The sequence below is a fragment of the Bacillus sp. FAU18 genome (assembly GCF_056033885.1).
This window is the reverse complement of the sequence record NZ_JBVYHZ010000004.1, coordinates 379,847-495,189: the sequence shown is the minus strand read 5'-3', so window position 1 is coordinate 495,189 and position 115,343 is coordinate 379,847. Positions and strand designations below refer to the sequence as shown.

105 protein-coding genes, 2 pseudogenes and 1 riboswitch (2 of these 108 running past the window's edge) are annotated in these 115,343 nt (G+C 45.9%); of the genes and pseudogenes, 34 read left to right on the top strand and 73 right to left on the bottom strand.

The window, feature by feature from the left end:
- From dctP to dctS, 3 genes are all read right to left on the bottom strand, one after another.
- Positions 1 to 1,023: the 5' portion of a C4-dicarboxylate transporter DctP gene (gene dctP, locus AC0OMU_RS13505; protein WP_014475862.1), read on the bottom strand. The gene continues 243 nt to the left of window position 1, outside the view; only the first 1,023 of its 1,266 coding nucleotides appear in the window; its start codon is at positions 1,021 to 1,023; its stop codon lies off the left edge, out of view.
- A gap of 120 nt (positions 1,024 to 1,143) precedes the next feature.
- On the bottom strand, positions 1,144 to 1,824 hold the full coding sequence (gene dctR / locus AC0OMU_RS13500; RefSeq protein ID WP_015382819.1) for a two-component system response regulator DctR: 681 nt from the start codon (positions 1,822 to 1,824) through the stop codon (positions 1,144 to 1,146).
- Complete coding sequence (gene dctS, locus AC0OMU_RS13495) at positions 1,814 to 3,421, bottom strand: two-component system sensor histidine kinase DctS (protein WP_015382818.1); 1,608 nt, start codon at positions 3,419 to 3,421, stop codon at positions 1,814 to 1,816. The genes dctR and dctS overlap by 11 nt, the downstream gene beginning before the upstream one ends.
- A 69-nt stretch (positions 3,422 to 3,490) precedes the next feature.
- Here dctS and dctB point away from each other — a divergent pair, with 69 nt between their 5' ends.
- Positions 3,491 to 4,543 (top strand): C4-dicarboxylate TRAP transporter substrate-binding protein DctB, encoded by a 1,053-nt coding sequence (dctB, locus tag AC0OMU_RS13490; protein WP_063336089.1) that lies wholly within the window; start codon positions 3,491 to 3,493, stop codon positions 4,541 to 4,543.
- A gap of 84 nt (positions 4,544 to 4,627) precedes the next feature.
- On the top strand, positions 4,628 to 5,449 hold the full coding sequence (locus AC0OMU_RS13485) for a manganese catalase (RefSeq protein WP_015382816.1): 822 nt from the start codon (positions 4,628 to 4,630) through the stop codon (positions 5,447 to 5,449).
- 36 nt (positions 5,450 to 5,485) lie between these two features.
- Here AC0OMU_RS13485 and AC0OMU_RS13480 read toward each other — a convergent pair whose 3' ends face one another.
- The 4 genes from AC0OMU_RS13480 to AC0OMU_RS13465 form a co-directional block, all read right to left on the bottom strand.
- Entirely contained in the window at positions 5,486 to 5,845 is a 360-nt protein-coding gene (locus AC0OMU_RS13480; protein ID WP_015382815.1) for a YdbC family protein, read from the bottom strand.
- A gap of 2 nt (positions 5,846 to 5,847) precedes the next feature.
- A complete protein-coding gene (locus AC0OMU_RS13475) occupies positions 5,848 to 6,180 on the bottom strand; it encodes a cupin domain-containing protein (protein WP_015482823.1) in 333 nt (110 codons plus the stop codon).
- A gap of 131 nt (positions 6,181 to 6,311) precedes the next feature.
- A complete protein-coding gene (gene gsiB, locus AC0OMU_RS13470) occupies positions 6,312 to 6,683 on the bottom strand; it encodes a glucose starvation-inducible protein GsiB (RefSeq protein ID WP_015382813.1) in 372 nt (123 codons plus the stop codon).
- Positions 6,684 to 6,811: 128 nt separating this feature from the next.
- A complete protein-coding gene (locus tag AC0OMU_RS13465) occupies positions 6,812 to 7,630 on the bottom strand; it encodes an EcsC family protein (protein WP_015382812.1) in 819 nt (272 codons plus the stop codon).
- 117 nt (positions 7,631 to 7,747) lie between these two features.
- On the opposite strand from AC0OMU_RS13465, the gene AC0OMU_RS13460 reads away from it, so the two are divergent.
- From AC0OMU_RS13460 to AC0OMU_RS13450, 3 genes are all read left to right on the top strand, one after another.
- Complete coding sequence (locus tag AC0OMU_RS13460) at positions 7,748 to 8,200, top strand: DUF2188 domain-containing protein (protein WP_015482821.1); 453 nt, start codon at positions 7,748 to 7,750, stop codon at positions 8,198 to 8,200.
- Between the two features lie 77 nt (positions 8,201 to 8,277).
- On the top strand, positions 8,278 to 8,535 hold the full coding sequence (locus AC0OMU_RS13455) for a GlsB/YeaQ/YmgE family stress response membrane protein (protein ID WP_003246519.1): 258 nt from the start codon (positions 8,278 to 8,280) through the stop codon (positions 8,533 to 8,535).
- A 229-nt stretch (positions 8,536 to 8,764) separates the two neighbouring features.
- Positions 8,765 to 10,042 carry an Nramp family divalent metal transporter gene (locus AC0OMU_RS13450; RefSeq protein WP_046340208.1) on the top strand — a complete coding sequence of 426 codons (1,278 nt, stop codon included), beginning with the start codon at positions 8,765 to 8,767 and terminating at the stop codon, positions 10,040 to 10,042.
- A gap of 127 nt (positions 10,043 to 10,169) precedes the next feature.
- Here AC0OMU_RS13450 and AC0OMU_RS13445 read toward each other — a convergent pair whose 3' ends face one another.
- Positions 10,170 to 11,522, bottom strand: a complete 1,353-nt coding sequence (locus tag AC0OMU_RS13445) for an IS1182 family transposase (RefSeq protein ID WP_474241110.1) — start codon at positions 11,520 to 11,522, stop codon at positions 10,170 to 10,172.
- A 200-nt stretch (positions 11,523 to 11,722) separates the two neighbouring features.
- Between AC0OMU_RS13445 and AC0OMU_RS13440 the strand changes: the two genes are divergently transcribed.
- Positions 11,723 to 11,989 carry a hypothetical protein gene (locus AC0OMU_RS13440; protein ID WP_474241578.1) on the top strand — a complete coding sequence of 89 codons (267 nt, stop codon included), beginning with the start codon at positions 11,723 to 11,725 and terminating at the stop codon, positions 11,987 to 11,989.
- 415 nt (positions 11,990 to 12,404) lie between these two features.
- Here the strand turns inward: AC0OMU_RS13440 and AC0OMU_RS13435 are convergent, their stop codons facing one another.
- From AC0OMU_RS13435 to lrpC, 13 genes are all read right to left on the bottom strand, one after another.
- Positions 12,405 to 13,367 (bottom strand): hypothetical protein, encoded by a 963-nt coding sequence (locus AC0OMU_RS13435; RefSeq protein WP_063336086.1) that lies wholly within the window; start codon positions 13,365 to 13,367, stop codon positions 12,405 to 12,407.
- An 8-nt stretch (positions 13,368 to 13,375) separates the two neighbouring features.
- Positions 13,376 to 13,969, bottom strand: a complete 594-nt coding sequence (locus AC0OMU_RS13430) for a DUF5819 family protein (RefSeq protein ID WP_014478874.1) — start codon at positions 13,967 to 13,969, stop codon at positions 13,376 to 13,378.
- A 44-nt stretch (positions 13,970 to 14,013) separates the two neighbouring features.
- Entirely contained in the window at positions 14,014 to 14,379 is a 366-nt protein-coding gene (locus tag AC0OMU_RS13425) for a hypothetical protein (protein ID WP_014478873.1), read from the bottom strand.
- 234 nt (positions 14,380 to 14,613) lie between these two features.
- A complete protein-coding gene (locus tag AC0OMU_RS13420) occupies positions 14,614 to 16,338 on the bottom strand; it encodes a pyruvate oxidase (RefSeq protein WP_021481718.1) in 1,725 nt (574 codons plus the stop codon).
- Between the two features lie 63 nt (positions 16,339 to 16,401).
- On the bottom strand, positions 16,402 to 16,854 hold the full coding sequence (gene mutT, locus AC0OMU_RS13415; protein WP_474241237.1) for an 8-oxo-dGTP diphosphatase MutT: 453 nt from the start codon (positions 16,852 to 16,854) through the stop codon (positions 16,402 to 16,404).
- 58 nt (positions 16,855 to 16,912) lie between these two features.
- Positions 16,913 to 18,736, bottom strand: coding sequence for a potassium transporter KimA (gene kimA / locus AC0OMU_RS13410; RefSeq protein ID WP_181218265.1), 1,824 nt, complete (start codon positions 18,734 to 18,736; stop codon positions 16,913 to 16,915).
- Positions 18,737 to 18,928: 192 nt separating this feature from the next.
- Positions 18,929 to 19,072, bottom strand: a riboswitch (cyclic di-AMP (ydaO/yuaA leader).
- A 135-nt stretch (positions 19,073 to 19,207) separates the two neighbouring features.
- Positions 19,208 to 21,319 (bottom strand): cellulose biosynthesis cyclic di-GMP-binding regulatory protein BcsB, encoded by a 2,112-nt coding sequence (locus tag AC0OMU_RS13405; RefSeq protein WP_181218257.1) that lies wholly within the window; start codon positions 21,317 to 21,319, stop codon positions 19,208 to 19,210.
- Between the two features lie 5 nt (positions 21,320 to 21,324).
- Positions 21,325 to 22,587, bottom strand: coding sequence for a glycosyltransferase family 2 protein (locus tag AC0OMU_RS13400; protein ID WP_003246697.1), 1,263 nt, complete (start codon positions 22,585 to 22,587; stop codon positions 21,325 to 21,327).
- A complete protein-coding gene (locus AC0OMU_RS13395) occupies positions 22,580 to 24,289 on the bottom strand; it encodes a DUF2334 domain-containing protein (protein WP_474241577.1) in 1,710 nt (569 codons plus the stop codon). Before AC0OMU_RS13395 ends, AC0OMU_RS13400 begins: the two co-directional genes overlap by 8 nt.
- Positions 24,290 to 24,299: 10 nt before the next feature.
- Positions 24,300 to 25,151, bottom strand: coding sequence for a cyclic-di-GMP receptor EpsK (gene epsK, locus AC0OMU_RS13390; protein ID WP_015382803.1), 852 nt, complete (start codon positions 25,149 to 25,151; stop codon positions 24,300 to 24,302).
- Positions 25,132 to 26,220 (bottom strand): lipoprotein YdaJ, encoded by a 1,089-nt coding sequence (locus AC0OMU_RS13385; RefSeq protein ID WP_474241236.1) that lies wholly within the window; start codon positions 26,218 to 26,220, stop codon positions 25,132 to 25,134. The genes epsK and AC0OMU_RS13385 overlap by 20 nt, the downstream gene beginning before the upstream one ends.
- A gap of 202 nt (positions 26,221 to 26,422) precedes the next feature.
- Complete coding sequence (locus AC0OMU_RS13380) at positions 26,423 to 28,606, bottom strand: DNA topoisomerase III (RefSeq protein WP_047182112.1); 2,184 nt, start codon at positions 28,604 to 28,606, stop codon at positions 26,423 to 26,425.
- Between the two features lie 64 nt (positions 28,607 to 28,670).
- Entirely contained in the window at positions 28,671 to 29,105 is a 435-nt protein-coding gene (gene lrpC / locus AC0OMU_RS13375) for a transcriptional regulator LrpC (protein ID WP_071581021.1), read from the bottom strand.
- Positions 29,106 to 29,289: 184 nt separating this feature from the next.
- Between lrpC and AC0OMU_RS13370 the strand changes: the two genes are divergently transcribed.
- The gene (locus AC0OMU_RS13370) at positions 29,290 to 29,580 is read left to right on the top strand and encodes a DUF3817 domain-containing protein (protein ID WP_015252794.1); all 291 of its coding nucleotides are present in this window, start codon (positions 29,290 to 29,292) and stop codon (positions 29,578 to 29,580) included.
- A 44-nt stretch (positions 29,581 to 29,624) separates the two neighbouring features.
- On the opposite strand, the gene amj is transcribed toward AC0OMU_RS13370, so the two are convergent.
- From amj to AC0OMU_RS13345, 5 genes are all read right to left on the bottom strand, one after another.
- Positions 29,625 to 30,434 carry a lipid II flippase Amj gene (gene amj, locus AC0OMU_RS13365; protein ID WP_003234394.1) on the bottom strand — a complete coding sequence of 270 codons (810 nt, stop codon included), beginning with the start codon at positions 30,432 to 30,434 and terminating at the stop codon, positions 29,625 to 29,627.
- Positions 30,435 to 30,939: 505 nt separating this feature from the next.
- Positions 30,940 to 31,362, bottom strand: a complete 423-nt coding sequence (locus tag AC0OMU_RS13360; protein ID WP_003234396.1) for a pyridoxamine 5'-phosphate oxidase family protein — start codon at positions 31,360 to 31,362, stop codon at positions 30,940 to 30,942.
- Positions 31,363 to 31,439: 77 nt separating this feature from the next.
- Positions 31,440 to 31,991: a GNAT family N-acetyltransferase gene (locus tag AC0OMU_RS13355; RefSeq protein ID WP_063336078.1), complete on the bottom strand. Its 552-nt coding sequence runs from the start codon at positions 31,989 to 31,991 to the stop codon at positions 31,440 to 31,442.
- A gap of 88 nt (positions 31,992 to 32,079) precedes the next feature.
- Positions 32,080 to 32,583, bottom strand: a complete 504-nt coding sequence (gene lyxE / locus AC0OMU_RS13350) for a D-lyxose ketol-isomerase (RefSeq protein WP_322840144.1) — start codon at positions 32,581 to 32,583, stop codon at positions 32,080 to 32,082.
- A 15-nt stretch (positions 32,584 to 32,598) separates the two neighbouring features.
- The gene (locus tag AC0OMU_RS13345; RefSeq protein WP_042977133.1) at positions 32,599 to 33,459 is read right to left on the bottom strand and encodes an SDR family oxidoreductase; all 861 of its coding nucleotides are present in this window, start codon (positions 33,457 to 33,459) and stop codon (positions 32,599 to 32,601) included.
- A 155-nt stretch (positions 33,460 to 33,614) separates the two neighbouring features.
- Between AC0OMU_RS13345 and AC0OMU_RS13340 the strand changes: the two genes are divergently transcribed.
- Complete coding sequence (locus AC0OMU_RS13340; RefSeq protein ID WP_172850795.1) at positions 33,615 to 34,211, top strand: class I SAM-dependent methyltransferase; 597 nt, start codon at positions 33,615 to 33,617, stop codon at positions 34,209 to 34,211.
- Between the two features lie 19 nt (positions 34,212 to 34,230).
- Here the strand turns inward: AC0OMU_RS13340 and AC0OMU_RS13335 are convergent, their stop codons facing one another.
- The 4 genes from AC0OMU_RS13335 to pbpC form a co-directional block, all read right to left on the bottom strand.
- Positions 34,231 to 35,742, bottom strand: coding sequence for a class I adenylate-forming enzyme family protein (locus AC0OMU_RS13335; RefSeq protein ID WP_015382796.1), 1,512 nt, complete (start codon positions 35,740 to 35,742; stop codon positions 34,231 to 34,233).
- Between the two features lie 211 nt (positions 35,743 to 35,953).
- The gene (gene mtlR, locus AC0OMU_RS13330) at positions 35,954 to 38,038 is read right to left on the bottom strand and encodes a mannitol operon transcriptional activator MtlR (protein WP_100506702.1); all 2,085 of its coding nucleotides are present in this window, start codon (positions 38,036 to 38,038) and stop codon (positions 35,954 to 35,956) included.
- A 185-nt stretch (positions 38,039 to 38,223) separates the two neighbouring features.
- Positions 38,224 to 39,126 carry an aldo/keto reductase gene (locus AC0OMU_RS13325; protein ID WP_474241235.1) on the bottom strand — a complete coding sequence of 301 codons (903 nt, stop codon included), beginning with the start codon at positions 39,124 to 39,126 and terminating at the stop codon, positions 38,224 to 38,226.
- Positions 39,127 to 39,226: 100 nt separating this feature from the next.
- A complete protein-coding gene (gene pbpC, locus AC0OMU_RS13320; RefSeq protein ID WP_474241234.1) occupies positions 39,227 to 41,233 on the bottom strand; it encodes a penicillin-binding protein 3 in 2,007 nt (668 codons plus the stop codon).
- A gap of 150 nt (positions 41,234 to 41,383) precedes the next feature.
- Here pbpC and AC0OMU_RS13315 point away from each other — a divergent pair, with 150 nt between their 5' ends.
- Positions 41,384 to 41,671: an antibiotic biosynthesis monooxygenase family protein gene (locus AC0OMU_RS13315; protein ID WP_014478859.1), complete on the top strand. Its 288-nt coding sequence runs from the start codon at positions 41,384 to 41,386 to the stop codon at positions 41,669 to 41,671.
- 5 nt (positions 41,672 to 41,676) lie between these two features.
- Here AC0OMU_RS13315 and AC0OMU_RS13310 read toward each other — a convergent pair whose 3' ends face one another.
- The 9 genes from AC0OMU_RS13310 to AC0OMU_RS13270 all read right to left on the bottom strand — a co-directional run bounded on the left by AC0OMU_RS13310 (position 41,677) and on the right by AC0OMU_RS13270 (position 49,100).
- Positions 41,677 to 41,922 carry a YczI family protein gene (locus tag AC0OMU_RS13310; RefSeq protein ID WP_003240256.1) on the bottom strand — a complete coding sequence of 82 codons (246 nt, stop codon included), beginning with the start codon at positions 41,920 to 41,922 and terminating at the stop codon, positions 41,677 to 41,679.
- 184 nt (positions 41,923 to 42,106) lie between these two features.
- A complete protein-coding gene (gene lipC / locus AC0OMU_RS13305; RefSeq protein WP_474241233.1) occupies positions 42,107 to 42,736 on the bottom strand; it encodes a spore germination lipase LipC in 630 nt (209 codons plus the stop codon).
- Between the two features lie 63 nt (positions 42,737 to 42,799).
- Positions 42,800 to 43,552 carry an IclR family transcriptional regulator gene (locus AC0OMU_RS13300; protein WP_015482811.1) on the bottom strand — a complete coding sequence of 251 codons (753 nt, stop codon included), beginning with the start codon at positions 43,550 to 43,552 and terminating at the stop codon, positions 42,800 to 42,802.
- Between the two features lie 15 nt (positions 43,553 to 43,567).
- Positions 43,568 to 44,575, bottom strand: a complete 1,008-nt coding sequence (gene pxpC, locus AC0OMU_RS13295) for a 5-oxoprolinase subunit PxpC (protein WP_174616561.1) — start codon at positions 44,573 to 44,575, stop codon at positions 43,568 to 43,570.
- Between the two features lie 2 nt (positions 44,576 to 44,577).
- Complete coding sequence (pxpB, locus tag AC0OMU_RS13290) at positions 44,578 to 45,300, bottom strand: 5-oxoprolinase subunit PxpB (protein WP_029317303.1); 723 nt, start codon at positions 45,298 to 45,300, stop codon at positions 44,578 to 44,580.
- Positions 45,301 to 45,344: 44 nt separating this feature from the next.
- The gene (locus AC0OMU_RS13285; protein ID WP_474241576.1) at positions 45,345 to 46,118 is read right to left on the bottom strand and encodes a putative hydro-lyase; all 774 of its coding nucleotides are present in this window, start codon (positions 46,116 to 46,118) and stop codon (positions 45,345 to 45,347) included.
- 23 nt (positions 46,119 to 46,141) lie between these two features.
- Positions 46,142 to 47,356, bottom strand: coding sequence for an NRAMP family divalent metal transporter (locus tag AC0OMU_RS13280; protein ID WP_003234422.1), 1,215 nt, complete (start codon positions 47,354 to 47,356; stop codon positions 46,142 to 46,144).
- 14 nt (positions 47,357 to 47,370) lie between these two features.
- Positions 47,371 to 48,144 (bottom strand): 5-oxoprolinase subunit PpxA, encoded by a 774-nt coding sequence (pxpA, locus tag AC0OMU_RS13275; RefSeq protein WP_015382789.1) that lies wholly within the window; start codon positions 48,142 to 48,144, stop codon positions 47,371 to 47,373.
- 206 nt (positions 48,145 to 48,350) lie between these two features.
- Complete coding sequence (locus AC0OMU_RS13270; protein WP_003234424.1) at positions 48,351 to 49,100, bottom strand: phosphoglycolate phosphatase; 750 nt, start codon at positions 49,098 to 49,100, stop codon at positions 48,351 to 48,353.
- Positions 49,101 to 49,232: 132 nt separating this feature from the next.
- On the opposite strand from AC0OMU_RS13270, the gene AC0OMU_RS13265 reads away from it, so the two are divergent.
- Positions 49,233 to 49,397, top strand: coding sequence for a hypothetical protein (locus AC0OMU_RS13265; protein ID WP_003234425.1), 165 nt, complete (start codon positions 49,233 to 49,235; stop codon positions 49,395 to 49,397).
- 32 nt (positions 49,398 to 49,429) lie between these two features.
- Here the strand turns inward: AC0OMU_RS13265 and AC0OMU_RS13260 are convergent, their stop codons facing one another.
- The gene (locus AC0OMU_RS13260) at positions 49,430 to 49,822 is read right to left on the bottom strand and encodes a 3-hydroxyacyl-ACP dehydratase FabZ family protein (RefSeq protein WP_003246580.1); all 393 of its coding nucleotides are present in this window, start codon (positions 49,820 to 49,822) and stop codon (positions 49,430 to 49,432) included.
- An 85-nt stretch (positions 49,823 to 49,907) separates the two neighbouring features.
- Between AC0OMU_RS13260 and AC0OMU_RS13255 the strand changes: the two genes are divergently transcribed.
- Positions 49,908 to 50,516: a dienelactone hydrolase family protein gene (locus AC0OMU_RS13255; protein WP_047182102.1), complete on the top strand. Its 609-nt coding sequence runs from the start codon at positions 49,908 to 49,910 to the stop codon at positions 50,514 to 50,516.
- 68 nt (positions 50,517 to 50,584) lie between these two features.
- Here the strand turns inward: AC0OMU_RS13255 and sipU are convergent.
- The 6 genes and pseudogenes from sipU to AC0OMU_RS13225 all read right to left on the bottom strand — a co-directional run bounded on the left by sipU (position 50,585) and on the right by AC0OMU_RS13225 (position 55,980).
- Positions 50,585 to 51,149 (bottom strand): annotated as a pseudogene (sipU, locus tag AC0OMU_RS13250) (signal peptidase I sipU).
- 133 nt (positions 51,150 to 51,282) lie between these two features.
- Positions 51,283 to 52,347 carry a tartrate dehydrogenase gene (locus AC0OMU_RS13245; RefSeq protein ID WP_003234436.1) on the bottom strand — a complete coding sequence of 355 codons (1,065 nt, stop codon included), beginning with the start codon at positions 52,345 to 52,347 and terminating at the stop codon, positions 51,283 to 51,285.
- Between the two features lie 91 nt (positions 52,348 to 52,438).
- Entirely contained in the window at positions 52,439 to 53,560 is a 1,122-nt protein-coding gene (locus tag AC0OMU_RS13240; RefSeq protein WP_047182101.1) for a mannitol-1-phosphate 5-dehydrogenase, read from the bottom strand.
- 1 nt (position 53,561) lies between these two features.
- Positions 53,562 to 53,993, bottom strand: coding sequence for a PTS mannitol transporter subunit IIA (locus AC0OMU_RS13235; RefSeq protein WP_003246714.1), 432 nt, complete (start codon positions 53,991 to 53,993; stop codon positions 53,562 to 53,564).
- A gap of 24 nt (positions 53,994 to 54,017) precedes the next feature.
- Positions 54,018 to 55,454, bottom strand: coding sequence for a PTS mannitol transporter subunit IIBC (locus AC0OMU_RS13230; RefSeq protein WP_046340204.1), 1,437 nt, complete (start codon positions 55,452 to 55,454; stop codon positions 54,018 to 54,020).
- Between the two features lie 172 nt (positions 55,455 to 55,626).
- The gene (locus AC0OMU_RS13225) at positions 55,627 to 55,980 is read right to left on the bottom strand and encodes a hypothetical protein (protein ID WP_003234445.1); all 354 of its coding nucleotides are present in this window, start codon (positions 55,978 to 55,980) and stop codon (positions 55,627 to 55,629) included.
- Between the two features lie 164 nt (positions 55,981 to 56,144).
- Here AC0OMU_RS13225 and ycnK point away from each other — a divergent pair, with 164 nt between their 5' ends.
- The 3 genes from ycnK to AC0OMU_RS13210 are packed head-to-tail and all read left to right on the top strand — an operon-like array spanning position 56,145 to position 59,004.
- Positions 56,145 to 56,717, top strand: coding sequence for a copper uptake transcriptional regulator YcnK (gene ycnK / locus AC0OMU_RS13220; protein WP_015382781.1), 573 nt, complete (start codon positions 56,145 to 56,147; stop codon positions 56,715 to 56,717).
- Between the two features lie 34 nt (positions 56,718 to 56,751).
- Positions 56,752 to 58,377, top strand: a complete 1,626-nt coding sequence (gene ycnJ / locus AC0OMU_RS13215; RefSeq protein ID WP_474241575.1) for a copper transporter YcnJ — start codon at positions 56,752 to 56,754, stop codon at positions 58,375 to 58,377.
- 12 nt (positions 58,378 to 58,389) lie between these two features.
- Entirely contained in the window at positions 58,390 to 59,004 is a 615-nt protein-coding gene (locus AC0OMU_RS13210) for a YcnI family copper-binding membrane protein (protein ID WP_063336066.1), read from the top strand.
- A gap of 44 nt (positions 59,005 to 59,048) precedes the next feature.
- On the opposite strand, the gene gdh is transcribed toward AC0OMU_RS13210, so the two are convergent.
- The 4 genes from gdh to gabT all read right to left on the bottom strand — a co-directional run bounded on the left by gdh (position 59,049) and on the right by gabT (position 63,607).
- The gene (gdh, locus tag AC0OMU_RS13205; RefSeq protein ID WP_014475815.1) at positions 59,049 to 59,834 is read right to left on the bottom strand and encodes a glucose 1-dehydrogenase; all 786 of its coding nucleotides are present in this window, start codon (positions 59,832 to 59,834) and stop codon (positions 59,049 to 59,051) included.
- A 19-nt stretch (positions 59,835 to 59,853) separates the two neighbouring features.
- On the bottom strand, positions 59,854 to 60,717 hold the full coding sequence (gene glcU, locus AC0OMU_RS13200; protein WP_003234455.1) for a glucose uptake protein GlcU: 864 nt from the start codon (positions 60,715 to 60,717) through the stop codon (positions 59,854 to 59,856).
- A 122-nt stretch (positions 60,718 to 60,839) separates the two neighbouring features.
- On the bottom strand, positions 60,840 to 62,228 hold the full coding sequence (gene gabD / locus AC0OMU_RS13195) for a succinate-semialdehyde dehydrogenase (protein ID WP_174616549.1): 1,389 nt from the start codon (positions 62,226 to 62,228) through the stop codon (positions 60,840 to 60,842).
- A 68-nt stretch (positions 62,229 to 62,296) separates the two neighbouring features.
- A complete protein-coding gene (gene gabT / locus AC0OMU_RS13190; RefSeq protein ID WP_474241232.1) occupies positions 62,297 to 63,607 on the bottom strand; it encodes a 4-aminobutyrate--2-oxoglutarate transaminase in 1,311 nt (436 codons plus the stop codon).
- Positions 63,608 to 63,712: 105 nt separating this feature from the next.
- Here gabT and gabR point away from each other — a divergent pair, with 105 nt between their 5' ends.
- Entirely contained in the window at positions 63,713 to 65,152 is a 1,440-nt protein-coding gene (gabR, locus tag AC0OMU_RS13185; RefSeq protein ID WP_322840154.1) for a MocR-like transcriptional regulator GabR, read from the top strand.
- A gap of 1 nt (position 65,153) precedes the next feature.
- On the opposite strand, the gene AC0OMU_RS13180 is transcribed toward gabR, so the two are convergent.
- Positions 65,154 to 65,468 (bottom strand): ArsR/SmtB family transcription factor, encoded by a 315-nt coding sequence (locus tag AC0OMU_RS13180; RefSeq protein WP_010330808.1) that lies wholly within the window; start codon positions 65,466 to 65,468, stop codon positions 65,154 to 65,156.
- 139 nt (positions 65,469 to 65,607) lie between these two features.
- On the opposite strand from AC0OMU_RS13180, the gene AC0OMU_RS13175 reads away from it, so the two are divergent.
- The 4 genes from AC0OMU_RS13175 (at position 65,608) to AC0OMU_RS13160 (ending at position 69,141) form a co-directional block, all read left to right on the top strand.
- Positions 65,608 to 65,895 carry a putative quinol monooxygenase gene (locus AC0OMU_RS13175; RefSeq protein WP_003234477.1) on the top strand — a complete coding sequence of 96 codons (288 nt, stop codon included), beginning with the start codon at positions 65,608 to 65,610 and terminating at the stop codon, positions 65,893 to 65,895.
- Positions 65,896 to 65,911: 16 nt separating this feature from the next.
- Complete coding sequence (locus AC0OMU_RS13170) at positions 65,912 to 66,661, top strand: NADPH-dependent oxidoreductase (RefSeq protein WP_309529868.1); 750 nt, start codon at positions 65,912 to 65,914, stop codon at positions 66,659 to 66,661.
- A gap of 163 nt (positions 66,662 to 66,824) precedes the next feature.
- Positions 66,825 to 67,703 carry a TetR/AcrR family transcriptional regulator gene (locus AC0OMU_RS13165; protein WP_038429980.1) on the top strand — a complete coding sequence of 293 codons (879 nt, stop codon included), beginning with the start codon at positions 66,825 to 66,827 and terminating at the stop codon, positions 67,701 to 67,703.
- A 19-nt stretch (positions 67,704 to 67,722) separates the two neighbouring features.
- Entirely contained in the window at positions 67,723 to 69,141 is a 1,419-nt protein-coding gene (locus AC0OMU_RS13160) for an MDR family MFS transporter (RefSeq protein ID WP_024572614.1), read from the top strand.
- 45 nt (positions 69,142 to 69,186) lie between these two features.
- Here AC0OMU_RS13160 and yclQ read toward each other — a convergent pair whose 3' ends face one another.
- The 4 genes from yclQ to yclN are packed head-to-tail and all read right to left on the bottom strand — an operon-like array spanning position 69,187 to position 72,804.
- Positions 69,187 to 70,140: a petrobactin ABC transporter substrate-binding protein YclQ gene (gene yclQ / locus AC0OMU_RS13155; RefSeq protein ID WP_181218244.1), complete on the bottom strand. Its 954-nt coding sequence runs from the start codon at positions 70,138 to 70,140 to the stop codon at positions 69,187 to 69,189.
- A 21-nt stretch (positions 70,141 to 70,161) separates the two neighbouring features.
- Positions 70,162 to 70,920 carry a petrobactin ABC transporter ATP-binding protein YclP gene (gene yclP / locus AC0OMU_RS13150; RefSeq protein WP_003234487.1) on the bottom strand — a complete coding sequence of 253 codons (759 nt, stop codon included), beginning with the start codon at positions 70,918 to 70,920 and terminating at the stop codon, positions 70,162 to 70,164.
- On the bottom strand, positions 70,914 to 71,861 hold the full coding sequence (gene yclO / locus AC0OMU_RS13145) for a petrobactin ABC transporter permease YclO (protein ID WP_003246705.1): 948 nt from the start codon (positions 71,859 to 71,861) through the stop codon (positions 70,914 to 70,916). Before yclO ends, yclP begins: the two co-directional genes overlap by 7 nt.
- The gene (yclN, locus tag AC0OMU_RS13140; protein ID WP_015382768.1) at positions 71,854 to 72,804 is read right to left on the bottom strand and encodes a petrobactin ABC transporter permease YclN; all 951 of its coding nucleotides are present in this window, start codon (positions 72,802 to 72,804) and stop codon (positions 71,854 to 71,856) included. The genes yclO and yclN overlap by 8 nt, the downstream gene beginning before the upstream one ends.
- 384 nt (positions 72,805 to 73,188) lie before the next feature.
- Here yclN and AC0OMU_RS13135 point away from each other — a divergent pair, with 384 nt between their 5' ends.
- From AC0OMU_RS13135 to AC0OMU_RS13125, 3 genes are all read left to right on the top strand, one after another.
- Positions 73,189 to 74,553: an aspartate kinase gene (locus tag AC0OMU_RS13135; RefSeq protein WP_063336058.1), complete on the top strand. Its 1,365-nt coding sequence runs from the start codon at positions 73,189 to 73,191 to the stop codon at positions 74,551 to 74,553.
- A 152-nt stretch (positions 74,554 to 74,705) separates the two neighbouring features.
- Entirely contained in the window at positions 74,706 to 74,819 is a 114-nt protein-coding gene (locus tag AC0OMU_RS13130) for a YjcZ family sporulation protein (RefSeq protein WP_014478831.1), read from the top strand.
- Positions 74,820 to 74,900: 81 nt separating this feature from the next.
- On the top strand, positions 74,901 to 74,990 hold the full coding sequence (locus tag AC0OMU_RS13125; protein ID WP_015482794.1) for a YjcZ family sporulation protein: 90 nt from the start codon (positions 74,901 to 74,903) through the stop codon (positions 74,988 to 74,990).
- 99 nt (positions 74,991 to 75,089) lie between these two features.
- On the opposite strand, the gene phrC is transcribed toward AC0OMU_RS13125, so the two are convergent.
- The 4 genes from phrC to yclJ all read right to left on the bottom strand — a co-directional run bounded on the left by phrC (position 75,090) and on the right by yclJ (position 78,599).
- Positions 75,090 to 75,212: a phosphatase RapC inhibitor PhrC gene (phrC, locus tag AC0OMU_RS13120; RefSeq protein ID WP_003224994.1), complete on the bottom strand. Its 123-nt coding sequence runs from the start codon at positions 75,210 to 75,212 to the stop codon at positions 75,090 to 75,092.
- Positions 75,196 to 76,344: a response regulator aspartate phosphatase RapC gene (gene rapC / locus AC0OMU_RS13115; protein ID WP_014475800.1), complete on the bottom strand. Its 1,149-nt coding sequence runs from the start codon at positions 76,342 to 76,344 to the stop codon at positions 75,196 to 75,198. Before rapC ends, phrC begins: the two co-directional genes overlap by 17 nt.
- A 163-nt stretch (positions 76,345 to 76,507) precedes the next feature.
- The gene (gene yclK / locus AC0OMU_RS13110; protein ID WP_367148097.1) at positions 76,508 to 77,929 is read right to left on the bottom strand and encodes a two-component system sensor histidine kinase YclK; all 1,422 of its coding nucleotides are present in this window, start codon (positions 77,927 to 77,929) and stop codon (positions 76,508 to 76,510) included.
- The gene (gene yclJ, locus AC0OMU_RS13105; RefSeq protein ID WP_063336130.1) at positions 77,916 to 78,599 is read right to left on the bottom strand and encodes a two-component system response regulator YclJ; all 684 of its coding nucleotides are present in this window, start codon (positions 78,597 to 78,599) and stop codon (positions 77,916 to 77,918) included. The genes yclK and yclJ overlap by 14 nt, the downstream gene beginning before the upstream one ends.
- Before the next feature lie 212 nt (positions 78,600 to 78,811).
- Between yclJ and AC0OMU_RS13100 the strand changes: the two genes are divergently transcribed.
- Positions 78,812 to 80,278, top strand: a complete 1,467-nt coding sequence (locus AC0OMU_RS13100; protein WP_474241231.1) for an ABC transporter permease — start codon at positions 78,812 to 78,814, stop codon at positions 80,276 to 80,278.
- Positions 80,279 to 80,293: 15 nt separating this feature from the next.
- Entirely contained in the window at positions 80,294 to 80,974 is a 681-nt protein-coding gene (locus AC0OMU_RS13095; RefSeq protein WP_174616554.1) for an ABC transporter ATP-binding protein, read from the top strand.
- A 104-nt stretch (positions 80,975 to 81,078) separates the two neighbouring features.
- Here the strand turns inward: AC0OMU_RS13095 and gerKB are convergent, their stop codons facing one another.
- Genes gerKB through gerKA form a run of 3 tightly spaced genes read right to left on the bottom strand, consistent with a single transcriptional unit; the run spans position 81,079 to position 85,072 of the window.
- On the bottom strand, positions 81,079 to 82,200 hold the full coding sequence (gene gerKB, locus AC0OMU_RS13090) for a spore germination protein GerKB (RefSeq protein ID WP_174616555.1): 1,122 nt from the start codon (positions 82,198 to 82,200) through the stop codon (positions 81,079 to 81,081).
- Positions 82,201 to 82,224: 24 nt separating this feature from the next.
- Complete coding sequence (gene gerKC / locus AC0OMU_RS13085; protein WP_015482791.1) at positions 82,225 to 83,448, bottom strand: spore germination protein GerKC; 1,224 nt, start codon at positions 83,446 to 83,448, stop codon at positions 82,225 to 82,227.
- On the bottom strand, positions 83,438 to 85,072 hold the full coding sequence (gene gerKA / locus AC0OMU_RS13080) for a spore germination protein GerKA (protein ID WP_474241230.1): 1,635 nt from the start codon (positions 85,070 to 85,072) through the stop codon (positions 83,438 to 83,440). Before gerKA ends, gerKC begins: the two co-directional genes overlap by 11 nt.
- A gap of 125 nt (positions 85,073 to 85,197) precedes the next feature.
- Here gerKA and AC0OMU_RS13075 point away from each other — a divergent pair.
- A pseudogene (locus AC0OMU_RS13075) lies at positions 85,198 to 85,416 on the top strand (YczF family membrane protein); the annotation flags it as partial.
- Between the two features lie 18 nt (positions 85,417 to 85,434).
- Here AC0OMU_RS13075 and AC0OMU_RS13070 read toward each other — a convergent pair.
- The gene (locus AC0OMU_RS13070; RefSeq protein WP_047182083.1) at positions 85,435 to 87,189 is read right to left on the bottom strand and encodes a right-handed parallel beta-helix repeat-containing protein; all 1,755 of its coding nucleotides are present in this window, start codon (positions 87,187 to 87,189) and stop codon (positions 85,435 to 85,437) included.
- Between the two features lie 279 nt (positions 87,190 to 87,468).
- On the opposite strand from AC0OMU_RS13070, the gene AC0OMU_RS13065 reads away from it, so the two are divergent.
- The gene (locus tag AC0OMU_RS13065; RefSeq protein WP_015482789.1) at positions 87,469 to 88,947 is read left to right on the top strand and encodes a peptide MFS transporter; all 1,479 of its coding nucleotides are present in this window, start codon (positions 87,469 to 87,471) and stop codon (positions 88,945 to 88,947) included.
- Between the two features lie 40 nt (positions 88,948 to 88,987).
- On the opposite strand, the gene AC0OMU_RS13060 is transcribed toward AC0OMU_RS13065, so the two are convergent.
- From AC0OMU_RS13060 to AC0OMU_RS13040, 5 genes are all read right to left on the bottom strand, one after another.
- Positions 88,988 to 89,833 (bottom strand): alpha/beta hydrolase, encoded by an 846-nt coding sequence (locus tag AC0OMU_RS13060; protein WP_327830917.1) that lies wholly within the window; start codon positions 89,831 to 89,833, stop codon positions 88,988 to 88,990.
- Positions 89,834 to 89,898: 65 nt separating this feature from the next.
- Positions 89,899 to 90,363: a pyridoxamine 5'-phosphate oxidase family protein gene (locus AC0OMU_RS13055; RefSeq protein WP_015482788.1), complete on the bottom strand. Its 465-nt coding sequence runs from the start codon at positions 90,361 to 90,363 to the stop codon at positions 89,899 to 89,901.
- Positions 90,360 to 90,587 (bottom strand): phenolic acid decarboxylase subunit BsdD, encoded by a 228-nt coding sequence (gene bsdD, locus AC0OMU_RS13050; RefSeq protein ID WP_010886405.1) that lies wholly within the window; start codon positions 90,585 to 90,587, stop codon positions 90,360 to 90,362. Before bsdD ends, AC0OMU_RS13055 begins: the two co-directional genes overlap by 4 nt.
- A gap of 16 nt (positions 90,588 to 90,603) precedes the next feature.
- Positions 90,604 to 92,025, bottom strand: a complete 1,422-nt coding sequence (gene bsdC, locus AC0OMU_RS13045; protein ID WP_003234529.1) for a phenolic acid decarboxylase BsdC — start codon at positions 92,023 to 92,025, stop codon at positions 90,604 to 90,606.
- Positions 92,026 to 92,027: 2 nt separating this feature from the next.
- Entirely contained in the window at positions 92,028 to 92,642 is a 615-nt protein-coding gene (locus tag AC0OMU_RS13040; protein WP_014478815.1) for a non-oxidative hydroxyarylic acid decarboxylases subunit B, read from the bottom strand.
- A gap of 89 nt (positions 92,643 to 92,731) precedes the next feature.
- Here AC0OMU_RS13040 and bsdA point away from each other — a divergent pair, with 89 nt between their 5' ends.
- From bsdA to AC0OMU_RS13010, 6 genes are all read left to right on the top strand, one after another.
- Positions 92,732 to 93,604: a transcriptional regulator BsdA gene (gene bsdA / locus AC0OMU_RS13035; RefSeq protein WP_003234533.1), complete on the top strand. Its 873-nt coding sequence runs from the start codon at positions 92,732 to 92,734 to the stop codon at positions 93,602 to 93,604.
- Positions 93,605 to 93,719: 115 nt separating this feature from the next.
- Positions 93,720 to 94,526 (top strand): cystine ABC transporter substrate-binding lipoprotein TcyA, encoded by an 807-nt coding sequence (tcyA, locus tag AC0OMU_RS13030; RefSeq protein WP_015382752.1) that lies wholly within the window; start codon positions 93,720 to 93,722, stop codon positions 94,524 to 94,526.
- Entirely contained in the window at positions 94,513 to 95,217 is a 705-nt protein-coding gene (tcyB, locus tag AC0OMU_RS13025; protein WP_003234541.1) for a cystine ABC transporter permease TcyB, read from the top strand. The genes tcyA and tcyB overlap by 14 nt, the downstream gene beginning before the upstream one ends.
- A 13-nt stretch (positions 95,218 to 95,230) precedes the next feature.
- Positions 95,231 to 95,974, top strand: coding sequence for a cystine ABC transporter ATP-binding protein TcyC (gene tcyC, locus AC0OMU_RS13020; RefSeq protein ID WP_047182080.1), 744 nt, complete (start codon positions 95,231 to 95,233; stop codon positions 95,972 to 95,974).
- Positions 95,975 to 96,293: 319 nt separating this feature from the next.
- Positions 96,294 to 96,941, top strand: coding sequence for a YczE/YyaS/YitT family protein (locus AC0OMU_RS13015; protein ID WP_322840160.1), 648 nt, complete (start codon positions 96,294 to 96,296; stop codon positions 96,939 to 96,941).
- A 104-nt stretch (positions 96,942 to 97,045) separates the two neighbouring features.
- A complete protein-coding gene (locus tag AC0OMU_RS13010) occupies positions 97,046 to 97,720 on the top strand; it encodes a 4'-phosphopantetheinyl transferase (protein ID WP_181218216.1) in 675 nt (224 codons plus the stop codon).
- Here the strand turns inward: AC0OMU_RS13010 and AC0OMU_RS13005 are convergent.
- Positions 97,715 to 99,049 (bottom strand): aminotransferase-like domain-containing protein, encoded by a 1,335-nt coding sequence (locus AC0OMU_RS13005; protein ID WP_474241229.1) that lies wholly within the window; start codon positions 99,047 to 99,049, stop codon positions 97,715 to 97,717. The two genes, AC0OMU_RS13010 and AC0OMU_RS13005, sit on opposite strands and share 6 nt — an antisense overlap.
- A gap of 123 nt (positions 99,050 to 99,172) precedes the next feature.
- Between AC0OMU_RS13005 and AC0OMU_RS13000 the strand changes: the two genes are divergently transcribed.
- Both AC0OMU_RS13000 and AC0OMU_RS12995 read left to right on the top strand, forming a co-directional pair.
- Positions 99,173 to 100,111: a DMT family transporter gene (locus tag AC0OMU_RS13000; RefSeq protein WP_322840162.1), complete on the top strand. Its 939-nt coding sequence runs from the start codon at positions 99,173 to 99,175 to the stop codon at positions 100,109 to 100,111.
- A 53-nt stretch (positions 100,112 to 100,164) separates the two neighbouring features.
- Positions 100,165 to 100,722, top strand: a complete 558-nt coding sequence (locus AC0OMU_RS12995; RefSeq protein WP_015382748.1) for a YcxB family protein — start codon at positions 100,165 to 100,167, stop codon at positions 100,720 to 100,722.
- Positions 100,723 to 100,736: 14 nt separating this feature from the next.
- On the opposite strand, the gene AC0OMU_RS12990 is transcribed toward AC0OMU_RS12995, so the two are convergent.
- The 4 genes from AC0OMU_RS12990 to srfAB all read right to left on the bottom strand — a co-directional run.
- Entirely contained in the window at positions 100,737 to 101,963 is a 1,227-nt protein-coding gene (locus AC0OMU_RS12990; RefSeq protein WP_474221852.1) for an MFS transporter, read from the bottom strand.
- A gap of 100 nt (positions 101,964 to 102,063) precedes the next feature.
- The gene (srfAD, locus tag AC0OMU_RS12985) at positions 102,064 to 102,792 is read right to left on the bottom strand and encodes a surfactin biosynthesis thioesterase SrfAD (RefSeq protein WP_181218208.1); all 729 of its coding nucleotides are present in this window, start codon (positions 102,790 to 102,792) and stop codon (positions 102,064 to 102,066) included.
- Between the two features lie 28 nt (positions 102,793 to 102,820).
- Entirely contained in the window at positions 102,821 to 106,648 is a 3,828-nt protein-coding gene (gene srfAC, locus AC0OMU_RS12980) for a surfactin non-ribosomal peptide synthetase SrfAC (protein WP_181218206.1), read from the bottom strand.
- Positions 106,649 to 106,684: 36 nt separating this feature from the next.
- On the bottom strand, positions 106,685 to 115,343 hold the 3' portion of the coding sequence (gene srfAB / locus AC0OMU_RS12975) for a surfactin non-ribosomal peptide synthetase SrfAB (RefSeq protein ID WP_474241228.1). It continues 2,093 nt past the right edge of the window; the window shows 8,659 of its 10,752 coding nt (coding positions 2,094-10,752); its start codon lies off the right edge, out of view — the gene reads right to left on this strand; its stop codon occupies positions 106,685 to 106,687.

Below are 115,343 nucleotides of genomic sequence, written 5' to 3'. Positions count from 1 at the left end.
TGCCGCTCCCTTCGATGTCAGCATCAGAACGAGGATAATCGTAATTTGCTGGCCGATGCTGAGGTCTACTCCAAACACCTGTGCCAAAAAGACAGTCGCCATTGATAAATAAATGGATGTGCCGTCGAGGTTAAACGAATAGCCCGTCGGAATAACTAGCCCGACAACTGATTTGGAACAGCCGTAGCGCTCCATTTTATCCATCATACGCGGAAGCACCGATTCGGAAGAGCTTGTGCCAAGCACGATCAAAAGCTCATCCTTAATGAAGCGAAGGTAATTCCACAGGCTGAATCCGTAAAGCTTGCAGATGATATTTAAAGCAACAAATACGAACAGGAACATCGTAATATAAACAGACATCATTAAGCTTGCCAGCGGTTTGATGGAATCGAGCCCGAAGTGTCCGATTGTATACGCCATCGCCCCGAATGCCCCGATTGGCGCGGCACGCATAATGTAGCCGATAATTTTGAAAAAAACATGAGAAACCTTGTCGAAGAAATCAATGACGCTTTTCCCTTTTTCACCTAATGCCGCAAGACCCACTCCGAAAAGAATAGAAAAGAATAAGACCTGCAAAATGTCCCCTTTTGCGAAGGCATCAACCATGTTGGATGGAACAATGTGTGTAACAAATTCAATCCAGTCGATTCCCTGACCGCCATTTTGCGTGTATTGTGATACATCTCCCTTTTCAAGCTTGCTGTAATCAAGACCCGCACCCGGCTTCATAATATTGACGACAAATAAACCGATAATGAGTGCGAGGGTGGTGACAACCTCGAAATAGATAAACGCTTTTCCCCCTACTTTTCCAACCTTCTTCATATCGCCCATTTTTGCAATCCCGAGAACGATTGTGAAGAAAATAATTGGTGCGATCACCATTTTAACAGCGTTGATAAATGTATCGCCAAGCGGTTTCATTTCTTTGCCGACATCCGGCCAGACCAGCCCGACAATGACCCCGATGATGACCGCGGTTATGACTTGAACTGTTAAATTTTTAAACAGTTTCATATCCTTCATCCCCCTGTCCTATTCGCCTTTTGTGTCTTTCTTACTAGAATGATAGCGTTTTCATAACGTCTGGGGAAGTTTATGATCATAACGGACATTTTGGTCTTTTTGGTCTCAGTTTTATCCTTTTAACACGTAGCGGTTGACCGGCCGGCCGACTCCTCCGTATTGAACGTCCAATTTGATGGCCCCGGTTTTTTCTAAGTAATCAAGATATCGTCTGGCTGTCACTCTGGCGATGCCGAGCGCCTTGGCAACCTCTTCAGCAGAAAGGGATGCGGTTTGCTGTTTCAAAAAAGCAGTGACTTCATTCATCGTGAAGTGATTCAACCCTTTCGGCAGATCCTGTACGGCCTGCTGCGGAATATTCAGGATCGCATCGAGCTGTTCCTGGGAGAGCGTATCATTCGCTTCGATTTTTTGTTTATATTGCTTGTACTTTTCGAGCGCCTGTCTCATTCGCTCAAGCTTAAACGGCTTTAAGATATAGTCAACCGCCCCGTTTTGCAGCATGAGTGAGATCGTTTCCTTGTCTTTTGCAGCGGAGACGACAATGACATCCACTTCAAGCTTTTGCTTTCTGATCTCCTGCAAGGTCTTGATGCCGTCTTTTTTCGGCATGTACACATCGAGAATGACGAGATCCGGCTGTTCTTCTTTAATCAGCTTCATGCCTTCCTCTCCGTTTCCTGCCGTTGCACAGACAGTAACGCCTTTAACAGTTGTAATAAAATCCTTATTGACCTCTTGAACCATCGGATCGTCTTCAATGAGCAGAACCTTCCATTCTTTACGAGCCATGCTGTGCTTCCTCCCCCTTCATTGGAAAAACGATAGAAAAAGATGTCCCCTGCCCCGCATGTGAATCAACTTCTATCGTGCCCGATCCTTTGTCTATGATTTGTTTCACTAGATACAGGCCATAGCCTGTGCCGCCAGTTTTATTGACCGTAAAACCTTTGTCGTAAAGGCGAGGCATATGTGCCGGATCAATTCCGCAGCCGTTATCTTCTATTAAAATAGCAAGGATATCATCTGTTTGTTCGATACTAATGTCAATTCGTTTGTCTTCAGATTGAACGGTTTCAAATGAGCCGAAGGCATTTTCAATCAGATTCCCTAAAAGCACCACAATATCATGCTGATCAACATGCTCGGGAAATTGCTGAAGACTGCTGTTTTCATCTATATGAACAGCAATGCCGAGCTCTCTTCCCCTTCTGATTTTACTTAATAGAAGGCCTGCCGCAGCGTCATTTTGAATCGAGCGGTGCAGAAATTCAGTCACATTTTCCTGCTCAGTTGACGCCTGGAATGCAAGCTGCAAGGCTTTTTCAGATTTCCCCAGCTGGATGAGACCGGCGATCGTGTGCAGCTTATTCATATGCTCATGGTTTTGGACACGGAGCGCCTCCACAAAGTTTCTGACACCAGTCAATTCCTCTGCCATCTTGGCCGCTTCCGTTCTGTCCTGAAAAATCGCAACGGCGCCGATCACTTTTTTCTTCATGACGATCGGAATTCTGCTGCTCATGATGACTTTTCCGCTGACACGAATTTCTTCATTATAAACCGCTTTGTTCCGCTCCACGATTTCGGGCAGGCGCGAATCCTTAAGAACCTCCCAAATCACCTTGCCGATCAGATCCCCCTGCACTTCAAAGATCTGTTTCGCTTTTTCATTGAAGATCGTAATGATGAGACGATTGTCAATGGCGATCACCCCTTCATTCATCGAGTGAAACGTCGCTGTCCGTTCTTCATACATTCGGACAATCTCATGAGGTTCAAGCTGAAACATTTGTTTTTTGATATGGCGGGCCAGCAAAAAGGAACCCGCAAGGCCGAAGCCGAGTGTCAGCACAACGATGAATGCAATATCACGCTTTAAATGAAGCAGGATGTCAGCGATCCCCGGCAGCGTTTTTCCGACAAGCACCACACCTATTTGGTTCAGGTCTTGATCCTTAACCGGATAAAAAGCGCGAACCGCCGTACCGATCTCGCCCTTTGCTTCAGAGAAATAAATGTGCTCCGCAAACGCTGCCTCCTCGTCTGCACCTTCTGATTTCTTGCCGATGCTTGTGCTGACAGGATGCGTATATCGGATGTGATTCATATCCATGACGACAATATAGTCTGCTTCATTAATCATCCTGATTTCTTCAACCGCATGGCGAACAGCTTCTGTTTGTTTTTTTCGCGCCAAGGCTTCTTTCACTTCTGTCATCTCTGACACTGTCCGAGCCGTATTCATCAGCCGCTTTTTCAGCTCCCGCTCCTCTGTATGCTGAATGTTGCCGATGAGCACAATTCCGCCGATCAAAAAGGAGAAAATGACGAGTATATAGGATAAGATCGTGATTTTCCAACGGATTGAGAGCTTCTTTTTGTTCATCAGCTTCTCCTTTCAGGTCTTTACGAATGTGATTGCCCCCATTATCCTTAACATAGGGGAGGGCTTTTGATGAAGAGTTTGCTTGCATGTCTCACACTGATGATCGCTGGAATTGCAACCGCTTTATTTATCGGATTCCATGATCATACCGGCAATAAAGAGATTGTTTATGATGACGACCAGGAAGGCCTGCAAGATCAAATCGTCTTTAAATTCAGCCACGTGGTTGCTGAAAATACGCCAAAAGGGCTGGCCGCCAATAAATTCGCTGATCTGGTGAACGAAAAATCAGGCGGGAAAATAAAAATAGAAGTATTTCCGAATGGAAGCCTGTACTCGGACATTGAAGAAATTGAAGCATTGCAAAACGGCGATGTTCAATTTATCGCCCCCTCCACATCGAAGCTCGGCATGCTCTCGCCTGAATGGGGAGTGCTGGATCTGCCGTATGCATTTACAGATTACAACGCCGTCAAAAAAGGGCTGAACGGAAGCATCGGCACACAGCTGTTTGATTCTCTAAAGAAAAACCAATTAAAAGGACTGGCCTATTGGACGAACGGCTTTAAGCAAATCACAACAAATCAAGGGCCGGTCAAAACACCTGATGATTTAAAAGGGCAAGATCTGCGCATTATGCAAAGCGATGTGATTGAGGATCAGTTCAAGCTGCTTGGCGCAACACCTCATCAGGAATCCTTCAATTCTACCTTTCAGCTGTTAGAAAACAATGTAGTCGATGGCGAAGAAAATACAATTTCAAACATCTACTCTAAAAAATTTTATAATGTTCAGGACTATTTGACAATAAGCAGCCACGGTTACCTCGGCTACGCTGTCATGACTGATGAACACTTCTGGAAGGCGCAAACACCAGAAACAAGACGCATTTTGACTGAAGCGATGAAGGAGACGACGGAGTGGAATGAAACGTATGCCGAACAAATGAACAAGGAGCAGCTGGAAGAAATCAAAAAGAATTCTGCTATACATATTTATGAGCTGTCAGATAAAGAGAAACAAGAATGGATGAAGCGTCTTGACCCTGTTTACCGGCAGTATGAGCCCATCTTTGGCCGGGATCTGATCCGGGAACTGTTGGAGCTGCGAAAAGATTCATAGTTCCCATCTCGATACGCTGTTTTTCGTTTATCTTTCTATCGAGAGGAAATATAAAAAGAGATAATCGAAAAAGGAGATGGGTACATGTTTAAGCACACAAAAATGCTGCAGCATCCTGCTAAACCAGATCGTCCAGATCCATTATTCGCTAAAAAAATGCAAGAAATTTTAGGCGGACAATTCGGAGAAATTTCAGTTGCCATGCAGTACTTATTTCAAGGCTGGAACACAAGAGGAAATGAAAAATACAAGGACTTGCTGATGGATACGGCAACGGAGGAGCTCGGGCATGTTGAAATGATCGCAACGATGATTGCCAGACTTCTTGAGGATGCCCCTCTTGATCAGCAGGAAAAAGCTGCTGAAGATCCGGTCATCGGCTCCATCCTAGGCGGCATGAACCCTCACCATGCGATTGTATCAGGACTTGGCGCCATGCCGGAAAGCAGTACAGGCGTACCTTGGAGCGGCGGTTATATCGTAGCAAGCGGAAACCTGCTGGCAGACTTCCGCGCCAACCTGAATGCGGAATCTCAGGGCCGTCTGCAGGTCGCACGCCTGTTTGAAATGACGGATGACAAAGGCGTCAAAGATATGCTCAGCTTCCTGCTGGCGCGTGACACGATGCACCAAAATCAATGGCTCGCCGCCATTAAAGAATTAGAAGCACAGGAAGGTCCGGTTGTGCCGGGTACATTCCCGAAAGCGCTCGAAAAACAAGAGTTCTCACATCAGCTTATCAATTTCTCTGAAGGCGAAGAAAGCGCCAAACAAAACTGGCTGAATGAAAAAGCGCCGGACGGAGAAGCCTTTGAATATGTGAAAGAAGCAAAAACGTTTGGAGAAAAACCGGAATTAAAACCAGCACCGCCTTTTGTTCATAATACACTTCCGGGACGCGAGTAAAGAGACAAGCCCAAAACATGATGTTTTGGGCTTTGATTATGCCTTCAGAACCGTCCAGTCTGGTTCGTACCGGATATCAGGGTTATGTAACAGATCGTGAACGAACGGTTTATCCTCTTCGTACACCGTCACCTCTATCGAAAGAATTACAGCCTTCTGATCGTTTTCCTCGTATATGCTGTCATGTTCGTTCTCCATAAAATGATCGTAGGCTTCTCTGTTTTCCCATACACTGATGATTTCTGCAGTGAGCGGCTCGTCTATCGTTTTTCGCCAGCCGCCGGCCTGTTTGATGAAGCCGCTTATATGCGATAACGCCCCCCATTGTGACTGCGCTTTTGCAAATGCTTCAGCGTTTGCAGCGTCTACTTCACATACAATCCTTTTGATCAGCATGGCTACTCCTCTATGATGACGGTTTCGGCTTGTTTATGCTCTACACAGAGATTTACCGTCCTGACGTAAGAGCGTGTGCGGTGAACCGTGCCTTTCGGGATCAGCAGGCTGTCATTTGCTTTGAGCACCGCGGTTTCTTTGTCTTTAAAATCGATCAGCAGCTCACCTTCAAGAACAATAAACAATTCGTCTGAGTCAGGGTGATGGTGCCAGTCATATTCTCCCGTAAACACCGCAAGGCGCACACAATGGTCGTTGACCTCTGAGATTGAAAAATTGGCGTGCTTTTCTTTGACTTCATTTGCGATGGCGAGCAAGTTTTGCATCTTGGACATTAGCGAAAACCCCTTTTTCACTTATTGTATCGCAATAGTGGCATAAATTGAGAAGATTCCAAAAAAAAGCGATCCAGCTGATGTGCCGGATCGCTTTTTTATTTACAGGTTGTCTGCCTTTATGCTTTTGATTAGTCGTTGTTGCGGGCGTTTCCGCCTTTTGAGCCAATTTCTTGGTAGAATTCTTTATCATGATTTTTGCTTGTAGCCTCTCCGCCTTTACGGCCGATATCTTGATAGAATTCTTTATCATGGTTTTCGCTAGTGGCTTCTCCGCCTTTTTCGCCGATTTCTTGATAGAACTCTTTGTCATGATTTTCGCTAGTGGCTTCTCCGCCTTTTTCACCGATTTCTTGATAGAATTCTTTGTCATGGTTTTTGCTTGTGGCTTCTCCGCCTTTTTTCCCAATCTCTTGATAGAATTCTTTGTCATGGTTCTTGCTTGTTGTTTCTCCGCCTTTTCTACCTGCTTCTTCTCTGCTCATTTTGTTATCGTCTGCCATTTTGAATTCCTCCTTTAATTGGTGTTGGTTGTTGTATTCCCGCTCACAATTCTTTTAAACAAACAAAACACATTGGGTATGTTTCCACTAAAAAAAGCAGGCGGATCGCGGTGTCCGTCTGCTTTCTGCTATTCCATCTCTCGTTCTGTTTCTTTCAGTCGTTCAAGAATGCGCCTCTTTTTGTACAGCATCATGCCTGTCTCGGTAATGTCGTTTAATGTTGAGCGATTGGCAGCGGCGCCAAAAACCATTCCGGCAACCGGCACCATCTGGAAAAGTTTTTTCCAGCCAAACGTGTCTCGATAGCCCAAAACGACTTCTCGCCAGCCTTGGATTTGAGAAGCGACATTCTTATATGTACGGTCTTGATCGTAGTGTTTTAATTCCTGCAAAATCGATCTTTTGCCGACAACATCAGCCGACGTCAGCTGCAGACATTTCACAATGAAGACGCGTTCTTTTTTCTCCTTTGGATCATAGCCGTATGCGACTGCGATATCCTGTAATGTTTTTAGTGATAAGCCAAGCACTGCCGGAATGTCTGCCGCCAGCGTAAACACGCCGCCCACACCGGTTGTCGCGCCTTGAACGGTTGCTGCGTTGGTTCTGTTTTTGCCCATTCCTTCCGCAATTTCATCCATGACAGGAAGAGGCGCTTTCCGGATGTCCTCCAGTGATTCAAAGATCTCCTCCGGCAGTTTCTTTTGAAACATCCTGATAATCTGTTTTTCAGATGTCAGGTACTGTCCGCCTGTTTGAACAAAGCTGCCGACCTCATCCAAGAGCTTGCCGATCTTTTTCTGGATGAATTCCGGTGTCAGCTTGTCCAGCAGCTGAAACGGGAGACGGCTGAGCTTTTCCCAAAACCAGATTTTTTGCTGATCTTTTTCCCATTTCTCTATCTCTTTTAATTGCTGATGTAAGTCTTCTTTTCGTTCCGTTGTCACCCAACCCGCACTTCCCTTCCGTTTTTTCTACTATATAGTATACCTTCATTTTTTCGGATGCGTTTTTATTTTTCACCTGCGGGTACCATTTTTATAAAAGGAAAAGGAGTGATGGACATGCCTTGGTCGATGAAGGATTATCCTGCTTCATTAAAAAATCTTGAGAAGCCGGTGAGAAAAAAGGCGATAGACATTGCGAATGCGATGATTGATGAAGGCTATGGGGAAGGGCGCGCGATTCCAATTGCGACAAGCAAAGCGAAGGAATGGGCGGAAAACGCCTCTACAGATGAAATTGATGATTTCCTGACGCATGATGATGAGACAGAACGCGATGCTGATCCAAGCAGCGGCAGCGGCCCCGAGCTCATGAATAAGCCAGAGCATGTTATTAAGCATAAAAAAGGCTGGGCAGTCAAAGCCGAGGGCGCCAAACGTGTGTCTGAAATCAAGGATACAAAGAAAGAAGCGATTGAACGGGCAAAGGAAATCGCGGCGCATAAAGGCACTGAGGTCATTGTTCATTTAGCTGACGGCAGTGTGCAGAGAAAGATTAAAACAGGATCATAAAGGAATATGCTTTTAAGTGTTTCGAAATGATCAGGAGCGGTTATTGATTGGTAAATCATTTATGAGAGGTGATCATGATGCTTAGCTTTTTGGTTTCATTAGTTGTTGCTATTGTTATCGGATTAATTGGGAGCGCCATTGTAGGAAACCGGCTGCCGGGAGGAATTTTCGGCTCTATGATTGCCGGGCTGATCGGCGCTTGGATTGGGCACGGACTTCTTGGCACATGGGGACCGAGCCTCGCCGGCTTTGCTATTTTCCCGGCCATCATCGGGGCAGCCATCTTTGTATTCTTGCTGGGCCTTATATTCCGCGGGCTGCGGAAGGAAGCCTAGACTCATTAGATACAGAAGGCATCGTTTCGAACTGAAACGATGTCTTTTTATATGGGACCTTATCCCGAATCCCTACATATCATGTTACATAACAGGGAAAAATTCAGAAGTGTATTTTGAACATTTTCGGTTGACAAGAAACCAGGATGGTCATATGATGTAGATAAAATAATTTGCCTTAAGGAAACTCTTTGTTGTACGGCAAAAACAAACAGAATTCAGGTGAGACATGATGAACAAGGACATCACAGCACAATCTCCCCGTTCCAAAGCCGTCCAAGATGCGCTTGACGGGAAAATCAGAGGATTCAGAGGGCTGCTCCCTTTTCTCGGCCCTGCATTTATAGCAGCCATTGCCTATATTGATCCCGGCAACTTCGCAACGAATATTTCGGCGGGTTCTAAATACGGATATATGCTCTTATGGGTGATCTTATTTTCTAATATCATGGCGCTTTTAATTCAATCCCTATCCGCCAAACTCGGTATTGCGACAGGCAAAAATCTGCCTGAGGTTGCCCGTGAAGAATTCCCGAAGCCTGTTTCGATCGGATTATGGATTCAGGGCGAGCTGGTCATTATCGCAACTGATCTGGCGGAATTTATCGGAGCGGCTCTGGGACTGTATTTGCTGTTCGGCATTCCGATGCTTGAAGCGTCTATTATAGCTGCGATCGGTTCTTTCGCGATATTGGAGCTTCAGCGCCGCGGTTATCGCTCACTTGAAGCCGGTATTGCCGGTATGCTGTTTGTGGTCGTGATCGCCTTTGCGCTGCAGACCTTTTTCGCAAAGCCTGATGCCGTGTCAGTGATGAAGGGCCTTTTTGTCCCGGCGTTTCATGGCACTGACAGTGTGCTTCTTGCAGCGGGTATTCTTGGCGCAACTGTTATGCCGCACGCCATTTATTTACACTCTGCCCTTACACAGCGGCGGGTGATTGGCAAAACTGATGCAGAACGAAAAAAAATCTTTAGGTTTGAATTTATTGATATTTTAATAGCGATGCTGATTGCAGGGGCTATTAATGCAAGTATGCTGATTGTGGCTGCCGCATTATTCTTCAAAAACGGCCTGTTTGTTGAGGATCTCGACGTCGCATTTCAGCAATTCGGACATCTAGTCAGCCCTATGTCTGCGGCTTTATTCGGGATCGGGCTGCTCGTTGCCGGTCTATCCAGTTCGTCTGTCGGCACACTTTCAGGGGACGTGATTATGCAAGGATTTATCAACTACCGAATTCCGCTGTATGTACGGCGTTTTATCACGATCATTCCGCCGATCTTGATCATCGCGTCAGGCGTTAATCCGACGACCGCTCTCGTACTGAGCCAAGTCGTGCTGTCCTTCGGGATCGCCTTTGCCCTCATTCCGCTTATTATGTTTACAAGCAATAAACGGATCATGGGATCTCTAATCAACGCCAAATGGGTCACAGTGGTGTCTTGGCTGATTGCTGTATTGATCGTCGCTTTGAATGTGTTTTTAATTGTAGATACGTTTCGATAAAAAAACCGGCTTCTAAAGCCGGTCAGCTTGTAGAGAAAACGATGTTTTTTCTACAAGCTTTTTTGTTGTGTGCTGTTTCTTTAGGTATTCAGCTGATTTCAAAAACAGAAAAAGAGCTCCCACATACCTAGCTTTGCTTGGCTAGGTATGTGGCAATCTTCTTCATGTTCTGGCATGCGGCTGTGAGGAGAACTTGTTCACTCACATTCCGTTTTCCCCTCAACCTGCAATAGCGAAGCCCGTGCAGTTGTTTTGAATCTGCAAAGCTTCGCTCTATTTTTTCTTTTCTTTTTTTGTAGAGGTTTTTTCCTGAAACAGACAAGCGATTTTGCCTGATCTTTTCTTTGTGGTCTTCCCATACATGCCGGGTGATGACTTTCTGATGTTTTTTTGATTTTGTGCAGTTTTCAAGAAAAGGGCATGAGGAACATGTTTCAGGATTTGATTTATATGACCTGTATCCTTTTCGGTCAGTTGTTGAGTATGTGAGTGTTTGCTGGTTCGGGCAAATGTACCTGTCTTTTTCAATGTCGTAATGAAATTTCCATTTTGGAAACAAGCCTCTAGTAGGGTGATATCGTCTGTGGGCAATGACGCCAAAAATATGACGGTCAGATAATCCTTTACAGATAGGAGCTGTTAAATATCCGGAATCAAGGGCGACAGCTTCTACTTGAAAACCAAATCGTGCGATTTGGTGATCTAATCGGTCAAGATAAGGCACAGAATCATGGACATTTCCCGGTGTGACGTGGGCATCGGTGATAATGTTGTATTTCATATCCGTTGTGCGGTGATCTAAATAGAAAAAACCTTCTGGTTTGTTTTCGCGATACAGATATCCACTTTCGGGATCAGTTGTACTGTGGCGGATCTCTTTTTCAGCTTTCACCTCCTCTTTGACTATTAGTGGCTTTTTTCCGTGTTCCTCTCGATCTTCTTGGATGGCTTCATTTAAATCTTTGATATAGTTTTGTGTATCCTGTTCAATCGTTTTTCTTGTGTATTTATGCTTGTTGGCATTGGCTTTAAGGTGAGTGGAATCGGTGAATAGGACACGTCCGCCCACCATGTCATGATTGATGGCCTGAAGAACGATCTCATCAAAAATATCTTGGAAGATGGTTGTATCTTTAAAACGTGTGCGTCTGTTCCAGCTGATGGTGGAGTGGTGCGGAACTGGATCGTTTATGTTCAATCCGAGAAACCATCTGTACGCCATATTGTAGTAAATTTCTTTTTCGAGCTGTCTTTCTGAACGGATACCATAGAGGTATCCGATAAACATCATTTTGAATAAAATCAGCGGATCAAGTGAGGGGCGGCCTTTGTTTTCACTGTAGTAAGGTTTAACCTTTTCAATGATAAAAGAAAAGTCTATGTATTTATCGATTTTTCGAAGCAGATGATCCTCTTCGACAAGTTGGTCGAGAAGAACAAATTCAGCTGCGTTTTGAGAAGAATTTCTTGTGTGGAACATGGGAAAGACACCGTCCTTTTGAAGTCTCTCTTTTATTTTATTACAGAAGAATGGATATTTTAAGAAAAAATAAAGGCTGTTGAGATTTTCTCGACAGCCTGACCGGCTTCTAAAGCCGGTTTTTATTTTTTCGCAAAAGCTCATTGATACCCTTTTTGACAGAAATTTGTTATGATAGAAGAAAAATCGGAGTTTTGATGATGTCAGTATTTATTCTGTTTTATTTGTGGATTGTTCCTATTGTTATCGGCATTTTATGTTCTGTTGCTGCCCATAAATCCAAGGGAAAAATGAGAGTCGCGCCCGGCATTGCCATGATCATGCTCAGTATCATTTCCCTAATCACGGCGTTTACGGCCGGACACACAAATTTCCACGTGTTTATCGGCGGCATGTTTTTATTCGGCACCTTCTTGGTCGGTTCTGCTTTTCCTTTCTTCTTCGGGCTGAAGAAAAAAGAGAAATAACCCTATTATGAGAAGAGTTCTGTAAGATTTGATAAGAATAAACATACAAGGACAAAAATAATTGACTAGGTAAAATTAAGACTGCCGACTCACATCGACAGTCTTTTAACTATACAATTGTATTTATTTCGTGTTAATTAACAAAAACAAGAAGTCCTTAAGATTAGCTAAAAATAAAAACAAATAACAGAATAGCACTACTCCACTTAATCGTTTATTTTTGAAAAATATGCACTTGTCATTTTGTCCTTTTTTTGCATAGTTATAATCGTGATAACAAGCGTAGATCATTCCAATTGATCCGATTAAATAAATAATAATCTTAATGTAATCAAACATAAAACCCCTTCCCCCTAAATTGGATTGAAAAGACATAATAATTATAACAGTCTGACATTAACATTTAAACGATATTTTAAATGGTGGGATTTCTTAACTTTTGGTTGAAAATATTCCTAAACTTCAGTTTAAACTTATCATAAATTCGTGATAAAAACTTGTACAATTTCCTATACTCCGTATCCGTTATAAACAATAAATCAAGGGCTATCATTATAACACCAAATTGAAGAAGACCCATAAATATAATTATAGATAAATGAAAAAGAATTGAACCTATAAGCAGGGGAATTTTAAAATACCTATTCCAAACTAATATTGGAAACATTAGCTGGAGAAACAATGCTGAGTATGTTCCTAATACTAGAAGATAAGGATTATCAATAACGAGATTTGTAAACCCTTTGTTTATACTATATTCATCAACCTGTAGTATATAGTAAAGTGCGGTCCCATGGGTCCACATTTTTCCTTGCGCTTTGTTAAAGCCCGCAAAAAAATAAAGTAAAGACACTTGAATCATTGAAATCATCACTGAGAAATTGTGAATAATAATAGTAACTTTAGACTTTTCTTTCGAACGGGATTCAGTATGAATAGTAAAAAACTCACCTAAGGATGCAAAAATAAGATACAACATAATAAGAATAAGAATATTATTACCACCGTCATGTATATAAGGATTCCTTTGATATAAAGACCAAACCCAAATAAAATTTATGATGCTGACTATTCTCATTTTATACCCTAATATATACAGAGTATTAATGACTATTCCACTTATAAAAATAAACTCAAAATATAACTGTGAGTCACTAAAAAGATATAGAGAAGTAAAACCATAAGCTTCAAAGCATTTTTCAAATGAATAAAAAGCATTAGGTCCCCATATTTCATTCCTTTGAGCAAAGTGAATTAAATAAGTAAACATAATATGTAATCCAATAAATATCCTTAAGATGCTTGAACCTATTAAATAATGCATTTTATTTGACATTAAATGATTAAAATTTCTGAACTTATTTAAAATAATTTTCAAATTAAATCTCATTCCTTTGTTAGTAAATTGATATGGGGGAACTGCTGTACATTAAATTTTGACTTCCCCTTCTTTCCATACTCAGGAAACGATTCTATAGACAACTTAACATCTAATGATTCTAATTTTACTTTCTTACTTCTCTCTATTTTTTTCACAGCTATACTAGATATAATTTGGATGTACTCGTTCTCAATTAATTGTTTATTCTTCTTTTTATCATTCAGCTTTAGATACGGTTGAACCTCAAAGACAGCACCAGAAAGCGCAGTTTTCATTAATCTGTTTGGTGAAAATAAATTGTTTTTAATATCTGCATTATAACTTTCTGTAATATCTATCCACTCAGTATATTCTTTTTGTCCTTTATTATTTGTAAAGACCCCCCTGCAGATAATATTGTTATTTGTGCTTACCGGATCTGGGGCAAATAATTGCCAGTTTTGAGTAAATAATGGATTCATATAAGTTGAAATTAATTTCTCATGCTTAAAGTTAACAGGATTTAACGGCAAGTTATACATTATCATTATTATTGTATGGAATACTACTAATAAAGAAAGGAACAAAACAAGTAAATTATATTTCCTCTTTGTCTTCAAATTATACAACCTCCATTTGAAAAGGAAGGGAGGCCCCTTCCTTTTTACCTACCAAATTCCGCAACTTCTGAAATATCAATATCCTTGTGATCTTGAGGATTCACTATATAACATGCATATTTTCTAGCAGGAGCTGCACTATATATAGATTGTGCATTAGCTTTGTTTGCTTGTTTTCCCAACCAATTTCCAGCGGCTTTAATGCCATCATAAACTGCTGCACTAACAATACCGGCAGCAACTCCAGCAGCAAATGCATTTTTTGTTGTGTATTCATCTTCACCAGTATTTAATTCAATATGTTTTACCTGTTTAATATGCTCTGGTGCAGCTTGCGTTGTATAAGAATTCGCAAAAAATGTTACTCCTAATACCCCTATTGAAATTGTACTAAATAACTTTTTTTTCATAATCTAATTCCCCTTATACTTATTTTTATCGACCGAAACACTTATCCTTATAGTTCCTCCTTTTTAAAAAAATGGAAATACAAGGACATAATAACATATCATTTTTTTATATGTAAACACTTTCTTACAATACATCTATGATCCTATGAGTCGACATTTAAATCTAAAAATAGGTTTTTCAATTTAATTAAAAGGGTTATTGGGAGTTATCCCAATAACCCTTAGTTATATTCACTAAAATAACCGTTTCAAACTTTTCTTCAGTGACGGCATTTCAAATTTTTGGTTTTCGAAGAAGTTTTTCAGCATGTACTTGCTAAAGCCTTTCGCCTGCCCGTAGGTGATTTTGCCAGGCAGCGGCGGTTCGTTTCCAATCATGACATCCACAACGACAGGTTGGTCAGAGTGCAGCGCCTCATGGAAAGCCGGCGCAAGCTCTTCCGCTTTGGTCACTTTGATGCCCTTTGCTCCGCAGCTTTCTGCAAATGCGGCATAGTCGACATTTTGAAGTTTTGTGACATAGTCGATATTGCCTTTGACCTGCTGCTCGTACTCAATCATGCCGAGATTTTCGTTGTTTAAAATAACGACTGTGATCGGGAGCTTATATTTGACGGCGGTCGGGAGGTCCTGCATGACCATGGAAAATCCCCCGTCACCGCAGACGGCGATCGCCTGGCGTTCCGGTTCGGACAAGCTTGCTGCGATCGCTCCCGGCAGGCCGCAACCCATTGTCGCAAGCCAGCTGGAAACGATGAAATCCTGGTTCGCGTTCATTTTGAAATGACGCGCCATCCAGACTGTCACAGTGCCGACATCTACAGAGAGCACCGCATCATCGGCTGCCGCTTCCTGAAGACGTGCCACGACCTGCTGAGGTTTAAGCGGTGTTGTTGCCTCTGTCTCATCTTTTTCAATTTCGTTCCACCAATGCTGCATATGTTCTGTGCAGGCATTCAGGAATCTTCTATCTTCCTTGCGTTCAATATACTCTGTCAATTCGCGCAGGCCGAGAGCCGAATCGCAGACAAGGCCCGCTGTCACCGGATACCGTTTTCCGATTTTTGCCGGGTCTGAATCGAGCTGTATCGCCGGCGTGTCATCAGGCAAATAATCACGGTACGGGAAGGACGTTCCAAGCATGATTAATAAATCACATTCCTCCATTGCCTCGTAAGCCGGCTTTGTTCCGATCTGCCCGAGGTTGCCGAGAAAATGCGGGTGCTTATCGGGAACAACACCCTTTGCCGGGAGTGTAACAACGATCGGAGCGGCGGCTTTGTCCGCAAATTCTAAGAGCTCCCGTTTCGCCTTTTTCATTCCCTGCCCTGCCAGGATAATCGGCTTCTTAGCGTTATTAATATATTGGGCGCAGGTGACGAGCTGTTCTTTTTTCGGTTCAAGGTTCCCTTCAATATACACTGGTGAAGTATACACGGGCTCCCGTTTGATTTTCTCCGCAAACAAATCATCTGACACGCTCAATACCGCAACGCCTTTTTTGCTGTAGGCGGTCCTGATCGCCTGATTTAAGAGATCCGGAAGTGATTCTGCGCTATGTACCTCTCTGTTGAACACAGCCACGTCCTCAAACATTTGCTCCAGCTTAATCTCCTGGAAATAGTCCCGTCCGACTTCGCCAGAAGAAACCTGTCCTGCAATCGCCAGCACAGGGGCGCCGTCGGCTTTTGCATCATATAAACCATTTAATAAGTGCACCGCTCCCGGCCCTGCGATTGACAGACAGACTCCGATCTTGCCGGTGAGTTTTGCTTCAGCCGCGGCTGCCAGTGCCGCTACCTCTTCGTGGCGGGTTTGAATGAACTTCAGTTGATTTCTTTCGTGTCTTAATTCTTCAATAAACTCATTTATACTGTCTCCGGGGATGCCGTATACATGATCAACTCCCCATTGCTCAAGCAGCTCTGTCATTACTTGTCCTGCAGTTTTGTGTGCCATAACGTATCCTCCTTTTTCCTTTTTTCAATACCACAGGAGAAAGGCTTTAAAACCCGGAGACCTTTATCGCTTGCCCAGTCTTCTTTTCAACAGGTCGATCGCCGCGAGCAACCCGCTATCCTTGACGGTGTCATTTACATCTTGAGCGCCGTTTTTGAAATCATTGATCTGCCTTTTTCGGTTCGGCACCATAAAAAGCGGCAAACGCCCCGGAGAAACCCACTTTAATCCCGCTGTCTCTGTGCCGTTAGCCATTGCTTGTCCGCCTGTTATGCTTCCGAAAAACACATGCTGTTCATCTTGAAACTTTGGCCTTAGGTAAACACCTATTATCGCAGAAAGCGCTGCATTGTATCCCGTTTCTTCCAATACCTCCCGCACTGCCGCTTCCTCAGCCGATTCCCCGGGATCAACCCTGCCGCCCGGCAAATCCCATAGAGGGACATCTTTTCGTTTCACCAGCAGAATTTGCTGACTTTCGTTCAGTACGATCACAAAAGCACCTTGTGTATACACCGCCATACCTCCCATTCCAACAAAAAAGGACCAAGGTGATTCCCTTGGTCCTAGTGCTTTACTTTTTAAAATGATACGGCAGTGTGGCAACCATTATGTCCTTTTTCCAGAACAGCCGGACTCTGAGGAGGAAGGCCGATTGGTTGTGAAGGATGGTGTGCCAGCGTTTTTTCGTTATAAATTGCGGAAACAGCACCATAACGGAAAACTGCTCCTTCTTCGCTTTTGCCTCAACTGTTTCCAAAAACTTATCAAACGGATGGACAAGGCTTCTGTAAGAGGAGTGAAGCGTCACGAGACGCACGCCGTTATTAAGCTCTTCCCAGCGTTTTTCGAATTTCTTTTCATGTTCTCTGTCAAATGACACGTGAACGGCGATCACCTGATCGGACAGTGATTTCGCATAGTGAATCGATTTTTGCACGACGGTGGTGACACCAGCCACAGGCACAATCACAACGGTGCCTTTGATTTCTTCCGGCTCTTTGTCTACGATGCGAAGCTGTTCGCCAACCGCTGTATAGTGATTTTTAATCGCAAAAAACAGCAAAACGACGATAGGCATAAAGATTAACACAGGCCATACGACATTAAACTTCGTCACAAACAGAATGGATAGAACCATAAATGAGATCAGAGCGCCACAGGAGTTGATCAGCATTTTTCCGATCCAGCCTTTTGGTTTTTGCTTGATCCATTTCATGCACATGCCGGTTTGTGAAAGCGTAAATGGAATAAATACGCCCACAGCATATAACGGGATTAAGTGCTCCGTCTGTCCTCCGAATAAGATAATGAGAACAATGGAGGCAAAGCCTAAAAAGATAATCCCATTTGAGAAGCCTAAGCGGTCGCCCCTGACTGTAAACATTCGCGGCATATACTGGTCTCTCGCCAGGTTGAAGGCAAGCTGCGGGAAGGCTGAAAATCCCGTATTTGCCGCAAGAACCAAAATAAGCGATGTGACACCTTGGATGACATAGTAGAACACATTCCGCCCGAAGGTTTCGGACGCAATTTGTGAAACCACTGTTTCATCAGGCTTCGGCGCCGTACCATACCCGTACGCGAGCACCGTGATGCCGGAAAACAGAATCGCCAGCAAAATCCCCATCATCGCAAGCGTTCTTGCCGCGTTTCGCGCAGGCGGGTTTTTGAATGCAGGAATCGCGTTAGAAATGGCCTCAACCCCGGTCAATGCTGAGCAGCCGGAGGAAAAAGCCTTAAGCAGCAAAAACAGCGTTATGCCGGCTACAGGTGTGCCGAGCGGTGTATGATGGGCTGGTTGGTCTATTTGTCCTGTCATGAGTTTAAACAACCCGACTGCAATGAGAACCAAAAGCGCCACCACAAACAGATAAACCGGGTAGGCAAGTATGGATGCCGATTCCGAAAGCCCGCGCAGGTTCAAAATCATAATCACTAACACGAGAAAAATAGCGATCGGCACATGATAATCATGCAATGCAGGAAAGGCTGACGTGATGGCGTCCGTGCCTGCGGAAATACTTACCGCTACTGTTAAAATATAATCAACAAGCAATGAACCGCCCGCAATCAATCCCGGTTTTTCACCGAGATTTTCTTTAGAAACGACATACGCCCCGCCGCCCTGCGGATAAGCGTAAATAATTTGCCTGTATGAAAGAATCAGTGCGAGCAGCAAGATGAGAACGCCAACCGCAATCGGAATGGAGTACCAAAATGCGGCAGCACTGATTGTTGCCAAAATGATTAGAATTTGTTCTGTCCCATATGCGACAGATGACAGCGCATCTGAGGAAAGCATAGCCAAGGCTTTTAATTTCGTCAGTTTTTGCTCTCCAGCTGCTTGGGATTTTAGTGGTTTCCCAATCAAAAAACGTTTGATTGAATGATACATCGATGTCTTCCCCTTTTAATTTCTCATTTTTCAATTAAAACAATAAAACATCAGTGTCTTGCTCTCACATGTTGATGATAGTCCTTTCTGCTATGATGTCTCTGTATGCGATTTGCATTCAAAAATGAACAACAAAAAACACAGAGGCAAACGGATGCCCCTGTGCCATAACATCGAACACAGGTTTCATTCATCTCCTCTCACGAACGCTTACGAGGTTAGCTGACGGATTCGGGCATATGAGAGTTAGCCCTACCTAAAAAGGATTCACCCCAACGGCAAAAAGCCGTTCTATTGGGTCCCCCGCTCTGATTTCAGATTAAGCGATTTGTTTTCTAAAAGAGATCATACTCCCGTTCCCGCACGTTGTAAAGAGGCTTATTGGCTGAGAGAAAAAAATAAAATGACAGGTTCCACAAATGGAATTTACTTACCAAAAATAAAAAAACAGAGGCTAAAATCGCCTCTGTTTTATTCTGTATCTGTCTTTCTTTTTCTGCGTCTTACAGCAATCCAAATGAATACTGCCGCAATCACCATAATGAGTGCCAGCACACCAATATACATCCATTTCTGGCTATGATCCTGTGTTGATTGTTCTGCGTCGGAACTGTTTGTTTCCGATTTGAGCTGCTGGTGGTTTGTAAACACCTGCTGGCTATTTGTTTCATTAAGGACGGTTGCCGACTCATCGTTGCTGTTCAGATAACTGATGATCTCTTTTGTGACAGCCGTGCCATCTCCTTTTGACGGTGCAAAGACAGCCATTGTATAGCGTGAATCCCAAACCGATGCTTGGGTAAATACCACTTGTTTTGTCGTCTCATTCAGCATCTCGAAACCAGATACATCAAACGAGCCGTTCTTTTCCTGCGGCACAAGCAGATCTGATGATTTCTCCTTCAGAAGAGAAAATTGATTGATCCCCCCTATGAAAATGAGGTTTCGTCCTTTCGCATCCTTTGCTGTAACGTCAGATGATTTCTTTACCGTATATGAATGCTGTGCTTCGCTGCCAAAGGATTCCGTTACGAGAGAAAGCTCCTCTAGCTTCGATTGGCTTACGGTGTCAGGAAGCACGATTAACGTTGTTTGATCCTGGTTTCCGGCGTAAGGCAGCGGCCACTCTTGAAAATCCGCTGACGGAGACATGCCTTTGATGGCGTATGATAATGTACTGTTTTTATCGATAAAAACCCACTTTTCTTCATCAGTGGTGTTGCAAGGGTTGTTTTCCTTTAAACCGGTCGTGACGAACTGAATATCAATGTAGCGGTTTTTTTGCAGCAGCTTAGGGTCCACTTTCACTGTGACATGATAGAATCCGTTTTTATCTTCTTTTCCTAATTCATCAAGTCGGACCGAGTGCGGCTGGCCGTTGATCATCACTTTCAGTTCTGCGGCCTGAGAGGCTGACTCGTTTTCAGCCGTTGAGGCTTGAATCGTTTCAGACTTTTTCAGTTTAAGCGACAGCTTCGCCGATTGGTTTTCATCTAAAACAGCCGAAGCCGGATAAAAATAATGTGCTGAAGATGTTTTGTCGGCTCCAATTGTGATATCGCCCGCTCCAAAATTCTCAAGGGTCAGCTTATCGCTTTCTTTTTTTTCAGTCTGCTGAAGCTTGCTGATTGAAAGTGTATCGCCGCTGAGCTGGCCTGTATATGTCTGATCTGTCATCACGCTGATTTTTTTAGTGAGCGCGTCCTCGGACGCCGCTTGCGCAAACAGAACCGGCTGCTGTTTGCCCTCTGCTTTCAGCACTCGCTCCGCAAGCAGAAGGTTTTCTCCTTTTGCCTGTAGCCCGGCTTGTTTCAACAGTTTTTTCACTTTGCCGTTCCAATGCTTGTCCACACCGATAACAATCGTCGGCTTATCGATTTTTTTCAGTTCAGATTCCGTGACATACGCAATACTGACACTGCTGTCCACCGTTTTCAAATAGCCTTCTGTTTTAACAGCAGCTTCTATTTCTGCTGAACTTGGGTCATCCGGAATGACGATGGCTGTTTCTTCCGCTGTATTTCCAGATTGGGCGAAAGGATACGGATAATGGTCCAGCGACGTTCCCTTCGCTTCACTGCTGTCAGCAAGTGTCAGCCGGCTGTCCGGATAAATTTTGATCCAGTTGCCTGATGTATCCTGTCTGACGCACACGCCCTCTTTCATTACGCCGTAGAATTTCAGCGAAACGTTGTGATAGCCTTGCGCAGACTGGCTTTTATTCAGATTCAGCTTCACTGTTTTCCGTTTGGAATCACCATCAAGCTTTAACGTCTTGACCGGTTCATCATCAATGACAGCCGTTAACGATGATGGAGAAATTAAAAGATTTGATGCCTCGTATTCGATTACCAATTGCTGATTGCCCGAAGAGGCGCCTGCCGGGATCTGATACGTCAGCTCTGCGCTGTCTTTTGATCCATACAGTGTAATCAGCTCGCTTGTCAGCACCTGCTGTTTGGCTTGTTCTTGGCTGCTTTTCCCGAGGAGCGAACCGCTGACCTGTACGTCTTTGGCAAGAGCCGTTTGTCCAGTCATCACCAGCAGCATGAAGCTTGTGAAAAAAATCATTATTTGTTTCAAAAAGGTCACCCGCTTTTATGTTGATTGTATCGTTCTGTCTTGTACCATTTGACCTCTTGCTTGAATAAACGGTGCTTGATTTCTACGAATAAAGAGTAGATAACAAGCACAATCCATGCCTGCGAGTATGTGAAGTACATGAGAAATACGATAAAAAAGTTTTGCTTGTTCATTTCTGTTTTTTCAATGCTCAACGTAATCATGACCTCTGTCATAAATAAGAAAAACGCCAAAATCCAGAGAATCATTGCCAAAAATCCAACAGACAAATGCAGATCATAAAACAAATTCACTACAAAAATCGCATTTGACATGATCACACCAAAGAAAAACAGGAAGTACGTAAAGAAAAAATAAAACAAATCAAAGATAATCCGTTTTCGTTTCAGCTTAAAAAACTGCGCCAAAAATTTGAGCACGACATATTGATTGCCGCGCGCCCATCGGGTGCGCTGGCGCCACCATACCTTCCATGTTTCCGGTTCCTGCTCCCACGTGATGGCGGCAGGGAAAAAGCGGATGTGGTAGCCGAGATTATACACCCGGATGGTCAGCTCAGTATCCTCAGCGAGCGCTTTGTCATCCCAGCCTCCGAGCTTTTCGATAATGCTTCTGCGGATCGCGAAGTTGGTGCCTGGGATCGTGGCGATTTTGAACCACTTCCATCTGCCTCCCTGGGCCATCCACTGAAAACAGATCGTTTCGATATTAATAAACCTTGTCAGCAGCGTCTTTGCTGCATTGATGACGCGGAATTTTCCTACCACGGCGCCTGCCTTTTCGTCATTCATCAGGCCGAGCACGAGGTAATACACGGCCATTTTCTCAGGCGTGTTGTCGGCGTCATACACACAGATCACATCGCCGTTCGATTCGGCAAAACCCGAGTTAAGTGCAGAGGATTTTCCTTTTCCTGCATTTGGCGGCTTCGTAATCACCATTTTGATGAAATCGTATTTCTCGGAAAATTCATTGACGATATCACCCGTCCGGTCTGATGAATTATCATTAACGACGATAATCTCCAGCCGGTCCTTCGGATAATAAAGGTTGACCATCGCCTTCAGCGTCTGCCGAATCACAACCTCTTCGTTATGCGCCGGGATGAGGACGCTGACCTTCGGCAATTCCTTCATGTTTTCTCTCCACTTCGGGATATTCCGTTCGAAGGTCATATAGTGGCGGAACCCGCCCTGCATGAGGAACATGTGGTAGAGAAGCATCACCCATATTAAACTTAGCGAGATAAAGAACAGCGTATTACCCAAGGCTTCTTCTCTCCTTAAAAATTCGTTTTTTCAATGTGGCTCTCAAGTAAAACGTATAACTGACAAACATGATGACAAATAAGAGCACAACAGCGGAGAGAATCCATAACGCCTTTTCAAGAGGGGTTTGCCGGTGATGATCGAAAAACTCGTCAATGGCGCTTACGCCGTTTTTCACCTGAATCGTTCCGTCACCGCTTGTATGAATTTCCACTTTGTCTGTTTTGACGGTTTGTTTCGTTTTCTTTAAATCAAGCCATTCACTGTCTGGAATGCGTTCCATCTGATCAACGAGCTCCGGCAGATATTTCATCCCAAGGTACGGGTGATAAAATCCTCCGGCTACTCCGCCTTCAAAATCAATCATCTGGGAGATGTGCTCCTCCATCTCACCGAGCGGGTTTTGCTTTGATGTGTCGACAAAACCGATCGTTTCCGGATAAAGCGTCATTCCGTGCAACATCGAAGGAGCAGTCACAAACGGAGGTGCACCGGATGTTTTCCATGTTGTGCTGCTGAGCTGGACCTGGCCGAAAATGCTTGTAAAATACTGCGAGGCGATTTGATAGCCATAATCGGACATCGTGTAATGCGGCGCTTCAAACGCCAGCGGGTAAAGACCCGACGATGTCAAATCCTCAATGGCACGCGTCAGTTTTTGTTTTGTATACGTTTCTTCCTTTTCCCGAAATGGTTCGAGATAGCTGTGATAGGCTTGTTCGTTCGGGAAGTCCTGTTCTTTCTCCAAAACGGACGGGGGGTCTTCGGCATTTCCGGATGTAATCGGCTGATCCGCCTTTGCATCCCAAAATTCAAAGCCCTCTCCTGTTTCACTGTAGCGATAAGCGTGAGTATAGCCGTGAACAATGATACTGCCGCCCATGCTTTGCAGCTTTTTCAGCACCTTGACCATCTTCGGTTGATCAGACAAATACACTTTGTCGCCTGTTTCCGGATTCAAGTAAACCGGAATGACCGCCAGGATAAAAGGAATATGCCGCTTATGCAGGTATGTACCGGCTTGAAGCAGCAATTTTTCATCAGACATCGGGCTGATATCCTCGAGACGCAAATACAATAACGTCGTCCCCGCCTTCTCTCCGAAAGCTTCTCTGAGCTGTTTCGCCACGATTAAATTGTCATTTAACAAATTTGTTAATCCAATGTACACATTCCCTTTTTTTGTTTTCCATATAAAAGAATGCGTTGTGCCGTCATCGGCTTTGAAGGTGTAAAGCGCCGTTCCTTTCAGGCCTGATACACTCAGCACGTTAAGCCCGCTTTCCAGAGACACATCGGCCTTTTCCGACCTGCTGTGAACCTGAAACACATTTTCTTTGCGGGCTAATGAAAGCCAGGAAAATTGGCTGATTTGGCCTGCGTTATAGCCAATGGCGACAACCGGTTTTTTTACGCCGCTGATAAGAGACAGCAATTTTTTGCTGAGCTTTCTTTTCGTTTGGCCGTAATAAATCACATGGTCTTTCCCTTTGAAATCCGACGCTTCAACGTCTGAATCTTTTTTGACTGTCACATGGGATGTAAAGTGGCCCGCAAGCAAATCGAGCATTTTGACTTGTGACGACTCTTTGCCATCCAAGGTTGTATAGATGATGAGAATGCCGGCATCCTGATCTTTCGCTTGCGCAGAAACGGGAAAAGACGCAATAGCTAAAAATAGAAGCATCATGACGCATAGCAGTGTGATCCCTTTATAGTTCATTCATCATCATCTCGTTTTCCAGTTCTTCTAAAAATTGTTCAGCTGTTTTGATATCGTTGCGGTAAGGCAAAAAGCAAACGTGGAACGTAAGCGACACATACTTTCCATTTTCCAGCTGATATGTATCCAATTGTTTCTTCAGCTTAGTCAGAACGGCCGGCATATGTTCAGCAGGCGTGTGCGTCAGCACGATCCCGATACGCTCGTCAGAGGGACGGAATTTCTTATCCGTTTCCCGAACGCTTGTCCTGATTTGCTGACTGACATATTGGAAGAGGCGGTCCGTTTCTTTTTCACCGTACAAAGACTTAAACTCTTTGAAATAATGCATATGCAGCAGCAAAAAAACGAAAGAATTGCCGTAGCGCTCCGCCCGCTTGATTTCTTCTGAAAGCTCCAGCTTCATCCTTTGCTTGTTATCAAAACCAGTCACTCTGTCAACAGCAACATAGCTTTTAATTTCGGATTGAAGCCGTGTCATTGAGCGCCGAAGCTCTGCTGTAATATCGTGGATTCTTCCAGAAATAAAAGAAAACAGCAAAAGCGCGATTCCCCACACGACAAGCATTCGCAGCCCTTCCTCAGCCGGAAAGAGCGATGTCTGTCCAGTCTGGAAAAACATCATTAAGGTGCCGAGAACAAAGAGTACGATTAAGGTCACTGCCAGCGCGTAAATCGGGCCGAACCAGATGCCTGCGGCGATGACGACAAATGTGATGCAAAGGATCAGAGCACCTTCTGATTGCTGGGCTGGCACATAATAAATAAACAAAGACAGGGCCGCGATGAGCCCTGAAAAATAAGCAAATAATTTTTGTGATTCACTGAATGATATTTTCATTAAAAAGCTTCCTTTCGGCTAACAGCGGCAGCAGATTGTCAAATGAATGCGTCTGAGTGCCGCTCATATAGCCTCCATAATACGATTTCACCGGATCATGAATTTCAAAGTCATTCATTCTGTCATATATGGCTTTGATGACATAACTGTTTTCATGCTGTTTTGTCAAAAACAATGCGGCTAAGGCATATACGGATGGAGACTCATATTGGACGGCAGGCTCCTTGATATCTGCCGAATACCGCCCGTACAGCTTTCCGTTTTTCTGAAATTCCTGCTTGATCCAGTCCGCTAAAACAGATGCTTTTTCATCCCCTTCCGGCAAATGCCAAGCAGCATAAAGCTGATCAATCAGGTTGATTTCACTATCATATGTGTATTCCTTCGTCTCCGAGCTGTATGTCTTCGGCAGAAAGCCATTTTTTAAAGGAGCTGAATAGAGAACATTGGCATTCCGCTGTTCTGTTTCTTCGTCTATGATTCCATTCTTCTTTAAGACAGCTAAGGCATCAGGCATGACGTATGAAATTGTCACATCCTTTGAAGCGGCCTGTGAGTCGTAAAAGTCTGTAAAAAACCCGTTGTTCATATTGTATGTCTTCAAAGACGTGCCGATATCCCTAGCCGTTTGCGCGTAGTCGCTGCGGCCCCATTTTGCGGCGGCTTGGTCAAGAGACAGCATAATTCTCATATCATCTATCAGCGCATTCGTCCCGCTCGCTTGGCCATTTTGAATCTTCCACGTCACCAAGTGATTGCTCATCAGAAATGAATCAGTCAGATGCTGATATTGATCCTGGAAATGCGGTGCGTCATTTTTGCTGAGCAGAAACTCCATCCACAGGCCGAGAGATTCCGACAAGTAAGAAGGCTGGTCTGAAAAATCGGTTTTGATCAGCCCTTTGTCATTCATTAAATTGTGATAAATGAAATATTCCGCCGGCTGGAGCGGGATGGCGTTCACTTCTGTCGCCGACTGATTTTGGGTCTTGTTTCCAGCTTCAGCACACCCTGCGGAAAGTCCGATAGATAAGAAGAATAAGATGACAGCAATTAGTACATGCCTCACAGGCAAATCCCCCTTTGTCGCCTGAAGCAAATCAGACGCTCACAAATAGTTATAGACGAAAATATGACTGCCATGTTACAAAGTACATTTACTATAAAAGAAAAAAATGCAGATTGCTAGCTTTTTTTCCCCTTTTTGAACATTAAGAAAACAGGACCTAAGTCCAATAAAAAAACCTGTGCGATAGGCACAGGTTTTTTTATTATTTATCCAAACCGAGTTTTTTCAGCTGTTCTGCCAGCGCATTGTTAATCGGCTCATCTTTATTTTGTTTTTTCATATAAGAGGATACGTCCCGTTTGGTAGCACGCGCTTTGTCTTTGTTTTTTCGTTTTTCAAATACAGAGAGCTTTTCACGGTGACCGCACACACACGCAAAGGTTTGGCCCTCGCCTTGGCCGCGAAGCTCCATTCGTTTATGGCAGTTCGGGCAGCGTGCGTTTGTTTTTCGGGCAATCGTTTTTCTGCTTCCGCATTCACGATCTTGGCACACGAGCATCGTCCCGCGTTTGCCGTTTACTTTCAGCATCATTTTGCCGCATTCCGGACATGCCGTTCCCGTGATGTTGTCATGTCGGAAGGTTTGGCTGCTGTTTTTGATTTCTTTTACCGTTTGGTGAGCGTAAGCCTTCATATCTTTAATAAAAACAGCCGATTTCAATTTGCCGGCCGCGATCGCAGACAGCTTTTGCTCCCATTCTGCTGTTAAGGCCGGTGATTTCAGATCCTCCGGAACAAGCTGCAGGAGCTGTTTTCCTTTAGAAGTGATAAAAATATCTTGGTTTTTTTTCTCGATTAAAAAGCTGTTGAACAGTTTTTCAATAATGTCGGCACGCGTTGCCACCGTGCCGAGGCCGCCTGTTTCTCCAAGCGTTTTGACGAGGCCTTTTTCTTCTCCCTGCATAAATGCGCTTGGGTTTTCCATCGCTGACAGCAAGGTCCCTTCATTAAAGCGGGAAGGCGGCTTCGTTTGGCCGCTTGTTTCCGTTAACGTGCGGACGGCAAGTGTGTCGCCTTTTTGAAGCGCAGGAAGTGTCTGATCTCTGTCATCCTCCTGCTCATCATCCTCATCCGCCATATCATAAACGGCTTTCCACCCTTGCGACTGCACGGTTTTGCCTTTCGCCGTAAAGGTTTCTCCGCCGATTTCTGCGATGACCTTTGTTTCCTCATATTCGAATGCAGGCATTAATACAGCCAGGAAACGTTTCGCAATCAGGTCATACAGCTTTCGTTCTTTATCACTCAGACTGCTGAGAACGAGCGGCTCTTCGGTCGGGATAATCGCGTGGTGGTCTGACACCTTCGCGTCATTGACATATCCTTTATGAGATTTAATGCCGCGTTTTTTAATTTGGCTGACATATTGGGCATACGGTTTTACTTCCATGCCTTCCAGACGGTCTTTTAACGTCGGGACGATGTCACTGGATAAAAATCTAGAGTCCGTCCGCGGATATGTGACGAGCTTATGCTGCTCATATAGCTTCTGCAGTACAGAAAGCGTTTCTTTAGCAGAAAAACCGAAGCGCTTGTGGGCGTCACGCTGCAGCTCCGTTAAATCATAAAGCGCAGGCGCAAAGCTTTTTTTCGCTGTTTTTTTCAGCTCAGCTACGACCGCTTGCTTTCCTTGGAGATTTTTTAGCAAACGGCTTGTTACATCTTGATTGAACGTTCTCGTCTGCTTTGATTTCTTATCCTGCCACGTCAGCGTCATGCCGTCGACTGCAGCACGGATGCCGTAATATGGAACGGGAGTAAACGCTTGAATGTCTGCCTCGCGCTTTGCAATCATGGCAAGCGTCGGAGTCTGCACACGCCCGCATGAGAGCTGGGCATTGAATTTTGTGGTAAGTGCACGGGTGGCATTGATCCCCACAATCCAATCCGCTTCCGCTCTGGCGACGGCAGAATGGTACAGGTTTTCATATTCTTTGCCGCTGCGCAGCTTTTGAAAACCTTCCTTGATCGCTTTATCCGTCACTGATGAAATCCACAGCCGCTTGATTGGTTTTCGGACATTCGCTTTCTCAATGATCCAGCGCGCAACAAGCTCACCTTCCCGGCCTGCGTCAGTCGCGATGACAATCTGATTGACGTCTTTACGGGTAAGCTGGGATTTGACTGCATTGAACTGCTTTCCGGTTTTTTTTATCACCACAAGCTTCAAGGGTTCTGGGATAATCGGCAGATCCTCTAAGCGCCAAGATTGAAATTCTTTTCCGTAGCCTTCCGGATCAGCAAGCGTCACCAAATGGCCTAAAGCCCAGGTCACAATATATTGATCGCCTTCGAGATAACCGTTTCCTTTTTTATGGCACTTCAGCACCCGGGCTAAATCCCGGCCGACTGAAGGTTTTTCAGCTAATACAACTGTTTTTGACATGCTTGATCACTTCTCTTTCTTTCACACTCATCCTGTTATTATAACAGACTTCACGCGGCACTCTCTAACCGCGCCCGTTTTTCGTGTCAATTTCTGAGAAAATGACGTGAGTGACGGTTTGCGCGTAGGGCGATGTTTTGTTAATGAAATCTTCTACCGCTTCGAGGCTTTCGGCATTGATTTTCAGCATATAGCAGGCTGCACCCGCAATCCGGTAGCAAAATTCAATATTCGTCAATGTTTGAATATAGCTTTTGAACCGCTCATAATCCGCGTTTTTAACGGTTGCTTCCACAATGCAGGAAACAGGAAGCCCAAGTTTTTTCTGGTCGACCTCCAGCGTGTATTGCTTGATGATGCCAAACGATTCAAGCTGTCTTACCCGTTCTGTTACAGATGGAGGCGACAGTTTAATTTTTCTGCCTAATTCCCTCATCGACAAACGGCTGTCCTTCTTCAGCTCCTCAATGATATTCAGATCAATCTGGTCAAGTTTCATTTCAACATCCTTCTTTTTTGATTTTGTACACATTATCTCGGGTATTTTTGTAAATGACAAGTACAGTTCCCTAGAAAAGGCATGTAAAAATGAATGTTTTCCGAACATTTTTTGAAAGCTGTCATATGCCCCTCCGGATTGTTTATAGTATAAAATGAAAACGTGTCCACAAGGAGGGCGATTTATGCTGCACACGCCGATCGGAAGACTTCGCACGATGGGTTTTATTGAAGGAATGTCACTCTTAATCCTGTTGTTCATCGCTATGCCGCTTAAATATTGGGCAGGCCTTCCGCTTGCGGTGACAATTGTCGGTTCGGTTCATGGCGGGTTGTTCATTTTGTATTTGCTTGTCTTGGCTTATGCAACCTTCTCTGTCAAATGGCCGCTGAAATGGTCAGCTGCCGGCTTCGTCGCCGCTTTCGTCCCATTCGGAAATTTTTTGTACGACCGCGGATTAAGGAAATATAAATAAGGGAACGCAAAAAAGGCTGGATTTTTATGATCCAGCCTTTTTTATTAAAACCACTTTGTCAGCCAAGCGATATAGTAGGCCCCTGGAATAAACATGAGCTGGGCGAGGAGTGTGCCCGCCACCCTTGATGTGACCATTGTGACAGAGGTCCATTTTAAATAGATATAGCTTCGTTTTCCTTTTGCCACATCATCAGCTAGAACGGATACTTTAGGATCAACAAAAATGGCCAGCAGCATCGTCGCAATTCCGTTGATCAAACCCGAAGCCATGACGGCTGTCGTACTGCGCTCCGGCGCCAGAAGGCCTGCGTATAAAGCCGAAAGCACGCCAATTGTATAAATCGATGTAATCAGCATGTTGATGACAAACAAACGCTTCGGAATCAAGCGCATATGAAATCCTTTTACATATGAAATAGACGGCAGACGCAAATAGGAAAGGGCATTTTTGAATCCTTGTTTCGAGAATCCCTTTCGGAAAACTTGAAAAACGGAGCCGCCGCCGCCCGCCAAGTGAATAATCGCCCGTGAAAAAAGAGCGACAAAAGACGGGAGCAGGATAATGCCCAAAATGGTGCCGACTGTCGATCCGAAAATTAAAAAGCGGAACTGCTCCCCTACAATCGCCAGTGCGTTTTTTCCAGCATCATCAATTAAATGCCCGGTAAAGGGCTGCTGCACCATGTTCGACATTCTGGATACGATGACCATGACATTAAACAGAGAAAGCGCGGACGCAATAAATCCAACGCGGGCCCCGGAAAGCCTTGTGGCATAGGCTAAGGTTTCTATCGAGTGAATCAGCAATAAAAAACAAAAAATAAAAAGTACTTGTGTTGTAATGACATGCACGTTATTTTTCCTCCAATTTCATCCTAGAGATAAGACTAGAAAGAAGACAAGGAGGTTTCAGTACGATGTGTTTTTTGCAATAAAAAAACCGTCCGGCGTACGCCGGGCGGTTTGTCTTATTCTTTTCTATACGCAAATAAAGATTATATCATCCGCCAAGTCAGGCGGGTTAGATTCATAAAGCATTGTTCCGAAGAATCATTCTGGAAAGTAAACACCATGGAAATTTCTTGAACACAAGACAACGAAAGCCCTACCTCTCAATCGTCACTGCGGCTCCGAAGCCGCGCCGGTGTGAATTGTAAAACAAAAAAGTCTTTTTTCCATCTCATCGTTAGGGGCGATTTGTTATGAAGGAAAAGAATAAGGGCAGCTGGTTATGCTGCTTGGGAAGCGGTAAGCTTCTCTCTCAAAACAGAAAAAAGAAGTTTACTTTCTTTTTTATTTGCTTATTTTTCTTACTAGCTATTCATAATAACATATTGCCCCTGAAAACACAAATTTTTTATAGTTCGAGTGAGACCGGTGTTTTCTCCCCGGCATTCATTAATCTGATATCCTCCGGTTCAATTTCAAGAATCACCAGATTCGGATCATCCTTGCCGTCAAACCAGCGCTCTAATTTGGAACTCCATATTTTGTCCTTGAGTTCTGCCGAATTGTTGATTTTGGCTTTTCCGGCAACTTCGACATATGCGTCGCCAAAACCTTCACAATCATAGCCTAATAAAATGTGGACATTGGGGTTGTTCTCAATTTCTTCTGCTTTATGAGTTTCCTTGCTTGTCGGTGTGTAAATCGTCAGCCCGTCATGGAAAAAAGTCATGTAGCGGGAATGCGGTTTGCCCTTTTGAACTGTTGCGAGCGAACCTACTTTATGGTGATCTAGAACATCAAGCACTTTTTGTTTAATGTCTTGCTGATTCATCTCGAATCACTCCTTTTTAACGTCTCCGCTGTTACTTTTCCACATCCGGGGAAGATTTAAACAAGAAAGTGTGCTCTTTATTTTTCGCCTTCCCATTCACGCTTTAACAGACTGTAGTAGACGAGGTCGTGATGCCTTCCGTTTACGTATAAGCCATCCCGTGCCCTTCCTTCCTCTAGAAACCCGAGCCGCTCCGGAATCGCTCTGCTTTTTTTGTTTCCGACTGCCGCACAGATTGCCACACGATTCAGCCCAAGCTCTTCAAAAGCATACGTAACGAGTTTTCGGCAGGCAGCTGTAATAATGCCTTTACCTTCAAATTCTTTGGCAATCCAATATCCGATTTCCGCCTTTTGATTCACTTGATCAAGGTTATGCAGCCCGATCATGCCGCATAGGCTGCCGTCATAAAGGAGCCCCGCTTCGATGCCATTCAGGTCGGCATATTGCCGCCGCCAATCTGGAATGAGTGTTTCTCTATACGTTTCAGCGCTGCTTGGATTTTCCGCAAAAAACAGCCACTGGCTGAGCCGCTGCTGATTTTGGATAATGAGTTCGGCAAGCCGCTCCGCATCATTCGGCTCCAATAATCGGATGGTGATGTGCTCATTTACCTTGCAAGTGAACATTGCCTCGCCCTCTTTCCTTTTTTACCCATTATAGCGATGATTCTGTTTTTTTCAATACAAAAATAGGATGGGCTGTTTAAGCCCATCCTTATATTCTTGGATCGGTAAAGATATCATGTTTATCCGTGCTCGTCGATGACATTTCCGTCACGACAGCACCTTCTTCCCCGGCCTGAAACCAATGCTTTGTGTTTGGTGGAATCGTGTATTGCCCGCCCGATTCTAGCTCAATTTCGTGCCAGACCGTATAGTGTTCTCTGTCTTCCTGAGGAGGGAGAACTTTTGGAAGCGGCGTTTTTTCTCCTTCTACGTAAAGATACACTTTTCCGTAGCGGCAGCGGAAGGTCTCCTGCTTGCCTTCCTGGCCGTCGACCGGCGGATGGCGGTGTTCCGGGCAAGTCTGTCCCGGAAACAGCACCAATTCCTTTGAGCAATAACGGTCTGTATTGACGTAGACGAAGAGCTGGAGCCCGACTTTTCTTTCTTTTCCTAAGCCGTAATCCATCAGCTGGATTTGGTCTACTTCCTCGTCCGTTAATACAATCCCTGCTTTTTGATAGTAGCTGTTCACTTCTTCTTTCGTGATGCCCATATGTCTCACTCCCTCTTATGTCGTCACAAAGTTTCCGCCGTTGACATGCAGGGTCTGTCCTGTCATGTAAGAGGACTCATCTGATGCCAGAAGCACATAACAGCCGACGTGCTCAACAGGCTGTCCAGGACGGCCCATCGGCGTATCTTGCCCAAATTGAGCAACTGTTTCTTCAGGGAACGTAGCTGGGATCAGTGGCGTCCAGATTGGACCCGGCGCGACTGCATTTACACGGATGCCGTCTTTGACAAGCGCCTGCGCCATTGTTCTTGTAAAGGCGTTGATCGCCCCTTTTGTAGCTGTATAATCAATCAGTGTCGGGTTCCCTACGTACGGGTTGATGGATGTCGTATTGATGATGGCGCTGCCTGGTTTCAGGTAATCAATTGCTTTTTTAGTCAAATAAAATTGAGAATAAAAGTTTGTTTTGAATGTGCGGTGAAGCTGTTCGCTCGTAATCTCTTTGATGCTTTCTTTCGGATGCTGTTCACCTGCATTGTTGACAAGGATATCAAGGCCGCCTAGTTCCTTGACTGTTTTTTCAACCGCTTCATTGCAGAATTCCTCTTCACCTACGTCACCAGCAATCAGCAGGCATTTTACGCCCTCTTGTTCAACACGTTTCTTCGTCTCCTCAGCGTCTTCATGCTCATCCTTATACACAATGGCGATGTCTGCGCCTTCCTTTGCGTAAGCGACGGAAACCGCGCGTCCGATCCCGCTGTCGCCGCCTGTAATAAGAGCTACTTTTCCTTTTAATTTGTCTGCCCCTTTATAATCCTCGTACTCATACACCGGACTTGGATTCATTTCGCTTTCAATTCCCGGCTGGCGACTTTGAGTTTGTGCCGGCAGTTCTTTTGGATAATTTGCCATGATGATTCTCCTCCTTTGTTTTCATGTCTATTTGTTGTGTACCTCACACACTCTTTGGATAAACATGGCTTGGCACCTTCGCATTGCTTTATCAGAAAAATGTTTCACATGGAACGCTGGGAGGAAATTAACTCAAAAAGGGGGTTGGTTGCTGAATGATTAACATGCTTTCTAGAAGATTCAGCAGGCCAAAGGGCGTCATCGGCATGATTGCCGGGTACATCATGGCTGCTGAAAATCAAACACTGAATCAGTGGACAATCAATCAGTTGGGTATCACGCGCGGGGACAGCATTTTAGAAGTCGGGTTTGGCCCGGGATACTGCATGCAGCAGATGCTGAAACGCGAGAAGGATGTTCATCTTCATGGGATTGATGTGTCAGAGGCCATGCTGAAACTGGCCGCCCGCAGAGTGAAACCAAAGGGCGTACGCCTGATACAAGGAAGCATCGAGACATTTCCTCTCCCCGCCTCGTTTTATGATAAAGTGATTTCCGTTAACAACTACACCATTTGGAATGACCAAACAAAAGGCATGAAACAGATTTATCGGGCATTAAAGCCAGGCGGCAAAGCAGCCATTACGATGCAGCCGCGGGAAGCGGATGCCAGTCCTGAGAAAACCAAATCATTTGGAAGACAGATGATTGCTGACTTTAAAGCAGCCGGCTTCGAAGACATTGATATACAATTTAAGAACATTAAGCCTGAGCTTTCCGTCTGTGCAACTGCAAAGAAGCCCGCCACATAAATTGGGCGGGCTTCTTCTTTTATGAATGTACAGCCTGATTGCGCAGGACGTCTTTTTTCACCTTGCCAAGGTTGTTTTTCGGCAGTTCGTTAACAAATTCAACTTCAGGTATTTTGTAAGCGGACAGGCGTTCTTTACAAAATGCGATGACATCCTCTTCCGTGATGCGCTGGCCGCCATTTTTCACGATAAAAGCTTTCGGTTTTTCACCGTAAAGCGGGTCTGGAATACCGACCACAGCCGTTTCAAGGATTCCCGGGATCTGCTGGATAACTTCTTCAACCTGATCAGGATAGACGTTATCGCCTCCGTAAATAATGACATCCTTGTAGCGTCCCGTGATGAAAATAAAGCCATCTTCATCTACATATCCTGAATCTCCGGTTTTGAACCAGCCGTTTTTCAGCACTTTCGCTGTTGCTTCAGGATTGTCTTCATAGCCTTTAAATAAGAATGGCGTGTGAACAACGATTTCGCCGATTTCTCCTTGAGGGAGTTCTTCTCCCGTCTCAGGATCTTCGACTTTGACTTTAACGCCTTCCACAGGTTTCCCCGCAGATGCCGCTTTATCCATTCCCATCTCAGGCAGCCATGTGCTGATGCCCCAAGCCTCAGTGCTTCCATAGCCGTGCGCGAGCGGAATGCCGATATCAAGATAGCGGCGGATCAGGCTGCTCGGCACTTTTGTTCCGCCTGTCATTAAAATCACAAGCGAAGATAAGTCGGTTTGATGCGTTTCCCACGCTTCAAGCAAATACGTGTAAAACACAGGAAGAGCCATCACAGTTTGAATTTTTTCTTCTTCAATGACCTTCAGCATGTGAACAGGATCTTGATCCTTTGTAAACACAAAGGTTGTTTCTGCAAACGTTCCAAGCATGATGCAAATGAGCGCACTCGTATGATAAATCGGATGGCACGCGAGAAAACGAAGGCCCTTCATGCGTGCTATTGAGCTGTTGGATTTTTTAACGTATCTGTATATGCCGCCATGTGTAATCATGCATCTTTTCGGGTTTCCCGTTGTTCCAGATGTAAACATCAGAAGTGCTGTATCATCAGGGGAAACCATTTCCGTCTCTGGCAAATGATCAGGACCTGCAAACAGCGCTTCAAATTCAGCCGATGTTTCGTAAGCTGTTCCTGTTTCCATTGTTACACACAGTGAGGACAATTCAGGAAGAACTTCATCCAGTGTCTCTTTAAACTCCGCTCCGTAAAACATCGCTTTCGGTTCACTTGCTTTTAAAATGCCTGTCATTTCATATGGTTTCAACTGCCAGCTGACAGGTACGACAACAGCACCTATTTCAAGTGCGGCGAACATAACAGTTGATGCGGGATGGCCGTTTTTGCAAAGCAATGCAACACGGTCGCCCTTTTGAATTCCTTTTTGAAGCATGGCATTCGCCAGCTGATTAATCCGTTTACGGTAACCTTTATATGTCAGTGTATGGTCTCCGCTTTTTACAGCCTCTATTTCTTCGCTATTCGGCATGTCATGCAGAATCAGATGCTGTAATGTTTCCATATCGTCATCTCCTATATTCTCTTGAATCTTCAATAATTTGTTAGATTTTCTTCCCTGCATCACCCATTTTAACCCAAAAAAGATAACTTGTAAAACTATTTCATTTTGGAATTATTCCAATACTGAATGATAAAATAGTCCCACATTTTCTTATTTTGTTCCCCATCCACAGAAAAACACACGCCAAATTTTTGACGTGTGCCATGCAGGTTTACAGTATGTTTTTTTCTTTCATCCATGTGAAAAATATGCGGTTTAACCGCTGATACAATTCTTGTTCTCCTTCTTCCTGAAACCCCGCCATGCTTTCTCCGCTCTCGATAATTGCCGAGCTGATCGCGCTTAAAATCTCCGAGCCTTCAGCAGATAATGAGCTAGGCGCCATCATGACGAGAATGCGTGTCATTCTGAGGGTATTTCCGTCCATGCCATCCACTTCATAGGAGGTGCTGAGATCAAACATTTTGAAAAAAGGCAGGACGATTTCATCATTTTTGAGATGATAGAGCGCCATGTTTGTTCCGGGGATTCCCAATCCCCCTTGTTTCTCCCGCTCAGCCAGGCAAACCGCAGCTTTTTCCGGATCACGGATCAAGCCATCCTTTTTCAGCTGTTGAAAAAGCTCTAACAGAAGCATGCTATGATCCGGGTTTGTTTTGAGTGGAGCTAGCGTAAAATGGTGCAGAACATCTTGGATAACCTCCATATACCGCCCTATGCTTTCCGCCGCCTCTAGCATGTCAGGTACATCAGCTTGCTGCGCCTCTTCCTTCGGGCTTCTTTTTTTGTTAAGAATAAGGGGAATCTTCCGCTTGATATACTGCTTGACCTGGTTTGCGTCTTCCTCATTTAATAGCGGGCTGACCATGATGTAATCAATGTTTTCATAAGGAATCGGTACAGTGGACACAATCATATCATAGGCTTGAACATCCTTCCCCTTTAGCTCGATCAGGGATGACATATCAAACGATTCAATTTCCGGCAGCTCTTTTTTCAGTCTGGAGGCAAGCATTTTCGAGGAGCCGATCCCGCTTGAGCAGACGACAAGCGCTTTCACTTTTGCTTCTTCTTTTTTGATTTCAAGAGCCGAGCCAAAGTGAAGGACGATAAAAGCGATTTCATCATCAGAAAAGGACATGCCCGGAAAATACTTTTCGACGCCTTCTTCGATCGCCATATAAAGCAGAAAATAATCGCGCTTGATCTGTTCCTTCATCGGATTGTATATCTCAATATTTTCTTTTATGCGGCTGACGGCCGGCTCCAAATGGGCAATCAAGCCTTCATATAAAGAGTAGTTTTTCGTCAGATCCATTCTGATTTTGTCTGAAATAAAAGCAATGAGCCGCTTTGTTTGCAGGGCTGTTTCCAGCTCAATTTCCTGCGCTTTATATTCTGTTTTATATTTTCGATTGGCGCTTCGAAGGTGGATTGTAATATAGCCGACCTCCGCCTCTGGAATCGTCACGCCGAAGGCACGTTCAAGCTCGCCCGCGATTTCAAGAGCCGAACTGTATTCTTTCGCATTCTTCAGTTCCTCAAGCTCATTTTCCTCCATGGTGATGGTTTCCCCAAGCTTAATTCGTTCGATCGCATACGTCAGATGGACGACAAGCGCTATATAGGAGCTGTCGGACAATGAAAAAGCGATTTTTTCTTTGAGCTGAAATAAGATGCGCTCCATTTTTAGCAGCTCACCTTTGCTGACAACACCGAACATTTTCTCTGAAGAATCGGTTTTTCCTTTGATGTTTAATTCAACCGCTTCCAAAAACATTTGGATGTCGAGACGGTTCACAATCAAGTTGCCGACAATTTTCCGTTTCGCATTCTCCGGCCCTATGAGCTGGATGCCAAAACCTCTTTTGCGGATCAGTGTCAGTCCGAAGGGAGAAATCCACTTCTCGAGCTCATCTAAGTCATAGCTGACCGTGGCATTCGTCACCTGGAGATCATGAGCAAGCGTGTACAGTTTGACGGGCTCCTGAGACTCTAATAACGAACAAAGAATGAGCAGTTTCCGTTCGTCTGCGCTGTATTCATGCTGTTCATATGATAAATCAGTAAGCAGCTTTTGTTTATCCTCGGGACTTCCCACTGCTTTCAACCCTTTACCGGGCTGTTTATCTAATGTAAGCCCCACGGTTTCCATCAGCGGTTTAATTGATTTGAGTTCCCTGTGAATGGTTCTCGTGCTGACTTGCATCAGCTCAGCAAGCTCAGTTACGGTTATATATCTGTTTTGTAATAATAAGTGCTTTAACAGCTTTTGTTCTCTGGCAGTCATATACATAAAAAAGACCTCCTAGACAATCTTGATGTGCGGATGAAGTCGCAAGGAGATGCAGTAGAGGATATAGAGAGGTTTCCTTTTAATATAAAACGCTTTCAAGAAAGAATCAATCACTTATAAATGGTAATTTGGCACTAAGCGGTGTGACAATATTGAAAAAGCATCAGCTGGTAAGCTGATGCTTTTTATGGAATATCGTAACCCTGTACGGCTGTAAAAATGCGGAACCATTGATCCTGGTCAAGCTTGTATGACAACGCATTTATCGCGGCGGAAATCCGCTCGCGCTTTCCGCTTCCGACAATCGGCATGGTGCCGGCCGGATGCGTGAACAGCCATGCGTACATGACCTCGCCCAATGAAGCGGCGCCGATTTCCCCTTGGACAGATTCTAGCGCCGTGCGGACACGCCGGTCTTTATCCGTGTTTCCAGTGAATACTTTGCCGCCTGCCAGAGGCGACCAAGCCATCGGCGGAATCCGTTTTTCCTGGCACAGGTTCAAAGTGCCGTCGAGCATATTTTCTAATTCGTATGCGGAAAGCTCAATCTGGTTGGTCACAAGCTTCTCAGGCAAATACGATTCCAGCATCCGATACTGGTGATCTTTAAAATTTGAAACGCCAAAGTACCTGACCTTGCCAGAGCATTTCAAGGCCTGAAACGCCTCTGCTACCCCCTCCGGATCCATGAGCGGGTCCGGTCTGTGAATCAACAGCACATCAATATAATCCGTCCTTAAGTTCATAAGCGATTGCTCAACGGATGCCAAAATATGCGATTTGCTTGTGTTATAATGATGCGATCTGTGAGCGGGCCGTTCAGGCGATTCAAGAACGATACCGCATTTTGTGACCAGCTCTATGTTTTCTCTTAATCCAGGCGAAAGGGCAAGGGCGTTTCCAAACAGCTTTTCGCACGTATAGCCTCCGTAAATATCCGCATGATCAAAGGTCGTGATGCCGTGATCGATACACCATTCAATGAGGCTAAGCAGTTCAGCATCTGAATAGTTCCATTCATTCAGCCGCCAAAGCCCGTGTATGACTCTTGAAAATTGAAGATCCTCCGCCAATTGAATACGCTGCATGCAAAATCCCTCTTTTCTTTGTATAAACCGGGTTTTGCCCCTTACTAGTTCATTCGGCCTCAGATCCCCTTTTTCCTTTCGCTCCTTTTAAAAAGACATTTTAATTCGATTGAAATTGCTTTTTCGCTTTCTCAACGACATAGTGGCTGCCGCCGCGGTCCTGCACATTTTGGATCATCATGGCGACAAGCAGGTCTTTGTTTTTGTAATCGTAGCCGACAAACCAGCCATTTTCCGTGCCGTCTTTATCATCTTTTGATGTTTTCAGCTCGGCTGTTCCTGTTTTCCCAGCCACTGTGATTCCTTTCACGACAGGCTTATACGCTGATCCGCGCTCATCTTCCACAACGCCTTTCAGACCTTTTGTAATGTCTGCCGCTCCTTCCTTGGTGACCACTTGCTTGTGCCAAACATCAGCTGTTTGTGAATCTTTTTTGATCAGCGTCGGTTTGACAAGGTCTCCATTGTCAACAAATGGCGTGTAAGCAGTTGCCAAGTGAAGCGGAGACATTTGCATTTGCCCTTGTCCGTAGCCTGTATCCGCAAGCAAAATGTCTGAATCAAGCTTGTCATTTGCAATAGACGATTTCTGGATCGGGAATTCATACGGAACGTCCTCTGAAAAACCGAATGTTTTTAAGCCTTTTGTGAAGATGTCCGCTCCCATATCAAGCGCATTCTGGGCAAAATAAATATTGTCTGACGTAATAAGGGCGTTTTCCAAATCGACTTGTTGAAGTCTCTCAGACACACGTGTCACTGAATAGCCGCCCCAGCTCGAATCTTTTTGCCACTCCTTGCCTTTGATTGTTTTCTTCTCATCGGCTTTAAGGGTGCCGTTTTTGATTCCAATAGCAGCCGCAATCGGTTTAATGGTAGAACCTGGCGCGTATGTCTTATTGAATTTCGCTGAAAACGGATTGTTTTTATCTTTGTTTAGCTTTTTCCATTCCTTATCGCTCCAGCCGAAAATAAATCCGTTTGGATCGTAGGAAGGCGCGCTGACAAGGGCGAGTGTTTCGCCTGTCTTCGGCTGCAGCGCGACTGCCGCCCCGCTGTCATCCTTCAGTTCATCATACAGCTTCGTTTGCGTTTTGATATCAATTGTGAGGTGAAGATCCTCGCCGTCCTTTGCTTTCTTTTCAGCGATGACTTCCCCGGTTTGCGGCACGTAGATTTTCCAGCCAGTTGTGCCTCTTAGCTTGTCTTCATACACATTTTCAAGTCCGGCGATACCGATGTTAGACGTATCGCTGTACGTTCCTTCTTTCTTTTTCTTCAGTTCTTCCGCTGTAATGGCGCGGACATAGCCTGTCAAATGGGCTGTCTTTTCGCCATACGGATAGTAGCGGGAGCTGACATTCGTTCTTGTTGCGCCTTGTAATGACGTCGCTTCAGAAACTAATTTCTCTTGGTCAGGCTTGACCTTTTTGAGCGGCACAAACGAATCGTCTTTTACCCAGCCTTGATTCAGCTTTTTCTTGATGTCGTCTTCAGTCAAATCAAGTTTTTTGGCGAGGTCTTTTATAACTTTCTCTTTTTTATCGCCAAGCTCTCCGGGAACAATTCCAATTTCCGGAACATCTGTATTGACAGCTAAACCTTTTCTATTTTTATCGTAAATTTGGCCTCGTTTCGGTTCAATGCTCATAATTTGCACGGTTTTGTCGTCAGCCAGCTGCTTGAAAATAAACGATGGGTCCCAATCTATATTCCATGACTCCTCGTCATCTGTTTTTTCTAATTTCAGCACAGCAGTATTCTTGAAGCTGACTTTGCCGGCATTTGTGTTCATGCTGACTTTATACGGGATATGTTTCATCGTCTTGTTGTCTTGATCGTCCTTATCTACTTCTCCCGCAGTGACTTTCAAATCTTTTACGCCGGCCTGCTCATAGATGGCTTTATACCTGTTGACGAAATCTTTTTTGGAGATTTCTTTTTTGACATCTTTAGTCAGGCTTTGATACATGTCATCGAATTGCTGATCGTTCCACTGTTTCACGAATGCTTCCATGCGATCCTCTGGTGAATCTGTTTTGGAGCATCCGATTAACCCAATCAATCCGACGCATAGAAATACTAGTAGAATACACTTTTTTAACATGACTTTCCCCTGCCTTCCACTTGTTATTTTCTCTTAATTGAATTGGTGCGTGCAAGATTTTTTTGAAAATGAAGGAAAAGTTCACCGATTTTGCAGAAATCTCCTATCGTTTGCTGTAGACTATTTGAAAAGACAGAAAGAAGGGATAGCATGGTCAGAGAGGCAGCAATGCTTCACATTAAAGAAGGCCTTGAACAAGAGTTTGAGGATGCATTCCGGCAAGCGGCGCCGATTATTTCCGGCATGAAGGGCTATATCACTCACTCGTTATCAAAATGCATGGAGGAAACGCATAAATATCTGCTTCTTGTGGAGTGGGAAACACTTGAGAACCATACGGAAGGCTTTCGCGGTTCTTCAGAGTATCAAGAGTGGAAAGCCTTGCTTCATCGATTCTATACCCCGTTCCCGACGGTCGAGCATTTTCAGGATGTGTAATAGATTTATATAATATGAAGTGTAAAACCGATAAGGGAGACAGACCATACAAAAACGGCGGTATAAATATTAAAAGCGCCTGAGCCGTCATTTTCTTTTTTGCGTTCTTCAAGCCCCTGCATAAACATGACCGCGCCAAGAAAGACGAGCATGACCGATTGGATAACAGAGGTGTGTTCCGTATAGTTAAAAGCAATAAGCGCCAGTATAATAATGATAACCGCAAAAGACATTTTAAAAATCCGAAACAAAAGGACCATCCTTCCTTATATACGAAATATTGAACGTTATGGCTATATTTGCCTACGTCCTCCATTATTCTAGCGCACTTTGTTTGTCTGTAGAACAGAAGACAGAGAATTTTAAGTTTCTTTTAATATTTCGATCACACATAAAAAACGCGCCTGTCATGAGGCGCGTTTTTTATGAAACTGATCATTCTTTATAGCCTAGCTTGTGAACGGCTTCAGCCATCGCTTGATAGCCTTTGCAGTTCGGATGGACACCGTCAAAGGACAGATATTCCCGCTCCTTGCCTTTGAAGATACTATAGGCATCTGCGATTTTGACATGGGGTGCTGATGCAAGTGTTTCTAAATGTGAATTAAAGGATGTGATCCATTTGCCGGCGATTTCAATGCCTGGAAACGGATTGTATAAGTTGAACACTCGGATGGCGTACGGGGAAGGATTTTCTCCTTTAATCTCGGCGATTTTGGCAATCATCTTTTCAAAATTCTCATGGCAATGGGCGGATACACGGCTGAAAATCGTTTCATCCTTAGAGGTTTGGTAGGCTAAGACCGAATCGATGAGATCGTTTCCGCACCCTGTGATCGTTATCATATCAGCATCTCGAATGCATTTTTGCACATAGGGATATGAGAGGAGTCCCAAAATCTCTTCTGTATTCAGGCCTGATCTGGCAAATATGTTTATTGCCGTTCTTGTTTTCAAGTCAGCTTCCATCATGTCCCCAAAACGCTGGACGAAGCCGGGTGAAAACAGCCCGGAGCCTCTCCCTGTCGTCAAGGAATCGCCCAGAGCTGTATATCGAAGCACCATGTTCTTTCCTCCACTCTTGAACGTCGATACGTTAATGTACGCAGCAGAGAAAAGATTGGCTACTTATGTATATCCTATTTTTCTTGAAATCTGTAAAGCGGCGTCCTTCACCTTTTCTGTTAAATAGGGCAGCCTGTCTTCTGTAAATCTCGCTTCAAAGCCTGCAATGCTAATGCCGGCTGCCACCTGATGCTTATGGTTAAAGATCGGGGCGCCGATCGCCGCCGTATAGTTTTCGAGCTCTGAATAGCTGACAGTATAGCCATTTTGCACAGAGGCATCAATCTCCTGAAGCAGTTTCTCGGGATCGGTAATCGTTCCGGAGCCAATCGAAATGAGCTCGGTTTGTTTGATGTATGCTTCGATTTCTTCACGGGGAAGAAAGGACAGAATGCTTCTGGCGCACGCTCCCGCGTATAGGGGGGAACGCCTGCCGATCGCCGTATACAGCCGCACAGTCTGTGTCCCTTCTATTTTCTCAACGTATATCGCTTCATTGCCGTCCCTCATGATCAACTGCACGGCTTCATCCACTTCCCGGCACAGCTCTTCCATCACCGGTTTCGCTATTTTTCTGATATCCAGCCTGTCAGCGACAAGCTGTCCGAATTCCAAAAACACCAATCCCAGCGAATAAGCGCCGGACACATCCCGACTGAGGAACCCCATTTCCTCTAAAGAGCTGACCATCCGGTGAACAGAGGTCTTCGGCATTCCCGTCAGCGACACCAGTTCACTTAAGGTTAGGCTTGGTTTATGCAAAAACAAATTAAGCAGCGCCATAGATTTGACTACGGTTTTATTTTTATTCTGCATCATTCATCCCCTTTGCTATGTCAGCCATTCCATCTTCATTCTCGTTTTCAGTTCTTTTATATGCTGTTCCCGTTCTACCGCAAGCGCTTCTGCCTCCTGAAGGGACACAGGCTCAAACTGGACGTGCTCGCCCGGCATGATTTGGGAAACAATCGGAAGATCAGCGGATATGATGTGCGCGATCCTCGGATAGCCGCCAGTCGTCTGCCGGTCTGCAAGCAGGATAATCGGGTTGCCGTCAGGCGGCACCTGAACTGTTCCGAATGAAACCGCTTCCGACACCATCTCAAGCGGTGCTTTCAGTTCGAGCGGTTCTCCTTTGAGCCTGTAGCCCATACGGTCAGACTGCGGCGTGACACGAAATGCTTCTTCATAAAAACGCGTTTTTGATTCTTCTGTGAAAAAGGCAAATTGCTTTCCTTCCAGCACCCGAATGACGGGATTCTTCTTCAATGGCAGAAATCTGCCGCGGCTGACTGACCACTTCGGTGCTGCAAATCCCTGTTTTCCAATCTGCGAACTTAAGCGGGAAAGGATGGTTTGCGAAAGAGCTGACATCTCTCCAATGTTCAGTTCATCTTCTTTTTGAAGCGCTCTGCCATGAAGTCCGCCGATGCTTCCTCTGACGTATGTGCTTTTACTTTCCATGACGGCAGGCACCTCGATGCCGCCGGCTGCCGCCAAATAAGCACGGCTGCCGAGTTTGCAGGGGCCGAAGCTGACCGTGCTGTTTTCCTTGATGAGCACAGGCTTCCATAAAGGCGCTTCCTCGTCATTAATACGCAGCGTGAAGTCCGCCCCTGTCACAGCAATCAGTGTCTGTTTTGAAAAATGAAACGACGGACCGGGCCCCATCATCGTTATTTCGAGACCTGCTTCATTTTCGCCGTTTCCTATCAACAGATTGGCAATGCGCAGTGAAACCGTGTCCATAGCGCCGCTGGCCAGAACGCCGTATTTTTGGTAACCCGTTCTGCCTATATCCTGAACCGTTGTGAGCAGTCCGGGCTTTAATACTTTCATGCTCAATTGGACTCCTCCTTATAGGCGTGATAGTCTTTTTCTGAGATGCGAACGAATTTCACAGTATCTCCCGCCCGCAGCAATGTCGGCGGATTTTCCTGCGGCCGGAAAAGAGCCAGCGGCGTTTTGCCGATCAGTTGCCAGCCGCCCGGCGTTGAAATCGGATAAACGCCTGTCTGCAATCCCGCAATACCGACCGAACCTGCGGGAATCGACGGTCTTGGCGATGATTTTCTCGGAGCAGCAATGCGTTTTGACATCCCGCCTAGAAAAGGAAAACCGGGCGCAAAGCCAAGCATATACACCACATATTCACCGTTTGTATGAATGTCGATTACTTCCTCCGGTGACAGCTGATTGATCTTCGCCACCTCTTCTAAATCCGGACCGAATTCACCGCCATAGCAGACAGGAATTTCTACAATGCGGCGGTTGACCTCATAGTCTTCGGCTATTTCTACCAGCCGCTCTTCGACATCGCGCTTGACCTTCTCAAAAGGTGAGCTTATGCCTTGAGGCAAATGCTTGTACACTTCATACATATCATAAAATACGGTTAGACTTGTAAAAGCCGGGATACATTCAATGAATCCCGGAAATGGCTGTTCTTCTATATAAGCGGCCGCGGCATGGACAATGCCGTTGACCTGTTCATTGATTTCTTCTCCGAATCGGATCATCATTGCAGAATCACCGAGCTGTTCGATTTGATATCGTACAGTCATCTTTCTCACCTCTTTTATTTCTCGTTCATCAGGATGACGAGAGGTTACAGCACCGCAAGCGACTCGTCTCGAATATCTGTGATGAGCATATGCCCCGGCGCATGTGTGATGACCATTTCAGGCTTTACATTCATAGCCACGGCTTGCGGGGTCACCCCGCATGCCCAAAAAACAGGAACCTCGCCGTCACGAATGGAAACGGCATCTCCGAAATCCGGTTTCCCGAGATTGCGAATCCCGATTGCTCCCGGATTGCCGATATGGATCGGCCCTCCGTGCACAGCCGGAAAACGCGAGGTCACTTGTGCGGCACGTACAGCCAGCCGTTCAGGAACCGGCCTCATGCTGACAACCATCTGTCCGTGAAACGCCCCCGCCGGAACACAATCGATATTCGTTTTATACATCGAGACGTTTGTCCCCTCATCAATATGCCGGACAGCTATCCCATTATTGATCAGTGCCTGTTCAAAGGAGAAACTGCATCCGATCAGAAAGCCGACAAAATCGTCCTCCCAGTATGGCGTAATATCAGATACTTCTTCCGTTAAGATACCGTGCCTGTAAATACGGTATTTCGGAAAGTCCGTTCTGATATCAGCATCAGGCGCAGCCAGAGACGGCACGGGCGAACCTGCTTCAGTCACATCCAGCACGGGGCAGGGCTTTTGATTTCGCTGGCAAAACAGCAGAAAGTCAAACGCAAGGTCCTTTTTCAAAACCACAAGATTCGCTTGGGCGTAGCCGCCGGACATGCCAGCGGTCGGCCCGTTTATTTTCCCCTCTCGTATCAGGGCGCGTACATCCTTTGGCGCCATTTTGTTTAATTGCTCCACTTATATCAGCTCCACAATTGAGGAAGTTGTGTACATAACGTGTAGATTCCCATAACTGCCATTACAATCACTACAAGCGCGCCTGTGCTTGTCAGCCAAAGCGGATGCTTATAATCACCGACAATGTTTTTCTTGTAGGCGGCAACAAGCAGCGTTCCGAGCGCAATCGGCAGAATTAAGCCGTTCAGTGAACCGACAAGGACGAGGATCTTCGCAGGCTGGCCGATTGTGACAAAAGCTAACGTAGAAACCACAATAAATCCGATAATAATACCCCGTGAATTCTTTTCAATTTTTGGAGAAAAGGTTTTGAAAAATGAAACAGATGTATAGGCTGCTCCAATAACAGACGTAATCGCCGCAGACCACATGATCAATCCGAAAATTTTATAACCGACATTTCCAGCAGCCAGCTTGAAGACAGAAGCCGCCGGGTTGCTTTCATCGATGTGCAGGCCTTTCGATACAACGCCTAGAACCGCAAGAAAAAGAGCGATACGCATGACAGATGTAATTAAAATGCCGACAACCGAGCTTTTTGTCACCTGCGGAATGGATTCCTTCCCTTTAATTCCGGCATCAAGCAAACGGTGTCCCCCGGCAAATGTGATATAACCGCCGACGGTTCCGCCCACTAGGGTGACAATGGCAAATATGCTGATGTGTTCCGGGACGAATGTATTTGCGACTGCCTGTCCGACCGGAGGAGCTGTCGTCGCCGCAACGTAGACCGTTAAAATAATCATCACGAATCCCGCGATTTGCGTAAAACGGTCCATCGCTTTTCCTGCTTCCTTGATGACAAAAATCAAAATGGCGATAACGGCACTGATTAAAGCGCCTGTTTCAGGTGTAATGCCGAACAGCACCTGAAGCCCCAGCCCGGCCCCTCCGATATTCCCAATATTAAAAGCTAGTCCGCCAAGCACGACGAGAATGGCGATGAAATACCCCAATCCGGGAAGCACCATATTCGCAATTTCCTGACCTCGTTTTCCAGAAACTGCGATGATGCGCCACACATTGGTTTGGGCGAAAATATCTAAAATAATAGAGATTAAGATGACAAAACCGAAGCTTGCTGCGAGTGTGTTTGTGAATGTTGCGGTTTGGGTGAGGAAACCCGGTCCGATTGCTGATGTCGCCATTAAAAAGGCGGCGCCCATCAGCAATGACCAGCTGCCCGCTTTTTTTCCTGCTGTCTTTTTCTGCTGCTCCATCTATTGTTCCTCCTTTATGTTGACTTCTGTTCTGAAATAGCTGTCACTTCAATTCCAGCCGCTTTGAGCTGTTTTCTGATTTTTTGCGCAAATGTCAGCGCATGGGCTCCATCTCCATGAATGCAGACTGTATCTGCTTTTAATGGCACATCATGTCCTTGCTGAGATTTGACCGCCCCTTCTTTCACCATTTCGATGACCTGGGTGACGGCGGCATCATCACTTTCAATGAGTGCGTCCGGCTGGGAGCGCGGTGTCAGCGTGCCGTCCGATTGGTATGTTCTGTCGGCGAACACTTCATTTGCGGTCTGAAGTCCGATCCGTTCTCCCGCTTTTACAAGCTCGCTCTCAGCAAGACCGAAAAGAATCAGGCCTGGATCAATCTTATAGACAGCTTTCGCGATAGCATCCGACAGTTTTTGATCGACTGCCGCCATATTGTATAAAGCGCCATGCGGCTTGACGTGCTGCATGTGAAGTCCCTCTGCTTTTAGAAAGCCAGAGAGCGCGCCAATTTGATAAACGACAAGATCATACGCTTCCTCAGGAGAAATCGCCATATTGCGGCGCCCAAAACCGAGTAAATCCGGCAAGCCCGGGTGCGCGCCGATTTTTACGCCTTTTTCCGCTGCAAGCGCGACGGTTTTTCGCATAACACTAGGATCTCCTGCATGAAATCCGCATGCGATATTCGCTGATGTCACATACTCTAAAATATCTTGGTCAAGGCCTATCTTGTAGGCTCCGAAGCTTTCTCCTAAATCACAGTTTAAATCAATCTGAAACACAGAATCCCTCCTGCCAAAGCAAACGATATGCTTTATGTCATTTATTGTCCCGAAATTCGGAACGACTATTCCGAATTTTTGAACTTTATTTCATTATAAGTGAATCATATCAGTTTGTGAAATACTTTTGTCAGAAAACCTACCATGGTCCCAGAAGAAAACCTGCCAAACTAAAAAAGAGAGTCCATCTTAGGACTCTCTTTTTTTTATAGTACCCAATGGCGAATCGCTTTAGCGACACCATCCTCAATATTTGTATCCGTGATATAATCAGCCGTTTCTTTTACGATGTCTTGCGCATTGCCCATTGCGACGCCAAGACCCGCTTCTTTGATCATCGCAATGTCATTAAGGCTGTCACCCATCGCCATCACATTCTCCATTGTAAAGCCGAGTTTTTCCGTAACCTTGGCAAGGGCTGCAGCTTTGTTGATGCCAAGCGCGTTGACTTCAATGTTTGTCGGACTTGAATTTGTGATTTCAAGCTCTTTGTTTTTTCTCAGCTCCTCCAGCACTTCATTTCGGATATCATCATCCTCGATGTCAAAGCCGAATTTGAGCCATTCATGATCCGTAATGTTTTCCGGAAACTCGCCTCTCCATACTTTATTCACCGTAGAGGCCCAGAAATTAGTGTTGTGCTTATTCCGCAAATCCCACATCATTTGAATATGGTCCGTATGGAGCAGCTTCCGTTCCACCAAATTAAAATTCGAATCCCAAATTTCACTTCCGTTTGCCGTGATTAGAAAGGATGACAGCTTTAGCGATTCCGCCAGCTCCCGGCACGTCATCAGCGTCCGGCCCGTGCTGATCACCACATACACACCTTTATCCTCCGCTTCACGAATGGCTTTGCGGTTTTCATCCGAGATCAGCTGCTCGTCGTTCAGCAGTGTACCATCCATATCAATTGCGATCAGCTTGATATCTACATCTTCTCTTTGAACAGACATATATGTACCTCTCTTTATCTTTTTGTTGTGCTTCTCTCTATTCTAATACATTATACCCAGCGGGACAAAAAAGCGATTTCCTATGTTTGAGGAGAACGGATAAGAGGAAAACAAACGATGAGGTGATCAAACATGACAGAAAAAAAACAGCAAAACAAACCAAATGAAAACCCCGAGCACAACGACTTAACCGATCCGATTCCTAATGAAGAGCTGAAGGAAAATATGAATGATGAAAAACACAAACGCCAGCAAAGAGATAACTCTCAAAGCGAACGGGATTACGACACAAAATAGAACCCCTCACAAAATGTTGTGAAGGGTTTTTTTCATTTTTCAATATAGATGCCGATTTCAGCTTCAGCAACAGGCTGCTCTCCAACTGATGCCTTGGCATGTCCGAACACAAACCCGCGCCGATTGCGCGTGACTTCAAACGTAAGATCAAGCCGGTCACCGGGCACAGCTTCTCCCAGCTTTTCCGCTTTCTTCACCGAAGACAATAATCCCAAGCTGTTCTCATCTGTAATTCCTGTAAAAGCCGCGGTTTGCGCAAGCGCTTCAATCACAAGTGAAAACGGCATTTCTGTTTGCGTATCAGTGATAAACCAGTCGTTCTCACTAATCAGCTTATAAGCTGCCGCGTGTTTGCCGGGCTCGCTATCCGTCACGCCATCAATAAACAAAAATGGATAGCGGTGAGGCAAAGATAATGAGTTCATTTTATATCTCCTTTTTTTGACCATTATATCTCAGCCTAAAGCGAAACGATAGGATATAATGGAAAAAACACAAAAGGAGGCCGCTATGTCCCCAAAACCGCTTGTCATTCTCGCACACGAAATATACGGTGTAAACAGCCATATGAAAAAGATGGGCCGGCTGATCAAAATGGCTGGATATGATGTGTTGACGCCCAACCTGCTCGGCGAAGATGAAGTCTACACACTGCAAGAAGAAAAAACGGCATACGAACAATTTACAAAACACGAACGGCTGAAAACGGGAGAAACCATCATCCAGAATGTGATCAGGCAAAACGCCGGACGGCACATCTTTGTGATTGGCTTCAGCGTAGGGGCTACTATCGCATGGAAATGCAGCAGTATGCCTGAGGTGAGCGGATCGGTTTGTTATTACGGTTCCCGGATACGCGACTCTCTTCATCACGTGCCAGCCTGCCCGGTCCTATTGTTTTTCCCTAATTATGAGCCGTCGTTTGACGTAGCGCTTCTTATCAATAAACTGCGGGAAAAACAGCATACCCATCTTGAGATTTATCAATTCGATGCGCTTCACGGTTTCGCCAATCCTGATTCTGTTTATTTCAACAGGACCCTTTTCTTCCAAACGCTTTCTATCATAAAAAACGGGGCGGAAAAACGGCTCCGCCCTGTTTCATCAGAAATTTATTAATCGCTTACAGTGCTTTATTATCGCGTGTTTTGGTTCCATACGTTCCATGTTCTTTGTTGCACTGAGTTTTATTTTGCCTGTCTCATCTCACCGAATGGATAAAAGACGAGAGATTCAGTACCGATGATATCGTCCTCAGAAGGCATGCCCATTCCGTTTCTGCTATCCAGTGAATTGAGACGGTTATCTCCCATCACAAAATATTTACCGGTAGGAACCTCAACCTCGAAGTCACCCGTTAAGGTTACACCCGATTCTTTGACCTCTTGTTGTTGTTCCTTTAAGTACGGTTCTTCCACCTTTTTATCATTTATGTACAGCTGATCATTTTTCATTTTAATGCTGTCACCAGGCAAACCGATTAAACGTTTGACAAAAGAGCGGCCGCTCTTTTTGTCATGAATGACTATGATGTCGCCTCTGTGAAACCCGCCAGTCCATTTGACTGCTTTATCAACCAGAATTCTTTCTGAGTCTTTAAGCGTTGGGGCCATTGATGATCCTTCAATAAGAAAAGGCTTGTAAAACACCAATCTGATCGTAAAAATGAGAGCTGCGATCATAATGATACTGAGTACAACGATCGTTTTGATTTTTCTTTTTTTTCTTTAACGTGATTGTTTTTGCATTCAACTTCCTTCACCCGATGCTTTCCTAAGAATTCCAAATTATTATACAGCATTTGGAACTGCTTGGTTAGACTTTCGTGGAAATTTTCGTAAAGAAATGGACAGGCCGGGGCAGCCATCTGCCCCGACCTGATTCATCAGAGCTTTCTTAAGCGCGAACAGATTTCATCAGTGACCTCAGCCGTTGTGCTTTGTCCCCCAATGTCGCGTGTTTTGATGCCGTCGGCAGTCACTTGCTCCATTACATCCAGAATTTTCGCCCCCAATTCTTCCTCTCCGAAGTGGTCGAGCATCAGCTTCGCTGTCCAAATCTGGCCGATCGGATTGGCAAGGCCCTGTCCGGCAATGTCAGGAGCAGAGCCGTGAACCGGTTCAAACATGGACGGATATTTGCCGGATGGATTGATGTTCGCAGAAGGCGCAATGCCGATGCTTCCCATCAGGCTTGAGCTGATGTCGGTTAAAATATCACCGAACAAGTTGCTCGCCACAATGACATCAAACGTTTCCGGACGCGTCACAAAAAAAGCGGCCAGCGCATCAATATGCTGAGATGATGTTTCGATTCCGCTATAATCAGCGGCTGTCTGCTGAAAGACTTCATCCCAAAACGGCATCGCGTGATAAATGCCGTTAGACTTTGTGGCGCTTGTCACATGGCTGCGCCGTTTTTTCGCCAATTCGAAGGCAAAGCGCATGACACGTTCTGTCGCTTTTCTCGTAAACACGGCATTCTGGATGGCGATTTCATCATCGCCTCTGTGAATGCGCCCGCCGACTTCACTGTATTCACCTTCACTGTTCTCGCGAATCACCACGAAGTCAAAATCATTTGGATGCAGAAGCGGCGACGTAATGCCCGCCATTTGTTTGGCGGGTCTCATATTAATGGAAAGCTCAAGCTCCCTCCGGATTTTCAGCAGCAGTCCCCATAACGATATATGATCGGGAACCAGCTTCGGATTTCCGACGGCTCCCAAAAAAACCGCTTCAAATTGAGTAAGCGTATGTATTCCATCTTCGGGCATCATTTTGCCGTGCTCCAAGTAATAATCACAGCTCCATGGAAAAGCCGTGAATGAGAATGACAAACCTCCGTGTACCTCAGCCGCTGTATGAAGCACTTTCTCAGCAGCCGCTACAACCTCTTTTCCTACTCCGTCTCCCGGTATTGCCGCAATCTCGAATTGTTTCATCGTCATTCTCCTTCCCCTGTTTTCGTAAGCGCTTTCTATTATACTAGATTGCGAGATAGTAAAAAAAAGCCCGTGACATTGTGTCACGGGTGATCGGTTATTGATTAAGTTTCTTTAAAATGATGGCGTGCAACGGTTCATGGGACTGAATGCCGCACACCTCTTGAAGTACGCCGCTGTATCCTTTTTCTTCGATCAGCGCTTGCAGTTCAACCGCTTCAGGATCACCGGTGAAATCGAAGCGCAGTGCTGCGGCAATTCCTTCCGCCAGTGCATTCGGTTCTTTTATTTTCTTTGCCGGGCCTACAAGTCTATCATTTTCTCCCAGTTTTCTGAGAGGTGACCTCGCTACGCGGGTCACATCGTCCGAAATGAAAGGATTTTCAAAGCGACCGATGATTTTTTTGATATATTGTTCGTGTTCAGTTTGCTTAAAGCCATACGATTTGACGAGATAGTCACCAGTTTCAAGCAGCGCCGAATGAACAACACGGCGGATTTCCGGATGATCGATTGCTTCTTTGACCGTTTTGAGTCCGCGCTGATAGCCGACATACGCTGTCACCGCGTGTCCGGTATTGACCGTAAACAGCTTCCGTTCGATGTACGGCGTTAAATCATCAACAAACAGTGCGCCGTTTATGACTGGTGTTTTCCCTTTAAAGCCTGATTCATCAATGACCCATTCGAAAAATGGTTCAACCGATACTTTCAGCGGGTCTTCATGATGCTGAATCGGGACGATCCGGTCAACGGCAGAATTCGGAAAACCTACCGTTTCACTGACGGATTTCTGCTCTGCTTCCGTTAAATGGCTGTATATTTCTTTCTTTAAGAAGCTGCTTCCGCCAATCATATTTTCGCAGGCAATGATATTCAGTGTGTTTGCAGCGTTTCTCCGTCTTAAGCCTTCTGCGATCGACGGAGCAATCAGCTTCAGCACATTCGGGCCGACAGCTGTTGTGATGAGCGCCGCCTCATTCATCAGCCGATACAGCTCTTCGGGCTGACTGCCGCTGTTAATCGCGCTGACCGGGCCAATGACCTCTGATGAACGTCCCTCTTCCGCCAGTTCGACTGTGTATTCTTTTTTTTCGTTGAGGAGGCTGACCATCGTGTCGTTTACATCCGCAAACACCACATCATAGCCGGAGTGGTGAAGCAGTGCGCCGATAAACCCTCTCCCGATATTTCCCGCACCGAAATGTAAGGCGATCATGTCAGTTCACCTCGTTGAAAATGGCGATCAAATCTTCTTCGCTTTTAGCGGAGATCAGGCGTTCAATATTTTCTTCTTCTGAGCAGATAATGGCGATATTAGACAAAATGTCTAAATGCTCATTATTTTTACCCGCAATGCCGAATACCACTTTTGCCGTGTTGCCTTCTCCGTACTCAACGCCCTCTGGAATCTGTATGATTGAAATCCCAGAGTGAAGCACCTCGCTTTTCGCTTCTTCTGTGCCGTGTGGAATGGCAATGAAATTCCCCATAAACGTAGAAGACGTTTCTTCACGTTCAAACATTTTGCTAATGTAATCCTCTGTCACGTAGCCGTTGTCAATCAGCGTCTGGCCTGCCAATTTGATGGCCTCTTCTTTTGATGATACCGTTTGATTGAGTTTAATATTTTCCTTTGCGAGTACTTGCATGAGTATCACTCTCTTTCTATAAGATTACTTTTTCAGCTTTTCAATCAGCTCGTCGTATTTCGGGCTGTTTAAGAAGTTATCCACTGATATGTGTGTCGCGTTCGGCAGCTTTGCTTTCGCGCGATCTGTTAAATCTTTGTGGGTGATGACAATATCCGCATCGCTTGGCAGAGTGTTAATGGCCGTGTTGGTCACACTAATGTCAAGTTCTGCTTTTTTCACCTTGTTTCTTAAGATGGATGCCCCCATCGCACTTGATCCCATTCCCGCATCACATGCAAAGATAATTTTGTTCACGCTTTCAGGAGACAGCTCAGACGCTTCCTCTGCTTTGGCTTGTTCCGCATCTAAAGCAGCTGCTGCTTGGCTTTTCTTCCCCTTCATGGACTGCATTTTTTCTGTTGCGGCAGCCAGGTCTTCTTCACTAGCTTTTGAGGATTTCAGGATCACTGCTGAAACGATGAACGATACAGCTGCAGCGACCAATACACCCGCTAATACGCCGAAATAGCCTCCTCTTGGCGTCATTGCCATCAATGCGATAATGCTTCCCGGTGACGCTGCCGCGACAAGTCCGGCATTAAAGATCGTAAACGTTAAGAGTCCGCTTGCTCCGCCGGCAATAGCTGCGAGAATCAGGGCCGGTTTCATCAGAATGTACGGGAAGTAAATCTCGTGAATCCCGCCGAAGAAATGGATGATCGCCGCACCAGGAGCCGTTGATTTTGAAGATCCTTTGCCAAAGAACATGTACGCCAGCAAAATGCCGAGCCCCGGTCCAGGGTTTGCTTCTACTAAAAACAGAATTGATTTTCCTGTTTGGGATGCTTGCTCGATTCCGATCGGGCTTAAGATTCCATGGTTAATGGCGTTGTTGAGGAACAACACTTTCGCCGGTTCTACAAAAACACTGGCTATCGGCAGTAAATTCGCGTGTACAATGACTTCCACACCAGCCGCCAGCAATTTATTTAGCGTCAGGACAACCGGGCCGATGGCGTAAAACGCGAGAATCGTTAAAGCCGCGCCGACAATCCCTGCCGTAAAGTTGTTGATCAGCATTTCAAAGCCTTGTTTGACTTTATCCTTGAATAATTTATCAGTCTGTTTAATGAGGTATCCGCCAAGCGGTCCCATAATCATTGCACCTAAAAACATTGGAATATCCGATCCGACAATCACCCCAATTGCCGCTGTCGCTCCGACAACTCCGCCGCGGTGGTCGTAGATCATTTTTCCGCCTGTATACGCTATCAAAAGCGGCAATAAATACGTAATCATCGGGCTGACCAGCGTGTTCAGCTGTTCATTCGGAAACCATCCTGCCGGAATAAACAACGCGGTAATGATACCCCACGCGATAAACGCGCCGATATTCGGCATGATCATTCCGCTCAAATAACTCCCAAAGCGCTGCACTTTCACTTTCATGCCGCCTTGCTGCTGTTCTTGCTGCTGCATATATAAACCCTCCCTGTTTTGTTTGTCGCTGCAAGATACAAAAATATGTTCAGAGAATGATGCTTCCCTTTGACTCTATGTTAAAACGCTTACAGTCCCTATACAATTGAAAGTAAAGAGGACTTTGGCACATGACTGTGACAATTTTTTAAAAATAAAAAGGCTCCTGGTTTCAGGAGCCTTTTCTCTTTCCTCTATAAATAATGTTGCCGTTTTGAATCACGTACTTTGCGATCATTCGCTCACTCACAATAAAAACGGGATAGGCGCACACAAGCGCAAAAACAGCCATTGGCACGTGCTGTACAGCCGGCAGCATTGAACCTGCCGCATTGCGGAGGAGCAGCAAAAGATAAATGAGCAGCACAATGGCCGCTAATGATACCAGCATAATCGGAGCTGATACTTTATATTCATAAAGCCGTTCCCGGCAGTGTCCGCAGCGAAATTGACAAGGCACATTTGATGATCTGACCATGTCGCCTGTCAAAGGTTTGCCGCAGTTCGGGCATGGTGTTTCTTTCATAGGGTATTCCTCACTTTCTATTCCATATGTCTATTATACCAGAGTCCCTTCTGTTTCGTTTTGTTGCTGTTCAACACATTTTCACATTTTTTATCATCAGCTTACTTGTCTCTGTCTCTAAAATCCTCTACGCTTAAATAGATCTTAATGAAGAGGGTGTATGAATGCTTCCGATTAATAGACAGCAACACATACTGAAGTGGCTGAAAGAAGAAGGCGCGCTCAGAATTTCTGACATCAGCGCAAAGTTTGGCGTTTCGGAAATGACGGTATACAGAGATGTCAATCAGCTGGTTCAGTCAAATCAGGTCATTAAAACGGCCGGCGGCATCACGCTCCCCGCCAGAACACCTCAAACGGATCATATGTGCAGCTATTGCTTGAAGCCCGTCAATCAAGCTCATTCGGTTCAGCTGATTACGGTAAACCAAGACATTGAACAGCTATGCTGCGCACATTGCGCGTTTTTGCGTTACGCGGATAAAACGGAAGAGGTTTCACACTTGATTTGCAGAGACTTTCTGTTACAGACAACCGTCAGTGCCGGTTCGGCTTATTTCGTCGTAAATGCTGAATTAAACCTGCACTGTTGCCAGCCGCAGGCCATTCCGTTTGCGACACTTGACCATGCCGAACGATTTCAAAAAGGATTCGGCGGAGCCGTCCGCACTTTCGACCAAGCGCTGGAAGACATGCTTCAAGACAGAAAGAAACGCTGCACCTGCACCAAGAAATAACACAACACATACAGCGGAAGGTGGTGTCTGAGTGATGAAGCGAAACAGATGGTGGATCATCCTTCTGCTTTTTCTTGTTTTCCTGCCGAAAACAAGCTTTGCTCACGCCTATATTGTCAAATCCTCACCTGGAGAAAACAGCGAATTAAAAAGCGCGCCTGCACAGGTGGAGATTGAATTTAATGAACCTGTTGAAGAAGGGTTTCATTACATTAAAGTCTATAATTCAAACGGCGACCGTGTGGATACGGACAAGACTGAAATCAGAAAAGATAATCATCACATCATGACAGTGAAGCTGAAGAAGAATCTGCCTAAAGATGTGTACAGAGCGGAATGGAATGCCGTATCCGCGGACGGGCATCCTGTTTCCGGCATCATTCCGTTCAGTATCGGGAAAGCGGATGGCGGATTCAGCAGCCAAAAAGCAGCCGATTCAGCGCTGAATCCGGGAACAGCAGCAGATCGCGCGATTCTGTATACAGCCCTATCTCTGTTTATCGGAACGGTTTTCTTCCATCTTTTCTGGTATAAAGGGAAATCAGAACAGCTCGTCAAACGGACGAGACGTATCCTGACCGGCTCGATCGCAGCACTGGGTCTGGCGCTTTTGCTTCAGCTTCCGATTCAGACAAAAGCGAACGCAGGCGGCGGCTGGGGCAGCGCATTCCAGCTGGGCTACATCAGAGAAACACTGTTTGAGACAGCAGGCGGCTCCATTTGGATCATACAGGCCGCGCTGTTCGTGCTGCTCGCATTTTCTGTAATCCCTGCGATACGGAAAAACCGCTTTTTATCCTTTGGCTATTGGACAGCGCCGCTCATTTTCTTTTTCGGTCTCCTGCTTGCCAAGGCGTTTACAGGGCATGCTGCTGTCGTTGAAGAAAAAACGGTCGGCATTTTGATGGATTTCCTTCATTTAACTTCCGCTTCCATCTGGGTCGGCGGAATAGCGGCACTTGTTTTGCTGCTCTCAAAAGAATGGAGGCAGCCTGACAAAACGCTCGCGTGGGAGACGGTCAGACGGTTCTCCCCATGGGCGCTCACTGCAGTCGGCGTCATTTTGTTTTCAGGCTTGCTCAATGGATTTTTCATCATTCGTTCAATGGATTCACTGTTCCATACAGCGTACGGCCAAGCTCTTTTAGTGAAAAGCGGGCTGTTTGTTTTCATGCTGGTCTTAGGTGCGTTTCATTTTCTGCTTACCAGAAAGCAGCGCCGCACAGGAATCAGCCAAACGTTGAAAGCGGAGTGGGCAATCGGCATCGCTGTATTGATCACAGCGGCCGTGTTTACAAGCCTGCCAAGCCCGCCTGAGCCAGCGCCGGAACCGTTCTACCAAACCAAAGCGATTGAGAACGGACAAAGCGTTTCTCTCAGCATCAGCCCAAACCAGCCCGGAAAAAATGTTTTTGAGCTGCGGGTCACCGACCATAACGGAGATCCCGTGAAAAACATCCAGCAAATCACGTTAACCGTTTATAAAACAGGCCTGTCAGGCAGCGAAAACAAAAGCACCTTTACATTAAAAGAAAAAACAAAAGGCGTCTTCCAGGATCAAAACCTGTCGATTAATGAAAAAGGAAACTGGAAGATCAAAGTCCACGGCCTAACCGGCGACTTTAACGAAATCAATATCATGTTTACAAAGACCAATTAAGGAGTGTTTACGTTGTTGAAAAAAATCGCATTGACACTATGTCCGGCTATTGTCGGCTCCCTCTTATTCTTTACGGCCCCTGCCAGCGCGCACGTTTCTGTAAAACCGGCTGAGTCTGCTGCAGGCTCTTGGGAAACATATACAATGAAGGTTCCTTCTGAGAAAAATCTGCCGACAACGAAGGTTGTCCTCAAAATGCCGAAGGATGTTGAATTCCAGCAATATGAGCCAATTCCGGGCTGGAAGGTTTCCACTCAAAAACATGATGACAAATCAGTGTCCGTGACATGGGAGGCGACTGACGGAGGCATTCAGGAAGGACAGTTCCAGCAGTTTACCTTTGTTGCCAAAAACCCTGATAAAGCGGGGGAAGCTGCTTGGGACGCATACCAATATTACAAAGACGGCAGCATTGTTGAGTGGACAGGTGACGAGGATGCCGATACACCTCATTCCATTACAAACATCACGTCTGCAAAACAAGTGACAGATGAGCACGGCGCCACGAAAACAGAAGACGATTCCGAAAACTCAGGTTCTTCAGCTCTGGACATCACAGCGATTGTGCTGTCTGCGGCTGCTATTATTTTATCTGTAGCAGCACTTGTAAAGAAAAAGCGTGCCTAATAAAGAAAGCGATCCAGATGTCATGTCTGGGTCGCTTTTTATGTTTAACCGCGGCCTGCCTGGAAAGCAGGATATTTCGTCATTCCGCCGTCCGCAAACAACGTGATGCCTGTAACATAGCTGGATTCCTTCGAAGCAAGCCACACTGCCACTGCGGCAATCTCCTCCGGTTCGCCGATATAGCCCATCGGGATCATGCTCTCTACATCTGCTTTCTGTTTAGGGTCAGCGAATTTTTCAGCATTGATTGGCGTGTTGATCGCACCTGGCCCGATATTGTTGACGCGAATGCCTTTCGGCGCGTATTCCAAAGCCAACGTTTCAGACATCAGCTTAATTCCGCCTTTACTAGCTGCATAGTGGACAAATAACGGCCACGGAATCCTTTCATGCACGCTGGACATGTTGATGACATTTCCCTTGATATCGTTTTCTACGAAATATTTAATCGCTTCACGGCTTCCTAAAAAGGCACCTGTTAAGTTCGTGCCGATGACTTTATCCCAATCCTTGAGCGGCATTTCGTGAGACGGCACAGGATTTTCAAGACCGGCATTATTAATCATAATATCCAGTGTGCCGAACTCCTTGATTGCCGTTTGCACGATATTTTTTACATCTTCCTCTTTCGTGACATCTCCTTGGACGACAACAGCTTCACCGCCCGCCTTGATGACCTCTTCTTTTACCTCGTTCGGATCTTGTTTATTACTATAATAGTTGATAACCACTTTTGCCTGCTCCTTGCCGAAGCGAATGGCCATTGCCTTTCCGAGCCCTGAAGCAGCTCCTGTAATAGCGACGACTTTTCCTTTTAAATCCGGATACATATACATCCTCCTCCATTTGTTATGAATTTGTTTTGGCGATTCCTAAGAATACGGCAGCGGCAATAATCAGGATAATCCCGATCGCAATTGCTATAAGCTGGCGTTTCGTTTTCTTTTCACGCAGGATGAAAATACCGCCGAGCGTAGAAATGACAATTCCCATTTGTGAAAGGGAAAAGCTCGTTGCAACGCCGACTCGCGGCTGAGAAATAAACAAAAACATATTTCCGCCTGCCCAGATTAACCCTGGGAGAATATTTCTGATCGCATACTTGTTAAAGGGTTTGTGTCTATAGGTTAAAACTAACCCCCCGACCACCATGCCAATTGCCTGTGGCAGCAGCGCGGACCAGCCGGACACATTGAATAATCTAGCCACGACTACATAAACCAAATAACCAAGAGTCGAAACAAGGAGAATCAAAATGCCCTTTTTCAAATTGCTTGGCTCGCCCTCTTTTTTATCATTCTTATCTTCCAAGGACGTGAGAATGATTCCCACAATGATAAAGATCAAAGCGAGAACGCCAAGCGTAATCGCAATCGGTGTTGACCATTCGCGGAACACGATCACACCGAACAGCGAGGTGGAAACGAGCTGCATTCCTGTAGAAATCGGCATTGTTTTCGACACGCCCATCAATTGAATGCTTTTCAGCTGGTTGGCCTGTCCAAGTGACCAAAATAAGCCGGATACGATTCCAACAATAAAAATGCGAAGTGACAGAACGGGCTGAACAAAAAAGTAAATAACGATAGAAACAATGAGTGCCCCGATCGTCGTTCCCAGTGTCTGGCTGTACGGCCCGCCGCCTAATTTCACATTGAAGAGAACAATGCTCCCCCAAAACAAAGCCGGGAGAAGAGCCAATAATAAATCCATTGTTGGGGAACCTTCTTTCAAAATGTATTTGCTGTTATTTTGGCTGGATTTGTTGTGATTATTCGCCGGAACACAAAAAGAGCTGCCGGAAAATCCGGCAGCTCTCAGGAGCTTGCATTCTTTTATAAACCGATGGACAAATATTTTGTTTCAAGGTACGGCTCGATACCTTCTGAACCGCCTTCACGGCCAATGCCGCTTTCTTTCATTCCGCCGAATGGCGCTTGAACCGCTGACGGTCCGCCGTCATTCCAGCCGATAATGCCATACTCTAGATTCTCGGAAATATAGATGCCGCGGCGGTAGTTTTCTGTGAAGAAGTATGCAGCCAAGCCATACGGTGTATCGTTGGCAAGCTGAATCGCTTCATCAATATCAGAAAACGTGACGATCGGGGCGACCGGGCCGAATGTTTCCTCATGCATGATGTTCATGGACGTATCGACATCGGTGAGCACTGTCGGATTCACAAAGTAGCACCCTTTGTCATCGTTTCGGTCATATGTGCCCCCAGCAATAATTTTTGCGCCTTTTTCAACCGCATCATCTATTTGGCTGACGATTTTTTCGAAGCCTCGTTTGTTGATGATCGGTCCGACATTGACGCCTTCCTCAAGTCCATTTCCGACTCTCAGCTTAGACACTTGCTCGCTCAATTTCGCAGCAAATTCATCCTTGATGGACTCATGAACGATCAGGCGGTTGGCACATACGCAGGTTTGGCCGGCGTTTCGGTATTTGGACGCCATCGCCTGTTCAACGGCAAGGTCAATGTCTGCATCTTCATCTACGATCAGCGGGGCGTGTCCGCCGAGTTCCATTGAGACGTGCTTCACGGTGTCCGCGCTGTTTTTCATAAGGATTTTCCCTACAGGTGTTGAGCCTGTAAACGTGATTTTGCGAATTTTCGGACTGCTTGTGAACACATTTCCGATTTCTTCTCCATCACCGATCACAACCTGAAGAACATCCTTCGGAATGCCCGCTTCATATGCGAGGCGCGCTAGTTCATAAGCAGACAGCGGTGTGTCTGGCGCCGGCTTGATGATAAATGTACAGCCAGCGGCAAGAGCAGGCGCCGCTTTGCGTGTAATCATCGCATTCGGGAAATTCCAGGGCGTGATAGCAGCAACGGGGCCGACCGGCTGGCGTGTGACAACAATTCGTTTACCAGTTGTCGGGGCTGGGACCGTTCTTCCGTACACACGCTTCGCTTCCTCTGCGAACCATTCGATATAGCCTGCGCCGTAAAGTACCTCGCCGACTGCTTCCTGGTATGGTTTTCCGTTTTCCTTTGTAATTAAATCTGCAAGCTCTTCTTTATGTTCAACAATCAGCTCATACCATTTTTTCAAAAGAGACGCTCTTTCGTTCGCTGATGTTTTAGACCACGTTTTAAACGCTTGATGTGAACGTTCAATGGCTTCTTCTACCTCTGTGGCTGATTGCTGAGGAATCGTTTTGATCTCCTCGCCCGTAGCCGGGTTGTAGACCGTTAATTGATCTGGCATATTGAACATTCCTTTCTTTTCATGATTACTTAAAATGATAGCAGACCCAGCCGTTTTCTTTCCAATGATTAAGCTCGCAGGCCCGCCTCCAAGATGCTGAGCCCTTCATTTAAAAGGCTGTCTGAGATGACGAGCGGTGTCAAAAAGCGGATGATATTACCGTTAATTCCCGCTGTCAGCAAAAGTAATCCGTTTTGATTCGCATAGGCCGCGATCGCTGCTGCTTTTGCTTTATCAGGCTCACGCGTGTCTGAATCCTTGACGATTTCGATTGCGGCCATCGCCCCGAGTCTGCGGGTGTCACCGATGAACGGGAATTCTTGTTTCCACTCATACGCCTTGTCTTCAATGATTTTGCCAATTTCTTCAGATCGCTCATTCAGTCCTTCTTCTTCGATAATATCCAAGACTGCCAAAGCCGCCGCGCAGCCGAGCGGGCTGCCGGCATACGTGCCGCCCAGCTCCCCTGGCGCTGCCGCATCAAGCATTTCCGCACGCCCGATCACACCGCTTAATGGCAGGCCTGCCGCAAGCGATTTAGAAACCGTGATCAGATCGGGCACTACATCAAAGTGCTCAATTGCGAAATAAGTGCCAGTTCTGGCAAAGCCGGTTTGGATTTCATCAGCAACAAAAACAATGCCGTGTTCTTTGCAGAATGAAGCGACGTGCTGCACGAACCGTTTCGAAGGAATAATAAACCCGCCTTCTCCCTGCACTGGCTCCATCACGACACACGCCACCGTTTCAGGCGCCACTGAAGCGATAAAGAAATCATTGAATGCTTGAATGACCATATCGTCATAGCTTTCATCACTCATGCCGGCCGGCTTCTGATAATAATAAGGGAACGGCGCTTGATAAACCTCTGGCGCAAAAGGTCCGAAACCGAATTTATAAGGTTTTACCTTACTTGTCATGCTCATCGTCATATTCGTGCGTCCATGAAACCCGCGCGTAAACGAGACAACGCCTTGGCGCTTTGTATACTTTCTGGCAATTTTCACAGCGTTTTCGACCGCTTCTGCCCCTGAGTTAAGCAAAATCGCTTTTTTCTCATGGCTGCCCGGTGCAATGCCGCATAGTTTTTCGGCTAACTCGATATAAGACGGGTACATCATGACATTGAAGCCAGGATGAATCAGCTCCTCTGCCTGCCGCTTCACAGCCTCAACCACCTTCGGATGCGAGTGTCCGACATTTAACGTGCCGATGGCGCCTGCAAAATCAATAAATCTCCGGCCGTCCAGATCGTACAGCTCGGCCCCTTCTCCTTTGACCGCCAGACTGCGGTTGCCGTTGCTCACACCTTTTGACACAAATTGATCCCGTTTTTGCTGCCATTGTGCAGTTGTGATGCTTGCTGTTGTTTGACTCATATGAATATCCCCCTGTCGGTATTTTCTTATCATTCTGACTTCTCTTTGGTATGATGAAAAGTACCAATTATAACTTTTTGATGGTATCAGAAGGAGAAACTACAAATGGATATCACGATTACACTCGATCGTTCAGAACAAGCCGATTATATCTATCAGCAAATTTATCAAAAGCTGAAAAAAGAAATCCTCAGCCGCAATCTGCTGCCGCACTCGAAGGTTCCCTCCAAGCGGGAGCTGGCTGAAAATCTCAAGGTCAGCGTAAATTCAGTGAATTCAGCCTATCAGCAGCTGCTGGCTGAAGGGTATTTGTACGCCATTGAACGAAAGGGTTTCTTCGTGGAGGAGCTAGACATGTTTTCCGCCGAGGAGCACCCTCCATTTGCACTGCCGGATGACCTAAAAGAGATTCACATCGATCAGAGCGATTGGATATCGTTTTCACACATGAGTTCCGATACAGACCATTTTCCGATCAAAAGCTGGTTCCGCTGCGAGCAAAAAGCGGCCTCCCGTTCATACCGCACGCTCGGCGATATGTCACATCCGCAAGGGATATATGAAGTGAGAGCGGCCATTACCAGGCTCATTTCCCTGACGAGGGGTGTAAAATGCAGGCCGGAACAAATGATCATAGGGGCAGGCACACAGGTGCTCATGCAGCTGTTGACTGAGCTTTTACCCAAGGAAGCCGTGTATGCGATGGAGGAGCCTGGCTACAGGCGCATGTATCAGCTTTTGAAGAATGCCGGAAAACAAGTAAAGACGATCATGCTGGATGAAAAAGGCATGTCGATTGCTGAAATCACCAGACAGCAGCCTGATGTGCTGGTGACCACCCCGTCGCATCAGTTTCCGGCCGGAACGATTATGCCTGTATCCAGAAGAATTCAGCTGCTGAACTGGGCAGCCGAGGAGCCGCGCCGATATATCATTGAGGACGATTATGATAGTGAATTCACATATGATGTAGACAGTATTCCGGCGCTGCAAAGCCTCGACCGTTTTCAAAATGTCATCTATATGGGAACCTTTTCAAAATCCCTTCTCCCCGGCTTGCGGATCAGCTATATGGTGTTGCCGCCTGAGCTGTTGAGGACATACAAACAGCGGGGCTATGATCTGCAGACTTGCTCATCACTTACACAGCTCACCTTGCAGGAATTTATCGAGTCTGGTGAATATCAGAAGCATATAAAAAAAATGAAGCAGCATTATAAAGAAAAGAGAGAACGCCTGATCACCGCTTTAGAAGCAGAGTTCAGCGGAGAGGTTACCGTAAAAGGGGCAAATGCGGGGCTGCATTTTGTTACCGAATTTGATACCAGGCGCACCGAACAAGACATCCTGTCACATGCTGCCGGGCTGCAGCTTGAAATATTCGGAATGAGCCGATTTAACTTGAAGAAAAACAAGCGGCAAACGGGCAGGCCCGCTCTCATTATCGGCTTTGCACGGCTGAAGGAAGAAGATATTCAGGAGGGTGTGCAGCGGCTTTTCAAAGCGGTTTACGGACATAAAAAAATCCCCGTTACAGGGGATTGATTCACCAGCGGTCCTGGTCTACATTCAGCACGGCTTCAAGCAGGCCCGGAAATGCCTTTTCAAGGTCTTCAGCGCGAAGCGAATAATACCGGCGCTTTCCTTCTATCCGAACTTGAGCGATACCTGATTCTCTCAAAACTTTAAAATGATGCGACAAAGTCGATTTGGCAACCTGCACATCTGCACAGGTGCCGCACGTTTTTTCTTTTGCTTCAGCTAATTGCTTGACGAGCTCTAAACGAAGCGGATCACTAAGTGCATGAAGAACCTTTGTCAGCTGCAATGTTTCTGTTTCTGGATGGTTTGGAATGTTCATGACACAAATGTATCACACAACAATTAGAATGACAATTTTACTATTTAAGGGTTTTTCCTTTACCTCATTTAGAATACATGTTACATTTAGTTCGATGAAATTCGAACAATAAATTCACATAACAACGGAGGAGATTTACATGATCGTATTACAAGCTTACATCAAAGTAAAACCAGAAAAACGCGAGGAATTTTTGAGCGAGGCTCAATCACTTGTTCAGCATTCAAGAGCTGAGGAAGGCAACGCGCAATACGACCTATTTGAAAAAGTAGGCGAAGAAAATACATTTGTCATGCTTGAAAAATGGAAAGATGAAGCGGCAATGAAATTCCATAACGAAACTGCGCATTTCCAAGGATTTGTCGCAAAAGGAAAAGAACTGCTGAGCGCTCCTCTTGATGTTGTCCGCACAGAGCTTAGCGAGTAAAGGAAGGGTGTCTCATATGAATGAAGTGATTAAATCTTTAACAGACCACCGCTCGATTCGCAGCTACACAGATGAGCCTGTAGCTCAGGAGCAATTGGACCAAATCATTGAAGCGGTGCAATCAGCCCCTTCTTCTATCAACGGACAGCAAGTGACTGTGATCACAGTCCAGGATAAAGTGCGCAAAAAGAAAATCTCCGAGCTGGCAGGCGGCCAGCCATGGATCGATCAAGCTCCTGTTTTCCTGCTGTTCTGCGCAGATTTCAATCGGGCCAAAATTGCGCTTGAAGATCTGCATGATTTCAAAATGGAAATCACAAATGGATTGGAATCTGTTCTTGTCGGCGCAGTAGACGCTGGTATTGCCCTCGGCACAGCAACAGCAGCGGCTGAGTCACTCGGACTTGGCACAGTTCCGATCGGTGCGGTTCGCGGAAACCCTCAAGAGCTGATCGAACTGCTTGAGCTTCCAAAATACGTGTTCCCTTTATCCGGCCTTGTCATTGGGCATCCTGCCGACCGTTCAGCGAAAAAACCGCGCTTGCCGCAGGAAGCTGTCAATCATCAGGAAACTTATTTGAATCAGGATGAGCTGACGTCTCACATTCAGGCATACGACGAACAGATGTCTGAATACATGAATAAACGGACAAACGGAAAAGAAACAAGAAATTGGTCACAGAGCATCGCTTCCTACTATGAGCGCCTGTACTATCCGCACATCCGTGAAATGCTTGAAAAACAAGGATTTAAAGTTGAAAAATAAGCTCTTATTCGGCCTGTCGGATTTTCCGGCAGGCCTTTCATTTACCCGGTTAAAATCCATTGACTTCTATTTTGTTTATTTGGTAAAATTTTTTCATAGTTACTCATTGGTTTTCTGTGAACCAATGGGTTTTCTAATGTTCAAGAAAGAAGGAAGCCATGAGATGCTTGATAAAAAAACAGATATCTTGTTAGCCGCGCGAAAGCTTTTTTCGGAAAAGGATTTTACGTCGGTTTCCATGCAGGCGATCGCAGAAGAATGTAAGATGTCAAAAGCTTCGATATATAAGCTGTTCCAATCTAAAGAAGATCTGCTTTTGGAGCTGCTGTCATTTAACCAGAAGCAAATGGTGGCCGCAGCCTCAAGACTTCAGGAAAATACCGCACTTACACCGGAGGAGCGTTTGACGCAAAAGGTCAAAATGGAACTGGAGGGCTTCAGGCGGAATCAGCAGTTTTTCAATATGCTGACCTACGGAAACCCCAAGCTGCATAATGACCGGGTCAAACAGCATATCCATCAGACCAGATCGACGATTATCTGCTGGCACCGCGATTCGCTGATCCAGGCGTATGGAGAAACCATTCTCCCGTTTGTGTGGGATTTGGTCATCATTCTTCACGGCATGATGCGTGAGTTTTTAATGCTGATCAAAATCGAGGAAAAACCGCTTGAGCTTGACCCGATCGCAGAGTTTATCATCAGCACCCTCAATCAGATTATCAAAAACAGGGAAACCCGCCAGTCTCTTCTTCCGCCCGAAGCCATCGAGCTTTATATTCATTCAGCATCCTCCTACAAGCCAAAGGATAAATCAGTCCTATTATCGGAAAGCCTGAAGGAATTACATAAAGGCATCTCTTCCCTGCCCGCCGCGGACTATGACGTAGATGAACTGACATCCGCAGCCGCCATGCTGGAGGAAGAAGCGAAGAAGGAAGAACCCCGCGCTTTTTTACTCAAATCACTGATTGGCTATCTGGAACAAACCGGTGTTTTAACACAGCCCGTTTCCATGTTAAAAACACTGTTAATTACTTAGAGAAAAGAAGGGATATGTATTGGACACAAGTATTGAACAAAAACCTTTTAACCGTTCTGTCATTGTCGGCATTTTGTTAGCCGGAGCGTTTGTGGCGATTTTGAACCAGACATTGTTGATTACCGCACTTCCCCATATCATGAGGGATTTCAATGTCGATGCCAACCAAGCACAATGGCTGACCACATCATTTATGTTAACCAACGGGATTTTAATTCCGATTACCGCGTTTTTAATTGAGAAATTCACAAGCCGAGCGCTGCTCATCACAGCAATGAGCATTTTCACTGCCGGAACAGTCGTCGGAGCATTCGCGCCGAACTTCCCGGTTCTGCTGACAGCGCGTATCATTCAAGCGGCTGGAGCCGGCATTATGATGCCGCTCATGCAGACTGTATTCCTGACAATCTTTCCGATTGAAAAGCGCGGCCAGGCTATGGGTATGGTCGGATTGGTCATCTCATTCGCGCCTGCGATCGGACCGACTCTTTCCGGATGGGCTGTCGAAGCTTTCTCTTGGAGATCATTGTTTTATATTATTCTTCCGTTTGCTGTGATTGATTTGATTCTTGCCAGCATCCTGATGAAAAACGTGACGACTTTAAGAAAAACACAGATTGATATTTTATCAGTCATCCTTTCAACATTTGGGTTCGGCGGCCTTCTATACGGCTTCTCAAGCGTCGGCTCTTACGGCTGGTCCAGTTCAACCGTCTTGATTTCACTGCTGGTGGGTGTCATCGCGCTGCTCTTGTTTATCACAAGACAAATGAAGCTTGAAAAACCGATGCTGGAATTCCGCGTCTTCACGTTTGGTGTTTTCAGTTTAACAACACTGCTGGGAACCCTCGTCTTTGCATTATTGATCGGTACGGAAACCATCCTACCGCTTTATACACAAAATGTCAGAGACGTCACAGCTTTTGATACAGGGCTTATGCTCCTTCCGGGAGCCGTTGTGATGGGCTTTATGTCGCCGATTATCGGCAGAATTTTTGACCGTGTTGGCGGAAGAGGGCTGGCGATTGCCGGTTTCTGCATCATCTTCCTGACATCTCTGCCGTTTATGCAGCTGACTGACCATACGTCACTCGCTTGGATTGTCGTTTTATACACCGTTCGTCTCTTAGGCACCGCCATGATCATGATGCCGGTGACAACAGCCGGAATCAACGCGCTGCCGCGCCACTTGATTCCGCACGGAACTGCGATGAACAACACGATTCGCCAAGTCGGCGGCTCGATCGGAACCGCACTATTGGTTTCCGTGATGAGCAACCAGGCGGCACATGCAGGCACGACAAATGTGAAGCACGCCGCCCTGCACGGCATGAACGCCGCTTTTATTGTGGCTGCCGTCATTGCACTTGTCGGCTTCCTTCTCTCATTCACATTAAAGAAACCTCAGCGCCCTGCCGAACAGCAGCCGGCACGCTGATCAACTAAAAAGAGCCCCGCTTTTTAGCGGAGGCTCTTTTTGGTTTTACTTTTCTAAACCGTCTTTCACTTCTTTGATCATTTGCGCCATAGACTCAAGACCGCCTCCTGATAAGTACCAAGTAGCAGAATCAAGGTAGACGACATGATCATTTTTCACTGCGTTTACATTTTTCACATAATCATTTTCAACGACTTGTTTAGTAGATGATGTTTCACCGATCGCTGTACCGCGGTCAATGACAAACAGGTAATCCGGGTTTGTTTTTGAAATGTACTCGTAAGAAACACTTTGTCCGTGAGTAGACGCTTTGATGTTTTTATCAGCCGGTGTCACGCCGAACACGTCATGGATCAGGCCGTATCTTGATTTAGGACCGAATGCGCTGATCTTCCCATCGTTCGCCATGATGACGAGACCGTTTTTGTTAAGCTTTTCAGCCGTTCTCTTTACATCTGCGATTGAATGATCGATTTTTGCGAGTTCATCCTTCACTTCATCTTCTTTATCGAAAATCTTACCGATTGTTTCTGCGTCAGACTTAAATGATTCCATATACTTCGCTGTGTCTACGCCAAGGTAAATTGTCGGCGCAATTTTAGAGAATTCTTTGTAAGACTCAGATTGTCTTCCTGAGATAATGATCAAGTCAGGGTCTAAATCTGCCACTTTCTCGAAGTCTGGCTCTTTTAAGCTTCCGACGTCAGCATATTTGTCATCCTTGAATTTGGACAGATATTTAGGAAGGGCTTGTTTCGGCAGTCCCGCTACTTTATCATCAAGACCAAGTTTATCTAGTGTATCTAAGCTTCCAAAGTCAAATACGACAACTTTTTTAGGGCTCTTCGGTACTTTTGTTCCGTTTTTGTCCAGCTGGTGTTTCACCGTGATTTGTTCTTCCTTAGAATCAGAACCTTTGCTGCTTGTGCTTTGGTTTCCGCATGCAGAAATCACAACTGCCGTCACCAAAGCGATGAATAGTAATGCGAACTTTTTCATGCTCTTCACCTCTTCTATATATTAAGAAAAATAGACACCTATTCTTTGATTATCAATCGTCTGAATCGGGATGGTCATATCGTAGATTTCCTCAAGCACTGATGTTTCTATCATTTCTTCAGGCGGTCCTTCTTTTACGATTCGGCCGTTTTTCAAAGCGACGATATAGTCAGAATAGACTGAAGCAAAATTGATATCGTGAATGACGATCACGATCGTTTTTCCAAGCTCCTCTACCAGCCGTTTCAGCAGTTTCATAATTTCAACTGAGTGTTTCATATCCAGATTGTTCAGCGGCTCATCCAGAAAGATATAATCTGTGTCCTGGGCAATGACCATAGCGATAAATGCCCTTTGGCACTGTCCGCCGCTCAGCTGATCCAAGTATTTGTCTTGAATGTCTTCCAGCTTCATATAGCTAAGCGCCTGGTTGATATGAACCCAGTCTTCCTCTGTCAGCCGGCCCTGTGAGTACGGAAACCTGCCAAAACTAACGAGGTCTTTGATCGTGAGCCTGATATTGATTTGGTTCGCCTGCTTCAAAATGCTCATTTTCTTGGCAAGCTCTTTGCTGTCACATGCTCCAATCTCTTGTCCGTCTATGTAAATCTCGCCGGAATCTTTTTTGATCAGGCGGCTCATGATAGACAGCAGCGTACTTTTGCCGGCGCCGTTAGGACCGATAAACGAGGTGATTTTGCCCTTTTGAATCGTGACTGACGTCTCTTCAAGGACAACTTTCCCGCCATATTGTTTGCTTACATTTCTGACCTCTACCATGATTTATTCTCCTTTAACAGCAAGTAGATAAAATAAATCCCGCCGGCAAAATTAATAATGACGCTCAGCGTCGTTGAGAAGGTAAACACTTTCTCAACGACAAACTGCCCTCCGACCAGCGCAATGATGCTGATGAAAACGGAGCCTGCGATTAAGTATGAATGCTTATATGTTTTCAGGAATTCTCTCGCCAGGTTGACGACCAGAAGGCCTAAAAACATAATCGGCCCGACTAGCGCTGTTGAAACAGAAACCAAAATCGCAACCACGATCAGCATCTGCTTCACCACTTTGTCGTAGTCAATGCCCAAATTCACGGCGTGCTCGCGTCCGAGCGACAGCACATCGAAAAATTTTGTAAAACGCCAGACATAAACGCCTGTCAGCAGGAAGATGATGAACGCGAGCCATAACAAATCCGTATTGATATTGTTAAAGCTGGCAAACATCTTGTCCTGCACAACTTGGAACTCGTTCGGATCAATCAGCATCTGCATAAAGGAAGACAGGCTGCTGAACAGCGTGCCAAACACGATTCCGATAAGCAGAAGGAAAAAGATATTTCTCCCCTCACCCTTGAACATGATCTGATACAAAACAAGAGAAAACAGGATCATCAGCAGAACAGATATGATAAAGTTGATGTTTTTATTCATGATGACCATATTCGCAGAACCGAACAAAAAGATAATGCCAGTCTGAATCAGCATGTAGAGAGAATCAAGGCCCAAAATGCTCGGCGTCAGGATGCGGTTGTTCGTAATCGTTTGAAAGATCATGGTCGAAAACGCAATCGCTCCCCCCGTCAGCACAATGGCTGCGACCTTTTTGATTCGTCTCGGCAGGGTGTAATCCCAATTGCCTAAGTCATAAAACAAAAACAAGCCGATACATACAATGGCTAAACCAACGAGCAAAGCTATTTTCATCTGGTTACGCATAGGCTTTTCTCCTTAACAGCATAAACAGGAAAATGCCGCTGCCGATGATTCCGACCATCAGGCCAATCGAGATTTCATAAGGGAAGATAATGATTCTGCCCAGTATATCGCAAAACAGCACAAACACCGCTCCCAACAGCGCAGTATGCGGCAGGCTGCTCTTCAGATTGTCTCCTCTGTAAATCGATACAATATTCGGGATGATTAAACCGAGAAACGGCAGCATACCGACAGTCAAAATGACAAGGGACGTGATCAGGGACACGATAATGAGCCCGATGTTCACAACCCGTTTGTACTTGAGGCCTAGGTTGACAGAAAAGCTTTCACCCATACCGGCCAATGTGAATTTATCCGCATACACATAGGCAATGATGACGAGCGGAATACTCAGATAAAGAAGCTCGTATCTTCCTTTCACGACTAAAGAGAAGTCTCCCTGCAGCCATGATGACACATTCTGGATCAAGTCATATTTATATGCGATAAATGTCGCGATTGAACTGACGATATTCCCGAGCATTAAACCGACAAGCGGAATAAAGATGGTGTCGTTAAACTTGATTCTTTCAAGGATTTTCATAAACAGAAAATTTCCTGCAAGGGCAAAGACAAACGCAATCAGCATTTTGATTAAAGGACTGGCGGATGTAAACAGCAGCAAGGAAATTAAAATGCCGAGCCTCGCCCAATCCATCGTGCCCGCCGTCGTCGGTGACACGAATTTATTTCTGCTGATCTGTTGCATAATCAAACCGCAGATGCTCATGCTTAATCCCGCGATGACAATGCTGATCAATCGCGGCAAACGGCTTGCAAACAGCGTTGACGCCTCTTGTTTGCTTAAATCGAAGAGATCAAGCGGCGACAGATCTTCTACACCGATAAATACAGATGTGACTGCTAATATGATAAGTAGAATAAATAAGTAACGTAGCTTCATGCTGCCTCCTTACATCCTTACAGCAAAAAGAACGTATCTCCTACTCCGCAAGGACTCAAAACAATATGGCCATATAGTAATTGATTATCATTATCATTTACATGTTACCATTTTTTTAGGGTTAGTCAATATTCTTTAAAAATATTAACCTAGTCATTTATCCATTTTACTAATCATTCTAACCATTTTCCATCCCAAAACGTTAGGCTGTTTACCATATTTATCTTTATAACGCAGGTATACGGTCAGCAAACTTGACATTATTCCTCGTGGAAAATACAAATGTTCTCTCCAGAAAGAAATTAACCCTTGATTTACAGGACTGAAAGAGAGATAATAAATACTAAATTTGTGTGAAAATTTTAAACATTAGGAGATGTAAACATGAAGGTCGTTAAATTCGGAGGCAGCTCACTTGCTTCAGGTGCCCAGCTTGACAAGGTGTTTCACATCGTTACCTCAGACCCGGCACGGAAAGCTGTAGTCGTTTCAGCTCCGGGGAAACGCTATGCCGAGGATACGAAAGTGACTGATCTCTTAATCGCATGTGCAGAACAATATTTGGCAACAGGCAGCGCACCTGAACTGGCGGAAGCTGTTGTGGAACGGTACGCTCTCATCGCCAATGAGCTTCAGCTGGGGCAAAGCATTATCGAAAAAATCAGAGATGATCTGTTTACGCTTTTAGAAGGAGATAAAAGCAATCCCGAGCAATACCTTGACACAGTCAAGGCCAGCGGGGAGGATAACAATGCCAAGCTGATTGCCGCTTATTTCCGCTATAAAGGCGTCAAAGCGGAATATGTAAACCCGAAGGATGCCGGCCTCTTTGTGACAAATGAACCCGGCAACGCGCAAGTTCTTCCTGAATCCTATCAAAACCTCTATCGTCTTCGGGAACGTGACGGACTCATCATTTTTCCCGGTTTTTTCGGATTCAGCAAGGATGGCGATGTGATCACATTCTCACGGAGCGGTTCTGATATTACCGGTTCGATTCTTGCCAACGGACTTCAAGCCGATTTGTACGAAAACTTTACAGACGTAGACGCTGTGTATTCTGTCAATCCGTCCTTCGTTCAGAATCCAAAGGAAATCAGCGAGCTGACATACAGAGAGATGCGGGAGCTGTCCTACGCGGGTTTTTCAGTGTTTCATGATGAAGCGCTCATTCCGGCATTCAGAGCGGGGATTCCTGTTCAGATCAAAAATACGAACAACCCCTCAGCCGAAGGCACCCGCGTCGTCAGCAAGCGGGATAACACAAACGGGCCTGTCGTCGGCATTGCCAGCGACACTGGTTTTTGCAGCATTTATATCAGCAAGTATCTCATGAACAGAGAAATCGGTTTTGGCCGCAGAGCCCTTCAAATCCTGGAGGAGCATGGTTTGACGTATGAGCATGTTCCATCGGGAATCGATGACATGACGATCATTTTACGGCAGGGGCAAATGGATGCCGTCACTGAGCGCAGCGTCATCAAACGGATCGAAGAGGATTTGCATGCCGATGAAGTCATCGTCGAGCATCATCTCGCCCTGATTATGGTTGTAGGGGAAGCGATGCGCCACAATGTCGGTACAACGGCAAGAGCCGCCAAAGCATTATCAGAGGCACAGGTGAATATCGAAATGATCAATCAGGGATCTTCTGAAGTAAGCATGATGTTTGGCGTAAAAGAAGCCGAAGAAAGAAAAGCCGTTCAAGCGTTATACCAGGAATTTTTCGCGGGCGTGCTGATCTCTTAATCGTACATAAATAGCGGGCGGTAGCGCCCGCTATTTTTTATATCACCTTCATATAGCCTGATTGTTCATTTTTTCTCTTGTCCACTATTATCCCTGCCAAATGGATCGGTTCAGCATATCTTATAGTATCCTTCATAGGGAGGTGAAACCTTATGTCAGGATACTCTAACGGCGGCGGTTACGGCGGCATCAGTTCTTTCGCTTTAATCGTTGTATTGTTTATTCTTTTAATTATCGTAGGGACTGCGTTTGTTGGCGGCTACTAAGCTGCTGACCGTCTCTGCGGGACCCTGTCCGCCACAGTTTTGCAGCATTTGCTGAAGCAATCTCGCAAGGAGGTGCACAAAATGTCAGGTTACGGAACTTCTTTCGCTTTGATTGTTGTGTTATTTATCCTCTTGATCATTGTGGGAACTGCATTTGTAGGAGGCTACTAAATAAACGTAATCTCCATGAAGGCGGCACCGCAAGACTATGTCTTGCGGTGTTTTTTTGAAAAGAAAAACCCCTTCTCGCTAATGAGAAGGGGCTTGTTCTTACGTCATTCCTCTTTCTGTCACATGAAAGTCGAGTGCTTCCGCATTAGCAGAAACGCCAGCCGCTGTAAAAATCGCGGCTGCGGCCAAACAAATAACAAACAACTTAGATTTCAATTTCATACAAACCTTCACTCCTTTGTATTTGTTTTCTTGCCTCTTCAACTTGTAGAAAGTAGGAAGCAGACAGTTTAAACCATTTCTGTTCATAGTAGTATTTTGCTACTTCTAGGGCTAAATCCTCTATATCAGCGTACATATTTTTATTTTTTAAGTATTGGAAACATCGTTCGATTCCTTCTTCATTGGGCTGATCCTGATATAGGGATTGCAAAAACTCGAATTTTACGGCATAGTCTGCATCGTCTGTTTCTTTAGCATATTCATAGCCCCGCTTGTGATATTCCGAAGCTTTATCATGTTTTCCCTGTTTATAATAAATCAGGGTGATTAAAAAATAGGCTTGCGGGAGAGAATTGACGATCCTGCTGCTTTCAAACGTGGAGACCGCTTTTTCAAAGTAATCAATGGCAGGGTCTAGAAGGTCTTGATTGTAATAGCATAATCCGAGATTGTAGTATGCTCTTCCGACCAGCTGGGCTTTTTGTTCCGCTTGGGCCATATTGAGCGCCAATTTGAAATGGCGTGCAGCTTGTTCGAAATTTCTTTCATCCATCAGGTTGACCCCGAACACGAAATGGCATTGAATGATTCTCACATTATAGGTTTCCTGCTCCACGTAAATTTCATAAGCGTTTTTTATATTAATCAATGAAAAATACGTTTGCTTCATATAATAATAAGCTTCCGCGATTTTAAAATAGAATTCAGCCCGTTCAATATGGTCTGCGACAAAGGAGAGCTTTTTCTCCGCCTGTTTATAGTATGTAATGGCAGAAATAAATTCCCGCTTATCAAACTCATACATCCCGCGAAAAAAATTCACGTAATAGTCGAGCAGCCCTTTGAGATCTGCCTGGTTGCTGTCAATGTTTCTTGATAATTCAGACAGGCTTGGCTGGTCTTCGATATTTAATTTCTCTAACGGCTCAAGATAATCCAGCATAAGCTGGTGCCGGAATTCCATTAGTGAATAATAAAGCAGCAAGTTGGAATCATGCTGCATGTGTTTCAGTTCCTGCTGGATTTCAGCTTTTAACACTTCGGCATCCGGCACGCTGAATGTCCGGATATATCTGTACCACTCGTTAATTTTTTGACCGACCGCTGAAGAAGGAATTACCCCGCTCTTCATTCCTTCACCCTCTCCCATCAAAAACTGTTTATGTCATATTTTATCATGTTTATAGACCGTCCCAACCCGAAAAACACGCAATCTTTGTTTTCGGGAGCACGCAATAAACCGAAGCGGTGTATAAAAAAGGCGGCTCCATCAGATGATGCCGCCGCCCTGTATGCTATTGCTGTTTTGCCGTTAAAGGAAGGCGGATGATAAACTTTGTGCCTTTCCCTTCTTCACTCTTGATTTCTACTGTGCCCTGGTGCATTTCAATGAGCTGCTTGACGATCGAGAGACCGAGTCCGTATTCACCGTATGCCGTGTTCGTTCTTGAAATATCTGCTTTATAGAATCGCTCCCATATATGCTCAATATCCTCTTTTGGAATGCCGATACCCGTGTCTTCAATTTCAATAATCGTCTCTTTATAACCTTCCATTCCGCGCAGCCAAATGTCACCGTTTTGCGTAAATTGGATGCTGTTTTTCGTAATGTTGACGAGAATTTGAATGAACCGGTCATAATCGGCATGTACGATGACGTGATCCTCTACTTGGATCATCAGCTTGTTTTGTTTTTCTTCCGCCTGCTGCTGCAAGTGCTCTTTCACGATTTCAAACACCTCGATCAGAGGAACGTCTAGCTTGTTCAAGGTAATTTGCTGGGATCTGATTTTTTCATAATCCAGATTTTCTTTTACGAGCCGCAGCATGCGCTTCGTTTCCTCACTGATCAGCGAGAAGCATTTATCCTTCTTATCCTCAGGAATCGTATGGCTGTTCAGCCCTTCAACCAAACCGTTGATCGTCGTCAGCGGTGTTTTTAATTCATGTGACACGTCAGCGATAAACTGCCTTCTCCGCTTCTCAAGGCGATCGATTTCATCCCTTGACTGCTTTAGTTTTTTCGCCATGATATTAAAGTCAGACGCCAGTACGCCGATTTCGTCCCCGTAGCTGTTTTCCAAATGGATGTCATAATCGCCGGAAGCCACTTTATCTGTCGCTTCTCTCAGTTTTTGAATCCGCTTGACATGGAATTTGGACAGAAGCCAGCTCACGAGAATCGTAATCACAAGCGTGCTGATCACAGCGTAAAACATATAGAGATTGACCTGATTGACCATCTGTTCAACGCCGCTGATCGGAGAAATCAGCAGAACGGCGCCTTTAAATTCGTTCTGAACAAATATAGGCTGCGCCACAAGTGACACTTCATCATCAAAACGGCCATCTGCCCTGATCATGACAGTCTGCCCTTTTTTTAGCTTATTCCATTCTGATTTCTTCAGCTGTTCCCTTGGTGGGTGATGAAAGCCTTCAGGAAGAAAATAAGGCTGTTGCTCTTCATTAAAGATGATAAACTGCGTCTTTCTTGTGCTCAAAATGTCCTGATAAGGATAGAGCCTGCGCATGTCCACCTGGCCAGCTTGGAATTCATTTGCAATCTGCACCGCATATGACGTCAATTCCTCTACTTTGTTCTGATAGGCAAATTCCTTCACAAAGTGGGAAAACAGAGAAATGATAATGACAAATGCTAAAATCAAAATGCTGATGTGGCTTAGCAGCAGCTGATATAAATATTTAATCTTCATCAAATTTATACCCTACTCCCCACACAGTATACAGGAAAGGCTTGTCCTCGCTGGCAAGCTTTTTCCTTAGCCGTTTGATATGAACGTCAACCGTTCGCTCATCTCCATAAAATTGATAGCCCCATACCTGCTCAAGCAGCTGTTCTCTGGAGAACACCTGCCGCGGATTTTGGACAAGGTAATAAAGCAGATCGAATTCCTTCGGCGTGAGATTTTCTACAGGCTCTCCGTTTAATAATACTTCTCTCGTCTTCTTATTAATGGTAAAGCATCCCGTTTCGATCATATCTTCATCATTAACCGCTTTGCCTGTCGCCTTGTATCTTCTGATGACGGCTTTGATGCGGGCAACCAATGTCAGCGGGCTGAACGGCTTTGTGACATAATCGTCCGCCCCCATCTCAAAGCCGATGACCTGATCTGATTCAGTGTCTTTGGCAGTCAGCATGATAATCGGCACCGTGCTTGTCTCTCTTATTTTTCTGCAGATGGTCACGCCGTCCATAGATGGAAGCATGATATCCAAAATGATCAGATCCCAATTTTCTTCCGTAAAACGCTGGTACCCTTCTAACCCGTCATGAACGAATTCCGCTTCAAAACCTTCTTTAAAAAAGAACATCTCCGTCATCGTACATACACTAACATTATCTTCTATCATTAATATTTTCATTATATCCTCCGGTTGTTTTGATGCTTTTTTATATAATAGCACCATTTTAAACAGAAGGTTTTGCGTTTCACAATTGTTAGTTTTTATTTCATCAACTAGAAATAGATTGTTCATATTTTTTTCATACCTTTGGACTACTATTAATTTATCAGCAAGGGGACGCGCCCCAGAGGCGGTCTTATCAATAAAAATACCAATGCGGAGGAACATAAATGAACTTTATCAAACGAGCCTTTTGGAATATGAAGGCTAAAAAGGGAAAAACGTTATTGCAATTATTTGTGTTTACAGTCATATGTGTCTTTGTGCTATCAGGCCTCACCATCCAGTCGGCAGCACAAAAATCAAGCGAACTGGCCAGACAGGAACTTGGCGGAAGCGTGACACTTCAGGTTGACCGCCAAAAGCAAATGGAAAAACAGCAGGACAGCGGTGAAAAGCGCAGCTTCGAATCCACACCGATCAAAGTGTCTGATGCGAATAAGCTTGCAGCGCTTGATCATGTGAAGAGCTACAATTACACCACATCAGCTTCAGCCAACGCGGGAAACTTTGATGCGATTGAAAGCTCAAGCTCTAGTTCAAGTGATTCCAGCTCAAGCAGTTCGAGCTCAACCGCTAAAAACAGCCAAGGCGGCGGACAAGGCGGACCACAAATCGTTCAAGCCGATCTTTCTATTGAAGGTGTCATCAGCACAACGTTAGTCGATGATTTCTCTGACGGAGATTCAAAAATCACTGACGGACGCGCGATTACAAAATCAGATGTCGGCAAAAAAGTAACAGTGATCAATGAAACATTAGCGGAAGAAAATGATTTAAGCGTTGGCGATTCGATCACAATTGAATCAGCAACGGATGAGGATACAACAGTAAAGCTGAAGATCGTCGGTATTTATAAAACAACATCTTCAGGTGATGACCAAGCCCAAAATTTCTCTTTCTTAAATCCTTATAACAAGCTTTATACGCCTTACACAGCAACAGCGGCGCTGAAAGGCGACGACTATAAAAATACGATTGACTCAGCCGTTTACTATATGGACGACGCGAAAAATATGGATGCTTTCGTAAAAGCAGCGAAGAAAACATCAATTGACTTCGATACGTACACACTGAATACAAACGATCAGCTTTACCAGCAAATGGTCGGACCGATTGAAAATGTAGCTTCTTTCTCTAAAAACGTGGTGTATCTTGTATCAGTGGCAGGCGCCGTCATCCTTGGCCTGATTGTCATGATGTCAATCAGGGAGCGCAAATACGAAATGGGCGTGTTAATGGCCATCGGTGAAAAACGATGGAAATTGATTGGACAGTTCTTGACTGAGATTCTGATTGTGGCCGTTTTCGCTATCGGCCTTGCATCTGTGACGGGAAATCTCGTCGCGAATCAGCTTGGTAATCAGCTTTTATCCCAGCAGATCAGTTCATCAACCGATTCAACGCAAACCGCAAGCGGACAAATGCCCGGCGGCGGTGGCGGCATGGGCGGCGGAATGTTCGGCCACAGTTCATCAAACGTGGACGTTATCGATTCACTGAACGTCGCGGTTTCTATGAACGACATGCTTATTCTTGGCGGGATCGGCATCCTTATCGCAATCATTGCAATATTGCTGCCGTCAATTTCAGTCCTGCGGCTTCATCCGAAAACGATATTGACAAAACAGGAATAGAAAGAGGCGGAACCTATGAGCTTATTAGAATTTCAACAAGTCGGCTACTGGTATAAAGACAAAAGCCAGCCATTGTTTCAGGATATTAACATCAGCTTTCAAAAAGGCAAATTCTACACAATCGTCGGCACATCAGGGACGGGGAAAACGACTTTCCTATCTCTGGCAGGCGGACTTGACGCACCAAAAGAAGGAAACATCCTTTACGACGGAAAAGCTGTTTCCAAAATCGGCTTAACCAATTTCAGAAATCAATATGTATCAATCGTCTTTCAGGCGTACAACCTGCTCCCGTATATGACGGCTTTGCAGAACGTCACAACCGCTATGGAAATCACAGGTTCTAAAGAAAAGAACAAAGAATCATATGCGCTTGACATGCTGCAGAAGGTTGGCATCAACGAAAAACAAGCCCGGCAAAAAGTGCTCACACTGAGCGGCGGACAGCAGCAGCGGGTATCAATTACAAGGGCTTTCTGCTGTGACACGGATCTTATCGTAGCCGATGAACCGACCGGAAACCTTGATGAGGACACATCAAAAGAGATCGTACGCCTCTTTCAAGATCTGGCGCACAAGGTAAATAAATGCGTCATTATGGTGACGCACGATGAACAAATTGCAAAAGTGTCAGACATCAATATCAGACTTTCAAGAGGAAGCTTTACTGTGAAGGAAAACGTCGCAGTCGTATAACAAAACGCGCCTCTGCCAGTGCAGACAGGGGCGCACCCTATATCCCCCTTTTATATAGAAGTGAACATAAAAAGAGCGGTGGCTGCATCCCCCCGCTCTTTTTATCATTTTTTTGCTTCCGCCCCTTTTGACTTCTCTCTTCGTTTCTTTTTCCAAACAGCCACAATAAACAGAAAGAGCGGAAACAATAATTGAAAAGGCAAATGAATATACAGCGGCACCACTTTCAAGCCTTCGTTCAAGTGCTCTGAAAAGTTAGTCGCAATCGTTATAGAAAGGATTAAGATGCCCAATCCCATCGGATAAGCCAATTGAGAGGGGTTCTTTTCCTTAAAGAGCGTAGATGTCCCAACCACAGTGGCATATAAGTAGAGGCTGACCTTAAAGAAGCCGCCGATGATCAGCGCCAGCATAAAAAAGACATCGAGCCGGTCTAAAAATTCTTCGACCTTGATTGTCTGGATCGTACTTAAAAGCGGAAACTGGGATCTGAGTGTAAGATCAACATCAAGCACGCTGATATTAATCGCCACGGTGAGCGCCACAACCAATCCGCTAATAGCCATGGCGATCATCCCCACTTTTTTCACATCTTTTCTGTCATTCAGGTTAGGGAAAATCATCACAAATAAAACGACTTCGCCAAACGGAACGTACATGGTCTGAGTGAAAACAGAGTAAAGGACAGGAGAAATGCCGTCTGCCAAAACCGGTTTTAAGTTATGCGGGTCTATAGAACCTGAGACAACAATCAGCAAGAGGCCGATTGCGCCCAGTAAATACATGGCTCCGAAAAGCAGCTCAGCCGCGCGGGCGAGCACTTCGATTCCTTTTCTTACGGCGTATATGCTAACTACCACTAACAAACCATTTACAATAATGATAGGTGTATCATGATAAGCAAATGTCAGCAGCATTTCTCCAAAGTCACGCAGGACCCTTGCGGCAATATAGGCAAAGTACAAGATATAGAGAAATGAAAACAGCCAGCTCAGCTTGGTTCCCAGCATATCATCCATATATTCTTTCGGAGAAGAATTCGGGTAACATTGATAAATGCCTTGATACAAATAGAAAAGAAACAAACCGGCTGCACACCCCAACAGAACTGCGATCCAAGCATCCCTGCCCGCCATTGATCCCGGTGTAATCAATAAGGAGCTGCCCAGCTCAAAAATGATAATCATGACAAACAGCTGCCTGATGCTTATTCTGGCTTTTTCCATCTGTCACTTCCCCTTTCTCCAGACCTAATCATCTTTAAACTGGTGTTTGATCGGATTGTTTCGCAATCCCGTTCTTCTGATATACGTCTCGGCCTTCACATCGATAGGCAGTTCGGGCAAATATTCTTTGTCCCATGTATCCTTCATTTTCTCCCACTGCTCCGGATACTTTCTATATATCGTGTCACCAAAACCGATAAAATCTATTTTATTCTTCTTGATTTTTTTCACAGTATGGCTAATTTCCATTTCAAGCTCTTTGTTGAGCGCTTTTTCAATAGCGGCCAGCACCTTCGGATTAGATAATTGGAAAGGGTATTTGACAGCATCTATAATTCCTTCAACCGTCACTTTCACATGGATGTGCGGACGTCCGTTCCGCATATCAGGTACCAGCTTTGTATCTTGATGGGTAACCTGCAAGCTGACCGCATCTTTCGTCTTGCCCCAATCAGCATTAATAAACGTATGCTGGACCTTATTCATAAGCCAGACTGCCCCCACGCTTTCATCATCTTCAATCCAATACTTTAAATACCCGGCCTTATCAAAAACCGCCAAACCGTCTGCCTGAAGAATGGCTTTCGGGTCAGTCGCCTGCGTGTTTTCCATGCTGACTCCTTTTTTATCATCGCCAATCATCAAATAACCCGGAATAATCGGTGCCCTTGTGTCGCTGGCAAGTGTTTTCAAAACGTCCTGAATATTGGTTTTGACCACCCGTCCGTATTGCGCCTCCGTGAAATCGAGTGTTTTATTGACTTTGTTTGACGGAATTTTATCAATCGGAGTCAGGATTTTCACGATATTTTCTGCTTTTGTTTTATGGGCAACGACGAAGGTCGCCGTTGTCCTGAATTCCGTGTCCCGGTCAAGATTGTCTAATACAAAATCCAGCCCTTCCTCTTTCGCCAGCTTTTCGCTGATTACGACCAGGTTGGTATGGGCAAAATAAAGCCGCCGCGATACCTTCATGGAGGCTTTTCTGAGTGCTTCCGTCAAATTGTCGCCTTCAATCGAATAGACAGATACAGGCGGCCTGTCTCCAGCACCGCCTCCCTGAAGCCCGCCGGCGACATTTCCGGGATTGATAATTTGAAGATGCAGCACGTAGTTGCCTTCGTTTGTCCTATCGATGCCAATTGCCGAGATAATCGCAAGATCTGTCAGTTCCCGCTTATCCCAGCAGCCGGGCAGCACAATGACGCTCAAAATCATGAGAACGGCTAATAGACATTTACGTACCATTCTGATCCCCTTCTTCCAAATCTTTGTTCACCATTCCTCGTGAAGCGGCCGGCTCTGGGCGTTGATCTTGCCCCTGCCGCACCTTATCTTCCTTACTGACCGATTCCGGCCTTTTTTCATCGGCCCACCACGGAACACGGAAAAGCGCGTCCTTTACGCCTTGTGAAGAAAAAGGTGCAAGCGGCGACATATATGGAACGCCGAATGAACGAAGACTGCATAAGTGGACAAACATCATAATGATCCCTAAAATCAGCCCGTAAAAACCCAAAACAGCTGAGGCAATAATAAAAATAAACCGAATAAGCCGGGCTGAAATGGCCATCGCGAACGCAGGTGTTGCGAAGCTCGCAATCGCGGTGAGTGCAACGACAATAACCATTGCCGGAGAGACGATGCCAGCCTGTACGGCAGCCTGGCCGATTACGAGCGCGCCTACGATTGATACTGCCGAGCCGACAACCCGGGGCAGCCTGACTCCCGCTTCCCTCAGAATCTCAAAAGCAACCTCCATCGTCAGCGCCTCCACAACAGCCGGAAACGGAACAATTTCCCGCTGGGCCGCAATGACCACTAACAGCTGAGTCGGTATCATTTCTTGATGAAACGTCGTGGCTGCCACGTATACAGCCGGAGCCACAAGCGAAATGAAAAAGACTAAAACACGAAGAATCCGTATGCTTGTCGCAATGTCAAAACGTGAATAATAATCCTCAACAGACTGAAAAAATTGAACAAATAAGGCCGGAGCAATAAGCACAAACGGTGTTCCGTCCACAATTATCGCGAATCTTCCTTCTAACAGATTTCCCGCTACAACATCAGGACGTTCTGTATGATACATGGTCGGAAATGTCGTAAAGGTTTCATCTTCAATCAGCTGCTCAATATATCCAGATTCCAAAATACTGTCAATATCTATTTTTTCTAGGCGCTGTTTCACTTCCTTCAGCACCTTTTCATCACATATTCCTTGAATGTACATGAGAGCGATATCCGTATTCGTAACAGAACCTTTTTTCATTTTTTCAACCCATAAATTCGGATTTTTAATGTATCGCCGGATCATGGAAATATTGGTTTGCAGAGACTCTGTAAACCCTTGGCGCGGGCCGCGGAATGACACCTGGGTGCTCGGCTCTTGGATGGAGCGCTGCTCTCCCCCTTGAGTGCTGCAAATCAAAGCTTCATCATAGCCATCGGCAAAAATGAGCGCATTGCCGAGCATTAACTCGGAAAAAAGCTTGTCCCAGCTCTTTTCCGCTTTCACTCCGCCCAGGGGGAGCGTTTTTTCAAGAATTTGCTGGATCGCATGGGAATTCTGGATAGACTCATCCTGTACCAAAGGATCGATTAACGACTCATGGATTGTGTTATTATCGACCAGGCCTGCAATATAAATAACAGCCAAATGGACATGATCCTGCTCCCCGATTTTAATCTCACGAATGATGACGTCAGAGCTGCTTCCGACTTCCTTTTTCGTTTCCGCTATATTCTTTGCCAAACTTGGAGAAATGAGAACCGGCCTTTCTTTTTCTTGCTGCCGTTCCTGATTCCTTTCGTCTGTATTCTGCTTGTCTTTTGAATCGGTATTGTTCTTTTGCTTAAAAAATAAAGGCATACACAAATACCTTTCCTTGTCGTTTTCTCATATTCTTCCTTTTAAAATTGAGATTATGCATTAGGTTTAGATGCGGTATAACTTCTCCGCCAACGATAGACACTAAAAACGGAGGATGATGAAGCATGAAGATATTGGGCGTGACAGGAGTTATATTAATTTGTTTATTAGCTATTTCTGTATTGATGGACATGCTTCAAGGGTTCAGTTTAACAAAAGCCATTTATAACAATATGTCCAGCTTTAAGATGACAACATTTGCGGAATGGGTCGTGCTTTTATTTTTTGTTTTAGTACTTGTGAGAGAAATGTACGTGATCTATAAATCGAAAAAAAAAGAACCCCTAGAGGGGGCGCTTTTTTCAGACAATAATATTGCCGTCTATTGTGTCACTGCTGTGTTTGTTGATGGTCCCTTTAAAAATGCGGTTGCCGATGATTTTAGAATTGGTTGCCGTGTTTGTTTGAATAGCTATCGCAGTGCCCGCGGAGAGGTTATTGATGGTGTTTCCTGAGATGATAGAGCCTGCCGAGCCATTGATATAAATCACAATCGGATTCCCGGCTGTTCTGTTGACTGAAATGGTATTATCAAAAATCTCATGCACACCGGCGCTGATATAGATGGTGACCAAAAGCGGAGATCTCTCTAAGTGGTTGCCGATAATTGAGGTTTTTGCACTTGTGGAGCAATAAATGGGGTAATTTTTGAACTCTTTAAATGTATTGTTTTTGATGATAGCGCCGGCATTGTTTGTGACGGAAACAGAATATGATTCCGGCACTGCTTCAAACGCATCAGGATTCAGTGTATTCCCTTCAATCACCGCGTTCCCTTGAGCAATCCAAATGCCCCGGCTGAATTTTCTCAGGAGATTATCTTTAATGATCATATTTCCGCCGGAAACGTTCACACCGTCAACGACTTGAATGAGACAGTTATTCAGAAAAGCGATGTCATCTGACAGCACTGCGCGAAGACCGATGCTGCGCCTTGTTTCAGACAGTCCGTTTTGAATTTGGTTTCCGTCTACCTTTACGTCGGAGGACTGATAAACCAATATCCCTGTGTTTTCAAAGTTGCTGATTTTGTTGTTCGTCACAAGAACGCTCTTTCCCCTGACATCAATTCCTGTTGAAAATCCGGTAATGAGGTTGCCAGCGATCACTGCATCACTGGACTCTTTTCCTTGTGATACACCGAGTCCGGTTATCCCGACTCTTGGCGCAGCCGCCGCGTCTTCAGGGCGTCTCAGTATATTTCCTTTGATCACTGTTTGCGTCCCATATCCGTAGCTGATTGTATTGTCTGAGTGATTTCCTTCTATTAAAATGCCATACCCGTTAAAATTGGTCACAGAACTTGAAACGTTTCCAACAAAGTGGTTATTGCGAATTGATACATTAATCGGTTCTTCATAATCAACGTCACCTTCGCCATATCCTTCAATGTCAATTCCGAATTTCGGGGCTGTTCCATTCCCCGTTCCGGCATCTTCAATCAAGCATTCCTCCACCGTGACCATGTCACATCCGGTAATGGAAATGTTATTTCTCCTTGACCGCCGAACCTCACAGCGGCGGATGATAATTTGCTCTGACGTTCGATAGTCTTGATTGGTCTTTAATCCCCTTGGGCTGACTATGATCCCATCGCCGGTAAAATCAGAAATTTTCACATCATCAATGACAACATTCGAGCATCCTTCAATACATATGCCAAAGCCCCATTCATGGGTTGATCTTATCCCCGCCGAAGCATACGTATGCTCATCCCGTTCGCCGATAATTTGTCCCCCGGAAATGGTTATATTCTCTTGCTTGCCTACATAAAATGCGGAATAACCCCACGAACTATTCGGTATCACTTTCATGATACATTCGGGGTCCATCATAATCTCAAGGTTGCCGGGAACAATGATCCCCGCGTTTCGAAACTTCTGATTAAGATCTCCGCCAAGCGTTCCGTCTATTAAATATGTTCCCTTTGGAAACCAGACAGTATGATAGCCTTTCGATACAGCTGTACTGAGGCACTGATTAATCCGTTCTGTAGAATCCGTTTTACCATCTCCAGGAACACCGAAATCCGCTGCATTTAATATGAATTCAGCCAATTGCGAGCCTCCTTCTCTATGATTACTATCATGTTACTCACAAAGGCCCGATCTGCTTGTACATTTCTCTAAAATTTTATTAAAAAAATATAAAGGAAGAGTTATGTAAGAAAATCTCACGATAAAAAGTTTAAAAATTAGGAGGAAATCACTATTTTTAGGTATTTATAATTTTTCCAATATGGAACTATTTGAAATGAGTATAAATTATATTGACACAAGTATTATATAAGAATATGATTTTTATAATACACTTTTTTTAGAAAGGGTTTGGCTGACATGGCTTCGATTGATAACGAAAGTATCATTAAAAGCGTCCCGCAAAAAGGGTTCTTTGGTCACCCGCGAGGACTATTTACACTATTTTTCACCGAATTTTGGGAGCGTTTCTCTTACTATGGAATGAGAGCAATCTTACTTTACTATTTGTATACAGAGACGGTAAACGGAGGGCTCGGCTTTGATAAGGGCACTGCGGTTGCCATTATGTCGATTTACGGATCACTCGTATACATGTCCACCATTATTGGCGGATGGCTCGCTGACCGGGTATTCGGTACCGCAAACACCGTGTTTTACGGCGGCATATTCATTATGTTCGGCCACATTGCACTCGCCTATCCGGGCAGCGCGATCGCATTCTATATCAGCATGGTGCTTATTATTGTCGGAACAGGCTTATTAAAACCAAACGTTTCAAGCGTGGTTGGGGATCTTTACACGAAAGAAGACCCGCGCCGCGACTCAGGTTTCAGTATTTTCTACATGGGGATTAACCTCGGTGGTTTACTTGCGCCATTAATTGTCGGAACACTCGGACAGAAGTACAACTATCATCTCGGCTTCGGAGCTGCCGCAGTCGGAATGCTTCTCGGACTTATCGTATTTGCTTTGACAAGGAAGAAAAACCTCGGGCTTGCAGGTTCCAATGTGCCAAATCCGCTGTCTAAAAAATCTGCGATTGGCACCGGAATCGGTGTTATCATCGTGGCGATCGCAGTGATTATCTCTGTACAAACAGGCGTGCTGACGATCAATCGTTTTATCGACCTTGTAAGTATTCTCGGTATTTTGATTCCTGTCATTTATTTCATCATCATGTTTACAAGCAAAAAAGCGGACAGCACAGAAAAATCCCGTCTTGCCGCTTACGTTCCTTTGTTTATCGGTGCTGTCATGTTCTGGGCCATTCAGGAACAGGGAGCGACCATTCTTGCGGTATACGCTGATGAACGCATTAGACTTTCATTGGGCGGATTCGAACTTCAGTCATCATGGTTCCAATCATTAAATCCATTGTTTGTTGTCATTTTTGCGCCAATATTCGCATGGCTCTGGATGAAGCTTGGCAAACGCCAGCCGTCTACACCAGTTAAATTCTCAATCGGAATTATTTTAGCCGGATTGTCTTTTATCATTATGGTATTCCCTGCTATGCAAGGAAAAGAAGCACTCGTAAGCCCGCTTTGGCTCGTTCTCAGCTTCCTGCTTGTCGTGCTTGGAGAGCTGTGCCTGTCTCCAGTCGGTTTATCCGTAACAACGAAACTGGCGCCAGCTGCATTCTCTGCACAGACAATGAGTATGTGGTTTCTGACTAACGCAGCAGCCCAAGCGATCAATGCCCAAGTAGCCGGATTGTTTGATAAAATTCCTGAAACAATGTACTTCGGCACCATCGGTTTGATTTCTATCGTTCTTGGCGGCATTCTCCTGCTGCTCTCGCCGATGATCAAACGCGCGATGAAAGGGGTCTTATAATCAGAAACAGCCCGCGGATTTTGATCTGCGGGCTGTTTTTTTATTGATCCAGCCATTTGCCGAAGCTTTGATCAAAGGCTTCCGGTTCTTCCAGCATCGGCTGATGGCCGCTCCTTTCAAAAATAACCTTATCCACATGGGGATATAAACCGTCAACTGCATCCCATAGCGAAATGGGCGCAACCAAATAATCATATCTCCCTAATCCAATATACACCGGCATACGAACATCAGCTAACCGCTGAATAAGATCAAGCCGGGCAAATGTATTGCCCCATAATTCATCAATGATCGGCATATTCGTGAATACACCGTCCCATAAGGCAGCTGCATGCGGCCGCTCTTGATAAAAGCTTTTCGCTTCAGCGCGAATACACATGTGCACAAAGCGCCTTTCAGGATCTTTGTCGATGTCCTGCGGCAAATTCGCGATGTCTTTTTCAAAGCGTTTCTTTCTCTCAAGACTGGCTGCTTCCATGAAAAATGATTCGCTTTTTCGCTGTCTTTCTTCACTGTTATCAGGCGCAGTATTGAAGAGCGCCACCTTCCGAACTTGTTTGGGATATGTCCTGGCATACTCTAAAGCCATAAAAGCGTGCCCGGAATGTCCCAGGATAGTAACATCCTCAAGCTGAAGAAATGTTCTCATCCTTTCGATATCAGCCAAGACGGCATCAAGCCTCGAATCCTCCGCACGAAGCTCCCGCTTAGGCTTAGCAAATCCCCTATGGTCGACAAAGACCCATTGATATTTCTGTTTGATATCTGAGGAAAAAAGGCGCGGATAGTAAACCGCACTCCCGATCACAAGGATGGGTGCACCCTCGCCCTCAATTCGATAAGCTAAATCAAAGCCGTCCGAATGACAGATCCCCGCACGTTCCATTTTTCACGCCCCCTTTGTTTTCATTATATAAAAAAAGCCTGACGCATTGCGTCAGGCTATCGATATTACCGCTTTAAATCTTCCAGGGTCTTTTCCCATCTGCCCAGCACCTCTTCAGCGCTATGAAGCTGTATACGGACACCAGAAGTCAAATCAGCGTATTTCGCAACGTCCTCCTTCACTGAAACGATGCGGCAGGAAAAACGGTCTCTATCATATTCGGCATCTTTCAAAGGCGGTAAAGGCGCGCATTCAAGCTTTACATAATAGGCCGCTCCCTTCCACCATGCCGTGAACTGTGCTTTTCCTGTACGAAGGATGTTGGCCGAAGTCATTGTGTTTTTCCACAGAGCGATTCGGATATCAGTTCGGCTCAGCGCGATGATTTCACCTGCACTGATCATAGCGGCATGCGGCCAGCCATCCTCTGATACTGTTTGCAGAACGAAGGCCTCATGCTGCTTCTCATTCAGGCAGCTCCCGTCAAGCAGCTCAAAGAGACGGTCTGACATACAGTTCACGCGGATCAAGCCTTTCGTTCCGGCACCGCCGGAACTTCAATTGCTGTTTCTGTTTCCTTTGGATCAATTTTAAACGCTGGATTGTATTTTTCGGGATTTGTAATGCTTTCCGGTTCACAGGATCTCCATGTAAAAAAGCATGTTTGGCACTGATAAACTTCCCATGCGCCTTCTACAGGCGATTTGCTCATGACTTCTCCCTTTTTTGAGTCACATCGAGGACATGTATGCATTTCGAACATCCTTTCCTTATTTATTCATTAAGTCCATTAGTTTTTGTTCCCATTCTTTCGTTGTTAGCGGAGAATCAAGCGGCTGTGAATAATGGCCTCTTGTTTCCGGCGCAACCGGTGTAGTGGCGTCAAGAATCATTTTGTGAGTGATTCCTGATGGATTGGATCCCGGATCAAGCGGCAGGACAGATAAGTCCGGAATGATGACCGCATCGTGTTTCGGATGCATTTTGGTCGAAAGCGCCCACATGACCTGCGGAAGGTTGAATGGATCGACATCCTCATCAACGACAATGACCATTTTGCAATAGCCAAGTCCGTGCGGCGTTGTGAGTGCACGCATGCCGACCGCTTTCGCAAATCCGCCATAGCGGGTTTTTGTGGAAACAATCGCGATTAAACCGTGTGTGTACATGGCGTTCACTGCCACAATTTCGTTCGGATACGCTTCTTTTAACTGCTGATAAAGCGGCACGCATGTGTTAATGCCGATCATGTAATCGCATTCTGTCCAAGGCATGCCTAAGTATAAATGTTCAAAGATCGGATTGTTTCTGTGATAGACGCGTTTAATTTTAATAATCGGCATGCTGCGTCCGCCGGAATAATGGCCTGTGAATTCACCGAACGGCCCTTCATATTCGCGCTCTCCAGCAATGATCTCACCTTCAAGCACCACTTCAGCGCCCCACGGAACATCAAGATCAGACAACTTTGATTTGACGATGCGATATGGTTCGCCTTGAATCGCACCTGCCATTTCGTATTCTGATTGATCATAGAGAAGCGGAGTCGATGCCGCCGTTGTAATGACCGGCTCACAGCCGAGTGCAATGGTGACCGGAAGATTGATGCCGCGTTCTTCAGCTTGGCGCAGATGGATTGCAATATCGTGCTGCGGGACAGGCTGAATGCCGAGACGGTCTTTTCCTTTGACCTGCATTCTGTAAATGCCGACATTTTGTTTGCCGAAGTTGTCAGGGTCCTCAAGATCACGGGAAATAACACACGCTTTGTCTAGATAGTAGCCTCCGTCTCCTTGGTTTATTCTGAAAAGAGGCAGTATATCGAACAAATTGATATCTTCTGTGATTTCATTTTCATGAAATGGCGCTGTTTCCTCACGTTTGACCGGCATCGGAAACTGGTCATAACGCTTTGCGAATTCAAAAAACTGTTCTTTTACCGGTGTGTCTTTCGGCATGCCCAGCATCATGGCATGGTTTGGCCAAGAGCCGATGACATTCATCGCAATTCGCGCGTTATGATAGCCGTAAATGTTGTTAAATAAGAGCGCGGGGCTTTTATCGCCAAGATTGCTGGCTGCCCGTGCGGCGGCCCCTAAATCCGGTTCCGGCTTTACCTCTTCATTCACTGTAAGCAGCTGTCCTTCTTTTTCAAGGGCTGCGAGAAATTCTCTGAAATCTTGATAAGCCATGATCAAGCTCCTCCTTTTTGTTTTTCAATCCCATTCCAGCGTTTCGCTTCAGGAAGCCGAATGCCGAATTGGTCCAACGTTCTGAATACAATATGGTCAACCATTTCCTCTAAGCTGCTCGGCTGATTATAAAATGCCGGCATCGGAGGAAGAATGATGGTGCCCATTTTCGTAAGCGCTAGCATATTTTCGAGATGTATTTGGTTCAAAGGCGTCTCTCTCGTTAAGAGGACGAGTTTTTTTCTCTCCTTGAGCATGACATCCGCCGCACGTGTCAGCAGATTATCCGCCATTCCGGTGCGAATGCTTGCGAGAGATTTCATGCTGCACGGCGCAACAATCATTCCATCGGTATCAAACGACCCGCTTGAAATGGCTGCCGCCTGATCCTTATGTGAGTAAGTGTATGTGGCCAGTTGTTCTACTTCTTGTAAGGTATAGCCTGTTTCGTGTTTGATCGTGACGTTTGCCCAAGGAGACACAACGAGATGGGTTTCCACTCCGGCGGCCTTCAGCCACTGCAGCAGCCTGACCCCGAAAATGGCCCCTGTTGCCCCTGTCATTCCGACAACGAGTTTCACTTTGCCCCCTCCTTTACGCTTGAATTCTGCTTTCATTTCAATCATACTCCTGATATATCCATATGAAAAATATCTATTAAATCTATATTTAATACCTAAAAGGTATGATAAGGAGGCGCTTTCTTTTGGATATTCGCCAGCTTCGATACTTCATTACCATTGCCCAAGAACAGAAAATTACGTCCGCAGCCAAAAAGCTTCACATGGCGCAGCCGCCTTTAAGCAGGCAGCTCAAACAGCTGGAGGACGAACTTGGTGTTGTTCTGTTTGACCGTAACAAGAAAAAACAAATGACTCTTACATATGAAGGAGCTGTTTTTCTAAAAAGAGCAAAAGAGATTCTGCATAGGTTTGAAGATGCAGTCATTGAGGTACAGGAGCTGAAGGAGGAAGTAGCCGGCACACTTGCCGTGGGATCAACGATTTATTGCGCGGCTCTGATGCTTGAAAAAGTAACACAGATCAAAGAGAGATACCCCCATCTCACCTTTAATATTTGGGAAAATGAGCCCGCGACACTGTTGGAACTGCTGGAAAGCCGGCAAATCGATGCGGCGGTCACGACAACACTGATCAAAAGTGACACAGTACAATTCAAGCAGCTTGATGACATTCCATGTGTGCTCGTGCTTTCAGATGAAGCCGGATATCCGTGCGGAGACACCATTAAGATGGAGGACATTCCTTCATTTCCGCTGATCCTGCTGAGGCCTGTCAACGGAAAAGGCGTCTATAATCAGGTCATGAATGAATTTCATCGTTTGAACCTGGAGCCGCGCATTGTTTGTGAATGCCACGACTCTGCAACTTTGCTCAGCCTCGTGTCATCCGGATTCGGCGCGTCTATTTTGCCTGTCACAATGATTCCCGTTCATATGAGAAATCACGTTCACACCGTTCATATCGAAAATAATCCCTTCATTATGACACCGGCTGTCATGTGGAGAACGGACAGTTATTTGCCTAAACCGGCACAGCAATTTTTGGATTTATTTTAAAAGATTTTGCCTTATGAAAACCAATTACTTGACTCATACTAAAAAAAAGTTATCCTTTAGATTTGTAAGCTATTTTTTTATTTCAATAAAATCAACCAGAAAAGTGGGGAATAAGATGAAAAAAGCATTATTGGCTTTATTCATGGTCGTAAGTATTGCAGCTCTTGCAGCTTGCGGAGCAGGAAATGACAATCAGTCAAAAGATAATGCCAAAGATGGCGATCTTTGGGCTTCAATTAAGAAAAAAGGTGTGCTCACAGTCGGAACGGAAGGAACATATGAGCCGTTCACTTACCACGACAAAGACACTGATAAACTGACTGGCTATGATGTCGAAGTTATCACAGAAGTCGCAAAACGCCTCGGGCTTAAAGTCGACTTTAAGGAAACACAGTGGGACAGTATGTTTGCCGGCCTTAATTCCAAACGGTTTGACGTTGTTGCCAACCAAGTCGGAAAAACAGATCGTGAAGACAAATATGATTTCTCAGATAAATACACAACATCAAGAGCCGTTGTCGTAACGAAAAAAGACAACAACGATATTAAGTCTGAAGCAGATGTAAAAGGAAAAACGTCAGCTCAATCACTGACAAGCAACTACAACAAATTAGCTACAAATGCCGGCGCTAAAGTAGAAGGCGTTGAAGGCATGGCGCAGGCCCTTCAAATGATCCAGCAAGGCCGTGTCGATATGACATACAACGATAAGCTTGCCGTATTGAACTACTTAAAAACATCTGGCAATAAAAACGTGAAAATCGCGTTTGAAACAGGTGATCCTCAGTCAACATATTTCACGTTCCGTAAAGGAAGCGGCGAGGTTGTTGATCAAGTCAACAAAGCATTAAAAGAAATGAAAGAGGACGGGACTCTTTCTAAAATATCTAAAAAATGGTTCGGCGAAGATGTTTCTAAATAATCTGCCGGCATTGACGCTTGGCACGGCGATCCCGTGGGATCTGGTGCAGCAGTCATTCTGGCCGATACTTTCAGGGGGAATCTACTATACGATTCCCCTTACGATTCTTTCCTTTATATTCGGAATGATCCTGGCGCTGATTACGGCGCTTGCCAGAATGTCGAAAGTGAGACCTTTGAGATGGGTGTTCAGCGTATACGTATCCGCAATACGCGGCACTCCTCTTCTCGTTCAATTGTTCATCATTTTCTATCTGTTCCCGGCCTTTAACGTCACATTAGATCCATTTCCAAGCGCAGTTATCGCCTTTTCTTTAAACGTCGGCGCCTATGCATCTGAAATCATTCGGGCATCTATTTTATCCGTGCCGAAAGGGCAATGGGAAGCCGGCTACACAATTGGCATGACACATCAAAAAACGCTGTTCCGCGTCATTTTGCCGCAGGCGTTTCGTGTGTCGATCCCGCCATTATCCAATACCTTTATCAGCCTGATTAAAGATACATCCCTCGCCTCTCAAATTCTGGTCGCTGAGCTGTTCAGAAAAGCCCAGGAAATCGGCGCGCGGAATCTTGATCAAATTTTAGTGATCTATATTGAAGCAGCCTTTATTTATTGGATTATCTGCTTCCTGCTCTCACTCGTCCAGCATGTCATCGAACGGCGTCTTGACCGCTACGTGGCCAAATAAGGAGGTTCCGAGTATGCTTACCGTTAAAGGATTAAACAAATCATTCGGTGAAAATGAAATTTTAAAAAAGATAGATATGAAGATTGAAAAAGGAAAAGTCATCGCCATACTTGGGCCTTCAGGTTCAGGGAAAACGACGCTGCTCCGCTGCCTGAACGCTCTGGAGATCCCGAATCGCGGAGAGCTTGCATTTGATGATTTCTCCATCGATTTCTCCAAAAAGGTGAAACAGGCGGATATCCTAAAGCTTCGCCGAAAATCCGGAATGGTGTTTCAGGCGTATCACCTGTTCCCGCACCGCACAGCCCTCGAAAACGTGATGGAGGGCCCTGTTCAGGTGCAAAAACGAAACAAAGAGGAAGTCAAAAAAGAAGCGATTCAGCTTCTTGATAAAGTCGGATTGAAGGACAAAATGGATTTATATCCGTTCCAGCTTTCCGGCGGCCAGCAGCAGCGCGTCGGCATCGCCCGCGCACTGGCGATTCAGCCTGAGCTCATGCTATTTGACGAACCGACCTCAGCGCTTGATCCCGAGCTTGTCGGAGAGGTGCTGAAGGTTATCAAGGACTTGGCCAATGAAGGCTGGACCATGGTCGTCGTGACCCACGAAATCAAGTTCGCACAGGAAGTTGCGGATGAAGTCATCTTCATCGACGGCGGCGTTATCGTGGAGCAAGGACCGCCGGAGCAAATTTTCTCCGCACCAAAAGAAGAACGGACACAGCGGTTCTTGAACCGGATTTTGAACCCGCTGTAATAAGAAAAACAGGGCGCCTGCGCCCTGTTACAGATTGTTGATAAAATCCTAAAACGATTTTCGTTTTAGGATTTGTCATTTTCAGCGTGATTGAAAACCTTTGAAGTCTAGGAAGGGCGAGCATTGGAGCACAGCGAATGTTAAATTCGTGAGCACCGAAGCGCAGGCCTGACAACGAATGCAAGGGTTTTCCAACACGCTGAAACAGGGCGACCGCGGCGGCCCTGTTTTTTTGTTGAGCTCCTTTCGCCTATTCCGCCCTTCTGTCAGATGTGCTACAATGACAATCGACTGATTTTTACGAAAGAAGGGACCTCACGTGAAGCAAGAACTTGTTCTGCGCTGGACATTTTATTTTGCCGGTTTGATCATTTTGGCTTTTGGTGTATCCCTGACGATAGAAGGAAAAGCACTCGGCATTAGTCCGTGGGATGCATTTCATTACAGCCTGTTTCAGCACTTCGGGCTTACCGTCGGCCAGTGGTCCATCATTATTGGAGCGCTCATCATCGGATTCACGTCATTGTTTACGAGGGCTTGGCCGAAAATTGGGGCCCTCCTGAATATGGTGCTCATTGGTGTATTTATAGATTTTTTCAATTTCATTCTGCCTGCCCCCTCGACCTACACAGGCTCGGTCATCGTCTTCTCTCTCGGCGTAGTGCTGATCGGTTACGGCGTCGGTGTTTATGTATCAGCAGGCCTTGGCGCGGGGCCGCGTGATTCACTGATGATGCTGATTACAGAAAAAACCGGATGGAATGTGCAATGGGTGCGGAACGGCATGGAATTAACCATTTTGTTTGCGGCATGGGGCATGGGCGGCCCGATCGGTTTTGGCACCATCTTGACCGCCATCCTCACCGGACTTATTTTGCGCTTTTCATTGCCCCAGTCAATCCAGTTGCTGAATTATGCTGTGGCAAGGCGGACAGCCGCTGTGAAAGCATCTCCGCCTGTACACTAAAACAAAGCCGCCTTGGCTTTGTTTTTTTATTTTCTCCTCTATATGAGTCTTGTTGAAGTATGATAGGATGGTTTTGACAATCTTTTGCAGACGGAGGATCTAGAATGAAGATTTACGGAATTTATATGGACCGCCCGCTTTCACAGGAAGAAAATGAACGGTTCATGTCTTTCATATCACCTGAAAAACGGGAGAAATGCCGGAGATTTTATCATAAAGAAGATGCTCACCGCACCCTGCTGGGAGATGTGCTCGTTCGCTCAGTCATAAGCAGGCAGTATCAGTTGGACAAATCCGATATCCGCTTTAGCACGCAGGAATACGGGAAGCCGTGCATCCCTGATCTTCCCGACGCTCATTTCAACATTTCTCACTCCGGCCGCTGGGTCATTTGCGCGTTTGATTCACAGCCGATCGGCATAGATATCGAAAAAACGAAACCGATCAGCCTTGAGATCGCCAAGCGCTTCTTTTCAAAAACAGAGTACAGCGATCTTTTAGCAAAAGACAAGGACGAGCAGACAGACTATTTTTATCATCTATGGTCAATGAAAGAAAGCTTTATCAAACAGGAAGGCAAAGGCTTATCGCTTCCGCTTGATTCCTTTTCAGTGCGCCTGCATCAGGACGGACAAGTATCCATTGAGCTTCCGGACAGCCATTCCCCATGCTATATCAAAACGTTTGAGGTCGATCCCGACTACAAAATGGCTGTATGCGCCGCACACCCTGATTTCCCCGAGGATATCACAATGGTCTCGTACGAAGAGCTTTTATAAATGGCTCATCAACAGCTTGACACCGCGCTCAATATCTTCCGTTTTCACATTGGAAATATTGATTTTTAATAGATTTTCTTTCTGATAATCTGATAAATAATGACGGTCTATCGCCTCAAGGGTCACCCCTTGTTTTTTCAGTCTATGAATCACTCTTGAGGCGGGCAGATCCTGAGGAAGCACCAAATGGGTGTGCATACAGGGTGCCTGCCCGCTGGAGAACGTAAAGCGGCCGCTTCCCAGCTGCCTGTGTGTTTGAATGGCTTGATGTAGCCTCAGCGACCGCTCTTTATAAGAATCTCTGATTTTCTCCTTATGCCTGCCGTACATACCGCTTTTCAGGTAAATCTCCAATGCTGCTTGAGAAATCATCGAACAGTCGATGTCGTTCAGCTTTTTGTACGCATAGAACGTGTCAGTCAGCGCTTCGGGCAAAACAGCCGCCCCCACGCGAAGGCCGGGGAACATCATTTTCGAGAAGCTTTTCAAATAGATGACATGTGTGGACAGATCATATGCGTACAGCGGATCTGCCTTTTTATTTTCCTCCAGATCACCGAGGTAATCATCCTCAACGAGATAGACATCATACGCTTCTGCCAGTCTCACAAGCTCCTGTTTATCACGCTCTGACAAAGAGCAGCCAAGCGGGTTATGGAAGCGGGGCATCGTATAAAAAAATTTAATCGATTCTGTTTGAAATAACCGCTCAACCTCGGCTATATCAAGCCCTTCTTCCGTTCGTTTCACCCCGATGGCGGGAATCCCAAGCGTCTCAAGCTGTTCGACCATCAAATGGTAGCCCGGCTGTTCAATGGCGATCTTTTCTTTCCCATTTGGAAATGGCATGGCACAAAGCAGAGATAACGCCTGCTGGACACCTGATGTAATGAAAATATGCCGTTCATCCGCAAATACCTGCTGATTGGCCAAGAGCTTTCGGAGTACACGGATGAGTGATGGAAGCCCCTTTGGCGTCCCATAAATAAACAAATCGTTTTTGTATGTATCAATCGCTTTGTTGATACAGTGCTGAAAATCAAGATACGGAAACACATCTGGGTCCGGCGCAGATGTGGCAAAGTCGATGGAACCCTGCTGCCCGCTTTTGGCTTTTCCTGTCTTTTTCACAATATAATAGCCGCTTTTCGGAACAGAATAGATAAGGTGGCGCTTTTCCAGCTCCTGCAGCGCGCGGATCACTGTGCTTTTGCTGACTTGGTAGCGGGCGGACATCTGACGGATAGATGGAAGCCTGTCTCCTTCTTGATAGGCGGTGCTTTGCATCATCTCCTCTATCCTCGTTACTAGACTCATATATTTCTCCATGCCTTCTCCCCCTGTTTTGTACCGGTACAGTTCATTGTTTTTCTCATTGTACCGTTCTGACCGCGGCCATACAATAAAGAGAGCGACCGGCGCTGCAATTCAGGTAAAGGAGCACTTCCCATTATGGTTAAACATCAGCAAGCCTCCGCTTATACGGCGGCTATCTTATATTCGTTCATTATCGGTTTATCCTTTCTATTCGTAAAAATCGCACTGCAAACAGCAGAGCCGTTTGATATTTTGGCGCATCGGTTCACCATTGCGTTTGCTGCGGCCACTGTACCGATCTTATTCGGCTGGGTAAAGCTATCAATCCGCGTAAAGGACGTCATTGCCATTTTGCCGCTCGCCCTGCTGTATCCCGCGTTATTTTTCAGCTTTCAGGCATTCGGCCTTGTGTACTCTTCCTCCTCTGAAGCGGGAATTATTCAGGCAGCCATTCCGATTTTCACGATGGTCTTTGCCGCTTATGTTTTAAAGGAACGCCCAACGTGGACGCAAAAGGGGTTCACGGTTTTATCCGTTGCCAGCGTCATGTTTATTTTTGTGATGAAAGGCGTTGACGTGGAATCAGCCAGCTTAAAAGGGTCTTTGCTGATCCTTTTGTCCGCTTTGTCTTCAGCGATGTACAATACTGCTGCCAGAAAAATGACGCAGCGGTTCAAGCTGACCGAGCTCACCTACATCATGTCAGCCATCGGCTTTGTCGTCTTCAACGCCATCGCCCTTGTGCGTCACGGAGCGGCGGGAACAGTCGGCACTTATTTTCTGCCGTTCCGGGAGCCCGGCTTCGTTCTCGCCATTGTGTATTTGGGCGTGCTGTCTTCACTCGTCACTTCATTTCTGTCTAACTATACGCTGTCGCGAATTGAGGCGTTTAAAATGAGTGCTTTTAATCATGTATCTACCATTGTGACGATGATTGCAGGAGTTGTAATTCTCAACGAAAGCCTGGCCTGGTATCATCTTGCCGGAGCTGTTTGTATTATGATTGGCGTGGTGGGGAGCAATATCAATCTGGAGAAAAAAACAAAGCGCCCTGGTATGCCTGCAAAAAAATGAGAAATTATGCTAGACTGAAAGGAAAAACATGGTTAGAGGTGTAGGTTTACCGTATGGTTCAATATGCTAGTGAAAGTATCAATCTTCCAGGAGAAATCACTTTTAAGGATGTAAGAGAAATCTTTTTTTATCAAATCGCAAAATTATCATGTTTTTACTTTCTGTTGTTTTGCGCCATATTTGCTGCAGTTAACTTCATTAACGGATGGCCCCGTATCGTTTATGGCAGTGACGCGCTTAACTTGTTTATGAACAGTATGTTGATTATCGTGATGTCCGTTCTGTTTACACTTCTGCTCCTCCTTCTTCTATATGTGAAGTTTTCCAGAGCATACAAGAAGAACGAACGGATGAAATCTAAAAGAACATATACTCTGAACCAAGAAGGAATTCGTATATGTTCTAAAAAATATGACCTCATTTTCAATTGGGATGAAATCACAGCTGTTTTCGAATATAAAAATATCTTCAGGGTCAATACATCAAGCGGCCAATATATTGCGATCCCAAAACGTTTTTTTCATTCCAAAGAGGAAGTGAACAGATTCAAGGAGATTATCCTTAAAAATACCGAAACAAAAAAACTCAAATTTAAAAAGGATCAGCATTGACAGTGCTGATCCTTTTATATTGATTGGTGGGTTTCTTTTGCCTTTTGTTTATCTAAAAACGGCACCAGCTCTATTACAGCCGATAAACCCACAAACACGATGCACACAGCGACAATCAGCAAATAACCATGAGTCATGTCAAAAAACAAACCGCCCGCATACACGCTGAGAGCTCCGGCAACCTGATGGATAAAGAAATTGATGCCTAACAGCGATCCGATCAATCCTGTTTGATAGCTTTCCGAAATTGACGCCGCGGTCAGCGGGATCACGCCTGTGTAACTGAGTCCAAATAACAGGATAAAGCCAAAATACCAAAGTTCGCTGTGATGAATTCCGAGAATGGGAATGAGCAGGCAAATGAGGCTGAGCAGCCGAATGAAAAATAAGATGGATAGCATGACGCTTCTGCTGCCGAGGAGATCGGACAGCCAGCCCGCCAATAATCCGCCAATGATGATAAATGCTCCGAACGCGGCCATCATTCCGTTGACATGAGAGACATGCGCATCCTTCAGTATCGGGACGAGGTGAGCATCAATAATTCCCATCGTAAATCCGCAAGTAAACACGCCAAAGTACAGGATATGAATGAGGCGGGATTGCTTCATCACGTTCCAAAATCCCCGCCAATCATAAGATTTTTTCACAGACTCTGCTTGCGCATGTGGCGGGTGCTTCATCCCAAAGACGAGGAGCGGCAGCAGAACAGCCGCCATGACGATTCCCAAAATCGTATAGGTGCTCTGCCAGCCGGCATGATACGGAGCCGCAGCCCAAATGGGCGAGAGAAGCAGCAGGCCCGCAGAGTTGGCATTGGTCAAAATAGTAAGCGCCAGACCTTTGTGTGTGTCAAACCAACGGCTGATGAAATACTGGGTCGTCACGCCGACCGCGCAGGAATAGCCGATTCCGCCAAGCACACCGTAAATGGCGGAAAACACATGAACATTCGGTGAATAAGGAAGCACCAAAAAGCTTGCGCTGATGCAGACAGCTCCAAGCGCCATAATTTTTCTGACACTGAAACGGTCGATGAAAAAACCGACAAAAAACTGGACGATGCCGGTTGTGATCATAAAAATGCTGACAGAAACCGAGATCAGCGACCTGTCGGCATGGAAGGCATCCGCCATTGGCAGCATAAAAAATTGAAAGGAATTTCTGAATGAGTTCATTCCGATGGCGAAAACAAACGTAAACAGCAATACAAACCATTTCATCCTGGGAGACGTGCGCATGTTTCGACCTGCCTTTGTTTGAGTATTTCGACTATTATACCATGCAAAAGTTGGCATTCTACACAAAAAAAGCGGAACAGCCGAAGCTGTCCGCTTTTGATCACGGTTGAATGATCGGATGCTGATTCAAGATCGCAAAAATCCGTTCTGCGACTTCTTCCGTTTGTGACAGCAGGAACATGTGCCCGCCGTCAAATTGATGGAATGTGATGTCTTTTGCCCACTTCTTCCAGCCTTCCGCATCTCGTATGCATTTTTTATCACCAAGCCCGTTAAAGACATGAACAGGCGACTGGATCTGGGCCAGATCGTGAAGCTCAAATTGTTCAAGAGCCCGGTAATCTGATCGGAAAGAAGGCAGGAAAAAGGACATGACCTCCTTATTTTCAACAAGCTCTGCGGGCATTCCGCCTAATTGGATAATATGATCGAGAAACTGATCATCAGGCAGGTGGGACACTTTCTTCCGCTGAATATGAGGCGGCTGGATTGCAGAAATGATAACCGCCTGCGGATAGACGCCTTCACGCTCAAGCTTTTGCGCCAGCCTGAAGGTGATCATTCCGCCCATACTGTGTCCGAACAGCACAAACGGCCGATCAGGGCGAAGGTTCAGTTCTTGCTTGTACAAATCCGTCAGCTCTTCGAGATCCTCAATAGCTGACGTTTGATTCGTGCCGTGTCCCGGCGGCTCGGCAGCGAGCATCTCGCACTCCCCCTGCAAAAAAGCATGGAGAGGGCGAAACGACGCCGAGTAGCCGCCGGCAAACGGAAAACAGATGAGCTGCGTTTTTTCCGACGCATCAAATGATTTGAAGAGTTGGCTCATTGGCTGTCTCCTCCTTTCATCACTTCATTTATGAAACCGTTACGGTTTGTGTATTAAGAAATTCGAGCAAAATCCCGGCATTCCTATCTAGCGTTTCGCCCTGCAGCATTTCTGCGTGTGTTCCGAAGCCTCTTTTCACACGGTAAGCACCTGTTGTAGCTTCTTCCCATGATGCAAGCCATTCCGGCATGTCAAAATCAGCGCCGGAAGTCAACAGATCAATATCTGCTTTCACCTGGCCTGTGCTGATCAGATTGACGTAGTATGAGTAAAAGGCATGTGTTTTTTGCTTGAGGCCTTGTTTGACGGCTTCGCTGTTGAGCGCTTCATTGTCCCGATTGACATTCATCAACGCTTCGACATCACTTTCAACCGTGCGTCCGTCCAGATCACTGACACCTTGTTTTTTATAGGAATCCACCATGATGATCCGCTGAACAATACGGCCTTGTTCCTCAAGCTTTTTGGCAGCTTCAAACGCCAGGCTGCATCCCGCTGAATATCCAAACAATGTTAAAGGCCCTTCCGGCTGCAGCTTCTGGATCAAATCCGCATAGCGGTCAAGCCGGTCTTCCTCCTCAATAAAATCAAAGGCGCACAGCTTGTATGACGGCAAGCGGCTGGACAGATTTTGGTACATAAGGCCATAGCCCAAGACCGGCGGAAATGCGAAAATGATCTGCTCCTGATCCTGATTCATTATCGTTACATCCTGCAAGCCATCAGGGCCCCCGTTTTTCACATACGCTGAAATGCCGGCGATCGTCGGCGCTTCAAACAAAAGCTTTACTGGAAGATCAATCCCGAGCTCTTTCTTGATTCGGGAAGCGGCGGTCATGGCCTTCAAGGAATGCCCTCCGAGCGCAAAGAAATCGTCATGAATGCCAATTTGCTTTCTGCCGAGAACCTCAGACCAGATTTGTGCGATTGTTTCTTCCATCTCGTTCCGCGGTCCGATCCATTCTTCCGCCAGCTGATCCTGATCAGGTTTTGGAAGCAGCCGTTTATTGACTTTCCCGTTCGTCGTTAAAGGAAGCTCATCCAAGAAGGTAAAGGTTTGCGGCACCATATAAGCAGGAAGCTGTTTTTTCAGGTGCGCCTTCACGTCTTCAGCTGAAAGCTGCGTTCGGTTCACAAGGTATGCGTTGATTGATGCATCGCCAGACTCAGGGCGGTCCGCCACAACGACCGCATCTTTCACACCTGGGTATTCCTGCAGCTGCTTTTCGATTTCTTCAAGCTCAATCCGGTGTCCGCGTATTTTGACCTGGTCGTCAATACGGCCGGCGTATTCAATCGTTCCATCCGGCAGCCAGCGTGCTAAATCCCCTGTGCGGTAAAGCGTTTCTCCCAGCTTGAACGGGTTCTTAATAAACTTTTCCTTCGTGAGGTCAGCACGATTTACATATCCTTTTGACACGCCCATTCCGCTGATGCACAGTTCACCGATCGCCCCGAATGGCTGGAGCTGGCTTTGCTCGTTCAGAATATAAACACTGGCATTGCTGATCGGCTTTCCGATCGGCAATGAGGAGATGGAATCCGGTATATCATGCACGACGTGAGCAGTCGCAAACACTGTTCCCTCAGTCGGCCCGTAGCAGTTAATCAGCTTGCCCGGCCCCATGACCCGTAGCGCTTTTCTGACATGAGGCACTGAGGCGCGCTCTCCGCCGAATAATATACAGCGTAGTCCCTTCATCCAATCCTCTCCCGTATCTGTGAGAAGATTAAATAGTGCGGTTGTCGCAAACATGACATTGACATTCTCTTGCAGGATCAGATCTGTGAGCCGTTCTGTATCAAGCAGCGTATGTTCATCTGCGATAATGAGACGTGACGCATTCAATATTGAAGCGTAGAAATCAAAGGTAAATGCGTCAAAGGCGTAATTGGAAACAGATAAGAATGTATCTTTCTCAGAGAATGCCATGTAGTCTACATGCTTGACCAATCCTTGAATATTGGCATGAGTGGTGATATTGCCCTTTGGCTTTCCGGTTGTGCCGGACGTGTACATGATATATGCCGGATCATTAGGATCAATCGCGGTTGCAGGATCGCTTGCCTGTTCTTCAAACCGTGTTTGATCATCAATGAAGAGCGTTGTGCCTGTATACGGCAGCTCAGCCGCTTGTTCTTTCATCTCCTGATGCGTCAGAAGACAGGCTGCCGCACTGTCAGCCAGCATATACGAGATTCGGTCCTCTGGCAGCTTCGGATCAACCGGCAGATAGGCTGCTCCCGCCTTTAATACACCGAGAATGCCGATCACCAGTTCAAGTGAGCGCTTCGTGTACAGCGCTACAACAGAGCCTTTGCCCGCACCGTGTTTTTGCAGCCGGCGTGCAAGGCGGTTCGCTTCCTCATCTAATTCGCGATAAGACAGGGTCTGGCCGGAATACGTAAGCGCCGGCGCATCCGGATTGCCGTTCACTGCTTCCTTGAACCAATCCGTCAGAGGCTTTGTTTCATGAGCTTGAGCCGGCGGGTTTAAGCCGGTTAGCAAAAATTCTCTCTCCCTGTCGTCAACGAGGTTGATCGTGCTGACAGGCTGATCCGGATTCTGGATGAGCTGCTGAATTGCTGTAAGAAGCTGAGATTTCAAGCGCAGGATAAACGCCTCATCAAACACATTCTCATTATAGGCAAGCTTAATCAGCATCTCATCTCCCGGGGAAGCCATCAGGTTGAGATCATAATTCGACTTCTCAAAAACATGAACATCCACCATATCAAAGCCGTTTTCACTGCTTTCTTCATTTTTTGCATCCTGAAGCGGATAGTTCTCAAAAACAATGATGTGGTCAATCAGTTTCGGCTGATCAGCCTGGCTTTGGATGTCATAAAGCGGCACATATTGATGCGGCTCAGACTGCAGCGATTGCTCCTGCAGCTGCTTGAGCAAGCCGTTAAATGTGATACCCTCAGACAGCTTCACACGTCTCGGGACGACGTTGATAAACAGCCCAACCATATGTTCAACGCCTTTGATTTCCGCGGGACGCCCTGAAACAACTGTACCGAAGGCCAAATCGCCAGACTGCTGATAGCGGCTGATCAATACGCTCCAGACTGCCTGCAGCGCCGTACTTAAAGTGGTATGCTGCGATTTTGCAAGCTCGGTAAAGGCCTTTGTTTCCGCCTCCGGCAGTGAAAAGAGCAGCTCTTTCGGCTCATAGCCGTCCTTTTGTTTCTTTCTTTGCTCCGCAAACGTCGTTTGTCCTTCAAAGTCCTCTAAATACTCGCGCCAGTAACGCAGTGATGCTTGTTTATCCTGCTTTTCAAGCCACTTGATGTAGTCTTTATACGGTTTGACGGGCGGCAGGCTGTACGGCTTTTGTTCGCGCAGAGCATTGTATACCTTAAATAGATCCTGTACGACGATGCCGAAGCACCATCCGTCCAAAATAATGTGGTGGTAGCTCCACACCCATTCAAAGCTTTCTTCAGCTTTCTTGAAAATGGCTGCCCGCATCGGAATATCCCGCGTCAAATCAAAACCCCTGATCTTATCCTGTTCTTTGTACTCATTGATTTTGGCTGTTTGCTCGCTGCCCGTTAAGTGTGTCAGATCGATTTCTTCTATATGGAACTGCCGTTTTTTCAATACGACTTGGACAGGTCTTTTTACTTTTTCGTGAATGAACACGGTACGAAATACATCGTACCGGTCCATGATGACATTCATGCTTTCTTCAAGACATTTGATATTCAAGCTGCCTTTTACTTTCATCGTGATTTGTTCAAGGTAAAAGCTTTGGCCGGGATTCAGGATGGCATGAAAAAGCATCCCTTCCTGCATCGGCGATAGGTAATACATATCTTGAACCTGATCCTTGCTAAATTGACTCATATGTTTCGCTCCCGCCTTCTGTAATTCCCTTGCGTTTTATTTTAAATTCTCCTCAAGCATGTCAAAGATATCTCCCATCTCGTCCATTTCAAGGTCTTCTGCGCTGAAGTCGCTTGGTGTGAATTCCTTGTCTTCTTTTTCCGTGCAATGGCGGATTAGCATCAGGAGGTTTTCTTTAAACCGTTCCATTCGCTCTTCAATCGTGGCTCTTTCAAACTCCTTTTCATTGTAGGAGCAGGAAAGCACAAACCGGCCATTTCTGATCATGCCGCTGAAGCTTAAAGCGTACAGCGCCTCTGATTCTCCGCTTACTTGGCGCCCCATATCGAAAGCGGACGGTTCAAAGAAATCGGTTTTGACTTCACTGTCGAATTGGCCCAAATAGTTGAAGCTGATTTCCGGTGTGAAGCCCTTTGTTTCCGCTGTTTCTGTGAAATAACGAAGAATGCCGTAGCCAACACCTTTGTCCGGAATACGGCGCAGGTTTTCTTTGACTGTTTTGATCACAGCTGAGGCATCTGCTTCAGATATGTCGAGCACAACAGGGTATTGTGCCGTAAACCAGCCGACCGTTCTGGAGATATTCACATTCGGGATAATGTCCTCCCGGCCGTGTCCCTCAAGGTTAATGCCAATTTTGGCACCCTTTGTCCATTCTTTCATTGTCAAACCGAGCGCGCTGAGAAGAATATCGTTGATTTCAGTTCCATATGGCTGATGAACATCTGTTAAAAGATGCTTCGTGTCTTCTTCCGTTAGTTCACATAGGACGGATGATGTATCCTTGACGATCCGCTGCTCTGTTTCACAATCCTTCGGTAAAGGAGAAACCTGTTCAGCGGCAATTTGCGACCAGTATTCAGCCTGCTGTAAAAGATGCGCTGATTGGCTGAATGCCGCCAGTTCTTCCGCCCAGTCCTTGAAGGAGTTTGTTTTTTGTGGGAAGACAAGGCTCTCTTCTTTCTCAGCCTGCATGTAGCCTGAAGCAAAATCTTCAAGCAAAATCCGCCATGACACACCGTCGACCACGAGATGGTGTACAGCAATGAGCAGGTGATCCCCAGCTTCTGTGCGATATTGCTCCGCCTTTAAAAGCGGCCCGGTTCGCAGATCGAGACTGCTTTGCAGCTTGTTCGCGAGAATCTTAATCTGGCTTCTCAGCATCTCTTCATCGGAGCCGTACAGATCCACGATTTCGAAGCTGACCTTGCTCTCACCGATCGATTTATACGCCTGAACGAGGTCCCCGTTTTCCTCACGGTAGACCATGCGGAGCGCGTCATGATGCTCGATCAGCGCCTGCAATGTTTTCTCCACCCGTTCAGGATCAAAGCCCTTCTTGGCGTGAAGCATCACCGATTGGTTCCAGTGGTGCTTGTTCGTGAAGTTCTTTTCAAAGAACCAGCGCTGGATCGGCGTCAGGATGACTTCGCCCTCCACCGGGCCTTGGTCTGCCTGTTTGCCTTCGGCACGCTCTACATATTGGGTAAGCTCTTCGATCGTCGGGTGCTGGAAGAGATCTTTCATTTCCAGCTTCCAGCCGTGCTGGTTCAAGCGGCTCGCCATTTGAATTCCTTTGATGGAATCTCCGCCAAGCGAGAAGAAATTGTCGGTGACACCGACTTCAGACATTCCAAGCACATCCTGCCAGATGCCGGCAAGCAGCTCTTCCATGTCGGTCGTCGGCGCTTTGTATTCTCCGCTTCCCGCTTCAATGTCCGGCTCAGGCAAGGCTTTGCGGTCCACTTTGCCGTTTGCCGTAACCGGAAGCTCGTTCAGCGTCACCCAGAACGCCGGGATCATGTAATCCGGCAGGGTTTCCTTCAGTGCTGATTTCAGGGCTTCTATGTCAGCTGTTTCCGGTGTGACATACGCCGCGATCGCTGTGTTGCCGCCTTTATCTTTGACAGCTGTCACCGCCGCATCCTGCACCTCAGAAAGCTGGGCGAGCTGGACTTCAATTTCTGAGAGCTCGATCCGGTAGCCGCGGACCTTGACCTGCTGGTCGATCCGGCCGATGTACTCAATGCCGCCGCCCGTCCATTTCACTAAATCGCCGGTACGGTACATGCGCTCACCCGGCACAAACGGATCAGCGACAAACCGCTTCGCGGTTTCGTCTTCTCGATTCAGATAGCCGCGTGCCAGTCCGCGCCCCGCCACGCAAAGCTCTCCGGCTACGCCTTCCGGCTGCACCTGATTGCCCTCGCCGAGAATGTACACTCTCGTATTGGCAATGGCCCGTCCGATGGAAAGCGAGCCTTCCTCCGGATGGATTTCTCCGCTTGTGGCAACGACCGTATTCTCTGTCGGCCCGTAGTTATTGACGAGTGTGTACGGCTTTTTCACTGCGCGCTTCAGCTTGTCTCCGCCTGTGAGCAATACGCGTAGCGATGTGTTCTCTAGCTCCATGAACTGTTCCGCAAGCTGTGTCGGCAGGAACGTGATCGTTATGCCGTTCGTTTCAAAATAATCGTTCAGGCGGACGATATCGAGGCGGATCGCTTCATCAATGACGTGAAGCTCAGCACCGATCGTCCAGGTCGGGAACATCTCCCAAATGGAAGCGTCGAACCCAAAGCCTGCGTACTTCGCACTGCGGTCCTCCGCTGTCATGCTGAACGCGTCGTGGTGCCAGAAGCACAGGTTCACAAGCGCATGATGCTCGACCATGACACCCTTCGGCTGTCCGGTCGTTCCAGACGTGTAAATCATGTACGCCAAGTTCTCCGCGGTTACAGCCGTCTCTGGATTTTCCTCGTCGTTTTCATCAAGCGGCAGGCTTAGAATCGTGCGGCTTCCGTCGAGAAGAATGACATCTCCCGTATAGCTGTCCGGCACTGAAATGCCTTCCTGTTTCAAGAGAAGCTTCGCGCCGCTGTCCTGTAAAATATATTCAATCCGCTGATCCGGGTAGTCAGGATCAATCGGCACAAACGCCGCTCCCGCCTTTAAGACACCGAGCACCGCGGCGGACATTTCAAGCGACGGCTTCGTGAGAATGCCGACGCGGTCATCCGGGCTGATGCCGCAGTCCATCAGAATCCGCGCAAGACGATTTGCCTTCGCATTCAGCTCGCCGTACGTCCAAGACTGGCCGTTGTATGTGACAGCCGGGCGGTCTTTGTGGCGCTGGACAGTCTCTTCGAATAGCTGATGAACCGTTTTGTCTGTCGGCACAGGCAGCGATTTGCCCTTCCATGCCTCAAGAAGCGCTTGTTTTTCTGTTTCAGTGACAAATGACAGGCTGGAAAGCGGCTGGTTCGGGTTATCCGCAACAGCCTTTAGTAGCCGCAGAACGTATTCGCTCCATTTTTCAGCTGTTTCTTTCGCGAACAGATCTGTCGCATATTCGAGCTGCAAGCCAATGCCATTTTCATCGGTAAATCCGCCCAGTGTCAGATCAAACTTAGAAGTTCCCTGATGAGCCTCATAAGGTGAAATGCTCAGATTTTGCAATGCAAGCTGTTCTTTATCAGGGTTTTCTGTCGTCACCATCACATTAAACAATGGGTTTCGGCTCATATCCCGAGGGAGATCAAGCTGATTAACCAGATCTTCAAACGGATACTCCTGATGCTCAAGCGCTGACAGGTTCGTCTGCTTTGCTTGCTCCAAAAGCTCCGCAAATGTTTGCTGTTCTTTCGCTTCCATTCTCAGGGCAAGTGTATTGACGAACATTCCCGGCATGTCCTGAATATCAGCATTCGTCCGGCCGGCAGTAACGGAGCCGATGACGATATCCCGCTGTCCGGAAATTTTACTTAAAAAGACGTGGAAAACAGCATGGAGCACCATGTGCAAGGTCGTTCCGGTTTCCGTAAGCAGTTTTTCTACCGCCTTTGCCGTCTCACTTTCCGTACGGAAACGGATCGTATCTCCTTTAAAGCTTTGCACAGGCGGACGGGCGTAATCGAGCGGGAGATCAAGCTCTGGCAGCTCTCCTGAAAGAACCGACAGCCAGTACGCCTCATGCTCCTTCATTCGTTCTTTTTGCTCAGCTTCATTTTGCCAAACGGCGAAATCTTTATAATGAAGCGCCGGCTCCGGAAGCTGCTCTCCTTTGTAAAGCAGCGCCAATTCTTTTACAAAAATGCCTCTTGAGACGCCGTCTGCGATGATATGATGCATATCTAAAAGCAGCAAATGTTTTTTCGCTTCTATTCGAAGCAAAGCTGCGCGAATGAGCGGTGCGTCGTTTAAGTCGAATGGCCGGATAAATTCCTTAATCTTTTGGTCCGCTTCGTCTTCTTTGGCTTCAAACAGATGAAGATCAACCTCCGCCTTCTCAATGATGCGCTGAACAGGCTCACCATTAGCTTCCATAAATGACGTCCGCAATGATTCGTGACGATTCACAAGCTGATTGAGTGAGTCGCGCAGGCGCGAAATATCAAGCTCGCCTTCCATTAGAAGAACAGATGGCATGTTGTAGCTTATCGTCTGGCGGTCAAGCTGATTGAGCACGTACATCCGTTTCTGTGCGGATGACAATGGATACATATCCTGCTTGTCAGCCGGTTTGAGGACTTGATGGCCGCCTGAAACGGCAGACGCCTCCATATAAGCCGCCAGCTGGCGAACAGTCGGCTGCTCGAACAGTGCTTTAAGCGGTACGCTTTTCTCCAATTCCGCCTGAATGTTGGCAATCAGCATCATCCCTTTTAATGAATGGCCGCCTAAATCGAAAAAATTGTCGTCAATGCCGATGGCTTCTATGCCAAGCGTTTTCTGCCAAATGCGGTATAAGCTTTCTTCAAGCGCTGTCTCCGGTGCGGCCAAGGCCTTGCCTCCGGATTGTGCCGCGTTCGGCTTCGGCAAAGCGTTTCTGTCGGTTTTTCCGTTTGCCGTCAGCGGAATCGCGTCAACCTGCACAAAGAAAGCAGGAATCATATGAGACGGCAGTGTTAGGGAAAGCTGGTTCCGGAGCTCTGCTTTTTCAATAGCTTGATCCGACGTATAATACGCGCAAAGCTCTTGAAGGCCGCCCTCGGAAACCGCTAATACAACCGCTTCTTGAATTCTGCTGAGGCTGAGCATGACCGTTTCAATTTCTTTCGGCTCAATGCGGTAGCCGCGGATTTTCACCTGATCATCAGCCCGGCCGATAAATGCAAGCGTACCGTCAGAAAGTTTTCGTACGACATCTCCGGTTTTGTACATGAGACTGCCCGGCGAATATGGATTTTCCACAAATCTCTCGGCTGTCAGCTGAGGCCTGTTGAGATACCCTCTCGCAAGCCCCTGTCCCGTGATATAGAGATGTCCGCTCGCTCCCGGCGGCACAAGCTTCAATGCTTCATTTAAGACAAGCGCGCCGGCATTCGCAATCGGCCGTCCGATTGTCGGGCGGTTCGCAAATGCATCCGGCTCAGACAGATCAACCCGCCCGGCGATGGCGCCGATTGTTGCTTCTGTCGGGCCGTAGTGATTGATAAATTCGGTGTGTCCATACATCTTACGGAAGGCGAGAACATCAGTCGGGATGATTTTTTCTCCTCCCAAGACGATCAAGCGCAAGGATTCAAAGTTCGCATCTTTTGCAAAACTGGCTGAGTTCACTATTGTATGGAACAGAGACGGTGTCAGTTTGATATATGTGATCCCATGCTCCTTGATATAGTGCGCTATTTCATCCGGCGCCGTATAGGTTTCCTTCTGTACGATATGGAGCTCGCCCCCGCCCAGAAGTACGGGGAACATGCTCGTATAGCCAAGGTCAAATGCGTAAGATGAAAGCAATACAGTCTTATCATTTTCCTTCAGGCTCGCCTCTTCACTAAACCAAGAGACATAGTTTGTCAGATTGCGATGCTCAATCTGCACGCCCTTCGGCTTTCCGGTCGTGCCGGACGTATAAATGACGTATGCAAGATTGCGAGACCCGGAAATCGATGATGGGCGCTCCTTGCTTTCATTTCTCCACTTATCGTCATCAAGGCTGACGATTGTCCCTTCATATTGCCCAATAGCCGTCATGTTTCTTTCATTCACGACCGCAATTTTTGCTCCGCTGTCCTCTAATGAATAACGGATTCGTTCTTCAGGTGTATCAGGATCAATCGGAAGGAAAGCTGCCCCCGCCTTCATGACACCGAGAATGGATACCATAACTTCAGCTGACCGGTCCATAACAATCGCGACAATGTCTTCATTTCCGGCCCCTTGGGCACGAAGATGATGCGCCAGCTGGTTCGCCTGTTCATCAAGCTCGCGATAGGTCAACAGATTTCCGCCAGCCTTCACCGCAGGATGGTCAGGTGTTTGCTGGGCCTGTTTTTCAAAAAGAGCGGCAAAGGTTGCTTCGGTAATTTGAGTCATATGTCTTTCTTCTAGCAAAGCAGCCGTTTCTGCAGATGAAAGCAGATCTACATCAGACAGCCGAACGTTCGGATTAGCCGCGGCCGCTTTGATGATATTGACAAAGTGGCGGCTCCAGCGGCGGATCGTCTCGTCCTTAAACAAGGCAGTCGCATAGTCAAAGCTTAGGCCGATATCCTCTTCACGCTCGACCGCTTCCAAGGAAAGATCAAATTTCGCAACATGATGAAGCATGGAATACGAGGAAATCTTCAAATCTCCTAATCTTAATGAAGGAATCTCCATATTCTGCATGTTGAACATCACGCTGAACAGCGGACTTCTGCTTGTATCCCTTGTAAGCGGAAGCTTTTCAATCAGCTCCTCAAGCGGATAGCTCTGGTGCTCGAATGCTTGAAGGCTGGCTGTTTTGACCTCTTCAAGGAATTGCGCGAAGGTTTTATCCCCCGCTGGTGCCGTTCTGAGTGCCACCGTGTTGACAAACATACCCGGCACACCTTGCAGATCAGGATGTGTTCTGCCAGCTGTCGGCGAGCCGACAATGATATCATCCTGTGACGCGTACTTGGAAAGGAGTACATTGAACGCCGCCAGCAAAAACATGTACATTGTCGTATCTGTTTCTGCCATGAGCGATTTGATTTGAGCCGTGATTTGCTTATCAAGCCCAAACATCACGCGCTCTCCCGCAAAGCTCCGTTCAGCAGGCCGCTCGAAATCCGCGGGAAGATCCAGTATTGGCAATTCGCCTTTAAAGACATCGAGCCAGTATTCCTCATCTTTTTGATTATCAGTTTGTTCTTTGTGCCAAACTGCATAATCTTTATAGTGAATTTGTGGCAGTTCCAGATCTGCGCCTTGATATATTTTGGCAAGATCACCGATTAGAATGCCTGTTGAACTGCCGTCAGTAATAATATGATGCATATCAATGAGCAGCAGGTGGCGTTTTTCTTCCAGCTGGACAAGCTTCGAACGGACGAGCGGCGCGCGGTTTAATTCAAACGGCTGAACAAATGCTTTGATTATCTCTTCCGCGTCTTCTTCCTGTCCCTTGGCAGCCTCCAGCTGGAACGATATGTTTTTATGAACGGTTTGCACAACCTCTCCGTCGATCATGTCAAACGATGTACGGAGGATTTCGTGCCGATTGATTAATTGCTGTATCGCGTTTTCAAGCCGGTCTTTATCTACTTCTCCCTCCAGCAGAAGTACAGCGGGGACGTTGTAGCTTGTGTTTGCTTGTCCAAGCTGATTGAGGATATACATTCTCCGCTGGGCCGGGGATACAGGATAATGCTGCTGATAAGGTGCTTGCCTGATCGGTTCAAACGTCTGCTCCTCCTTGCTCTCGTTCTCTTCCAAATACAGTGCCAGTTCTTGAATAGTCGGCTTTTCAAAAAGCACTTTTATCGGAACTTCCTTATGAAAATGCTCTTGGATTTTCGCCGTCATCATCATCGCTTTCAAAGAATGACCGCCGATCATAAAGAAGTTATCGGTAACGCCTGCTCTGACGCCGAGTATTCCTTCCCAGATCTCCGCTAATTTCTTTTCACTCTCTGTTTCTGGTGCTGCGTATTCCGGCTGCACGGCTTCTGATTGCGGTGCAGGCAGTTCCTTTTTGTTGATTTTCCCGTTTGGCGTGAGCGGCAGACTTTCCATTTGAATCAGGTGGGCAGGGACCATATAGTCAGGCAAAGACTGAGACAGTGTTTTTCTCAGCTCACTCACAGGCACTTCACGATCCGCCGTGAAGTACGCGCAAATTTCATTTTCATCCGCTTTGTTCTTGCGGATGATCACCGCAGCTTCTGTCACATGCTCAGCCATGTTCAGTTTTGTTTCAATTTCGCCAAGCTCAATTCGGAAGCCGCGCACCTTCACTTGGTTGTCGATTCTGCCTAAAAATTCGATATTGCCGTCCGGCAGCCATCTTGCCAAGTCACCAGTGCGATAAATTCTCTCACCCGGTCTGAACGGGTCTTCGAGAAATTGCTTCTCCGTCAGCTCAGGGAGATTCACATATCCTCGCGCTACACCGATTCCGCCTACGCAAAGCTCACCAGGCGCGCCGATTGGCTGCAGACATTGCTGCTCATCCAGGATGTAGGCAGTGGAATTTCCGATCGGCTTCCCGATTGGGATAGAGCCGCCATACTCACGGTCGATCAGAAAACTGGTTGAAAACGTCGTGTTTTCTGTCGGGCCGTATCCGTTCCACAATGAAAGTGACGGCGATGCCTGTTTTACTTTGCTGACTATATGCGGGACAAGTGCGTCTCCGCCGATGATTAAATGGCGCAGTGTGCCGAACATACCAGCATCCTTTGCGGCAAGCTGGTTGAATAAAGGTGACGTCAGCCACATCGTC

What these genes read in the sequence shown, in the direction of transcription:
- AC0OMU_RS13450 (WP_046340208.1), top strand. Translation starts at nt 8,765, where the DNA reads ATGATGAACAAGGACATCACAGCACAATCTCCCCGTTCCAAAGCCGTC.
- bsdD (WP_010886405.1), bottom strand. Translation starts at nt 90,587, where the DNA reads ATGCATACATGTCCTCGATGTGACTCAAAAAAGGGAGAAGTCATGAGC.
- tcyA (WP_015382752.1), top strand. Translation starts at nt 93,720, where the DNA reads ATGAAAAAAGCATTATTGGCTTTATTCATGGTCGTAAGTATTGCAGCT.
- AC0OMU_RS13240 (WP_047182101.1), bottom strand. Translation starts at nt 53,560, where the DNA reads ATGATCGCCTTACATTTCGGTGCGGGAAATATCGGGAGAGGGTTTATC.
- AC0OMU_RS13475 (WP_015482823.1), bottom strand. Translation starts at nt 6,180, where the DNA reads ATGTCCAAGATGCAAAACTTGCTCGCCATCGCAAATGAAGTCAAAGAA.
- AC0OMU_RS13300 (WP_015482811.1), bottom strand. Translation starts at nt 43,552, where the DNA reads ATGCAGAATAAAAATAAAACCGTAGTCAAATCTATGGCGCTGCTTAAT.
- AC0OMU_RS13255 (WP_047182102.1), top strand. Translation starts at nt 49,908, where the DNA reads ATGTCCCCAAAACCGCTTGTCATTCTCGCACACGAAATATACGGTGTA.
- gabT (WP_474241232.1), bottom strand. Translation starts at nt 63,607, where the DNA reads ATGAGTCAAACAACAGCAAGCATCACAACTGCACAATGGCAGCAAAAA.
- ycnJ (WP_474241575.1), top strand. Translation starts at nt 56,752, where the DNA reads ATGAAGCGAAACAGATGGTGGATCATCCTTCTGCTTTTTCTTGTTTTC.
- dctB (WP_063336089.1), top strand. Translation starts at nt 3,491, where the DNA reads ATGAAGAGTTTGCTTGCATGTCTCACACTGATGATCGCTGGAATTGCA.
- srfAC (WP_181218206.1), bottom strand. Translation starts at nt 106,648, where the DNA reads ATGAGTCAATTTAGCAAGGATCAGGTTCAAGATATGTATTACCTATCG.
- AC0OMU_RS13285 (WP_474241576.1), bottom strand. Translation starts at nt 46,118, where the DNA reads ATGGCGCCAAAGGATGTACGCGCCCTGATACGAGAGGGGAAAATAAAC.
- AC0OMU_RS12990 (WP_474221852.1), bottom strand. Translation starts at nt 101,963, where the DNA reads ATGCGCACGTCTCCCAGGATGAAATGGTTTGTATTGCTGTTTACGTTT.
- lyxE (WP_322840144.1), bottom strand. Translation starts at nt 32,583, where the DNA reads ATGGGCATCACGAAAGAAGAAGTGAACAGCTACTATCAAAAAGCAGGG.
- tcyB (WP_003234541.1), top strand. Translation starts at nt 94,513, where the DNA reads ATGTTTCTAAATAATCTGCCGGCATTGACGCTTGGCACGGCGATCCCG.
- gabD (WP_174616549.1), bottom strand. Translation starts at nt 62,228, where the DNA reads ATGCCAGATCAATTAACGGTCTACAACCCGGCTACGGGCGAGGAGATC.
- yclJ (WP_063336130.1), bottom strand. Translation starts at nt 78,599, where the DNA reads ATGAAAATATTAATGATAGAAGATAATGTTAGTGTATGTACGATGACG.
- gerKC (WP_015482791.1), bottom strand. Translation starts at nt 83,448, where the DNA reads ATGGTACGTAAATGTCTATTAGCCGTTCTCATGATTTTGAGCGTCATT.
- AC0OMU_RS13180 (WP_010330808.1), bottom strand. Translation starts at nt 65,468, where the DNA reads ATGAACATTCCAAACCATCCAGAAACAGAAACATTGCAGCTGACAAAG.
- AC0OMU_RS13265 (WP_003234425.1), top strand. Translation starts at nt 49,233, where the DNA reads ATGACAGAAAAAAAACAGCAAAACAAACCAAATGAAAACCCCGAGCAC.
- AC0OMU_RS13130 (WP_014478831.1), top strand. Translation starts at nt 74,706, where the DNA reads ATGTCAGGATACTCTAACGGCGGCGGTTACGGCGGCATCAGTTCTTTC.
- yclQ (WP_181218244.1), bottom strand. Translation starts at nt 70,140, where the DNA reads ATGAAAAAGTTCGCATTACTATTCATCGCTTTGGTGACGGCAGTTGTG.
- AC0OMU_RS13420 (WP_021481718.1), bottom strand. Translation starts at nt 16,338, where the DNA reads ATGGCACACAAAACTGCAGGACAAGTAATGACAGAGCTGCTTGAGCAA.
- gdh (WP_014475815.1), bottom strand. Translation starts at nt 59,834, where the DNA reads ATGTATCCGGATTTAAAAGGAAAAGTCGTCGCTATTACAGGAGCTGCT.
- AC0OMU_RS13440 (WP_474241578.1), top strand. Translation starts at nt 11,723, where the DNA reads ATGTCAGTATTTATTCTGTTTTATTTGTGGATTGTTCCTATTGTTATC.
- AC0OMU_RS13230 (WP_046340204.1), bottom strand. Translation starts at nt 55,454, where the DNA reads ATGCAGCAGCAAGAACAGCAGCAAGGCGGCATGAAAGTGAAAGTGCAG.
- tcyC (WP_047182080.1), top strand. Translation starts at nt 95,231, where the DNA reads ATGCTTACCGTTAAAGGATTAAACAAATCATTCGGTGAAAATGAAATT.
- AC0OMU_RS13425 (WP_014478873.1), bottom strand. Translation starts at nt 14,379, where the DNA reads ATGAAAAAAAAGTTATTTAGTACAATTTCAATAGGGGTATTAGGAGTA.
- rapC (WP_014475800.1), bottom strand. Translation starts at nt 76,344, where the DNA reads ATGAAGAGCGGGGTAATTCCTTCTTCAGCGGTCGGTCAAAAAATTAAC.
- AC0OMU_RS13345 (WP_042977133.1), bottom strand. Translation starts at nt 33,459, where the DNA reads ATGGCAAATTATCCAAAAGAACTGCCGGCACAAACTCAAAGTCGCCAG.
- AC0OMU_RS13335 (WP_015382796.1), bottom strand. Translation starts at nt 35,742, where the DNA reads ATGGAAACATTACAGCATCTGATTCTGCATGACATGCCGAATAGCGAA.
- AC0OMU_RS12995 (WP_015382748.1), top strand. Translation starts at nt 100,165, where the DNA reads ATGGTTCAATATGCTAGTGAAAGTATCAATCTTCCAGGAGAAATCACT.
- kimA (WP_181218265.1), bottom strand. Translation starts at nt 18,736, where the DNA reads ATGTATCATTCAATCAAACGTTTTTTGATTGGGAAACCACTAAAATCC.
- AC0OMU_RS13135 (WP_063336058.1), top strand. Translation starts at nt 73,189, where the DNA reads ATGAAGGTCGTTAAATTCGGAGGCAGCTCACTTGCTTCAGGTGCCCAG.
- yclN (WP_015382768.1), bottom strand. Translation starts at nt 72,804, where the DNA reads ATGAAGCTACGTTACTTATTTATTCTACTTATCATATTAGCAGTCACA.
- bsdC (WP_003234529.1), bottom strand. Translation starts at nt 92,025, where the DNA reads ATGGCTTATCAAGATTTCAGAGAATTTCTCGCAGCCCTTGAAAAAGAA.
- gabR (WP_322840154.1), top strand. Translation starts at nt 63,713, where the DNA reads ATGGATATCACGATTACACTCGATCGTTCAGAACAAGCCGATTATATC.
- AC0OMU_RS13165 (WP_038429980.1), top strand. Translation starts at nt 66,825, where the DNA reads ATGCTTGATAAAAAAACAGATATCTTGTTAGCCGCGCGAAAGCTTTTT.
- pxpC (WP_174616561.1), bottom strand. Translation starts at nt 44,575, where the DNA reads ATGAAAGTATTAAAGCCCGGACTGCTCACAACGGTTCAGGATATAGGC.
- AC0OMU_RS13235 (WP_003246714.1), bottom strand. Translation starts at nt 53,993, where the DNA reads ATGCAAGTACTCGCAAAGGAAAATATTAAACTCAATCAAACGGTATCA.
- AC0OMU_RS13480 (WP_015382815.1), bottom strand. Translation starts at nt 5,845, where the DNA reads ATGCTGATCAAAAGGATTGTATGTGAAGTAGACGCTGCAAACGCTGAA.
- AC0OMU_RS13000 (WP_322840162.1), top strand. Translation starts at nt 99,173, where the DNA reads ATGGTTAAACATCAGCAAGCCTCCGCTTATACGGCGGCTATCTTATAT.
- AC0OMU_RS13460 (WP_015482821.1), top strand. Translation starts at nt 7,748, where the DNA reads ATGCCTTGGTCGATGAAGGATTATCCTGCTTCATTAAAAAATCTTGAG.
- AC0OMU_RS13270 (WP_003234424.1), bottom strand. Translation starts at nt 49,100, where the DNA reads ATGTCTGTTCAAAGAGAAGATGTAGATATCAAGCTGATCGCAATTGAT.
- AC0OMU_RS13245 (WP_003234436.1), bottom strand. Translation starts at nt 52,347, where the DNA reads ATGACGATGAAACAATTCGAGATTGCGGCAATACCGGGAGACGGAGTA.
- lipC (WP_474241233.1), bottom strand. Translation starts at nt 42,736, where the DNA reads ATGGTGCTTCGATATACAGCTCTGGGCGATTCCTTGACGACAGGGAGA.
- AC0OMU_RS13125 (WP_015482794.1), top strand. Translation starts at nt 74,901, where the DNA reads ATGTCAGGTTACGGAACTTCTTTCGCTTTGATTGTTGTGTTATTTATC.
- AC0OMU_RS13060 (WP_327830917.1), bottom strand. Translation starts at nt 89,833, where the DNA reads ATGGAACGTGCGGGGATCTGTCATTCGGACGGCTTTGATTTAGCTTAT.
- gsiB (WP_015382813.1), bottom strand. Translation starts at nt 6,683, where the DNA reads ATGGCAGACGATAACAAAATGAGCAGAGAAGAAGCAGGTAGAAAAGGC.
- AC0OMU_RS13280 (WP_003234422.1), bottom strand. Translation starts at nt 47,356, where the DNA reads ATGGAGCAGCAGAAAAAGACAGCAGGAAAAAAAGCGGGCAGCTGGTCA.
- AC0OMU_RS13455 (WP_003246519.1), top strand. Translation starts at nt 8,278, where the DNA reads ATGCTTAGCTTTTTGGTTTCATTAGTTGTTGCTATTGTTATCGGATTA.
- AC0OMU_RS13370 (WP_015252794.1), top strand. Translation starts at nt 29,290, where the DNA reads ATGCTGCACACGCCGATCGGAAGACTTCGCACGATGGGTTTTATTGAA.
- AC0OMU_RS13340 (WP_172850795.1), top strand. Translation starts at nt 33,615, where the DNA reads ATGATTAACATGCTTTCTAGAAGATTCAGCAGGCCAAAGGGCGTCATC.
- AC0OMU_RS13380 (WP_047182112.1), bottom strand. Translation starts at nt 28,606, where the DNA reads ATGTCAAAAACAGTTGTATTAGCTGAAAAACCTTCAGTCGGCCGGGAT.
- lrpC (WP_071581021.1), bottom strand. Translation starts at nt 29,105, where the DNA reads ATGAAACTTGACCAGATTGATCTGAATATCATTGAGGAGCTGAAGAAG.
- yclO (WP_003246705.1), bottom strand. Translation starts at nt 71,861, where the DNA reads ATGCGTAACCAGATGAAAATAGCTTTGCTCGTTGGTTTAGCCATTGTA.
- pxpB (WP_029317303.1), bottom strand. Translation starts at nt 45,300, where the DNA reads ATGACTGTACGATATCAAATCGAACAGCTCGGTGATTCTGCAATGATG.
- AC0OMU_RS13325 (WP_474241235.1), bottom strand. Translation starts at nt 39,126, where the DNA reads ATGCAGCGTATTCAATTGGCGGAGGATCTTCAATTTTCAAGAGTCATA.
- dctR (WP_015382819.1), bottom strand. Translation starts at nt 1,824, where the DNA reads ATGGCTCGTAAAGAATGGAAGGTTCTGCTCATTGAAGACGATCCGATG.
- AC0OMU_RS13095 (WP_174616554.1), top strand. Translation starts at nt 80,294, where the DNA reads ATGAGCTTATTAGAATTTCAACAAGTCGGCTACTGGTATAAAGACAAA.
- srfAD (WP_181218208.1), bottom strand. Translation starts at nt 102,792, where the DNA reads ATGAGCCAACTCTTCAAATCATTTGATGCGTCGGAAAAAACGCAGCTC.
- ycnK (WP_015382781.1), top strand. Translation starts at nt 56,145, where the DNA reads ATGCTTCCGATTAATAGACAGCAACACATACTGAAGTGGCTGAAAGAA.
- AC0OMU_RS13005 (WP_474241229.1), bottom strand. Translation starts at nt 99,049, where the DNA reads ATGGAGAAATATATGAGTCTAGTAACGAGGATAGAGGAGATGATGCAA.
- AC0OMU_RS13445 (WP_474241110.1), bottom strand. Translation starts at nt 11,522, where the DNA reads ATGTTCCACACAAGAAATTCTTCTCAAAACGCAGCTGAATTTGTTCTT.
- gerKB (WP_174616555.1), bottom strand. Translation starts at nt 82,200, where the DNA reads ATGGAAAAAGCCAGAATAAGCATCAGGCAGCTGTTTGTCATGATTATC.
- AC0OMU_RS13225 (WP_003234445.1), bottom strand. Translation starts at nt 55,980, where the DNA reads ATGAAAGAAACACCATGCCCGAACTGCGGCAAACCTTTGACAGGCGAC.
- gerKA (WP_474241230.1), bottom strand. Translation starts at nt 85,072, where the DNA reads ATGCCTTTATTTTTTAAGCAAAAGAACAATACCGATTCAAAAGACAAG.
- mtlR (WP_100506702.1), bottom strand. Translation starts at nt 38,038, where the DNA reads ATGTATATGACTGCCAGAGAACAAAAGCTGTTAAAGCACTTATTATTA.
- AC0OMU_RS13065 (WP_015482789.1), top strand. Translation starts at nt 87,469, where the DNA reads ATGGCTTCGATTGATAACGAAAGTATCATTAAAAGCGTCCCGCAAAAA.
- AC0OMU_RS13170 (WP_309529868.1), top strand. Translation starts at nt 65,912, where the DNA reads ATGAATGAAGTGATTAAATCTTTAACAGACCACCGCTCGATTCGCAGC.
- AC0OMU_RS13010 (WP_181218216.1), top strand. Translation starts at nt 97,046, where the DNA reads ATGAAGATTTACGGAATTTATATGGACCGCCCGCTTTCACAGGAAGAA.
- yclP (WP_003234487.1), bottom strand. Translation starts at nt 70,920, where the DNA reads ATGGTAGAGGTCAGAAATGTAAGCAAACAATATGGCGGGAAAGTTGTC.
- dctS (WP_015382818.1), bottom strand. Translation starts at nt 3,421, where the DNA reads ATGAACAAAAAGAAGCTCTCAATCCGTTGGAAAATCACGATCTTATCC.
- AC0OMU_RS13355 (WP_063336078.1), bottom strand. Translation starts at nt 31,991, where the DNA reads ATGTTCACTTGCAAGGTAAATGAGCACATCACCATCCGATTATTGGAG.
- glcU (WP_003234455.1), bottom strand. Translation starts at nt 60,717, where the DNA reads ATGGATTTATTATTGGCTCTTCTCCCGGCTTTGTTTTGGGGGAGCATT.
- AC0OMU_RS13175 (WP_003234477.1), top strand. Translation starts at nt 65,608, where the DNA reads ATGATCGTATTACAAGCTTACATCAAAGTAAAACCAGAAAAACGCGAG.
- AC0OMU_RS13315 (WP_014478859.1), top strand. Translation starts at nt 41,384, where the DNA reads ATGGTCAGAGAGGCAGCAATGCTTCACATTAAAGAAGGCCTTGAACAA.
- pbpC (WP_474241234.1), bottom strand. Translation starts at nt 41,233, where the DNA reads ATGTTAAAAAAGTGTATTCTACTAGTATTTCTATGCGTCGGATTGATT.
- AC0OMU_RS13040 (WP_014478815.1), bottom strand. Translation starts at nt 92,642, where the DNA reads ATGAAAGCAGAATTCAAGCGTAAAGGAGGGGGCAAAGTGAAACTCGTT.
- AC0OMU_RS13100 (WP_474241231.1), top strand. Translation starts at nt 78,812, where the DNA reads ATGAACTTTATCAAACGAGCCTTTTGGAATATGAAGGCTAAAAAGGGA.
- AC0OMU_RS13360 (WP_003234396.1), bottom strand. Translation starts at nt 31,362, where the DNA reads ATGAATCAGCAAGACATTAAACAAAAAGTGCTTGATGTTCTAGATCAC.
- epsK (WP_015382803.1), bottom strand. Translation starts at nt 25,151, where the DNA reads ATGAAAATATCATTCAGTGAATCACAAAAATTATTTGCTTATTTTTCA.
- AC0OMU_RS13485 (WP_015382816.1), top strand. Translation starts at nt 4,628, where the DNA reads ATGTTTAAGCACACAAAAATGCTGCAGCATCCTGCTAAACCAGATCGT.
- phrC (WP_003224994.1), bottom strand. Translation starts at nt 75,212, where the DNA reads ATGAAATTGAAATCTAAGTTGTTTGTTATTTGTTTGGCCGCAGCCGCG.
- AC0OMU_RS13260 (WP_003246580.1), bottom strand. Translation starts at nt 49,822, where the DNA reads ATGAACTCATTATCTTTGCCTCACCGCTATCCATTTTTGTTTATTGAT.